The organism is Parapedobacter deserti (genome assembly GCF_042646065.1).
In the GTDB taxonomy this organism is placed as follows: domain Bacteria; phylum Bacteroidota; class Bacteroidia; order Sphingobacteriales; family Sphingobacteriaceae; genus Parapedobacter; species Parapedobacter deserti.
The window spans coordinates 1-115,343 of record NZ_JBHRTA010000030.1; the positions used below are offsets into that span (position 1 = coordinate 1).

The 115,343-nt window shown below is 49.1% G+C and carries 93 protein-coding genes, 1 tRNA gene, 1 other RNA gene and 1 riboswitch (1 of these 96 running past the window's edge); of the genes, 45 read left to right on the forward strand and 50 right to left on the reverse strand.

Features of this window, described 5'->3' with window-relative positions; translation table 11 throughout:
- Positions 1–78: 78 nt before the first annotated feature.
- Entirely contained in the window at positions 79–369 is a 291-nt protein-coding gene (locus ACFOET_RS08905; protein ID WP_379021714.1) for a hypothetical protein, read from the forward strand.
- Positions 370–399: 30 nt separating this feature from the next.
- On the opposite strand, the gene arr is transcribed toward ACFOET_RS08905, so the two are convergent.
- Together arr and ACFOET_RS08915 are read right to left on the reverse strand one after the other, a co-directional pair.
- Positions 400–831: an NAD(+)--rifampin ADP-ribosyltransferase gene (gene arr / locus ACFOET_RS08910; RefSeq protein ID WP_379021716.1), complete on the reverse strand. Its 432-nt coding sequence runs from the start codon at positions 829–831 to the stop codon at positions 400–402.
- Positions 832–1,290: a MarR family winged helix-turn-helix transcriptional regulator gene (locus tag ACFOET_RS08915; protein ID WP_379021718.1), complete on the reverse strand. Its 459-nt coding sequence runs from the start codon at positions 1,288–1,290 to the stop codon at positions 832–834.
- A gap of 481 nt (positions 1,291–1,771) precedes the next feature.
- Here ACFOET_RS08915 and ACFOET_RS08920 point away from each other — a divergent pair, with 481 nt between their 5' ends.
- Positions 1,772–2,488 (forward strand): MIP family channel protein, encoded by a 717-nt coding sequence (locus ACFOET_RS08920; protein ID WP_379021720.1) that lies wholly within the window; start codon positions 1,772–1,774, stop codon positions 2,486–2,488.
- A 77-nt stretch (positions 2,489–2,565) separates the two neighbouring features.
- Here the strand turns inward: ACFOET_RS08920 and ACFOET_RS08925 are convergent, their stop codons facing one another.
- Entirely contained in the window at positions 2,566–4,452 is a 1,887-nt protein-coding gene (locus ACFOET_RS08925) for a TonB-dependent receptor plug domain-containing protein (RefSeq protein WP_379021722.1), read from the reverse strand.
- A gap of 76 nt (positions 4,453–4,528) precedes the next feature.
- On the opposite strand from ACFOET_RS08925, the gene ACFOET_RS08930 reads away from it, so the two are divergent.
- Entirely contained in the window at positions 4,529–6,004 is a 1,476-nt protein-coding gene (locus ACFOET_RS08930; protein ID WP_379021724.1) for an aminotransferase-like domain-containing protein, read from the forward strand.
- On the opposite strand, the gene ACFOET_RS08935 is transcribed toward ACFOET_RS08930, so the two are convergent.
- Positions 5,991–6,953, reverse strand: coding sequence for a zinc dependent phospholipase C family protein (locus ACFOET_RS08935; RefSeq protein ID WP_379021726.1), 963 nt, complete (start codon positions 6,951–6,953; stop codon positions 5,991–5,993). The genes ACFOET_RS08930 and ACFOET_RS08935 overlap by 14 nt on opposite strands.
- Before the next feature lie 192 nt (positions 6,954–7,145).
- On the opposite strand from ACFOET_RS08935, the gene ACFOET_RS08940 reads away from it, so the two are divergent.
- From ACFOET_RS08940 to ACFOET_RS08970, 7 genes are all read left to right on the forward strand, one after another.
- On the forward strand, positions 7,146–8,147 hold the full coding sequence (locus ACFOET_RS08940) for a glycosyltransferase family protein (RefSeq protein WP_379021728.1): 1,002 nt from the start codon (positions 7,146–7,148) through the stop codon (positions 8,145–8,147).
- Positions 8,148–9,488, forward strand: a complete 1,341-nt coding sequence (locus tag ACFOET_RS08945; RefSeq protein ID WP_379021730.1) for a GH1 family beta-glucosidase — start codon at positions 8,148–8,150, stop codon at positions 9,486–9,488. It abuts the gene before it with no gap.
- Between the two features lie 176 nt (positions 9,489–9,664).
- Positions 9,665–10,345, forward strand: coding sequence for a DedA family protein (locus tag ACFOET_RS08950; RefSeq protein ID WP_379021732.1), 681 nt, complete (start codon positions 9,665–9,667; stop codon positions 10,343–10,345).
- Positions 10,346–10,503: 158 nt separating this feature from the next.
- The gene (locus ACFOET_RS08955) at positions 10,504–11,718 is read left to right on the forward strand and encodes an MFS transporter (RefSeq protein ID WP_379021734.1); all 1,215 of its coding nucleotides are present in this window, start codon (positions 10,504–10,506) and stop codon (positions 11,716–11,718) included.
- A 147-nt stretch (positions 11,719–11,865) separates the two neighbouring features.
- Positions 11,866–12,603 carry an FKBP-type peptidyl-prolyl cis-trans isomerase gene (locus ACFOET_RS08960; RefSeq protein WP_379021736.1) on the forward strand — a complete coding sequence of 246 codons (738 nt, stop codon included), beginning with the start codon at positions 11,866–11,868 and terminating at the stop codon, positions 12,601–12,603.
- A complete protein-coding gene (locus ACFOET_RS08965; protein WP_379021738.1) occupies positions 12,600–13,496 on the forward strand; it encodes an aldo/keto reductase in 897 nt (298 codons plus the stop codon). The genes ACFOET_RS08960 and ACFOET_RS08965 overlap by 4 nt, the downstream gene beginning before the upstream one ends.
- Positions 13,497–13,545: 49 nt before the next feature.
- Complete coding sequence (locus tag ACFOET_RS08970) at positions 13,546–14,397, forward strand: sugar phosphate isomerase/epimerase family protein (protein WP_379021740.1); 852 nt, start codon at positions 13,546–13,548, stop codon at positions 14,395–14,397.
- A 65-nt stretch (positions 14,398–14,462) separates the two neighbouring features.
- Here the strand turns inward: ACFOET_RS08970 and kdsB are convergent, their stop codons facing one another.
- The 3 genes from kdsB to trpS all read right to left on the reverse strand — a co-directional run bounded on the left by kdsB (position 14,463) and on the right by trpS (position 16,973).
- Positions 14,463–15,206 (reverse strand): 3-deoxy-manno-octulosonate cytidylyltransferase, encoded by a 744-nt coding sequence (gene kdsB, locus ACFOET_RS08975; RefSeq protein ID WP_379022433.1) that lies wholly within the window; start codon positions 15,204–15,206, stop codon positions 14,463–14,465.
- A gap of 79 nt (positions 15,207–15,285) precedes the next feature.
- Positions 15,286–15,900, reverse strand: coding sequence for a deoxynucleoside kinase (locus ACFOET_RS08980; RefSeq protein WP_379021742.1), 615 nt, complete (start codon positions 15,898–15,900; stop codon positions 15,286–15,288).
- 77 nt (positions 15,901–15,977) lie between these two features.
- Positions 15,978–16,973, reverse strand: a complete 996-nt coding sequence (gene trpS / locus ACFOET_RS08985; protein ID WP_379021744.1) for a tryptophan--tRNA ligase — start codon at positions 16,971–16,973, stop codon at positions 15,978–15,980.
- A 164-nt stretch (positions 16,974–17,137) separates the two neighbouring features.
- Here trpS and ACFOET_RS08990 point away from each other — a divergent pair, with 164 nt between their 5' ends.
- Positions 17,138–18,238: a fatty acid desaturase family protein gene (locus tag ACFOET_RS08990; protein ID WP_379021746.1), complete on the forward strand. Its 1,101-nt coding sequence runs from the start codon at positions 17,138–17,140 to the stop codon at positions 18,236–18,238.
- A gap of 9 nt (positions 18,239–18,247) precedes the next feature.
- On the opposite strand, the gene mazG is transcribed toward ACFOET_RS08990, so the two are convergent.
- The 4 genes from mazG to ACFOET_RS09010 all read right to left on the reverse strand — a co-directional run bounded on the left by mazG (position 18,248) and on the right by ACFOET_RS09010 (position 25,248).
- A complete protein-coding gene (gene mazG / locus ACFOET_RS08995) occupies positions 18,248–19,051 on the reverse strand; it encodes a nucleoside triphosphate pyrophosphohydrolase (RefSeq protein WP_379021748.1) in 804 nt (267 codons plus the stop codon).
- 31 nt (positions 19,052–19,082) lie between these two features.
- Positions 19,083–21,602 carry a hybrid sensor histidine kinase/response regulator gene (locus tag ACFOET_RS09000; protein WP_379021750.1) on the reverse strand — a complete coding sequence of 840 codons (2,520 nt, stop codon included), beginning with the start codon at positions 21,600–21,602 and terminating at the stop codon, positions 19,083–19,085.
- A 148-nt stretch (positions 21,603–21,750) separates the two neighbouring features.
- A complete protein-coding gene (clpB, locus tag ACFOET_RS09005; protein ID WP_379021752.1) occupies positions 21,751–24,342 on the reverse strand; it encodes an ATP-dependent chaperone ClpB in 2,592 nt (863 codons plus the stop codon).
- A 195-nt stretch (positions 24,343–24,537) separates the two neighbouring features.
- On the reverse strand, positions 24,538–25,248 hold the full coding sequence (locus ACFOET_RS09010) for an LOG family protein (RefSeq protein ID WP_379021754.1): 711 nt from the start codon (positions 25,246–25,248) through the stop codon (positions 24,538–24,540).
- Between the two features lie 229 nt (positions 25,249–25,477).
- On the opposite strand from ACFOET_RS09010, the gene recR reads away from it, so the two are divergent.
- Together recR and ACFOET_RS09020 are read left to right on the forward strand one after the other, a co-directional pair.
- Positions 25,478–26,095, forward strand: a complete 618-nt coding sequence (recR, locus tag ACFOET_RS09015) for a recombination mediator RecR (protein ID WP_379021756.1) — start codon at positions 25,478–25,480, stop codon at positions 26,093–26,095.
- The gene (locus ACFOET_RS09020) at positions 26,073–26,894 is read left to right on the forward strand and encodes an SDR family oxidoreductase (protein WP_379021758.1); all 822 of its coding nucleotides are present in this window, start codon (positions 26,073–26,075) and stop codon (positions 26,892–26,894) included. The genes recR and ACFOET_RS09020 overlap by 23 nt, the downstream gene beginning before the upstream one ends.
- A 13-nt stretch (positions 26,895–26,907) precedes the next feature.
- Here the strand turns inward: ACFOET_RS09020 and ACFOET_RS09025 are convergent, their stop codons facing one another.
- From ACFOET_RS09025 to ACFOET_RS09045, 5 genes are all read right to left on the reverse strand, one after another.
- Entirely contained in the window at positions 26,908–28,113 is a 1,206-nt protein-coding gene (locus tag ACFOET_RS09025; RefSeq protein WP_379021760.1) for an MFS transporter, read from the reverse strand.
- A gap of 79 nt (positions 28,114–28,192) precedes the next feature.
- Positions 28,193–29,155, reverse strand: coding sequence for a bifunctional metallophosphatase/5'-nucleotidase (locus ACFOET_RS09030; protein ID WP_379021762.1), 963 nt, complete (start codon positions 29,153–29,155; stop codon positions 28,193–28,195).
- Positions 29,130–29,897 carry a 5'-nucleotidase C-terminal domain-containing protein gene (locus tag ACFOET_RS09035; RefSeq protein WP_379021764.1) on the reverse strand — a complete coding sequence of 256 codons (768 nt, stop codon included), beginning with the start codon at positions 29,895–29,897 and terminating at the stop codon, positions 29,130–29,132. The genes ACFOET_RS09030 and ACFOET_RS09035 overlap by 26 nt, the downstream gene beginning before the upstream one ends.
- Positions 29,898–30,065: 168 nt before the next feature.
- Positions 30,066–31,142: an EamA family transporter gene (locus ACFOET_RS09040; protein WP_379021766.1), complete on the reverse strand. Its 1,077-nt coding sequence runs from the start codon at positions 31,140–31,142 to the stop codon at positions 30,066–30,068.
- A gap of 28 nt (positions 31,143–31,170) precedes the next feature.
- Complete coding sequence (locus tag ACFOET_RS09045; protein WP_379021768.1) at positions 31,171–31,662, reverse strand: Lrp/AsnC family transcriptional regulator; 492 nt, start codon at positions 31,660–31,662, stop codon at positions 31,171–31,173.
- A 175-nt stretch (positions 31,663–31,837) separates the two neighbouring features.
- Here ACFOET_RS09045 and ACFOET_RS09050 point away from each other — a divergent pair, with 175 nt between their 5' ends.
- Genes ACFOET_RS09050 through ACFOET_RS09065 form a run of 4 tightly spaced genes read left to right on the forward strand, consistent with a single transcriptional unit; the run spans position 31,838 to position 38,005 of the window.
- Positions 31,838–32,482, forward strand: coding sequence for a TetR/AcrR family transcriptional regulator (locus ACFOET_RS09050; RefSeq protein WP_379021770.1), 645 nt, complete (start codon positions 31,838–31,840; stop codon positions 32,480–32,482).
- A gap of 31 nt (positions 32,483–32,513) precedes the next feature.
- Entirely contained in the window at positions 32,514–33,890 is a 1,377-nt protein-coding gene (locus ACFOET_RS09055; RefSeq protein ID WP_379021772.1) for a TolC family protein, read from the forward strand.
- A gap of 17 nt (positions 33,891–33,907) precedes the next feature.
- Complete coding sequence (locus ACFOET_RS09060) at positions 33,908–34,957, forward strand: efflux RND transporter periplasmic adaptor subunit (protein ID WP_379021774.1); 1,050 nt, start codon at positions 33,908–33,910, stop codon at positions 34,955–34,957.
- 6 nt (positions 34,958–34,963) lie between these two features.
- Positions 34,964–38,005 carry an efflux RND transporter permease subunit gene (locus ACFOET_RS09065; protein ID WP_379021776.1) on the forward strand — a complete coding sequence of 1,014 codons (3,042 nt, stop codon included), beginning with the start codon at positions 34,964–34,966 and terminating at the stop codon, positions 38,003–38,005.
- 2 nt (positions 38,006–38,007) lie between these two features.
- Here the strand turns inward: ACFOET_RS09065 and ACFOET_RS09070 are convergent, their stop codons facing one another.
- The 6 genes from ACFOET_RS09070 to fsa all read right to left on the reverse strand — a co-directional run bounded on the left by ACFOET_RS09070 (position 38,008) and on the right by fsa (position 46,014).
- Positions 38,008–38,172, reverse strand: a complete 165-nt coding sequence (locus ACFOET_RS09070; protein WP_379021778.1) for a hypothetical protein — start codon at positions 38,170–38,172, stop codon at positions 38,008–38,010.
- A gap of 66 nt (positions 38,173–38,238) precedes the next feature.
- Entirely contained in the window at positions 38,239–39,414 is a 1,176-nt protein-coding gene (locus tag ACFOET_RS09075; protein WP_379021780.1) for an AI-2E family transporter, read from the reverse strand.
- Positions 39,415–39,505: 91 nt separating this feature from the next.
- The gene (rnr, locus tag ACFOET_RS09080; protein ID WP_379021782.1) at positions 39,506–41,635 is read right to left on the reverse strand and encodes a ribonuclease R; all 2,130 of its coding nucleotides are present in this window, start codon (positions 41,633–41,635) and stop codon (positions 39,506–39,508) included.
- 227 nt (positions 41,636–41,862) lie between these two features.
- Positions 41,863–44,265 (reverse strand): penicillin-binding protein 1C, encoded by a 2,403-nt coding sequence (gene pbpC, locus ACFOET_RS09085; protein ID WP_379021784.1) that lies wholly within the window; start codon positions 44,263–44,265, stop codon positions 41,863–41,865.
- 569 nt (positions 44,266–44,834) lie between these two features.
- Positions 44,835–45,299 (reverse strand): Fur family transcriptional regulator, encoded by a 465-nt coding sequence (locus ACFOET_RS09090; RefSeq protein WP_379021786.1) that lies wholly within the window; start codon positions 45,297–45,299, stop codon positions 44,835–44,837.
- Positions 45,300–45,354: 55 nt separating this feature from the next.
- Positions 45,355–46,014 (reverse strand): fructose-6-phosphate aldolase, encoded by a 660-nt coding sequence (gene fsa, locus ACFOET_RS09095; RefSeq protein WP_379021788.1) that lies wholly within the window; start codon positions 46,012–46,014, stop codon positions 45,355–45,357.
- Between the two features lie 144 nt (positions 46,015–46,158).
- On the opposite strand from fsa, the gene ACFOET_RS09100 reads away from it, so the two are divergent.
- Positions 46,159–47,379, forward strand: a complete 1,221-nt coding sequence (locus ACFOET_RS09100; RefSeq protein ID WP_379021790.1) for an MFS transporter — start codon at positions 46,159–46,161, stop codon at positions 47,377–47,379.
- Positions 47,380–47,458: 79 nt separating this feature from the next.
- Here the strand turns inward: ACFOET_RS09100 and ACFOET_RS09105 are convergent, their stop codons facing one another.
- From ACFOET_RS09105 to ACFOET_RS09125, 5 genes are all read right to left on the reverse strand, one after another.
- Positions 47,459–47,959, reverse strand: coding sequence for a DinB family protein (locus ACFOET_RS09105; RefSeq protein ID WP_379021792.1), 501 nt, complete (start codon positions 47,957–47,959; stop codon positions 47,459–47,461).
- 49 nt (positions 47,960–48,008) lie between these two features.
- Positions 48,009–49,457, reverse strand: coding sequence for an exonuclease domain-containing protein (locus tag ACFOET_RS09110; RefSeq protein ID WP_379021794.1), 1,449 nt, complete (start codon positions 49,455–49,457; stop codon positions 48,009–48,011).
- A 22-nt stretch (positions 49,458–49,479) separates the two neighbouring features.
- Positions 49,480–49,953, reverse strand: coding sequence for a hypothetical protein (locus tag ACFOET_RS09115; protein WP_379021796.1), 474 nt, complete (start codon positions 49,951–49,953; stop codon positions 49,480–49,482).
- A 20-nt stretch (positions 49,954–49,973) separates the two neighbouring features.
- A complete protein-coding gene (locus ACFOET_RS09120; protein ID WP_379021798.1) occupies positions 49,974–50,543 on the reverse strand; it encodes a hypothetical protein in 570 nt (189 codons plus the stop codon).
- A 74-nt stretch (positions 50,544–50,617) separates the two neighbouring features.
- A complete protein-coding gene (locus ACFOET_RS09125) occupies positions 50,618–52,009 on the reverse strand; it encodes an arginine decarboxylase (protein ID WP_379021800.1) in 1,392 nt (463 codons plus the stop codon).
- 194 nt (positions 52,010–52,203) lie between these two features.
- On the opposite strand from ACFOET_RS09125, the gene argS reads away from it, so the two are divergent.
- From argS to ACFOET_RS09155, 6 genes are all read left to right on the forward strand, one after another.
- Positions 52,204–53,988 carry an arginine--tRNA ligase gene (gene argS, locus ACFOET_RS09130; RefSeq protein ID WP_379021802.1) on the forward strand — a complete coding sequence of 595 codons (1,785 nt, stop codon included), beginning with the start codon at positions 52,204–52,206 and terminating at the stop codon, positions 53,986–53,988.
- A gap of 41 nt (positions 53,989–54,029) precedes the next feature.
- Entirely contained in the window at positions 54,030–55,109 is a 1,080-nt protein-coding gene (locus ACFOET_RS09135; protein ID WP_379021804.1) for an oxidoreductase, read from the forward strand.
- A gap of 23 nt (positions 55,110–55,132) precedes the next feature.
- Complete coding sequence (locus tag ACFOET_RS09140; RefSeq protein ID WP_379021806.1) at positions 55,133–56,332, forward strand: BaiN/RdsA family NAD(P)/FAD-dependent oxidoreductase; 1,200 nt, start codon at positions 55,133–55,135, stop codon at positions 56,330–56,332.
- A 94-nt stretch (positions 56,333–56,426) separates the two neighbouring features.
- Positions 56,427–57,698 carry a sugar MFS transporter gene (locus ACFOET_RS09145; RefSeq protein WP_379021808.1) on the forward strand — a complete coding sequence of 424 codons (1,272 nt, stop codon included), beginning with the start codon at positions 56,427–56,429 and terminating at the stop codon, positions 57,696–57,698.
- A 90-nt stretch (positions 57,699–57,788) separates the two neighbouring features.
- Positions 57,789–58,183: RNase P RNA component class A (gene rnpB, locus ACFOET_RS09150), an RNA gene on the forward strand.
- A gap of 8 nt (positions 58,184–58,191) precedes the next feature.
- Positions 58,192–59,622, forward strand: a complete 1,431-nt coding sequence (locus tag ACFOET_RS09155; protein WP_379021810.1) for a sigma-54-dependent transcriptional regulator — start codon at positions 58,192–58,194, stop codon at positions 59,620–59,622.
- A 325-nt stretch (positions 59,623–59,947) separates the two neighbouring features.
- Here the strand turns inward: ACFOET_RS09155 and ACFOET_RS09160 are convergent, their stop codons facing one another.
- From ACFOET_RS09160 to ACFOET_RS09170, 3 genes are read right to left on the reverse strand one after another with little or no spacing between them, the layout of a single operon-like run.
- Positions 59,948–61,129, reverse strand: coding sequence for a homoserine dehydrogenase (locus ACFOET_RS09160; RefSeq protein ID WP_379021812.1), 1,182 nt, complete (start codon positions 61,127–61,129; stop codon positions 59,948–59,950).
- 35 nt (positions 61,130–61,164) lie between these two features.
- The gene (locus tag ACFOET_RS09165; protein WP_379021814.1) at positions 61,165–62,235 is read right to left on the reverse strand and encodes a homoserine O-acetyltransferase family protein; all 1,071 of its coding nucleotides are present in this window, start codon (positions 62,233–62,235) and stop codon (positions 61,165–61,167) included.
- Positions 62,236–62,266: 31 nt separating this feature from the next.
- Positions 62,267–63,568 (reverse strand): O-acetylhomoserine aminocarboxypropyltransferase/cysteine synthase family protein, encoded by a 1,302-nt coding sequence (locus ACFOET_RS09170; protein ID WP_379021816.1) that lies wholly within the window; start codon positions 63,566–63,568, stop codon positions 62,267–62,269.
- 262 nt (positions 63,569–63,830) lie between these two features.
- Positions 63,831–63,945: riboswitch (SAM riboswitch) on the reverse strand.
- Positions 63,946–64,051: 106 nt separating this feature from the next.
- Between ACFOET_RS09170 and ACFOET_RS09175 the strand changes: the two genes are divergently transcribed.
- A complete protein-coding gene (locus ACFOET_RS09175) occupies positions 64,052–64,498 on the forward strand; it encodes a DUF2721 domain-containing protein (RefSeq protein WP_379021818.1) in 447 nt (148 codons plus the stop codon).
- A 59-nt stretch (positions 64,499–64,557) separates the two neighbouring features.
- On the opposite strand, the gene ACFOET_RS09180 is transcribed toward ACFOET_RS09175, so the two are convergent.
- Both ACFOET_RS09180 and ACFOET_RS09185 read right to left on the reverse strand, forming a co-directional pair.
- Positions 64,558–66,744, reverse strand: a complete 2,187-nt coding sequence (locus ACFOET_RS09180) for a glutamine synthetase III family protein (protein ID WP_379021820.1) — start codon at positions 66,742–66,744, stop codon at positions 64,558–64,560.
- Positions 66,745–67,003: 259 nt separating this feature from the next.
- The gene (locus ACFOET_RS09185) at positions 67,004–69,784 is read right to left on the reverse strand and encodes a S9 family peptidase (protein ID WP_379021822.1); all 2,781 of its coding nucleotides are present in this window, start codon (positions 69,782–69,784) and stop codon (positions 67,004–67,006) included.
- 281 nt (positions 69,785–70,065) lie between these two features.
- Here ACFOET_RS09185 and ACFOET_RS09190 point away from each other — a divergent pair, with 281 nt between their 5' ends.
- Together ACFOET_RS09190 and ACFOET_RS09195 are read left to right on the forward strand one after the other, a co-directional pair.
- Positions 70,066–70,761, forward strand: coding sequence for an ABC transporter ATP-binding protein (locus ACFOET_RS09190; RefSeq protein WP_379021824.1), 696 nt, complete (start codon positions 70,066–70,068; stop codon positions 70,759–70,761).
- A gap of 2 nt (positions 70,762–70,763) precedes the next feature.
- Positions 70,764–73,319: an ABC transporter permease gene (locus tag ACFOET_RS09195; RefSeq protein WP_379021826.1), complete on the forward strand. Its 2,556-nt coding sequence runs from the start codon at positions 70,764–70,766 to the stop codon at positions 73,317–73,319.
- On the opposite strand, the gene ACFOET_RS09200 is transcribed toward ACFOET_RS09195, so the two are convergent.
- The 5 genes from ACFOET_RS09200 to ACFOET_RS09220 are packed head-to-tail and all read right to left on the reverse strand — an operon-like array spanning position 73,316 to position 79,237.
- Entirely contained in the window at positions 73,316–75,031 is a 1,716-nt protein-coding gene (locus ACFOET_RS09200; protein WP_379021828.1) for a M14 family zinc carboxypeptidase, read from the reverse strand. The two genes, ACFOET_RS09195 and ACFOET_RS09200, sit on opposite strands and share 4 nt — an antisense overlap.
- A 35-nt stretch (positions 75,032–75,066) precedes the next feature.
- Positions 75,067–76,494, reverse strand: a complete 1,428-nt coding sequence (locus ACFOET_RS09205; protein ID WP_379021830.1) for a serine hydrolase domain-containing protein — start codon at positions 76,492–76,494, stop codon at positions 75,067–75,069.
- Positions 76,495–76,530: 36 nt separating this feature from the next.
- Positions 76,531–77,274: a LytR/AlgR family response regulator transcription factor gene (locus tag ACFOET_RS09210; RefSeq protein WP_379021832.1), complete on the reverse strand. Its 744-nt coding sequence runs from the start codon at positions 77,272–77,274 to the stop codon at positions 76,531–76,533.
- Positions 77,271–78,314: a sensor histidine kinase gene (locus ACFOET_RS09215; protein ID WP_379021834.1), complete on the reverse strand. Its 1,044-nt coding sequence runs from the start codon at positions 78,312–78,314 to the stop codon at positions 77,271–77,273. Before ACFOET_RS09215 ends, ACFOET_RS09210 begins: the two co-directional genes overlap by 4 nt.
- Before the next feature lie 44 nt (positions 78,315–78,358).
- Positions 78,359–79,237, reverse strand: coding sequence for a LiaF transmembrane domain-containing protein (locus tag ACFOET_RS09220; RefSeq protein WP_379021837.1), 879 nt, complete (start codon positions 79,235–79,237; stop codon positions 78,359–78,361).
- A 337-nt stretch (positions 79,238–79,574) separates the two neighbouring features.
- Here ACFOET_RS09220 and ACFOET_RS09225 point away from each other — a divergent pair, with 337 nt between their 5' ends.
- The gene (locus ACFOET_RS09225; protein ID WP_379021839.1) at positions 79,575–79,913 is read left to right on the forward strand and encodes a DUF3276 family protein; all 339 of its coding nucleotides are present in this window, start codon (positions 79,575–79,577) and stop codon (positions 79,911–79,913) included.
- A gap of 76 nt (positions 79,914–79,989) precedes the next feature.
- On the opposite strand, the gene ACFOET_RS09230 is transcribed toward ACFOET_RS09225, so the two are convergent.
- Both ACFOET_RS09230 and fabG read right to left on the reverse strand, forming a co-directional pair.
- Positions 79,990–80,970 carry an acyl transferase gene (locus ACFOET_RS09230; RefSeq protein ID WP_379021840.1) on the reverse strand — a complete coding sequence of 327 codons (981 nt, stop codon included), beginning with the start codon at positions 80,968–80,970 and terminating at the stop codon, positions 79,990–79,992.
- Between the two features lie 9 nt (positions 80,971–80,979).
- Positions 80,980–81,723, reverse strand: coding sequence for a 3-oxoacyl-[acyl-carrier-protein] reductase (gene fabG, locus ACFOET_RS09235; RefSeq protein WP_379021842.1), 744 nt, complete (start codon positions 81,721–81,723; stop codon positions 80,980–80,982).
- A gap of 189 nt (positions 81,724–81,912) precedes the next feature.
- Between fabG and ACFOET_RS09240 the strand changes: the two genes are divergently transcribed.
- On the forward strand, positions 81,913–82,725 hold the full coding sequence (locus tag ACFOET_RS09240) for a serine O-acetyltransferase (RefSeq protein WP_379021844.1): 813 nt from the start codon (positions 81,913–81,915) through the stop codon (positions 82,723–82,725).
- 3 nt (positions 82,726–82,728) lie between these two features.
- On the forward strand, positions 82,729–83,601 hold the full coding sequence (gene cysM / locus ACFOET_RS09245) for a cysteine synthase CysM (protein ID WP_379021846.1): 873 nt from the start codon (positions 82,729–82,731) through the stop codon (positions 83,599–83,601).
- 55 nt (positions 83,602–83,656) lie between these two features.
- Here cysM and ACFOET_RS09250 read toward each other — a convergent pair whose 3' ends face one another.
- From ACFOET_RS09250 to ACFOET_RS09265, 4 genes are all read right to left on the reverse strand, one after another.
- On the reverse strand, positions 83,657–85,927 hold the full coding sequence (locus tag ACFOET_RS09250) for a Tex family protein (RefSeq protein ID WP_379021848.1): 2,271 nt from the start codon (positions 85,925–85,927) through the stop codon (positions 83,657–83,659).
- Between the two features lie 26 nt (positions 85,928–85,953).
- Positions 85,954–86,418 (reverse strand): Sec-independent protein translocase subunit TatA/TatB, encoded by a 465-nt coding sequence (locus ACFOET_RS09255; protein WP_379021850.1) that lies wholly within the window; start codon positions 86,416–86,418, stop codon positions 85,954–85,956.
- A 286-nt stretch (positions 86,419–86,704) separates the two neighbouring features.
- Positions 86,705–89,440 (reverse strand): M14 family metallopeptidase, encoded by a 2,736-nt coding sequence (locus tag ACFOET_RS09260; RefSeq protein WP_379021852.1) that lies wholly within the window; start codon positions 89,438–89,440, stop codon positions 86,705–86,707.
- A 175-nt stretch (positions 89,441–89,615) separates the two neighbouring features.
- A complete protein-coding gene (locus tag ACFOET_RS09265; RefSeq protein ID WP_379021854.1) occupies positions 89,616–90,557 on the reverse strand; it encodes a helix-turn-helix transcriptional regulator in 942 nt (313 codons plus the stop codon).
- Positions 90,558–90,644: 87 nt separating this feature from the next.
- Between ACFOET_RS09265 and ACFOET_RS09270 the strand changes: the two genes are divergently transcribed.
- The 4 genes from ACFOET_RS09270 to ACFOET_RS09285 all read left to right on the forward strand — a co-directional run bounded on the left by ACFOET_RS09270 (position 90,645) and on the right by ACFOET_RS09285 (position 98,089).
- Positions 90,645–93,713 carry a SusC/RagA family TonB-linked outer membrane protein gene (locus ACFOET_RS09270; RefSeq protein ID WP_379021856.1) on the forward strand — a complete coding sequence of 1,023 codons (3,069 nt, stop codon included), beginning with the start codon at positions 90,645–90,647 and terminating at the stop codon, positions 93,711–93,713.
- A gap of 61 nt (positions 93,714–93,774) precedes the next feature.
- Positions 93,775–95,286, forward strand: a complete 1,512-nt coding sequence (locus ACFOET_RS09275) for a SusD/RagB family nutrient-binding outer membrane lipoprotein (RefSeq protein ID WP_379021858.1) — start codon at positions 93,775–93,777, stop codon at positions 95,284–95,286.
- A gap of 88 nt (positions 95,287–95,374) precedes the next feature.
- Positions 95,375–96,661, forward strand: coding sequence for a PepSY-associated TM helix domain-containing protein (locus tag ACFOET_RS09280; protein WP_379021860.1), 1,287 nt, complete (start codon positions 95,375–95,377; stop codon positions 96,659–96,661).
- Positions 96,662–96,712: 51 nt separating this feature from the next.
- Positions 96,713–98,089 carry an MATE family efflux transporter gene (locus ACFOET_RS09285; RefSeq protein ID WP_379021862.1) on the forward strand — a complete coding sequence of 459 codons (1,377 nt, stop codon included), beginning with the start codon at positions 96,713–96,715 and terminating at the stop codon, positions 98,087–98,089.
- 16 nt (positions 98,090–98,105) lie between these two features.
- On the opposite strand, the gene ACFOET_RS09290 is transcribed toward ACFOET_RS09285, so the two are convergent.
- From ACFOET_RS09290 to ACFOET_RS09300, 3 genes are all read right to left on the reverse strand, one after another.
- Positions 98,106–99,479 (reverse strand): dihydrolipoamide acetyltransferase family protein, encoded by a 1,374-nt coding sequence (locus ACFOET_RS09290; protein WP_379021864.1) that lies wholly within the window; start codon positions 99,477–99,479, stop codon positions 98,106–98,108.
- A gap of 146 nt (positions 99,480–99,625) precedes the next feature.
- Positions 99,626–100,888: a competence/damage-inducible protein A gene (locus ACFOET_RS09295; RefSeq protein WP_379021866.1), complete on the reverse strand. Its 1,263-nt coding sequence runs from the start codon at positions 100,886–100,888 to the stop codon at positions 99,626–99,628.
- 7 nt (positions 100,889–100,895) lie between these two features.
- Positions 100,896–103,505, reverse strand: coding sequence for a putative LPS assembly protein LptD (locus ACFOET_RS09300; RefSeq protein WP_379021868.1), 2,610 nt, complete (start codon positions 103,503–103,505; stop codon positions 100,896–100,898).
- A 146-nt stretch (positions 103,506–103,651) separates the two neighbouring features.
- On the opposite strand from ACFOET_RS09300, the gene ACFOET_RS09305 reads away from it, so the two are divergent.
- The 4 genes from ACFOET_RS09305 to tig all read left to right on the forward strand — a co-directional run bounded on the left by ACFOET_RS09305 (position 103,652) and on the right by tig (position 107,144).
- Positions 103,652–104,497, forward strand: a complete 846-nt coding sequence (locus ACFOET_RS09305) for an N-acetylmuramoyl-L-alanine amidase family protein (RefSeq protein ID WP_379021870.1) — start codon at positions 103,652–103,654, stop codon at positions 104,495–104,497.
- Positions 104,498–104,631: 134 nt separating this feature from the next.
- Positions 104,632–105,576 (forward strand): MlaD family protein, encoded by a 945-nt coding sequence (locus tag ACFOET_RS09310; protein WP_379021872.1) that lies wholly within the window; start codon positions 104,632–104,634, stop codon positions 105,574–105,576.
- A gap of 68 nt (positions 105,577–105,644) precedes the next feature.
- Positions 105,645–105,726 (forward strand) — tRNA-Leu (locus ACFOET_RS09315).
- 68 nt (positions 105,727–105,794) lie between these two features.
- A complete protein-coding gene (gene tig / locus ACFOET_RS09320) occupies positions 105,795–107,144 on the forward strand; it encodes a trigger factor (RefSeq protein ID WP_379021874.1) in 1,350 nt (449 codons plus the stop codon).
- A 61-nt stretch (positions 107,145–107,205) separates the two neighbouring features.
- Here the strand turns inward: tig and ACFOET_RS09325 are convergent, their stop codons facing one another.
- Positions 107,206–107,985, reverse strand: a complete 780-nt coding sequence (locus ACFOET_RS09325; RefSeq protein WP_379021876.1) for a copper resistance protein NlpE N-terminal domain-containing protein — start codon at positions 107,983–107,985, stop codon at positions 107,206–107,208.
- A 92-nt stretch (positions 107,986–108,077) separates the two neighbouring features.
- On the opposite strand from ACFOET_RS09325, the gene nfi reads away from it, so the two are divergent.
- Complete coding sequence (gene nfi, locus ACFOET_RS09330; protein ID WP_379021878.1) at positions 108,078–108,758, forward strand: deoxyribonuclease V; 681 nt, start codon at positions 108,078–108,080, stop codon at positions 108,756–108,758.
- A gap of 93 nt (positions 108,759–108,851) precedes the next feature.
- On the opposite strand, the gene ACFOET_RS09335 is transcribed toward nfi, so the two are convergent.
- Positions 108,852–111,092, reverse strand: a complete 2,241-nt coding sequence (locus ACFOET_RS09335; protein WP_379021880.1) for an inorganic phosphate transporter — start codon at positions 111,090–111,092, stop codon at positions 108,852–108,854.
- 177 nt (positions 111,093–111,269) lie between these two features.
- Between ACFOET_RS09335 and ACFOET_RS09340 the strand changes: the two genes are divergently transcribed.
- The gene (locus tag ACFOET_RS09340; protein ID WP_379021882.1) at positions 111,270–111,863 is read left to right on the forward strand and encodes a DedA family protein; all 594 of its coding nucleotides are present in this window, start codon (positions 111,270–111,272) and stop codon (positions 111,861–111,863) included.
- A gap of 109 nt (positions 111,864–111,972) precedes the next feature.
- On the opposite strand, the gene ACFOET_RS09345 is transcribed toward ACFOET_RS09340, so the two are convergent.
- Positions 111,973–112,476, reverse strand: a complete 504-nt coding sequence (locus tag ACFOET_RS09345) for a DinB family protein (protein WP_379021884.1) — start codon at positions 112,474–112,476, stop codon at positions 111,973–111,975.
- Positions 112,477–112,642: 166 nt separating this feature from the next.
- On the opposite strand from ACFOET_RS09345, the gene ACFOET_RS09350 reads away from it, so the two are divergent.
- The 3 genes from ACFOET_RS09350 to ACFOET_RS09360 all read left to right on the forward strand — a co-directional run bounded on the left by ACFOET_RS09350 (position 112,643) and on the right by ACFOET_RS09360 (position 113,735).
- A complete protein-coding gene (locus ACFOET_RS09350; protein WP_379021886.1) occupies positions 112,643–113,041 on the forward strand; it encodes a hypothetical protein in 399 nt (132 codons plus the stop codon).
- Positions 113,042–113,209: 168 nt separating this feature from the next.
- On the forward strand, positions 113,210–113,446 hold the full coding sequence (locus ACFOET_RS09355; protein WP_379021888.1) for a hypothetical protein: 237 nt from the start codon (positions 113,210–113,212) through the stop codon (positions 113,444–113,446).
- Positions 113,447–113,543: 97 nt separating this feature from the next.
- Complete coding sequence (locus ACFOET_RS09360) at positions 113,544–113,735, forward strand: cold-shock protein (protein WP_379021890.1); 192 nt, start codon at positions 113,544–113,546, stop codon at positions 113,733–113,735.
- Here ACFOET_RS09360 and ACFOET_RS09365 read toward each other — a convergent pair.
- Positions 113,732–113,881 carry a hypothetical protein gene (locus tag ACFOET_RS09365; protein WP_379021892.1) on the reverse strand — a complete coding sequence of 50 codons (150 nt, stop codon included), beginning with the start codon at positions 113,879–113,881 and terminating at the stop codon, positions 113,732–113,734. The genes ACFOET_RS09360 and ACFOET_RS09365 overlap by 4 nt on opposite strands.
- Before the next feature lie 184 nt (positions 113,882–114,065).
- Here ACFOET_RS09365 and ACFOET_RS09370 point away from each other — a divergent pair, with 184 nt between their 5' ends.
- On the forward strand, positions 114,066–114,539 hold the full coding sequence (locus ACFOET_RS09370; protein ID WP_379021894.1) for a DUF2269 family protein: 474 nt from the start codon (positions 114,066–114,068) through the stop codon (positions 114,537–114,539).
- A 26-nt stretch (positions 114,540–114,565) separates the two neighbouring features.
- On the forward strand, positions 114,566–115,343 hold the 5' portion of the coding sequence (locus ACFOET_RS09375) for an SDR family oxidoreductase (protein WP_379021896.1). It continues 257 nt past the right edge of the window; 778 of the gene's 1,035 nt are visible here — the first part of the coding sequence; the start codon lies at positions 114,566–114,568; its stop codon lies off the right edge, out of view.

Below are 115,343 nucleotides of genomic sequence, written 5' to 3' on the forward strand. Positions count from 1 at the left end.
CGGCAAGGAAACGCCCAACAGCAAATTCAATGATAACTCAAAAAAAGTGTCTTAAATAAATTTAACTTTGGACGAAAGTTGTCTAACAACTGGGGAGTATCGCACCTCGATCCGCTGCTGTTTATGCCCATCCTGCTGCAACTGGTGCTGTTGGAGCGGCGTACGGTTTTTAGGAAGGGCGATGCTTATGTGCTGCCCGTACTGCACATCGCTATCCTTTTCTTCGTGGTCAGCGTGTTTGCCGAATACCTGTTCCCCCGTTGGAGCGGTCGATTTACCGCCGATATCCGGGATGTAGGTTGCTACGCTCTCGGCGCCCTGGCTTTTGCATACCTGTGGAACAAGCCCTGTGGGAAGGATGGCAAATAAGCGGCCCAAGGACCGGGGTGACGCCTGTCGTTACTCTTCTATATGGTCAGTACCTTGCGCTTGCAGTTTTACCAATCCGTCTTTCATCGCTTTAATTTGCTCAGGTGAGTGTCCTTGCCAGGCAGTTACCTCCCCGACGACCTTAAATGGATGCGTTGACCGATAGGACAGGGTAGGGTTTCCCGGGAATTTTTTGTTTGTCACATTCGGGTCGTCCTCTATAGGGCCTAAGGCTTCTACTAAATAGATTCTTCCTCGCCCACTGCCCAAGGCAAGTTCTGCCCCCCAAATCGCGGCGCTTAACGTAGCGGCGACATAGACGTGTTTGAGTTTCCTATCGGTAAAGTTGGATGGGAACCCCGGTTTGATAAAGTCACCGATTTTCAGGTCGGCTTTCGTTCCGTGGAAAAAGGTCTGTGCAAAGGGGTTCGGAGCATGGCTCAAATGCAGCGGTGTTTTCATTTATTTTCCGTTTAAATGGTTAATGGTACTGTCCATTAATTTCAGGTATTTCAGAAAAAAGGTTTCCAGCACGCCCAGCTCTTCGGGAGAAAATGACGCCATCAGTCGCTCTGTGTCATCCTTAAACGTTTTATAAAGTGGTTCGAGTGTGCCCATGATCTTTTCGGTGTCCGGGACGATAATTGTCTTCCGCCTGTCGGTTCTGTCCGGGCGTCTTTTTACCAGGCCTTTCGTTTCGAGCCGGTCGATTAGGCTGGTTACCGCACCCGTTGTCAAGCCCGTCAATACAGCAAGCTGTCCCGCGGTCATTTGTCCTCTTTGTATAATAAATCCCAGGTACTTATGGTCTGTTCCGGACATCCCCGCGTTTCTGCCAATGGCTTCGTGCATCTGGATGGTGGTGTAAGCGCATTGCTGGCTGAGCTTTCTCAGTTTGATGATTTCTTCTGTGGACGGCATTATCTTGATTATTGATTATCTTGATCGTAAAGATAAGTGTGTTTGATGGATTATCAAAATTTCTTAAATAGCGCAGTTCGTGGGTGGGCCATGGGTCGGCAATAATTTAAGAATATTGAAACAATTTGCGAAATTTATGCTTGCGTTTATATTCGCAAGCCACCGCTTGCAAATCATGGGAGCCCAAAGAGCTGGAGTTTGTATTGGCTCAATCCAGTTAGGAATAAGTTTCCGGAGCGGTCCAAGTCTTAAAACGTTTGGCCGAAAATAATGCAATGCTGCTGTTTTTTGACAATATGTTAATCCAAGCTTAATTACGAGATAACAAGCAGGGCTTACTTTTGACACTATATATAACAGCATTCATTTTGTTAGGTTTGGTTAAATGGAAAGACCCCGCTGTGAAGCGGGGTTTTTTAGTAAAAACTACGTTGTTTTAAAAAAACAAATTACCTTTGGATAGACCAATATCATAAAAAACATGGAGATTAAAACATCAACTAAATTTGTGGCCGAGATGGTAGGTACCTTTGGCTTGGTACTCTTCGGCTGCGGAGCCGCCGCGGTAGCGGGAGCCGACACGATTGCAGGCCTTTCTGGGCTCGGCGTTCTGGGCATTTCGTTCGCCTTTGGCCTGGCGGTTGTAGTCTTCGCCTATGCCATCGGCGGTATCAGCGGGTGCCACATCAATCCGGCGATTACCATTGCAATGCTAATCAATGGCAAAATCTCAGTGACCAACGCCGTTGCTTACATCGTTGCCCAGCTTATCGGGGCGCTGTTGGGAGCTTTGGCGCTGCAGCAGATTCTCAGTGGCCAGGTAGCAGGCTTTACTGCCGGTGAATGGGCTTATGGTTCAAACGGATGGGGGCCGGGCTACCAAAGTGAGTACGGTGTGAAGTCGGCTTTCATAGCGGAAGCCATACTTACGTTTCTGTTTTTGTTCGTGATATTCGGCACAACCTCTAAGTGGGGCAACAGCACCATGGCTGGATTGGCCATTGGCTTTACCTTAGTGCTTATCCATTTGGTAGCTATTCCGATCACGGGCACCTCTGTAAATCCCGCACGCAGCTTCGGGCCGGCGGTTTTAGCTGGGGGGGCAGCACTTAGCCAGCTGTGGTTATTTATTGTTGCGCCCATCGTGGGGGCTGTAGCAGCAGCCGTGGTATGGCGGCTGTTGGAAAAACGTGATTAAAAAGATAGGAGTCCGAAAACAGCAGTCCGAAGCGGGAGACAGTATTACTACTGGCTCCGGTCTTCGGACTTTCACCGTTAAAATCCATATTTCAGGCCCAGGCTGAGCCACCTCCCTGGCATGGTCACTGCGGCTGCTTCGACATAGGTGACGTCCAAGATGTTTTGCACATCCATATACACATTTACGGCACGGAACCGATAAGCCACGCGCAAATCGCCCAGAAAGTAGCTCTTATAACTGGTGCGTTCGATAAACCGGGCAGCTGCGGTAGCCGAAAGGGAACCGGCGGTAACCTGCAGATGAGTGGCAAGCTGGTGCCGTAAGCTTTCAATGGCATATTTCGAAATCATAGTCGGCTGCGTGGTTGCGCCAATTGAAGGCGACAGCCAGGTATGGGATATGCCCGCCAGCCAGGTGATGGTTGCAGTGGGGTCGGAAAACCGGTAGGCCGCTGATGAAGAAATACCGTGGACGCGGTTCGCGGTAAAATTGAACGGTTGGTACGGTGTGTCCTGGTCCGGCCTTACCCAGTCGATAAAATCGTTGATATTACGGTAGAAGTAATTGGCATGGGCGAGCAGTCGTTGTCCGGCATACTTTACTCCGCCTTCGATGTGCCAGGCTTGTTCTGGCGTCACCGATGGATTACCCACGTTGCCCGGCCGTTGGTCAAGATACAGGTCGGTAAACGACGGAATCCGCTGCCCCGTGCCGGTATGGGCTACGAGCTTCCAGTTTTCATCCAGCTGGAAGCCGAGGTCGATGCCGGGGAACACCTGCCAACCGTAGTCGGAGTTATAGTTGAGATAGGCTCCGGCGTTAAGGAGCAGACGCTTAACGCTTTCGGTTTTAAATTCGGCATACATGCCGTAATTATCGCGTTTGTGATCGCCGATGTTGGAGCTGCGGATAGCCTCATTGCGCATTTCCAAACCCATGCCGACATCGCCGAATACGGTCCGCAGCGTGCCATTGATTTCTGCATTGACGGCGTGGCCATTGTGCTGGCTCCGTGCGCGACTGAGATCATGGCGGAAATACCGGTAATCATCATTCGTATAACGATAACTGATGCGTGGCGCAATCGAAAAGCGTTCGGAAAGGCTGATATGGTAGCCGATGGAAGCAAGCGCTGTTTTTACCACTTCTTCGGCTTCTTTGTCGCCCGGTGCTGCATAGAAGCCATTCGCTCCGAAGCCATTGTCGACATAACCGCCCATCAGGGAAACGCCCGAGCGTTCACCTGTCGGGATATCCCCTTGATAAAACAGCTTATGGTTACGGAATGCCGTGTTGTAGCGAAAGCCATTCCCTGACTCATGGCTGCCGTACAGCGAGTGGCGGCCGACCCTGCCTGCCAAGGTAGCACCCAGCTGTACGCCCCGTCCGTTGAACAGCTGTCCGGTGGCAGCTGTGTCTTTTTTGAATCCAGTACCGGCATATGCGTGGCTGAGGATTTCGGATTTTTCAGGTTTGCGGGTGACAATATTGACGGCTCCGGTGAGGCTGTTGATGCCGTAGATGCGTGCTGCGGGTCCGCGGATGATTTCAATGCGTTCAATGGCTTCCAGCGGGATGGGCAGGTTGAGGGCGTTGTGCGCTGTCTGCGCATCGAGCACCTTCACTCCGTTGACCAGCAGGAGCGTTTGCTCAAAGGTGCCGCCGTCAATTGCAAGGTCGGCCTGTGAGCCAAATGGCCCGCGTTGGCGGAGGTCTACGCCTGCCACATGCCCCAAAAGCTCGTTGAGCGACCGGGCGGGCAGCGCCTCGATCTGTGCCCGATCTATCAATTGGATGTTTCGGTTTTGTTTTGAAAATGGCGTTTGTAGTCGGTTTTCAGAGACAATCACTTCATTGAGTGGAATCGCAGCAGTATCCGGGTGATGCGTGAGCGTCTGTGCCTCAATCGCTCCGATAACAGTGAAGGCATTAGCCAAAGATAAAATCAGCGTCTTTTTCATGCGTCAAGCGTCTTTTACATATTGCAGGCAAAAGTCGTATCTTGCCGGCACATACTTATGTGCCAGTTTTTATTTTATGGATAGTCCGGTTTTCGTTCCGTATCGAAGTTTCATCCAAATCGACCGGCAGTCGGCCACTCCGGTATACCTTCAGGTGGCACATCAGCTGATCAATGCGATTCAGCGGGGATACCTGATGGACGGCCATAAACTTCCCGGCACGCGCCGGATGGGCGAGCTACTTGGCTTGCACCGTAATACAGTCGTGGCCAGCTACGCTGAACTGGAGACGCAGGGATGGATTGTAAATCATCCGAGCCGGGGCGCATTTGTCCGAAATGGAAACCTGGCTAAGCCGCGACGGTTCAACGCCGCAGCACTGGCCATCTATCCCCAACAGACCGGTTTCCATTTTAGGAAGTGGAATATACTGGATGACCCCTTCGACCATCTGCCCTCAAAGCTCCGCGTGGATGACGGACTTCCGGATCCGAGGCTATCTCATGTAGATTATCTGTCCCGATTGCTTCATACCAACATGAGGCGTAAGGGCAACCGGCCCAAACTTGGGTACGGCAATCTGATGGGCAGTTCATTTTATAAGGAAAATCTGGCGAACTTCCTGAACCTGACCCGGGGATTGCGCATTTCCGAAAAAAACATACTGGTGACACGCAGCTTGGAACTGAGCATATATATCGTAGTGGAGACGCTGATCTCTCCGGGCGACCGGGTGGTAGTGGGTGAACTCAGTTACTTTGCGACCAACATGATCTTGCAGAAAGCCGGTGCCAATGTTGTGACGGTGCCTGTTGACGCGGCGGGGCTCGACGTTTCCGCGATCCGTGAACTTTGCGAACGGCAACCTTTTCGAATGCTGTACATTACCCCGCATCACCACTATCCCACCACTGTAACATTCAGCGCGCAACGGCGGGTGGAACTGTTGGCACTGTCTGCTCAATATGGGTTCATTATTGTAGAAGACGACTATGACTTTGACTTTCACTACGGTGACAGCCCGCAATTACCGATGGCCAGTGGAGATACGGATGGAATGGTGGTTTATGTCGGTACTTTCGGCAGATCCCTGGCTCCGGGCTTCCGCTCGGGATTTATTGTCGCCCCCCACGGCCTGATTAACGAAATGAGTAAACTGCTAGGTATTATGGACCGGCACGGCGATGTGTTGACGGAGCTCGCACTTGGAGAGATGATTGCCGACGGGGAAATCCACCGTTATTTGAAGAAAGCAACATTGGCTTACAAACAACGCCGCGATAGTTTGGTGACCTTGTTGAATGAACACCTGGCAGCGTTTGTCGGTTTTAACGTGCCGGGCGGTGGCTTAGCGATCTGGACAGAATGGCCCCGCGATATGAACCTGGTGCGGATAAGGCACCTTTGCGCCCGGCATGACGTTCACCTGCCCCGTTACTTACTGTATCAGTCTAAGAGACACTGCGGAATCCGCATGGGGTTTGGCAGTCTCTCGACGGCGGAACTGGCCGACGCTGTAGCAGTTATAGCTGAGGCGGTCAATCGGGGCTGACATGGCCCGATTCTCGCCTGTCTGGTATTTCACGGCTTTCTTCCATCACCGGTGGTGTGCCGATCTCGGTTTCCGTGCTGTCGGCGCGCTTGATATCCGGTTGACCGGCGTCTACCCAAGCTGAATACCAAAAGCTGCCGACAGCATGGATGGCGCCGCGCATGCGCCGCTCTACCATTCCCTGCAACGCAGTATGGTAGGCGGCGGCATAGTCGTCTGAATAGGTGCGTACGAGCACGCTGTTGCGCTCCACATAACCGTATTTGCGGTCTGGTGGAAATTCACCGTTCAGTTGGGATTCTATATCCAGCACCGAATCAACCAACGCATGGCTTTCCTTGACAATCCGCCATGCTTCGTCTACGGGCGAGTCTACGTATCGCGCGCGGCCCACAATGAAATCATAACTATCGGAAAACAACTCGGGTAACCTGCTTTCCCAAAACGCATGGATGCCTATTTGGTTTGTTTTTTGACCGTTATAGTTGCTGGTAGTGTGCAACGGAACATGCGCATCGGCCAAATAATGACCAATATCTGAAGCATGTCTCAAGATACGCTGGACATCCTGTTTACTGAATGCTTCGACCAAGTTGCGGTAACATCGGTAGATCTGCCATGGGAGGATGCCTGATGCGAGCAGCCTGCGCTCGGAGAATTTCTCCGCAGCGGCGGTCCAGTGTATGGGAATGGAGTCGAACGGCTGTATACCGTAATCGTCGGCATCGATAAAATGCCGCGGTGACTCGGCGGTGTCTACGTAACATCGTTTATCGGCATCAACGGCATGCTCTGTCAGGTATCCAAGATGATCTTTATAAAAGCCAGCAACGTCCGTCGGCAGGGTGAACACCGCCATGCGGTTGATGAGCTTGTGCGCATGAAACCCCCACGACGAGAGCAGGACAACTGCTATTATGGCTAGGGGAAATAGGTAGATCCGGTTCATAAACTAAAGGTAAAATTAATCTCGAAATATCACAAATCCTTCAACTGTTTTTAACGCTGAGCTAACACGGGATGACGATATTCGTTAAAAGGTATAAGGAAAAAGCTACCATGAAAAAAATGATTAGTTGGTTTACAGGTTTGAAAAGCCGGATATTTTTGCGTTTTTTGGTGTCGGCATTCAGACATTAGCATGAAAATCCTCTATGCAGTGCAAGGTACGGGCAATGGGCACTTGAGCCGGGCAATGGATATCGTACCCTGCCTGAAACGACGCGCTGACGTTGACGTATTGGTGAGCGGCATCCAAGCTGACCTCGAGCTTCCGTTTCCGGTAAAATACCGGATGCATGGGCTTAGCTTTATTTTCGGAAAAAGAGGCGGTGTAGACCTGTGGAAAACGTTTATGAGTTCCACCGTCAGGCGGTTGATCCGCGAAGTAAACGCGTTGCCGGTCGAAGAATACGATCTGGTCATCAATGATTTTGAACCGATTTCTGCTTGGGCGTGCAACACCCGTGATAAAACCTGCATCGGCCTCAGTCATCAGGCAGCAGCGATGGACGCGCTGGCTCCCAAACCCAAGGAGCAGGATGTGCTGGGCAAACTGATCATGCGCTATTACGCACCTGCAACCGCGAATTACGGGTTTCATTTTAAGCGATACAGTGAACGGACCTTTACGCCGGTGATCCGGCAGCAGGTGCGACAACTGGAGGTCGCGGACCATGGGCATTATACGGTTTATCTACCGGCATACGATGATGCGAGGCTGCTCAAGCATTTGATGCGGTTTTCAGACATCCGGTGGGAAGTCTTTTCGAAACATAATAAAGCACCCTTCAAAATCCGCAATATCAGCGTTCAGCCAATTGCAAATGAGGGGTTCATCCGCAGCATGGCCACATCAGTAGGGGTGTTGTGCGGTGCCGGTTTTGAAACCCCTGCTGAGGCGCTGCACCTAAAGAAAAAATTGTTGGTCATCCCGATGAAAAATCAATATGAGCAGCACCTCAATGCAGCAGCATTGGAAGAAATGGGTATACAAGTGATCAAAAATCTGAAGCCTAAGCATGACGCCATTATTGAAGGATGGTTGAACGGTAAGCAAATCGTCCCGGTAGAATACCCGGATTGCACACAGGAAATTATAGATAACTTATTGCAGAAGCACTTATCAAAAGCGCTGGTCTAAATGGTTAGAAAAGACTTCGGTGACGATTTTAAGTGGGGGGTATCCAGCGCAGCTTTTCAGACAGAGGGGGCATGCGATGCCGATGGAAAGGGCCGGTCGATCTGGGATACTTTTACCGCGCGGAAAGGCAAAATAAAAAACGGGCATAATGCCCGGGAGGCATGCGGTTTTTACCGGCATTATCAGGAAGATATCGCGCTGATCCGTGAGATGTCTATCCCCAACTTCAGGTTTTCACTCTCCTGGTCACGGATTTTTCCCGAGGGGATTGGATATTGTAATACCAAAGGGCTAGACTTCTATGAGCGATTGATAGATCACTGCCTTGAGCAGGGGATTACACCATGGGTCACACTCTATCATTGGGACCTGCCCCAAGCGCTGCAGGATCGAGGAGGTTGGACCAATCGCGACATTCTTGATTGGCTGGAGGAATACTCGGGGTGTGTGGCGAGGCATTTGGGTGACCGGGTGAAGCATTGGATGGTGCTGAATGAGCCGACCGTTTTCACGGGCGCCGGGTACTTTTTCGGTCTTCATGCTCCCGGCCTCACGGGGATACGCAATTTTTTTCCGGCAGCACATCACGCCGCGCTGGCTATGGGAAGAGTCGGGCGATTGTTGCGATCGGAAGTGCCCGATGCCCAGATAGGCAGTACATTTTCCTGTTCCAGCATCCATCCCGCCAGTGAGCGACCCCGAGACATAGCCGCAGCAAAGCGTGCCGATGCGCTGATCAATAGAATGTTCATTGAGCCTGCGTTGGGCATGGGGTATCCGACCACCGACCTGAAGGCGCTGGGCGGCATAGAACGATGCATGATGGCAGGCGATGATGCACTTTTGCCTTTCGATTTCGATTTCGTGGGTATTCAGTGTTATACCAGAGAAGTTGTGGAATACTCGTTTTTTGTTCCCTATCTACAGGCGCGCTTGGTTCCTGCACGAAAGCGGAAGGTGCCGCTCGTTACCGCTATGGGATGGGAGGTGTATCCTGACGCTATCTACGAAATGATCCGTAAGTTCAGCGCTTATCCCAATATCCCCGACTTGTACATCACCGAAAACGGCGCTGCCTTTCCCGATGATCTGGTAGATGGCCGTGTGGACGACCAACTGCGCCTCCGCTACCTGCAAACGCACCTCGAACAGGTGCTCCGTGCGAAGCAGGAAGGGTTAGATGTACACGGTTATTTCGTTTGGACACTCACCGACAATTTCGAATGGGCCGAGGGTTACGATGCCCGGTTCGGTCTAGTGCATGTAGACTTCGAAACGCAACGGCGTGTGATCAAAGCTTCCGGTAGATGGTATGGAGATTTTTTAGCAAGCCATGGATGATGGCTGGGAGGCATATCACTACGTGGCTTCCACTGGCAGGCAAGTCCTTTGTCACCCCAATGACATTTCCGCCTTGTGTTTGTAATTACCCATGATCTTTCATTAATATGGCACGATTTTATACCACATCTTTCCAAGATTTGTTCGTTCCTTTGCATTTATTTTGGGAGTAATTTGTGGAAGCGTTTCTTGACTTATTGAATAATCTCACCAATCCGGACTGGATTGTTGCCCATGGAGGGCTTTATTTACTATTATTTATTGTATTTGCCGAGACGGGTATCCTAATAGGTTTTTTTCTGCCGGGTGATCCGATTCTGTTTATCGCAGGTATTATCATTGCGAACCTGACGCTTGGTCCGGTAGACTCGGTGATGACCCTCCTGTATTGGATTGCGCTGATCTCAGCAGCAGGCATTGCAGGAAATTTTCTGGGCTACTGGTGTGGCAAGTACTTCGGGCATCGCTTGCTTAAGATGAAAGACAATTGGCTTTTCAAGAAAGCGTATATCTACCGGGCACAGGAATTTTATCATAAGCGCGGAGGTGTGGCCATTATATTGGCCCGCTTCCTCCCCATCGTGCGTACCTTTGCGCCCATTGTGGCAGGTATAGTGGAGATGGATTTTAGAAAATTTGCCTTCTACAATGTCGTTGGCGGCATCATTTGGGTGGGCAGCTTGGTCACTTTAGGATACCTTCTTGGAGAAAATGAATGGGTTCAACGGAACTTAGAATACGTCATTATGGCCATTGTAATCGCTGCGACCGCACCGGTGGTGATTAAGATGGTCACCGGTCGGGGAAAGCGGACAGCCACTGTTTCTGAGCCGGAAATGCTGGAAGAGCAAGAGTAGCGTCATTTGAGAAAATCGGCCCGACTACCGGTCGGTTGGTTATGGTACTGACGTTAGCAGCGTTGATTTCAAGAAATTGAAGTGCTGGAGAATACCTTTATTTTGGTGTTTTCAATATTTGTTTTCTTAACTTTGCGTGAAGTTTCCATGTTGTATTCATGCGCAACGAAGCACCAGCTATCGGCAAACAAATATCGTCCACTATTTATCCTGTGCTGTTTGCAGTGAGTTTTTCACATTTGCTTAATGACACAATCCAGTCGTTGATCCCGGCTATTTACCCCATTGTAAAAGACTCATTTCACCTTAGTTTTTCGCAGATCGGGTTGATTACACTCGTTTTTCAGCTTTCCTCTTCCCTGCTGCAACCGTTGGTGGGTATGATCACGGACAGCCGGCCCTACCCTTACGCGTTACCGGTTGGAATGGGATTCAGTCTCACCGGGCTTGTAATGATGGCCTTGGCGCCGAATTACCACTGGATATTGGTATCCGTGGCGTTTGTGGGCGCGGGATCGTCCGTATTTCATCCAGAGGCTTCTCGTATGGCGTATGCAGCCTCAGGTGGAAGGCGTGGCTTTGCACAATCGCTGTTTCAAGTCGGAGGCAATGCAGGAAGTGCCATTGGGCCGTTGTTGGCCGCCATGCTTATCGCTCCATTCGGGCAGTTCAATGTGATCTGGTTTTCGTTTGCCGCCCTTGCGGCTATCGTCATTCTTTACCGTGTGGGACGGTGGTATAAGCCTAAGTCCATTCGTAACTATATCCTACGGAAAAATAAAATCAGGGTAACGGTACAACAATCCTTGCCGCGTACAACTGTAGTCATATCAATTGCGGTGCTGTTGGTGCTCATTTTTTCCAAGTATTTTTATTTCGCAAGTCTCACGAGCTACTACACCTTCTACCTGATGCATAAATTCGACGTGTCTGTGCAGCAATCGCAAATTTATTTGTTTATCTTTCTCTTTGCGGTTGCGGCGGGTACCATGATTGGCGGTCCGGTGGGCGACCGTATCGGACGTAAGTACGTCATCTGGTTGTCCATATTAGGAGCTTCGCCCTTTACCCTTGCACTTCCCTACGCCAACCTCAGCTGGACGATTGTTTTATCTTTCATTATCGGCGTGATAATAGCGTCCGCGTTTTCCGCTATTCTGGTTTATGCGCAGGAATTGTTGCCCGGCAACGTTGGTCTGGTGTCGGGCCTGTTTTTCGGCTTTGCATTTGGAATGGGTGGTGTCGGCTCGGCCGTACTGGGCAAGCTCGCGGATAACCAGGGTATCGATTATGTATACCATATATGTGCGTTTTTGCCACTCATCGGGATTGTCGCCGCTTTTCTGCCGAACTTAGCAAAGCGACCACATTGATCAGGCCCATTGATCCGTATTTTCCCGGAAAGATGCTCATTGGCGAATTAGCAAACGGAAATGTTATATCCTTTAGATTTATTGCATATAAAAGCGATTTTGTCTATGTTTGACACGCTGAGTAATTATTGTTATAAATTAGGTGGGATGAAATTCTCTTATGTTGTTGCCGGGGTCAGTTTGTTGCTGAATACGGGACTCGCCAGTGCCCAGCAAGTAGTTGGTGGCAGGGGCGCCACCCTGACCAGCCGCGCAGACTCCGTGGCCTATGCGTTCGGCGCCTCTATTGCCCGCGACCTTAAACAGGCGGGCGTTGCAGAAGTTAACGCAGTGGTGCTCGCTGCAGCCATAACCGACCTGTTTGCAGGAAAAGAATCCATTCTTGATGACGGGCAAGAACGGGAGCTGATCATGGGCACAATTACAGAAGCCCGTGAACGGATGAATGCTCAACTGAAAGACGCGGCGCATGCATTTATGGAGGAAAACAAGGCAAGGCAAGGAATTGTAACGACTGCTACTGGCCTTCAATATGAGGTTATCCGCGAAGGAGCGGGCGATAGGCCAACGACCGACGACACCGTAACCGTGCATTACAAGGGAAAGTTGAGTGATGGGAAAATGTTCGATAGCTCTTACGACCGAGGCGAACCGGCTACTTTTCCATTAGGACGCGTCATTCAGGGTTGGCAGGAAGGATTGCAATTAATGCGCTCGGGGGCGCATTACCGGATTTATGTGCCCTATGGATTGGGTTATGGCGAGCGGGGAATGGGACAAGATATCCCGCCTTACAGCCCGCTGATCTTTGATGTGGAACTCATTTCGATTCAGAAAGCAGTGAGAGAACCGGCTGAACCGGGACAACTGGAAGAGGCCAAATGAACCAATTAGGCAAATCTGATCTATACGTTAGTCCCGTCAGCTTCGGCTGCATGTCAATGGGTGAGGATGTTTCCGCCTATCGCGATCTGTTGCGGAAGGCTGTTGACAGGGGGATCAACTTTTTCGATACTGCTGATTTATACCAAAAGGGGTTGAACGAGGCGTATGTCGGTGATGCGCTCCAACCAGTCCGTAAAGAAGTAATCATAGCGACGAAAGTGGGCAATCAGTGGCGCGCAGATGGGAGCGGCTGGGACTGGAACCCGTGTAAAGCATACATCCTGAAAAGTGTGGAGCAGAGTCTGAAGCGACTAAAGACGGATTATATAGATCTGTACCAGTTGCATGGAGGAACGGTTGATGACCCTATCGATGAAACGATCGACGCCTTTGAGCTGTTAAAGCAACAGGGGAAGATACGCTGGTACGGCATTTCTTCAATCAGGCCCAAGGTGATTCGGGAATATGTGAAACGTTCAGGAATCGTCTCTGTGATGATGCAATACAGTTTGCTTGACCATCGGCCGGAAGAAGGGCTTCTGGATCTTTTACGACAGTACGGTATCAGTGCGATTTGCCGAGGAGCCATTGCGCAAGGGTTGTTGGTTGGGAAGCCGGCAGACAGTTACTTGCAGTTTACAGACGGTGAAGTCGCAAGCGCCGCGAAAGCGGTAATAAAGGCAGCCGAAAATCTGGCGCTTACCGCACTGGATGTAGCACTGGGGTATGTTTGGGGGCATCCCACGGTGGCTACCGCAGCGCTTGGGATACGGACACCGGCGCAGCTGGATGAAGCCATTCAAGCATTGCATCGTGCCGAGCCGCTGTCCACTGAACAGCGTAACCTGTTACGACGGGCGGTGCGGACGCTCCGCTATGAAGCGCATAGGTGACTATTATTTGAAATTAAAATTTATATCTACGACTAATTATAAACAACGGATGATGAAAAAAAAACTGAGACTTACAGCCTTAATGGGCGTCGCTGTGTTTGCAATGGGTATATCGATATTGAATGCCCAGCAACCGGAAAGAAAACTGGGCTGGCATCTGTCTGCTCAGACGTATACGTTTAACCGGTTCACTTTTTTTGAAGCTGTTGATAAAACGCTCAGTGCCGGCATGAATTCGGTGGAGGCATTCAACGGACAGGAGCTGGGAGGAGGCATCGAAGGGAAGATGGATTACAAAATGGACGCGGCGAAGCGGAAGGCCATCCTGAAAGCGCTGAAAAAGAAGAAAGTGAAATTGTGTGCTTTCGGTGTAGTAAAAGGCAAGACAGAAGAAGAATGGAGGCAGTTATTTGAATTTGCTGATGCGATGGGCATTAAGGTGATCAATTCGGAGCCTAATGAAGAGTTTCTGCCATTGATCGGGCAATTGGCTACGCAATACAAGATTAAAGTGGGCCTTCATAACCATCCTAAACCAACACATTATTGGAGTCCACAAGTGGTGTTGGATGCCATATCGAAAGCCAACAGCGCTTACGTTGGAGCCTGTGCTGATATTGGGCATTGGGTACGCTCAGGGTTGGACCCTGTCGAATGCCTGAAACAATACGAAGGGCATTTGACGAGCCTTCATTTCAAAGATCTGGCTGAGAAAGCCCGTAAAACCCATGACGTGCATTGGGGTACCGGTGTTTGCAACGTGGAAGGGGTGATCGCTGAGCTTAAGCGGCAGGGTTTCAAGGGCAATATTTCTGCCGAGTATGAGCACAATTGGGAAAACAATGTGGGGGATGTTGCGCAGAGCGTAAAAAATTTCAGGACTATAGTTGACAGTCTTTAACCGACGGGCGGTTATGTTTGCAGGCCCTTTGCCTCGGATGACATAGGGATAACGCTTGCATCGACTTACGACTGACGACTAACTTCTAAAATCCGTTTCAGATCTTCCGGCGTGTCCACTGCCATGGTTTCATGAGCAGTTTCTGCGGTTTGGATAGCATAGCCATTTTCTATCCAGCGCAGTTGTTCGAGTGCTTCGGCTTTTTCCAACGAGGATACAGGAAGTTTGGTCAGCCTGGCCAATATGTCGGTCCGATACCCGTAGATACCGATATGTTTGTAATAGGGGTGTAGATGCAGCCAATCCTGTGAAGGTGCATTTCGCTGAAAAGGGATGGTTTGGCGGCTGAAATAGATCGCCCGTCCTACGCGATCAACCACCACTTTTGGCATACTCGTATTGAATAACTCATCAGCCTTTGTAATCCGTTTAATTAATGTGGCGATCTGGACGTCTTTATTTTCGAAACAGGACACCAGCAAATCGATCTGTGTCGGTTCAATGTACGGTTCGTCCCCTTGAATATTTACGGCGACATTAAAATCGGTGTAAACCGTCAGGACTTCGGCGCAGCGGTCTGTGCCACTTTCGTGGGTGCCGGCTGTGATCATCACGTTCCCCCCGAAAGCACTAACATGATCAAAAATTCGTTTATCATCAGTGGCTACGACGACCTGATTGAGCGACCGGCTTTTCGACGCCTGTTCGTATACCCGCTGTATCATGCTTTTCCCAAAAATATCGGCCAACGGCTTTCCGGGAAAACGACTCGAAGCATAACGTGCTGGGATGATGCCGATGGTTTTTATGTTGGACATGTGTGTTTGTATTAGGTATCGCGTATTGAGATTTACGGCTTTCTCGAATTTTCGAACCGGTAACCAGGGCTTAAAACAAACCGAACAGTTCGGTCTCAATTTTTTGAAGTACAAAACCCATATCTTCTGGATTGTTTGCGAAATCGAGTTTATCCTTATCCAGGATAAGCAGTTTGCCGTCTTTATAGTTCTTGATCCACTTTTCGTACTTTGCGTTTAATTTGGAGAGGTAATCCAGCCGGATATTTGCTTCGTATTCGCGGCCACGCTTCTGTATGTTGTCAACCAACGTCGGAACCGAAGCCCTAAGATATATTAACAGGTCGGGCGGTTTGATATACGATACGATGCTTTCGAAGATACTGCTGTAATTTTCGAAATCGCGTGCGCTCATCAACCCCATATCATATAGGTTCTCCGCGAAGATGTAAGCGTCTTCATAAATTGTCCGGTCTTGGATGATGTTTATCTCTTTTTTTTGCAGCTGTACGATATGCCTAAACCTGCTGTTTAAAAAATAAATCTGTAGGTTAAATGCCCAGCGCTTCATATCGCTGTAAAAATCTTCCAAATAAGGGTTGTCATCGACAGCTTCGAACTGTGGCTCCCATTTGAGGTGATTGGCCAGCAGCTTGGTGAGCGTTGTTTTTCCTGCTCCGATGTTTCCGACGATGGCGATATGCATATAAAGAGGTTTAAGACATCAGGCAATTGCCAAGCATCTGTTGTCTGGTATTTTTATCTGGCGTCTAACGTTTGACATTAAAATTTCCTGAAACCGATAATTTCGCGTACATCCGCAATTGTTTTTCGGGCACTCTCACGTGCTTTTTCGTTGCCCCAGCGGATTACCTTGCTAATATACTCGTTATCCTTGGAAATTTCATCGATGCGTTTGCGAACGGTGTCGGTGGCGACGATCATGTCTTCGGCCAGTTGTTTTTTTAGATCGCCATAACGTATTTGGCAACTGTTGTAGCACTCATCGAAATGCTGTACCGTGTCTGGCGAAGAAACAGCCGCCAGTAAGGTGAAGAGATTCTGGATGGCTTCTGGCTTCTGCTGATTGGGCTCGGTTGGGCCGCTGTCGGTGACTGCACGCATCACCTTCTTACGGATCACTTCTGGTGTATCCGACAAATAGACCGCATTGGCTTCACCCTCTGATTTGCCCATTTTTCCTTTTCCGTCCAACCCCGGTATCTTGATCAGCTGCTTACTGAATGAGAATGCGTGCGGCTCAATGAAATAATCCGTCTGGTACATCCTGTTGAACCGGTTGGCAAATGTGCGTGCCATTTCAAGATGCTGCTCCTGATCTTTTCCCACCGGCACTTTCGTGGCGCGGTGCAATAGGATGTCGGCTGCCATCAAGACCGGATAGGTAAGCAATCCTGCATTTATATTGTCTGGATTCGCCCTTACTTTGTCTTTGAACGAAGTCGCCCGTTCAAGTTCACCTAAATACGCATTCATGTTGAGGTAGAGATAAAGCTCGGTTACCTCGGGTACGTCGGACTGGATGTATATCGTAGCTATCTCCGGGTCAATGCCCGCGGCGAGGTATTCGACCACCACTTGGCGCACGCTGGCATGTAGGTCGCCCGGAGTGGGATGAGTGGTAAGCGAATGTAAATCAGCGATAAAAAAGTAGCAATTATGTGCTTGTTGCATCTGCACAAAATTCTTAATCGCTCCATAATAGTTTCCTAAATGTAATTTTCCGGTACTGCGGATACCGCTCACAACTGTTTCCATATTCGCGGCGAAAATACGCAATTATCGGCGAACTTTGATGGGGATCCGGCAACGGTCGGTCATGATTTTGTCAAGGACGGAAATCATTTCGGTGTTTGCCGTGGCGGTTGTGGACGATTATACTTATTTTTGCCGTGCGCATATCATTCAATGAGCGGTTGATTATGGAAACACTTGTAAAACCAACATATAAAAAACCCGGGCCTGATGACTTTTTTAAGAAGCTCCAAAAGGAAGTACAGGAAAAAGTGTTGGGTGACAAGCGTATCCAACGACGGAATGTGATCAAGACATACTTTCTGTTGGCGCTTTATTTCGGGTTTTACGGCTGCATACTGTTATTCGGCAACCATACACCGTTGCTTTTTTTGTTTTATATCCTGTTGGGTTTTTCGATGATTATGTTGTTCATCAATGCGTTTCATGACGCAGCTCATGGGGCCGTTTTTAAAAAACGGAAAAACAATCAGCGGTTTATGTATGTGCTGGAGCTTTTCGGCAGCAATAGCTGGCTTTGGGGAAAAAGGCATAACGCGCTGCACCACCCATACCCTAATGTCCAGCACTGGGATACCGATATCAAACAAAGTGACTTGGTGCGGATATTTCCGGATAGCCCCCTGTTGAAACAACACCGTTATCAGCACATCTACATGTTCCTCTTGTATCCAATGTATACGATGAATTGGCTGTTCATCCGTGATTTCAAGGATTTTTTTGGTACAAAGGACAATTATGTGAAACGTGTTATGAAAATCCCGAAAATCGAATATTATAAGCTCTTTGCGGCTAAGTTATTCAATCTGTTCTATCTGGTCGGAATCCCGATCATCGTGCTGAGCCAGCCATGGTACGTTGTGCTTTTGGGATGGTTAACCATGCACATTTTTGGTAGTATGCTTGGGGTGATCGCGTTGATATCGACGCACGTCGACGAGACTGCGGTGTTCCCGCTGCCACCGGCCGATGGAAAGATGAATGTAACCTGGGCCGAGCACCAGATGATGGTAACGAAGGATTTTAGCGCTGACAATCCATTTGCGAATTTCCTGTTCGGGGGCTTTACGCACCATGTTGCCCACCACTTGTTTCCGCACGTTGCCCATACGTATTATCCTTACATTACGCCGATTATCAAAAGATACGCCAAGGAATACAATTTGCCGTATACATGTTATCCGGCGATAAAGGCCATACGTTCGCACTTCGTGCTGTTAAAGAAGCAGGGGGCAGGCGAAAGCTTGTTCCGTCACGGCGAACTATGATCGGCAGTGCTACTGTTTCTTTGCTTCTTCCCAAAAGACATCCATTTCCGCAAGCGTCATTTCTTTAAGATTTTTGCCGGCTTCCTTTGCGCGTGTTTCCAAATAGGAAAAGCGTTTAATAAATTTTTTATTTGTTCGCTCCAATGCATTTTCGGGATTGATTCCGACGAAACGGGCGTAATTGACTAATGAGAACAGCAGGTCGCCAAATTCAGCTTCAGCGCGCGCGCTATCGATAGGTTCGGCACTATTTACGTCGAACTCGTTTTTAAATTCAGCTAGTTCCTCTTCGACCTTTTGCCATACCTGGCGTTTTTCCTCCCAATCGAATCCGACTCCTCGCACTTTTTCTTGAATTCGGTACGCCTTTACAAGGGCAGGTAGCGATTGAGGGACACCCGAGAGTACTGATTTGTTGCCTTCTTTTAGCTTCAATTGCTCCCAATTGCGCTTCACGTCATCTTCATTACTGACATGGACATTGCCATAAATGTGCGGATGGCGGGCAATCAGCTTTTCGCAGACACTGTTGAGCACGTCTGTAATGTCGAAGGCATCTTGCTCTTGGGCGATCCGTGCATAGAACACGAGGTGCATCATAAGGTCGCCCAGTTCATTTTTTACTTCGCCCAGATTGTTGTCGAGGATAGCATCACCCAGTTCATACATCTCTTCGATGCTCAGGTGGCGTAGGGTTTCCATGGTTTGTTTCCTATCCCAGGGGCAATCGGTACGAAGCGTATGGAGAACATTCAGCAAGCGCTCGAAAGCTTTGGCTGGCGTGCTTTGCGCTGGTGGCGGGGTATGGGGCATATAACTTTTTTGTTCGCAAAGATAGCGAATTTTAAGCACCTACCGCTTTGGCACCGTGGAGTTGCAAGTGCTGCATGAAGGCTGCAAGTTGCGAGAGTGCGGTTGTAAACTCGGCTTCCGCAGGTAGTTCGCCGCTCCTTGCATCGATTTCCATCTTTCGGAGCTGGAAGGCAATTTTGTCGGCGCCAACCTGCGCAGTTCGCCCAGCCACCCGGTGGAGCAGCAATTCTATTTTTTCCAAATCTTTCTTTTCGTAGTATTTTCGCAGGTCTGCTACATCCGAACGGGTATCCCTGGTATATAACGCGATAATGTTTTTCGTCTGCATATCATCTCCTAGCGCAAAATGCCCCAAGCCGGATAAATCAACTCTTTCTCGATCCGGTTGGGCAGGCACAATCCCCAGCACCTGAAGCAGGTCTGCCTCCTTGAATGGTTTTAGGAGCAGTCCATCAAAACCTTGGGCGAGAATTTGTTCTTGTTCTTCAGGGAGCACCTGTGCGGTGCAGGCATAAATTCTCACCCCTTTGGTGTCAATTTTCTTTCGCAGCTCCCTGTTCAGCTGCATGCCATCCATTTCTGGCATCCTGATATCCATCAGGATGGTCTCAACCGCCGGATCCCATGCCGCGGATAATACCATGCTAGGCGATGTGAAGCAGCGATAGGTGATGCGATATTTATCGAGAATGTTTCGGCACAGACCCAGTATCAGCCGGTCATCATCAATAATCCATACGTTTTCTTCCAAAGCTGGCTGGGCTGCATCTGGAATGCGGTGTGCCGAGACTTCCGTGGCGATGGAGCTCGTCTTCAGCGGAAGATTGACCTTAAATACGGAACCAAACCCCTTCTTGCTCTCCACGCGGATTTGGCCTCCCATGCTCTCGCAAATGGCCTTTACAATGCTCAGTCCTAATCCGCTGCCGAAATAGATACCGGAATTGGCGTTTTCCGATTGTTCGAAGTCGTTGAATATGCGATCTAGGTCTTCCGTCGGTATGCCTTTTCCCGTATCTTTGACGACAATATTGAGTTCTGTTTTTTCTTCATAAACTACCGTGCTTACGAGGAGGGTAACCTTGCCACGTTCGGTGAATTTCACTGCGTTGCTCAACAGGTTGAAAAGGATCTGCTTGATGCGGAATGCGTCGCCCGATACATTTCCGGATCCTAGGATACGAGTATGGAGCTCCAATTCCAGCCCCTTGGCCTGGGCCTGTGTTTTCATCACTGAAACGACGTTAGCTACCAAGCCTGCTACGGCAAAAGGCTTTTCGTTCAACGTTATTTTGCCGGAGGTGATGCGGCTGTAGTCCAGGATTTCGTTAACAATCTGCAACAGGTGTTCGGAAGAGTGATAAATGGCATCGATTTTGGCGTTTTCACCGTCCTGTTCCTGTTTTAGCTGCTCGGAATAACCGATGATGGATTGCAGGGGCGTGCGCAGCTCATGGCTCATGTTAGCGAGAAACCGCTGTTTTGCTGCGGCATGGTATTCGGCTTCCTCTTTTGCGGCTTCCAGCGCAGCGCGGTATGCGTTGTTGCGGCGTATATCTGCGAGGATCAGGTAAACCATGATGGAGGTGATGACGAAAAAAACAAGGAAAATGATGCTTATACGCCACACGCTTTCGCTGACAACAGCCCGGGCTTGCTGGTTGTCCACTTCCATTTGTTGCATTGCTTCGTTTTCTACCGAATGAAGAATGCTCAGCATATTGCTTATCAGTGTATTACTCGCAATGGTCAGTTCCATTTCTCTGTTAACAAATTGCTCGCGCTGCTGCTGCTGGAGCATTTGGAAATGCTGTACCGCACTGTCAATGCGTGCAAGTGTACTGTCATGCTGAACCGCGCGAATGGTATCCACAATCGTTTCTAATTCCTCTTCTACCATTCGCCGTTCTTCGACTACCTGCCGTGATGGTTGCTCGGGCGGCTTTCGTCCAAAAAGGCGCTTAAGGAAACCTCGATCGTCATTATCAATGGGAACGGTAACGGCAGCGGTGGTATCGCCTGCGATCGTTGTGGTTCGTCGCTTCCTTTCGGTGGTGACAATCGTGCTGTCCGAGCTGGGTTCATAGATGACATCACTCAACGAACGTAGCTGGTCCAAAAATTCCTGACTGTCGACCACTTTCTCCCGGACCCTTACATAAGCGTTGAACAGTTTATCCCGTTGCCGGAGCAGGCGTTTTATTGAGTCGACGCGCGCCTGCTGTATGTCGCTCCCCTGATACAATTCCTTGAGCGAATCCAAGGATGCAAAGATGGTAGCTGACTCCTTAGTAAAGCTCTGGTAAGCAGTGTTGCCACTGAAAGCCTGCGAACGCTGGAGTTGATCGAGACGCATGATGTCACGGGATATCCCGCTGACCATTTCCAGTTTTGGGTCGGGGTTGGTGATGCTTTCTACGGTATCCATCATTTCCGTAAACGCCACCCGGCTGATACCCCATGCCAAGCCAAGCGCCACTGCACAGGAAAAAAAAACAAAGATCACTTTGCTCCGTACACTTTTCGTGGATTGTATTTTTTTGGAGGACATGGAAGACCTTGAACCTGTTGCTTTTGTAAAGTTACTAAAAATTGTGCTAAAATGGCAATCGGCTATCGGCGGTCAGCAATCAGCCCTTTTATATTGGGCGATACGCTTAGTCACAGAACCGATAGCCGACGCAATAGCCACAATTCGGCTACTGATTCAGAAACACAAACTTATTGTCAAACATATCCAGTTTGATATTGGCATTTCTATCTATTTTGCCGGCGAGAATTTCTTTTGACAGCTCGTTGAGAATGTGCTTTTGAATGACGCGCTTGAGCGGACGTGCTCCGAATTGGGGGTCATATCCCAATTGCGCTAACCAATCGAGCGCCTCCTCGCTAGCGGACAGGTTTATACCCATCTCGGCCAGCTGCTGTTGTACCCTGCTGAACTGTATCTGTACGATTTTACCCAGTTCTTCGCGGCTGAGCGGAGCGAACATGATCACCTCGTCTATTCTGTTAAGAAATTCAGGACGAATGGTTTTCTGTAGCAGCTCAAAAACCTCGTGCTGCGTTTTTGCTACGATTTCTTCCTTATTGGTTTCATCCAACTGGCTGAAATTTTCTTGGATAAGGTGCGATCCGATGTTGGATGTCATAATGATAATCGTGTTCTTGAAGTTCACCACACGCCCTTTATTGTCCGTCAGGTGGCCATCATCCAGCACCTGTAGCAGGATATTGAAGACATCGGGGTGAGCCTTTTCGATTTCATCGAGGAGCACCACGGCATACGGCCTGCGACGGATGGCTTCCGTAAGCTGTCCGCCTTCATCGTATCCAACGTAGCCTGGGGGCGCACCGATAAGCCGCGATACGGAGTGTCTTTCCTGATATTCGCTCATGTCGATGCGGACCATCGATTGCTCGTCGTTGAAAAGGAATTCTGCCAGCGCTTTGGCGAGCTCGGTTTTTCCCACGCCTGTTGTGCCCAAGAAGATAAATGAACCGATGGGCCGGCGCTCGTCGCTGAGCCCGGCACGCGACCGCCTGATGGCATCCGAAATGGCTTCAATGGCCTCTTCTTGTCCAGCCACGCGCTTGTGTAATTCTTCTTCAAGGTGTAGCAATTTATCGCGCTCGCTCTGCACCATCTTGGTCACAGGGATTCCCGTCCACCGGGATACCACGCCTGCGATATCCTCGGCCGTTACTTCTTCCTTAAGCATGCGGCTTTCACCCTGCTTTTCAGCCAGCTCCTTTTTGTGCGCTTCTACTTTGTCTTGCGACTCTTTGATGCGGCCGTAACGGATTTCGGCTACACGGCCGTAGTCGCCTGCGCGTTCAGCCTGGTCAGCTTCAATCTTATAATTTTCAATTTGCTCCAGCTCTTGGTTGATATTGTCCACAAGTGTTTTTTCGCTCTGCCATGCTGCCCGCAGGGAATCGCGTTCGGCGCTAAGGTTAGCAATTTCCTCGCTGAGCTCTGCTACCTTTTTGGTGTCATTTTCCCGTTTGATAGCCTCCCTTTCGATTTCCAGTTGCATAATGCGGCGTTCGATCTCGTCCACTGCTTCGGGAACGGAATCCATTTCCAGCCGCAACTTAGAGGCAGCCTCGTCCATTAGGTCGATTGCTTTATCAGGAAGAAAGCGGTCGGCAATGTACCGTTGCGACAGTTCCACGGCTGCAATGATCGCTTCGTCGAGAATGCGTACTTTGTGGTGTGTTTCGTAGCGCTCTTTAAGGCCTCGGAGGATGGAAATAGCGTCCTGTGTATCCGGTTCTTCAACCATCACCTTTTGGAAGCGGCGTTCCAGGGCTTTGTCTTTCTCGAAATACTTTTGGTATTCGTTGAGCGTAGTAGCCCCGATAGCCCGCAGCTCGCCCCGCGCAAGCGCCGGTTTAAGGATGTTGGCGGCATCCATTGCGCCTTCGCCTCCTCCGGCACCGACAAGCGTATGGATTTCATCGATAAATAGAATGATCTCTCCGTCGCTCTGCGTTACTTCCTTGACAACAGCTTTGAGCCGTTCTTCGAACTCGCCCTTGTACTTCGCCCCGGCAATCAAGGCGCCCATGTCCAGCGAATACACGGTCTTGGTTTTCAGGTTTTCCGGTACATCGCCCTTGATGATGCGGTGGGCGATACCCTCGGCGATCGCTGTTTTTCCCACGCCGGGTTCACCCACCAAAATCGGATTATTTTTCGTGCGCCGGGAAAGAATCTGGATTACCCTCCGGATTTCTTCGTCACGGCCGATTACAGGATCCAGCTTGCCGGACTCGGCGTCTCCATTTAGGTTCCGTGCATATTTGTTGAGCGCGTTGTATGTAGCTTCTGCGTTCGGATCGGTCACGCGTGCATTCCCACGGAGGTCAGTGATGGCTTTTTTCAGGTCCTTTTCCGTTACCCCTTGATCTTTAAGTAGCGCAGCCGTATTGCCGCCAGCACTTAGGATGCCGAGCAGCATGTGCTCAACGGAAACAAATTCGTCCTTAAATTCCTTCAGGTAAGATTGTGCCTTTTGCAGGGCACTATTGGCAGACGAAGAAAGATAGATATTGCTGCCGCTTACCTTCGGAAATGTCCCGATTTGTTTTTCAAGCCCGTCCTCCACGTGTTTAAGGTTTACGTTCAGCTTTTTCAACAGGTGTTCTACCACATTCTCATCTACCAATAACAGCGCCTTGAGCAGGTGTGCCGTTTCGATAGACTGCTGTTGGTTACCTACGGCTATTTCGGACGCTTTTTGGATCGCCTCCTGTGCTTTGATGGTATAGTTGTTAAAATTCATGATCTCGTCGTTTGAGCAGTGTTAATCAAAACAAATACCATCGAGTAAAAGATTGCCGAATCGGAAATTTTGTCGTTCAAACGTTAAGTTATACTGAATAAATGTCTGATCGATAATGGATTATGTGAAATAATTGCAGGTTAGCAGCATGTTGGCGGGTATCATGCTGTCGCATCCGCGTCGGGGGTGCTATCATCAAAAATTCGGTTTGAGCAGGTACTTATCATAGAACCGGAAAATATGCTCGGCAGCCTCTTCTGCTGTATCTACGAGACGATACAGGTTTAGATCTTCCGGACTAATGTTTCCTTCGCGCAGCATGGTGTTTTTTACCCAATCGAACAACCCACCATAGTATTCCGTGCCTACAAGTACAATCGGAAAGCGTGCGATTTTCCCGGTTTGAATGAGTGTAACCGCTTCAAAAAGCTCATCCATGGTGCCGAATCCGCCAGGGAGCACGATGAAACCCTGCGAATATTTCATGAACATCACCTTTCGGACAAAGAAGTAGTTGAATTGAAGTAGTTTGTCGCGGTCAATGTAAGGGTTGTGGAACTGTTCGAAAGGTAGTTCGATGTTGATGCCGACGGACTTACCACCCGCTTCATAAGCTCCCTTGTTGGCCGCTTCCATGATGCCAGGCCCCCCACCAGAAACTACACCATAGCCCCGCTCGGTAAGCAGCCGTGCGATGTCTTCGGCAAGTTGGTAATATTTGTGGTCCGGCGGGGTGCGTGCCGATCCGAAAATGGACACACATGGGCCTATCTTTGCGAGCTTTTCGAATCCATCTACAAATTCAGCCATGATTTTAAATATCTGCCAGGAGTCTTTTACTTTGATTTCCTGCCATGTCTTATTTTCAAAGGCTCGCATGATTTTGTCTTCCCGAGTTCTTGCCATAGTTGTTGTCTTGATCGTCGCTAAGATAGCCAATTTTTACGCTCAACTCCGTTTTAACGTGCAAAATATCAAGTTTATGTTTATTCCCGCAGCATTGCCACGTTACTTCAATTTGCAGGCTGTCAGCCTCTCGCATAGCCAGGACAACGCAAATAAAATCGCAGTCGCCACCGGAAACAGACTTCGTTGTAAATTTTTAGTTAGCCCCGCAAAAAGTTATCTTTGTTCCATGAATTTTTCTTCCAAACTGCTGGAACAAGCCGTTGCCGAATTCGGTCGCCTGCCAGGTGTAGGGCAGAAGACGGCGTTACGTCTCGTACTGCACCTGTTGAAGCAGCCCGAGGCTGATGTGTTGCGGTTTACCGATGTGTTCAGTCGCCTGAAGCGGGATATCCGGCATTGTTCAGTCTGTCACAATATTTCGGATAATGATGTTTGCGAGGTATGTGCCTCGCTAAAGCGTGATAAAGGATTGATATGTGTGGTGGAAGATACACGTGACGTCATGGCCATCGAAAATACTAATCAATACCATGGCGTATACCATGTGCTGGGTGGGCTGATTTCGCCGATGGATGGTGTCGGACCGTCAGACCTTCAGGTGGATAGCTTGGTCAAACGCCTCGAAGCAGTAGGAGCGCGCGAAGTTATCTTGGCGTTGAGCGCTACCATGGAAGGGGATACTACCATCTTTTATCTTTATAAGAAAATCAAGGATTTCGGGGTGCAGATCAGTACCATTGCCCGTGGTATTGCCTTCGGCGGTGAATTGGAATATGTGGATGAAGTAACTTTGGGGCGTTCTATTGTCACCCGTGTACCTTATGAGCGCAGTATTGCATCGTAAAACCGTCGTCATTACCGGAGCGTCTTCCGGTATTGGATTGGCCTGTGCGGAGGCATTTGCGCGACACGGTGCCAACCTGGTGTTGGGAGCGAGACGCTATGTCGAGCTGTGTAATATCGGAGAAACCCTGGAAAAGCAATTTGGCATCCGAGCCGTGGCGGTTTCGTGTGACGTTGCCAAGGAGGTGGACTGCCGTGCCCTTATCCAACAGGCAGAGACAGCCTTTGGGGGTATCGATATTCTAATCAACAATGCCGGCATCAGCATGCGGGCGCTGTTTTCCGATTTAGATCTTGGTGTGCTCCACCGGTTAATGAATGTCAATTTCTGGGGCGCCGTATACTGCACCAAATATGCCATGGCAGCGCTGCTTCGCAGCAAGGGTTCGGTGGTCGCCGTGTCTTCCATTGCGGGTTACCGGGGATTGCCCGGCCGTACGGGATATTCAGCATCAAAATTTGCCATCCATGGATTCATGGAATCGCTGCGCGTGGAAAATTTGAAGACGGGATTGCATGTCATGGTTGCCTGCCCCGGGTTTACCGCGTCCAATATCCGCCAAACGGCGCTCAACGCGTCGGGCGGAGAACATGGAGAAACCAGCATGGATGAAGGCAAGATGATGACGGCCGGAGAAGTTGCCGAGCGTATTGTGCAAGGGGTAATCCAGCGTAAACGCACATTGGTAATGACCCGGCAAGGTAAGCTGGCCGTATGGATGAATAAACTGCTGCCTGCCTGGGTGGATAGGCAGGTGTACCAACTGTTCGCCAAAGAGAAAAATCCGTTGGTAAAATAATAAGCGATAGTCTTTACATCCTTTTTACCACGACATAAAGCCCGGCGGCCGCTGCCATCAATGCAACCGCTGTGCCCAACCATAGGGTGTTAAACCCGTATCTGTCCGCTACGCTAGTGCCGAGGAACGGCGAAAATACATGAGCCGCCGAAAAGGCCAGGGCATTCAATCCCATGTACGCACCCTGCGTCTGCTTTGACGCTCGTTGCACGGCTACGGACGCCATGAACGGCATAGCCAGGATTTCGGAAATACTGAGCATAAAAATGGATGCATAGAGTACCCAGTGGCCCGTAGGGATGGGTAGCATGGCGAAAGATACGGCGCATAATACCGTGCCGATAAAAATACTGCCTGCGTAGGAAAGGCGGCGTTCAGCGATATGCACGAGCAGCATCTCGAACACGACTACCACGAAACCGCTAAACCCTAAGATGATACCCACCTGCCTTTCGTTGAGGCCATGCCCGTGCTGGTAGAAGAGGGGCAGGGTGCTCAGCAACTGGAAAAAGCAGATGGCGTATACGCAGCATAACAGGCTGAATACCAAGAATAGCCAGTCGCGGTAGGGGGAAACGGGATTTGGAGATACCTTGTCGTCTTTCTCCTGTGCCAACGTTGATCGGACAGTCCCCTTTCGTTTAGCGAAGAAAAAGATAAACACAAGAGCTGCGATGAAAGCAGCCATGGCGTTGCCGTAAAAAATCCAGTTGTACGAGATTGACGCCAGGAAGCCACCTAATGCCGGACCGACGGAAAACCCGAGGTTGATGGCCATCCGGTTGAGCGAAAAGGCACGCGTAATGTTTTCGGGCCGCGCATAGCGCGCTACCGAAACCGAGTTGGCTGGACGAAACGATTCGGTGGCCACGCTGAGAACGTAGATCATGACAGCGAGCCCTTCCGCGGATGTAAACAACGGGATCGCTATGAAAAATGGAACTGAGGCGAGCAAACTTAGGGTCTGTACCCAAAAATTGCCGAATCGGTCGGTCAGCCATCCGCCGAGCCATGATCCTGTAACTGCCCCGAGGCCGAAACAGGCCAGTACAACCCCTGCTTCGCGGATCGAGAAGTTTAGGGCCTGTGTCATGTAAATGCCCAGAAAAGGCAGCACCATGGCTCCGGTTCGGTTGACTAGCATGACGAGTGCTAGCATCCAGGCCGGCCGAGATAGCCCCCGATAGGAATCGATGTATATACGTATAAGCTCTTTCATGACTGAACCCGCATATCACAATTGAATGGAAAAGCGTAAATCTTTTTACTTTCGTAGTACCCCGGAATTCATCTTGATGTCACCCAACTGCGGCATGCACGTCATCCGAAACCTTATAGTTATGGGCCACCAATGACTTTTTCTCTCCCGAGCGGCGCTCGAACAAATAATCAAGCCGTCCAAGACTAATGCCGCCAAAACCTACTTGAGTGATGGTCGTTAGATCCCCGCAGCGGTTGCGAACATGCTCGGGCTTAGGCATAAACGTATGAGTATGTCCCCCAATGATCAGGTCAATATAGCCCGTATTTGCAGCCAGTACTTGATCTGACACCTGATTGTCTTCATAACGATAACCCAAATGCGATAAACATACGATGAGATTACACTTGTAATCATGCTTAAGCCGTTCAGCTATCCGATTACCTGTAGTGACCGGATCGAGGTAGCGAACATCCCGGTGATGGTTGGGATCTACCAATCCATCCAATTGGATGCCCAAGCCAAATACACCGATACGGAGCCCTTGTTTTTTGAAGATGACATAATCCCGGGTTTTTCCCTTTAGGCGGGTGTTGCCAAAATCATAATTGGCTGTCAAGAAGGGGAAATTGGCGTAAGGGAGCATCTTTTTCAGTCCTTCCAGCCCGTTGTCAAACTCATGGTTGCCTAATGTCGCTGCATCGTAACGCAACTTGCTCATCAGTTCAAGCTCAACCCTGCCGCCAAAGAGGTTGAAGTATGGAGTGCCCTGTACGATATCCCCGGCATCAAGCAGCAGCACGTTCCGTTGTTCCTTCCGTATTCGTTCCACCAATGTCGCGCGGCGTGCCACGCCGCCCAGCCCCTGGTTGCGCGATCCGTCCATCGGAAATGGCTCGATGCGGCTGTGTACGTCGTTGGTGTGCAGGATGGTGAGTGCGACATGTTCGTCTGTGGTAGCCAGCGCAGTATATGGCAAGCCGCCCATGGCTGAACATGAGGCAATGATGCCCGCTTGTTTCAGGAAGTGGCGTCTATCTAGCTTGTATGATGCGTCCATCGAGTTTCGGATTGATGTGTTTACCTTCTTGAGCAAGCCTGCTTACATAATCGATTAACGCATCACGGACTTTCTTGCCCAAATTGATTCGGTTTACCGGGTCGTTTAAGCCGCGTGAATTGTCTCCACCGTTGGCGAGGTAATCGTAAGTAACGAGCGTGTACGTGCGGGCAGTATCCAGCGGAGTGTTCCCGATAAGTATATCGGTTGCGCCGCTGTCGGCAATACGCATGCGCATCCCTGCCACGGGTTGTCCGCCAGTGCTGGCAATAAACTGGGCTAGCTCTGATATGCTTTTGCCCCGAAGCTCCAAGATGACCAATTCATTCTCGAATGGCATTAATTCAAAAAGGTGGCCCACGGTGATGTCACCGGGTTGAAGCTCGATTCGGAGGCCACCCTTTGTGCCAAAAGAAAATGCAGCATCAGGATACAGCTTGCGCCCCTCGGCCAGCAAAGCATCGGCGAAGAAGTTGCCAAGCAGTGTTTCCGGAGCATTAGCCGGCTTGGTCAACGCTACATTTGTTCGGCCTACAACCCGGTTCATTTCGGCTTCCAAACGGTCCTTATATGGAGCATACAGGCGGACATATGCCGGGTCGTCAGCGATGGTACTATCGATCTGAATTTTTGTAGATACACGCTGTTCACGTAGCGTTATAACGCTGTTGCATGATGCATTCACCAAGCCTACCGCCAAGGTAAGTAATGCGAGGCAGTTACGGAAGGTAAAATATTTCATGGGTGTAACTATTTTTCGGCACTGCTTTATCAGATGCAGTAAAGGTAGCCAACCGATGTTAATTTAAGAAAAAGTTTTTGTGTCGATATGCGGTAGTTTTGCTGCCGGCAATACTGATGTTGCCGTTATAGGTCACGGGCGGAATGTGGGTGCACACCGGGTTATCCACTATATTTGTCCAGGTGCTTTATCTGCCAGGCGCCCTCCGGCACGGACGGGTATCGATGCGCGTATTTTCGCGCGGATACGGGCTTTCTCACGTAAGCGTGCATACCTGTTTTTCCGCTTGGTGAACAGCGCGGATAAGTTATAGGAGTCCCAGTTGACCAGCAAGACGCTTAATAAAATCACCACCAACGCCGTAATCTGTGATGCCGTTACCGCCTCATTCGCAAACCAGGCTCCCAGCGCTACCGCAACGACGGGGTTGACATAGGTGTGGGTGCTCACCTGGGTGGCTGGTCGAACATGAAGAAGCCAGATATAGGAACTGTAAGCAACGATGGAGCCCATAACGATGAGATACGCCATCGCCCACCACGCGCCGAAAGGCACCGCTTCGATCCGGAAGCTGGCCGTTTCTCCGCGGAAAACCGCCGTTGCTGAAAAGACGATACCAGCGAGCAACATCTGCCAGCCGGTTCCCACCATGCTGTTGCCCCGCGTTGCCTCCTCGGATTTTCCGTAATACTTGGAGTACAATGAACCGATGGTCCATGCCATGGCTCCCAGCAGCAGTAGCACCATGCCCGTGATGTTTTCTTGTCGCTGATCGGCATCCATTGCTTGGGCTACGCGATCGCCGAAAAGCATAACCACACCGAAAAAGCCCATGAATACACCAAGGACTACCGGAAGGTTGCTGAAGTTGGCTTTCCAATTGGGCTTATCGAGTAAAATGAACCAAATGGCAACGGACGCTGTCATAATGGCAACCAGGCCGCTGGGCATAAACTGTTCCACCCATATGATAACCCCATTATCAATATAAAGTAGCAGCAATCCCATAAGACCCGCACGTAGGATCGTGGGTTTATGGAATATGCGATATCCCTTGAAATAGAAATAGGTGAGCAGGAGCAGCCCTGCGGTGGTGAATCGAACGGCTCCCAATAGGAAGGGGCCAAAGCCTGCCAGGGCTTTGTGAATGAAAAAGAATGTTGAGCCCCAAACCAAATAAATCATGGCAAAGGCGAAGACGACCTTCCATTGAAGTTGTTTATTCGTTGTACCGATTACTGCCATATTGATGTAGCTCCTTTGATTTTGTCCTTCATTTATCCTGTTGTTCCGTGGGAATCACCAGTTTCTGCTCTTCCTTTACCGTTTCCAAAACGATGGTGGTGCGCGTGGAAATGATGTTGGGTATTTTCGCGAATGAATTACGCATAAGCTCCACTAAAGCCGCCGAGTCTGCCGTCCTGACCTTGACCAGGTATCCATCATCGCCGGCAATGTCATGCACTTCCTGCACTTCAGGGATGGCCGCCAGCGCCTGTCCGGTAGTGGCGCATCCAATCCCATCAGCTGCCCGGATGAAAATGAACGAAAGTAACTTCTGTCCCAAAGCGACCGGGTTGATTTTGGCGTTGTATTGCACAATCACTTCCTTCTGTTCCAATTTTTTTACCCGTTCCAATATTGCCGATGGAGCCATCCCGAGTTCGCGGGCGATATCTGCGTTATTAATTCGTGCGTTTTCCTGCATCAGCCGCAATATGGTGTAGTCGATATGGTCCAAACTGTAAATTGAACTGCTCATCATTCTGATATCTCTTATTTTAAAGAATATTATTCAAATTATCGGCCAAATATACGAATAATATTCTTGAAACGGTGAAATAACGTTTGATGAAGTATTTGGATGGAGAGTGAATGTTGAAAAAAATATTTTGCGAATATTAACACCGTTAAGTATGTTTGCTGCGTTAAGAATTATTATGGGTATAAAGGAGCGAAAAGAACGGCACAAGGAGGACCTGAAAACCAGGATTCTCGAAGCGGCGAAGAAACTATTTGTGAAAGAAGGTTACGAGGCGACGTCTATCCGGAAAATCGCGGCAGAAATTGAGTTTAGTCCAACTACGATTTATTTGTATTATAAAGATAAAACCGATATAGCTTACGCTCTTCATCAAGAAGGATTTCGATTGTTACGGGAACGACTTGGAACGTTGGTCCATGTGGACGCCCCTTTTGAGCGTCTAAAGGCGATGGGTCGAGTTTACATGCAGTTTGCTGTAGACCATCCCGATTTTTATGAATTAATGTTTATCATGAAGGATCCGATGCAGTACCTGAAAGAACATCATCCCGAGGAGGAATGGCCGGACGGAGAGCGGGTGTTTGACGGGCTTATGCAGACTGTATCCGCTTGTCAAGCCAGTGGATATTTTTCCAATATGAATCCGGTAGAAGTGGCTATGCTCTCATGGAGCGTGGTGCATGGCCTTTCATCGCTGTATATTACCAGCCATTTCAAGCACATTGCCGATAAGTGCAGTTCATACGCGTTGCCGGATCAGGAGGCACTGCTGGAAAAAGCTTTCGGCGCCTACGTGCAGATGATGCAGCGCATGAAATAAAATATTTGTACTGTCATAAACACTGTTAATTATGAGAACGGTATTAATTTATCGAGTGATTTTAATTACGGTTACAGGTCTAATAGTGGCGCTTGGCACACGGGCACAGGACGTGTTGGAGGGCTACATTCATGAAGGTTTGGCTAGCAACCTGGTGCTGCAGCAACGTAACATATCACTCCGGCGCGCTGACTATGCACTGAAATCAGCGAAAAGCATGTATCTGCCATCGGTGGTGCTGCAAGCCGGATACCAGACTGCCGACGGCGGCCGCAACATTCCGCTGCCCATCGGTGATTTGCTCAATCCAGTATACAATACGTTAAACCAGATGACCCAATCCGCCCGATTTCCGCAGATAGCAAATGAAACCATTAATTTCTTGCCACGAAACTACTATGATGCGCATATCCGAACGACGATGCCGCTTCTCAATACGGCCATCGGACATAACAAGCGTATTCAGGAGGAGCAGGTAAGGCTGAGCCAACTGGAGGTAGAAGCCTATAAACGAGAACTGATAAAAGAAGTCAAAACGGCCTATTTTAACTACCTTAGTGCATTACAGACCGTGGGTGTATACCGTTCGGCGTTAGCATTGGCCAAAGAAGGGAGGCGCACCAACCAACGGCTGGTAGACAATGGTAAAGGGCTGCCGGCGTACGTACTGCGGGCAGACGGCGAAGTGGCCGTTGCGCAAGCCAAACTTACCGACGCAGCACTGCAGGTCCTCAACGCGCAGCGTTATTTCAACAGCCTGCTCAACAGGGGCGCTGATGCTGAGATTGACACCACGTTCAATCGGGAGCATGCTTTGCTGCAGGCCGCAGGCACCATTCAACACGGCGCTCGGCCGCATGGTGAACGGGAAGAGCTCAAATCGTTGTCCGCCGTCATAGGCATTCGAGAAACCGCCCTGAAAATGGACCAACAATTTGCGGTACCCAAGCTAAACGCGTTTCTGGATCTGGGCTCCCAATCGGAAGGTTTTCACTTCAATGACCAGACGCGCTACTATCTGTTAGGATTGCAATTGGAAGTTCCGCTGTTCAGCGGCGGGCGGAACAGGAATAAAATAGCGCAGTCAAGACTCGATGCACAGGAAGCGCGTTTGCAGCTGCAACAGGCCCAACAGCAGCTGGCATTAGCTAATTCAGCAGCGCTGCACCAGCTCCAGTCGGCCTGGCAAAATTACCAGTCTGCTAAAAGTCAGTTGGAGGCTGCCGATGCTTACCAGCGGCTCATTACGAGAGGATATCAGGCAGGGTCAAACAGTTATATCGAAACCGTTGACGCCCGCAATCAATATACATCGGCCAAACTAGCCCTCGTCATCAGCACTTATCAAGTACTTTCGGCAGCTGCGGCACTAGAACGCGAACAAGGCAGTTATCCGCTTACCCAATAACATCAAAACGAAATAGCATGAACATATTTGGTTACCTACCGGTTGGCTTGGCATTTTTACTGGCAATCGGTGCTTGCAGCCACAGGAAACAGTATGCGGACACACCAGCCGGTAAGGACCCGATACCGGTAACGTTGCTACCATTGGCCGCGACGGACACGACGCTTGCCATCATGGCTACAGGTGCATTTACCACCGACGATGAAACGGTGCTTGCCTTTAAAAATGGTGGCATTATCCAGCAAATCCATGTTAAGGAGGGCGACGCCTTCAAGAAAGGACAGCTCCTCGCTTCACTGGAACCAACGGAGATCCATACGGCGGTCAGGCAATCGGAGCTTGCCCTGGAAAAGGCCGAGCGCGATTACAAGCGAGCGCGACAGCTGTATATCGACAGTGTCGCTACACTTGAACAATTGGAAAATGCACAAACTGCCTTGGCGGCGGCTAAAGAGGACGCCAAGCGGGCGTCTTATAACCTTGGACATACGGCAATACGGGCAGCATTTGACGGGTATGTGCTCCAACGCCCAGCTAGCACCGGGCAGGTGGTAGGTCCGGGAACGCCGGTGCTGGTGGTCAGCGGCACAGGACGGCAGGGGTGGCTGCTCCGGGTCGGGGTGAGCGATCGGCAATGGGCGGCACTGCAGGTGGGCGACAGTGCGGCTGTGACCAGTGATGTAGCCTCCGAAGTGCCGATGAAAGCGGTAGTGCACCGGAAGTCTGAAGGTGTAGACCCGCAGTCGGGCACATTCGCCGTGTACTTAAAATTGTTGGACAGTAAGCTTCCCGGGCTGGCGTCAGGCATGTTCGGGAAAGCCCGTATCAAGCTGTCCCACACAATAGCGGGTTGGTCCATCCCGTATGAGGCAGTGCTGGATGGCGACGGGGGTAAGGCGTATGTATTCGTAACCGATGACGGTAAGATCGCCAGGCGGGTACAGGTGCAGGTCGGAGAAATTCAGAAGGGTCATGTCGTGGTAACGAGTGGACTTGAACAAGAAACATCGGTAATCGTAGCAGGGAGTCCATATCTGCGCGATGGTTCAGAAATTACGGTAAGATAAGTAGCTATGGACCTCATCAGATATCCCATCAAGAATTATCAGTTTACCCTGATTGTGGTGCTTATGGTGGTAGCCGTAGGCGTAAGCAGCATTTTAACCATGCCACGGGCGGAGGATCCTGAAATGCAGCCGCCCAATTTCCCGGTAGTGGTTGTTTACCCAGGAACCACCCCGAAAGACATGGAACAGTTGGTGGTGAAGCCCATGGAAACCCGGTTGTACGATCTGGATAATATGAAACGGATACGCACTACCATTGTCAATGGCCTGGCGGTGCTGTTTGTAGAGTATGAGCATGGCACAGACTACGATACTAAGTATCAGGAACTTATCCGTGAAGTAAGCGCCATGAGGTCCGCGCTTCCGGAAGACATTTACAGTATTGATGTGCAGCAGATTGATCCGACCGGGGTAAACGTGCTGCAGGTGGCGCTGGTCTCGGAAAATGCGTCGCGCAAAGTGATGAAGGACGTAGCCGAAAAGTTAAAGGAAGAACTGGAAAAGGTGAGGGCGCTGAAAAACGTAAAAATTACTGGTCTTGCCGATCAGCTTGTGAGGGTCGATGTAGAACCTGCGCGGCTTGCACAATTGGGCATCCCGCTCAATCAAGTGATGCAGGCGATCCAGAGTGAGGGCGCCAATATTCCGGGCGGCAGTGTACATGCAGGCGGCAAGGTATTCAGCATTAAAACAAGCGGCAACTACCAACATATAGAAGACATTAAAAACACGATCGTTTCGAGCGTGGGCGGAAAGAATATTCGCCTGGGTGACATCGCCAATGTGTATACCGGTTTCGCACCGGAGACGCATATCACCAGGCTAAATGGCTATCGGGCGGTCTTTGTAAATGCCGCCCAAAAGGCCGGGGAGAACATCAGCCATACCCAAGATACTTACCTAAAGGTGCTCGACCGGTTTGAACAACAGCTTCCCGAGAACGTCGCTTTGGTGCTGCACTTTGATCAGGGAGAGAACGTCAACAAACGCCTTAGTGGCCTGGGTATCGATTTCCTGATTGCCGTAACGTTGGTGCTGGTCACGCTGTTACCGCTTGGAATACGCGCCTCGCTGGTGGTAATGATAGCCGTACCGTTATCGTTGGCCATGGGCATTGTCACCCTCAATGCGTTCGGCTATTCGTTGAACCAGTTGAGCATCGTCGGTTTTGTGGTAGCATTGGGGCTGGTTGTGGATGACAGCATCGTAGTGGTCGAGAATATCGAGCGTTGGATGCGTGATGGGTTCTCGCGTGTAGAGGCTGCGATTCGCGGTACACGTCAGATCGCTTTGGCGGTGATTGGGTGTACCGTCACCTTAGCCATAGCCTTTATGCCGCTGATGTTTATGCCCGAGGTGGCAGGCGACTTCATCCGAAGCTTGCCCATGGCCGTTATCGGCTCGGTCATTGCTTCCATGTTGGTCGCCTTGCTTGTGGTACCTCTTTTGTCCAGCAGGCTTCTTAAGCCGCACGAAAACCCCGGGGGCAATGCCGTGCTGCGCTGGTTGCAACGGGGTATCCATAGCACTTATGCCGTATTGTTGGAAAAGGCATTACGTCGCCCATGGCAAACCGTGGTGATCGCTCTTGCCATCTTTCTTGGGGCACTGGCACTCGTTCCCGTTATCGGCTTCAGCTTATTCCCCGCTTCGGAAAAGCCACAGTTTCTTATCCGAATCAATGCCCCTTTGCAGGCCAATATTTACACTACGGACAGCATCGCCCGGCAGATAGAGCAGGAACTCGGCGCCATGCCTGAGGTACGGTATGTGGCTTCCAATGTAGGGAAGGGGAATCCGCGGGTGTATTACAACGTGGAGCAGGCCAATGAACGGGCCGACTTTGCTGAGCTGTTCGTGCAGTTACAGCCCGATACGTCGCCTGGGGAAAAGGAGGCGTTAATCGAACGGCTCCGCCGGCGGTGGACCCCGTATTTAGGTGCGAAGGTCGAGGTGAAGAACTTTGAGCAAGGCGTTCCGATTATCTCTCCGGTGGAAGTGCGCCTATTCGGTGAACATTTGGATACGCTGAAACAGCTGGCGGCCCATGTGGAGACCATGATGGAGCGCACACCCGGCGCGTTATATATAAACAATCCCGTGCGTAACGATAAAACGGATATTCAGGTAGCAATCGACCGGGAGAAAGCCTTGGCCCTGGGCGTGCCGACTGCCAATATCGACCGCACGGTACGGCTGGTACTGGCCGGCGTTGACGTAACCACTTATACTGACCCAGCATCGGACGACGATGACTACTTCGTGCGGGTAAGCGTTCCCCGTCCGGCTTACCCTGACCTATCGGTGTTTGATGAGGTTTACATAGACAACGCCGCCGGGCAGGGCATCCCGCTCAGCCAATTGGCCACACTGAAGCTGGTACCTTCTCCGCCCGCAATTTATCATATCAATAAGGAGCGAACCGTTTCGGTCAATTGTTTTGTGGATGCCGGTTATACGAATAGTGCTGTGATAAACGACGTTATCCGGCAAATGGATGGTATGCGCTTACCGGCAGGTTACCGGTATGAGATGGGAGGGGAGGTGGAAAGCCGGGAGCAATCGTTCGGCGGTTTCGGTACGGTCATTCTGATAACCGTGTTTCTATTCATTGCCGTGTTGGTGCTGGAGTTTAAAACCTTAAAAAGCACATTGATTGTGCTTTCCGTTATTCCGCTGGGTATCGTGGGAGCAGTGCTAGCCCTATTGGCAACGGGCAACACGCTTTCGTTTGTGGCGACAGTGGGGCTTGTTGCGCTGGCCGGCATTGAGGTGAAAAATACCATTTTGCTGGTTGACTTCACCAACCAGTTACGAAAGGAAGGGATGGCGCTCAACGACGCTATCGAAAAGGCGGGGGAGATGCGATTCCTGCCTATTATTCTTACCTCACTAACAGCCATCGGCGGTTTATTGCCTATCGCATGGTCGAGTAATCCGTTGATTTCACCCTTAGCTATTGTGATGATCGGAGGGCTGATCAGTTCGACATTACTGTCACGCGTGGTTACGCCTGTTATATATAAGCTGATGCCACCGAAAGTGTGATTCTATTTATCTTTTTTTATTTGCCGGTTTCGTACGCCTCCGGCGTTAGGCAAACCCTGGGCCCTTTTTTGCTTTTTCGTATCGGTAAATGCCTTGTCAGCAGTTGGGTTTCCCATTTCCTTATTCCTGCTTTTATCCTGTGCGGTTGTGATGTCTTTTCCTTTCATGATACTTTCTTTAGTTGTCTTTAGTGTAACAAACAGCGAGGCGTATTGTTCGGAAAAGGACGGTAGTTAGTCTTTGGCGGACGTGTCGCCGGTTTTGTTTTGCTTCTTTTTTTCCCGTGCTTCCAGTATTTCACGCAGGTTCCACCGTTTTAAGAGGATTTTGGTGGAGTATCGTTTGAGATGGTATTTCTCCGGTTCGCCAATCAAGAATCCGAATGCATTCATCGAAGGGACCGAATCGAAGATGACCTTAAGCGTGGCCGTGAGCGGTAGGGCAATGATCAATCCGGCTAAGCCGAAAAGCATACCGCCCAGTAAAATGGAGATAATGGCCATCAACGGGTTGATGCTGACTTTTCCACCCACAATGTTTGGTGTAATGACGTTGCCTTCCAGAAATTGCACTACTTGGAACCAGGCAATGACACCGATTGCGTACCACGAACTGTCTTTAGTTGCTAATGCAAAAAGGGCCGGCAAGATGGATCCAATGGCAATGCCAATGTATGGAAGAAGCATCAGCAGCGACGCCAGCGTGCCGAAGAACCACGCGTATTGGATGCCCATGATCCAAAGCCCTACCGTATTAAGTACCGCAACGATACCCATGACCGTGACTAGCCCGAGTAGGTAACTCTGGACCACGCTGTAAATCTTATTGAGTGTGTTGTGAACACGCTCCTGAGGTGTGGATTTAAATGCCCGGAAGAAAAATTCGCGGAAGAACACGCGGTAATACAACAGAAAGAAGGAAAATAACGGAACAAGTACTGTTCCCGCGAGTAAATTGCCGATAGATCCGAATGCTGAAGTGATATAAGAAGCTGCATTAGAAAGCAATTGGTTTGCTTGGCCCCGTAACCGTTCCGCCACTTCAGTGGGTTCGATCCCGAAACGGTCTTGCAACCAGTGTTGGATGGTGTCAAATATGGAGAGAAATTTCGACTGCATTTCAGCGCCATCCCTCCCGATGACGATGACCTGGTGTATAATGAACCAAACCAGTCCGGACAGTATGGCGATGGCCAGTAGGACCGAAAGCAGGGCTGATAACGCTTTGCCCAAGCGCAGACGTTCTAAGAAGATGGCAACGGGATACAGCGAGATTGCTATGAGGATGGAAAACATCAGCGGCAGCAACACACTTTGGAGTGTGTACATCAGCGCGATGATAAGGGCCAAGGAGATCAAGGTAGCAGCCAATTCCAAGGCATAGGGCCGTTTGATGGGAGTTTCTTGCATAGAATTCAGCTTATCTGTTTTGAATTGTTCCTTAATGATAAAGTTACGAAAAATAATCATGTCAGCCGCAAGCCGATATTTATCTTTCGAGTTAGGACACCAGCGTGAAATCGATCTGCCGCTTGGCTAAGTCCACTTTCTTCACCCGTATTTGGACCTCGTCACCAAGCTGATAGCGCTTTTTCTTACGCTGGCCAATAATGGCGTAGTTCTTTTCGTCTAGCGCGTAGAAATCGTCTGTTATGTCGCGCAGACGCACCATCCCTTCGCATTTGTTTTCTTCAATTTCTACGTACATGCCCCATTCGGTCACTCCAGAAATGATACCGATGTAATTTTCGCCTACCTGATCCTGCAGGTATTCGGCTTGCTTGTATTTTATCGACGCTCGTTCGGCATCGGCAGCTTTCTTTTCCATCTGGGATGCGTGTTCGCAGTGCTTTTCATACGCTTCTGCATTGACAGACCCGCCACCTTCAAGGTAGAACTCCAGCAACCGGTGTACCATCACATCGGGGTAACGGCGGATGGGAGAGGTGAAGTGCGTATAATAATCAAATGCCAGGCCATAGTGACTAGTTTTTTTGGTGGTATAGATTGCTTTGGCCATGGAGCGGATAGCAAGTGTGGTCAATACGTTTTGCTCCTTGGTACCTTCGACGCGTTCCATCAGTGCATTGAGCGAACGTGCGGTTTCGCGGTCAGATTTTGTGTTGAGCTTATACCCGAATCGTGCGGCAAACTGTGCAAAGCCGGCGATGGTCTCAGGATTCGGTGCGTCATGCACGCGGTAAACAAAGGTCTTTTTATCGCCGCCCTTGCCTTGCTTGCCGATGAATTCGGCTACACGTTTATTCGCAAGCAGCATATAATCTTCAATGAGTTTATGGGCGTCTTTCCGTTCTTTGACGTATACGCCCAGCGGCTTGCCGTTTTCGTCCAGTTGGAATTTTACTTCTGTAGTTTCGAAGCTGATGGCCCCGTGCTTAAATTTGCGTTCGCGCAGGATGTATGCCAGTTCATTAAGTGTGGTCAGCTCAGTGCTAAATTCGCCCTCCTTGTTTTCAAGTATTTCCTGTGCCTCTTCATAACTGAACCGCCGGTCCGAATGGATGATGCCCTTTCCGAACCATTCGTTGATCACGTTGGCGTTTTTGTCCATCTCGAATACGGCCGAAAACACCAGCCGGTCCTCGTGGGGTCTTAGCGAGCACAGATCGTTGGACAGCCGTTCGGGTAGCATAGGGATTACGCGGTCTACGAGGTATACGGAGGTCCCTCGCTCGAATGCTTCTTTATCCAGTGCCGAGTCAGGCTTGACGAAATGCGTGACATCGGCGATATGTACACCGATTTCATAATTCCCATTGGGTAATTGCTGGAAAGAGATGGCATCGTCGAAGTCTTTTGCGTCTGCTGGGTCAATCGTAAAGGTCGTAACGGAGCGGAAATCGCGTCGCCTTGAAAATTCCGATTCGGGTATGCCTATGGGGAAGGATTCTGCTTCCTTTTCCACTGCACTGGGAAACTCCAGCGGGAAGCCGAAATCGGCTAGAATAGCGTTCATCTCCGTATTATTTTCCCCTTTTTTACCCAGCACATGTTTTACCTTCCCAACCGGATTTTTGGAGTCCTGTGGCCATTCGGAGATCGCTACGACCACCTTTTCACCGTCTTGAGCGCCGTTGAGGTCAGCCAGGGGCACGAAGATGTCGTGCAGCATTTTACGGTCGTCGGCAATGAAGAACGCGAATCTTGGAGATATCGATATCGTACCTGTAAACTCCGTCCGTGCGCGCTCGATGATTTCAACCACCTCGCCTTCTTTACGTTTGCCTCGCCGTTTTTCGTAAGTATGCACTTTTACCCGGTCGCCATGCAACGCCTGACGCAGTTTGCGTGGGGCAATAAAGATATCGTCTTCAAACTCGTCCTCAGGCACGATGAAGGCCGACCCGTCGGCGGTCATATCCACGCGGCCGGTCACAAATGCTTTGAGCTCTTTGAGAACGTACTTTCCTTTCTCTACTTCTTTGAAAAGTCCGGCACGAGCCTCCTCCTGCAAGATGTCAAGAATGGCATTGCGCGATTCGGGATCCGTCAGGTTCAGTTTCGCAGCGACCTGTTTGTAATTGATTGGCTTATTGCCGGATTTCTCAATGACATCGGAAATCAACTGGGTAAGTATGTGCTTAAACGCCTCGGTTTTTTTGTTTGCCATAATGGTATTAGATATGAGATATCGACCTATCTGGTCTATTCTTGTTGCTTGGTTCCGCTGTTCGTTATTTGTTTGCCTTCAATCTCCGACAATCCTACCGATCGCCGGCGCCCTTATCGACCGTTGAATGCGCCGAAACAGTGACCGGCTATTCAAATCTCTACAAGATTTGTGCCGTGGTAATGACGACTTTCTCACCGTAGACCGAGCGATTGTTTCTCACACGGCTATTTCTGTAAAATTTCAAATCGCTGGCTCATGCGCGTACCGTAGTTATCCACCAAAGTAATGCGGTGTGGCCCTGCAGGCATATCCAGCGCCAATTGATGAAATGTTTCTGTTTCTCCAACGAACGCATCATCGAGGTGCCAGTAAATTTTGGCGCCTTGCTTACGGTGTGCTGCATTGAAGATCACCTGTCCGCGCTGGCCATCGATTTCCAAAGGTATATAAATCCGAGCATTATCCTTGGGATAAATCATTTCCATGACCTGGCCTTCTTCATTCATGCAGCCTTCAGCAAATGGTGGTAGTTCCCGGTAGCTGCTGTGTCTCGGCTTGTAATAATATTCCATTGCTGGCGGCAGTACAAACCACTTGGCCGCGACGATGTTTCCGGGCACGGTGCACTCGGCTGTCACCCGTAGCGTACCCGCTGCATTCAGGTGAATCGTCTGATGATAGGGACACACAGTTGAACGGTGGCCTTGTGCCGGAATGTAAACGGTGTCGGGATGAGTGCAATCAGGACCGGCCAGATGTCCGCTTTCCCGGCATACAGCAGTTTGTACCATATGATCAACGGGTGCCTCGAACCAACCGGAGACAGGCAACAGATCGAAAATATGGAACAGAATAGGAGCTGCCGTTTCGATGCCGGTGAGCCCCGGCCGGCCTTCACCATCGGCATTTCCCACCCAAACACATACCACGTGCGCGGGCGTCAGACCGATCGCCCAGCCATCGCGGAACCCAAAGCTGGTACCGGTTTTCCACGCGATCTTTTTGGACGAGGCAAATTGTTGCCAGAGCGCTTCCTCCCCTGGGCGCATTACCTCGTTCATGGCTTGAAATGTAAAGTAGAGCGATGAATAGTCGATAACGGAAGTTCTTTCGGTCGCCCTTATTTGAGGCGTAACGCTTTTTTTGAGGTATGATGGGGGATGGTAGTCCAAAGGGCTGTAGTTGGCATTAAAGCGGCGATAATGGTTTAGGGTACGCGCCATGCTGGCATAAGTGCCAGCCAATTCCCACGGAGTCACTTCACAGCCGCCGAGAATCATCGAAAGCCCATAGAAATCAGCCGGTCTGTTTAGAGAGTGGACGCCCACCCGTTTGAGGAACGGGTGGAAGCGCTGATAGCGGTATTGTTGCAGCATTTTAACGGCGGGTATGTTGAGGGAACGGCTCAGGGCGCGTGATGCCGGTATAGCCCCGTCGTATCCTAAATCATAATTCTGCGGGGTGTACCCACCGATCTGAGTCGGGATATCCTGGATCAGTGTGTGGGGAAGTATAAGCCCATCAGCCAGCATGGCGGCGTAAAGAAGGGGTTTCAGTGTGCTTCCGGGGCTACGCATCGCGTTTAGCATGTCGACATAACTTTCGGCTTCAGGTGTTTGGGGATTGTGCACATTACCGACATACGCCAGGGTATTGCCTGTTTCGACATCTAGGACCAAAGCGGCCGCGTTATGAATGCCATTTGCACTTAGGTTGCGGTGGTGACGGTCGATGATTTGGGCGACCTGCTGTTGGAGGTCAGTCTCTAACGACGTTTTGATGCGTGTAGCGCCAACATTCAAAAGTTGGCATTCTTTTTTAAAGCGTTCGAGTAGGTGGGGGGCATGCCTGGGTAGGGGATGAGGTTTGTCGGGTAGCGGTTCCAGCTTCGCCAGCGCGGCAGTGCTTTGGTCAATGGTGCCATTCTCCACAAGTTTGTCCAACAATCTATTCCGCTTGGTTAGCAGCATTTCGCGGTTCCGCCCCGGGTGTATCAGCGTAGGTGCGTTGGGCAATACGGCGAGCGTGGCGTTTTCCGCCCAGGAAAGCTGTTCCGGCGCCCGACCGTAATAACGCCATGCGGCGGCGTCAAGCCCTACTACGTTGCTTCCGAATGGGGCATTGGCAGCGTACAGGCGAAGGATGTGGGCTTTGCTGTAACCCGCCTCCAAGCGAAGGGCCAGAAAACTTTCCATAAATTTTTGCCAGAGCGTGCGCGGTTGATTGCGGCTCATCCGGATGACTTGCATGCTGATGGTGCTCCCCCCGCTGACGATACGTCCTTGTAATAAGTTTTGCCAGATGGCCCGACCTAAAGCTATGGGGTCGAGACCGGGGTGGGAAAAAAAGCGCTTGTCTTCGAAAGCGATGATACATCGGGTGAACTTTTCGGGGACTTCCCCAGCGCTTGGAAAACGCCATTGCCCGTCTGCGGCGATAGCAGCTGCCATGAGGTTGCCCTCGGCATCCTCAATCACGAATGAAGTTGGCGTGGAAAAAAGCGGTTCTGGAAGTGCAAAGTAGAAGCGAACAAATAGCAGTGCTATTGCTGTGAGCACGACTGCACCTCTTCTGGCAGTGAAAAGGGCACTCGCATCCAAAAACCTTTTTTTTGTGCCATATGCCATCCCGCTAAGATAAGAAATTTCACGTGCTGGACACCGGCTTGATCAATTAAGCAACCACAACACTCGAACTGCGTGAAGGAAATAATTAGTTTATATTGATTTGGCTTATTAACTGAAGTATAAGCTTTTGTGTGATATTTGCTAAAATTTTAGCCGGAAAGCCAGAGTATTACACGCTAAAAGGTCGGTCGGCGTGCTCCTAACGAATTTTTGTTTTTATTGCTAAAAAACTAGATTTAAATAAAAAATAAATGTATTAAGCATCAAATCACTGATTAAAAGTGCGGTATATCTATGTTTGCTAATTTTTTAGCCAGTTATTGAATATTGATTGAGCTCATGCAAAGTCCCTCGCAAAGAGCATGAAGGTGCGCCCCACCTATTTGCCGTCCCCATGCGGTGTCGTGATGAAATAGCCATGCTTCCGGTCAAAAAAATAGAGAAGGCTGGCGCCACGATAACCGGCGCAGCATATCAGGCCAGCGGGTCGGTCGTCTTCATCTGCGGATACGACGAATGCTAGAACCGGCCAAAGGCTACGGCAGCCGAAAACGGTTACATGAGGAAAGTTAGTGTGAAACAGTTTTGCACTGGGCACAAAGGCCCACCGCGTTGATGCCGATGGATTGAAGTCGATAATCCTTGGGTAGATTGATTTTCGGTAGCTTGATTTCGTCTAAACAATAGATGCTGTTGCAGGCCGAACAAATAAAATGTACATGCTCATCATGGTGGTGATGCTCGTCACATGCTGTCGAACATAGCGCGTATGTAGCTGTGCCATGAAGGTCGAATATTTTATGGAGGATTCCTTTTTCCTCATAAGTCGCCAACACCCGGTACAAGGTGACACGATCCACTGTGTCACCCAGCAGTTTTTCGAGTTCGGGCTGGGATATGGCTGTCTCCTTAGCGGATATGATCTGCAGTACGCTAAGCCTTGGCTGTGTAACCTTAAGTTTATTCCGCCGAAGCAGGTGGACAAACTTTTCGGCAGTTTCCTGCTGCGCTTTTCCCGTCTCTGTCACCTTCATGTATTCCTCAAATGCGCCCACGGCCATCTCATCAGGCCGCAGGCTGGATAATCAGTTATTTGCCGGCGGCTTTGGCGTGGTCAGCCAGAAATTGGGCAAGTCCATTATCGGTGAGCGGATGCTTAAGCAATCCCAATATCGCCGACAATGGTCCGGTCATTACATCAGCACCGATTTTCGCACATTCGATAATGTGTGTCACGTGGCGGATGGATGCTGCCAGGATCTGCGTTTCATAGTTATAGTTGTCGTAAATCAGCCGGATGTCTTCGATAAGGCCAAGGCCATCGGTTGAGACATCGTCCAGCCGTCCGATGAAGGGGGACACGTATGTGGCGCCCGCTTTGGCGGCTAGCAAAGCCTGTCCTGATGAAAATACCAGCGTGCAATTGGTCTTGATGCCTTGGCTGCTGAAGTGTTTTATAGCCTTCACCCCCTCTTTAATCATGGGCACTTTCACCACGATTTTGTCATTGAGCTTCGCCAATGCCTCACCTTCCCGGACGATGTTGTCGAAATCAGTAGAGATGACTTCCGCACTTACATCGCCGTCCACGATGTCACAGATAGCTTTATAGTGGTTAATAATGTTCGGTTCGCCGGTGATGCCTTCTTTGGCCATCAGGCTTGGATTTGTGGTCACACCGTCCAGAACGCCCAAATCTTGAGCTTCCTTGATTTGCTGGAGGTTGGCAGTATCAATGAAAAATTTCATATCTTGAATTTGATATTGGATTAAAAAGAAATATTGAATATCAGCATGTAAAATTAATGAAAATGTGGTAAATACCGAAATTTTTAAAGCGGTTTGAATGATTAGGGGGGTGGGGCATGGTATGACTTTTGATTGTCATGACAGGTGAGTCTCTTCCGCGCACTTAAGCATCGAAATTATCGGTTACATTTTACTGGACAGGCCATCTCCCTGATGGGGACATGGATGCAGCGTATTGCCGTGAGTTGGTTGGTTTATCGGCTAACGGAATCCGCACTTATCTTGGGGCTTGTGTCTTTCGTTGCGCTCATCCCGTCGCTGATTCTTTCTCCACTCATAGGAAGCTTTGTAGATAGGCATCAGAAATACCGAATAGTGCTGACTACCCAATTTGGACTGATGCTGCAGGCGGGGGCGCTTACCCTGATGGTCTTTTTGGGGCATCACAGTATATGGTGGATAGGCGTGTTGAGTTTCATCCAAGGGGTGATCAGCACCGTTGATGTGACTGCTCGTCAGTCGCTCATGGTTGAATTATTGGATGACAAGGCCGATCTGCCCAATGCCATTGCACTCAATTCGTCGGCTTTCAACGCGGCGAGAATGTTGGGGCCGGCGGTGGGAGGAGTACTGTTGAGCAACTATGGGGAGGCCGTTTGTTTCGGTGTCAATTTCGTTAGTTTCTTCGCGGTAATCGGCTCCCTGTTATCCATGCGGTTGACGAATAAACCTCTGTCGGCTAAACAGGAAAGCACATGGAAGGGCCTGAAAGAGGGATTCAACTATTTGCGGCATTCACCCCATCTTTTGTCCCTTATTCTGTTGCTTGCGGCATCAAGCCTCGTCATTATCCCCTACACGACACTGCTTCCAGTAATAGCGAGGGAAATGTTCAACGGCGATGCGACCACCTTTAGCTGGTTTGAGAGTGCCGCAGGCTTAGGTGCGATGGCGGGGGCTATTTATATGGCGAGAACACAGGTGGGCACCAATCTACGCTTCCGGGTAATGAAAGCTTCCGGACTGTTTGCATCTGGTATCCTGATACTTTCTTTCGCTTCGTGGCTGCCGCTTGCTTTGTTGAGCGTGTTGCTTGCCGCGATGGGAATGATGGTACAGAATTCCAGCATCAATACCTATATCCAAACACACGCCATGCCAGCGTATCGGGCCAGGGCAATCAGCTATTACATTATGGCATTCCAAGGGGTTTTTCCCCTTGGAAGCCTGTTTATTGGTGCTCTTGCAGAAACATGGGATATCCACTACACGCTGCTATTTCAGGGGATTGCTGGTGTACTCATCACGCTTAGCTTCGTCATCTACATATGGCAGCATATCAGCCGGAGGTACGCGCCGGTGTAATAGCGAGCAGTGTACTGACGGATGCCGGTTTCTTCACCCGGTTTTAGGAGGAGCAACACCGGCGGTCGCCATCTAGCCACTATCTATCCCAGAATGGAGGAGGTTCGATTCCCAATGAACGTAGGTATACATAACCTTGTGCTCGGTGATGCACTTCGTTGTCTATGAAATAAAACAGGTGCCACCAAACCGGTCCTTCCCATTGTCCGTAGGCGTTATCTGTTTCCTGTAACCGCGTGGAGACAACTTGTTGCCAGACGTTGTTGATGTAATCCGAGCTCCAGTCCCACAACTGCAGGATACCCTGTTGTGTTGTCGGGGAGCTTTCGATCTCTTCCGCGCCGGGCAAGTCTTTCAATTCTTTCCACTCACCAGTGGCGATGCCGTGGGCGCCTGGCGCGCCCATCCGGTTGAGTTCCATTGCCAATTCCGCGAACGCGCGCATGCCACCGACGGAGTGTGAGAAGAGCTTGTCTTCTGGAAATGCCTCGATGACCCGGCGGGTGAGCCCACGATGCCCTTGCCAGTGTGACAATAGTTGAGATAGGTTGATCGTGACGTTGTTCTGTAGTGTTTCCATAATGTTTTGTTTAAATACACCGTAAAGTTAGGTGTGAACACTGACAACGTTATGGCAGGGGCGGTTGTGCGGTGGGATTGAAAAATGCGGTGATGGCTTGCTGATCAGGCACCCATACCTTTGAGGGGTGCTTTTCAGCATACTCGTAAATCAATTGCATCATGTAGTAGTTGCTGTTGTGGCGTTTCAGCGCGTCTTTTACATCGTCAAGCACATGATAGTGTATATCATGGCTAAGGTAACCCATACCGTAAAGGCAACCGTTGTCTACCAGGATGCAACTTAGTTCACCCTCGCACCTGCCTTTTTCTACAATGGCAAACGTAGGAAGGTTGTGTGTAAGGTGGTCAAGGGCTCGATGCACGCGCGCGTTGTAGGCCGCCGGTGTCATTTCCGGCAGCGCATCGGTGGTGGGTCGGGCCGCTGGTTTTTGCAATCGTCCGACGTCCCGAGAGCGGACGCCAAAAACACAAAGCTCAGGGTAAAGGTTGAATTCCCTGATCAACCGATGGAGGAGATTGATGGCGTCCACTTGTCTGTGGAAGACATGGATGTGCTGCTGATTTCCATACTTTCCGACGGCCAGGCGCAGGTAGCTGTTGCGGTCTTCATAAGCGTATAGTGCATACTTTGGCTCGAAACGTTTCAAGGCGCGGTTATAGACCGGCCAATGATGCTTGATCTCCGCCGCCTCCAGCAAAAACGCCATTAGTTCAGTGCCACACCGTTCATATGAAATGGAGTGGATTTCCCGCAGGAAATGCTGGCGTTGACGATCGGGACTGTGGCCGCTGAAATGTTGCGTTACGCGGTTTCGGATGTCGCGTGCCTTGCCAATGTAGACGACCCTTCCACTTTTATTATGGAAGTAGTATACGCCAGGGCTATGAGGTAAATTCATGAATTGCTCCTTCGGCAGATTTGGAGGGAGCTGCTGATCCTTGGAAGTTTTCTTTACCATGTCCTGGATAGCACCGTCGACATCCCACTCTATCAATTTGGTGAATAAGATGGCGGTTGCCTCCGCATCACCGCTGGCACGGTGTCGGTTGACGATCGGAATACCCAACGCATCGCAGAGCCTGCCGAGGCTGTATGAGGAGAGACCGGGCCTGATTTTTCGGCTCAACCTAACGGTACAGAGTTTAGGTGAGGATAGGTGATATCCCGCCGTTGAGAGATGAAATTTCAAAAATGAATAGTCAAAATTTACATTGTGTGCGACAAAAATGCGGCCGTCCAATAATTGGTATATTTCGGAAGCCAATGCTTCAAACGGCGGACTGTCAGCTACCATCTCGTCAGTAATGCCCGTCATTGCCTGGATGGACAGTGGGATGGGCCGTAGCGGATTGATAAGCGACTCATACCGGTCGATCACCGACTTTCCATTGTGGATCAATATGGAAACCTCAGTTATGCCACTTCCTGAAGCGTATCCGCCTGTGGTCTCGATGTCTACAATGGCATACTGCAAAGTTTTGCCGGCGCGTTTCATACCGGCAAATATACTAAAATAGTTAGTCTGTCGGTGGTTGGTCTTTTTTTTGTTTGGCCTCTTGCATGTAGGTGTCGTCGGTTGTTGTACTAGCCCGTGTAGAACGTGTGCATGCCACCAAGAAATAAAAGCATGTCAAAAGCCAGGCAACCCAAGTTAGGTAACCCCCAACATGGAAGTTAGCCTTCATCAACCGATGAGAAGTTGTGGTGAAATCGATGTAGGTAAAATATGCACCGGTAAGTGCAACGAGTAAAAAGAACAAGATGATGGCAACAGAAAGCCGGCGGCCTGAAATCCGTCGGACCAGCCATAGGATGAAAATCAACGCGAGCTGGAGAGCAAACAGCAATAACGCCGTTTTCCACCATAATCTGAATAACCCGTACTCGCGGTAAATAAGACTAATACCCACTTTTCCCACAAACGACATTTGCGACATCAATACCCCTGATATGGTAGAGAGCAGCGCTTGCACAGCGATTAAAGTGCTCAAACCTTTCACACGTCTGATTATTACTTGGTGACAGACCAGCCGCTTTCGCTGTTAAAACGCAGGCTGTATGTTTTCTTGGCAAACGAAGCATTGTTGTCGGCTCCTTTTGGCGCGAAGTCTGCAAAATCCGTTTCAGCTTTCTTAAGAGTCACTGTCGCTTTAGCCCGGTTTTTGCCGGACTGTTCGACTCGTACCCCGCCGTCTTCGTCTAAGGTATACTCGGCTGTTTTGACTGTCGCTTTCCGGTCTGTTTTGTCAATGACAAAAGGAATGGACTTGTCGGTCAGCTTAACTAAGTATACGAATGTGCTGTCTTTAGATAAAAAGCGTTTCCGTGCCTCCAGGCGCTCCAAGGTTACGTAGCCGCCTTTTTCTAATTGACGGTAAGTAACCAGCAAATCTGCATCCGATTGTGTGTTGAACTTTACTTCCCCGTATCCCATGTTGGCTGTTTCATAAACCGGATTGGATTGCAGATAATGGGCCACCTCATTTAGCGCCACGCGCTCGCTAATTGTTCTGTCGCTTCCGCAGCTAACGGACGTGACGGCAAGGGCAAAAATCAATAGGCGGTGTACGTTTACGCTCATATATGCAATGTGTTTCAAATACATCAATTGCAAAAGTTATTCCAACATTTGTGGCGTCCTGCCAGCGCTGACTGTTATTGATAACCTAATAAGCGGAGCACTTGCTTGCTGTTTTGCTCTTCTCCGAACACTTCGAAATTGAATGTCTCGTCACGGTTTCTCCGGATCAACACATGCTTCGGGGAAGGGAGTAAACAGTGATGTATTCCTCCATATCCACTCAGCACCTCCTGGTATGCACCGGTGTGAAAGAACCCCAAGTACTGCAGCTTACGGGTTTTCGGCATGAACACGCTGTTAATATGGGCTTCCTGACTATAGTAATCCTGCCCGTCGCACGTGATGCCACCGAGATTTACGCGTTCGTATTCGGCATCCCAATTGTTTATAGGCAGCAAAATGTACTTTTGATTGAGTGCCCACACATCGGGTAAATTCGTGATAAAAGAGCCATCAAGCATCAGCCACTTCTCCCGGTCGTTTTGTTGTTTGCGCCCGATCACCTTATAAAGTATGCCGGAAGCCTCAGCAACGGTATATTTTCCGAACTCGGTGATGATATCCGGTTCCATTACCTCATTCTCGGCACAGATCTGTTTGATGCGGTTCACGATTTCATTGACCATATATTCATAGTCAAAGTCATGTACCAGGGAGTCTTTGAACGGCATACCACCACCGATATCCAAGGTATCCAGATCAGGATTGATTTTCTTGAATTTGCAGTAAAGCGTCACGTATTTCTCCAATTCGTTCCAATAATATGGCGTGTCAGAGATGCCCGAGTTGATAAAGAAGTGGAGTAGCTTGACCTTGAAATTGGGGTTGGGTGCAATTTTGTTATTGTAAAAATCGAGGATATCTTCCAACCGTATGCCCAGGCGTGAGGTATAGAATGGGGAATCGGGTTGCTCTTCAGCTGCAATTCTGATACCAAGGTTGCAGGGCTCTGCCAATTCGACCTCATCATCGTAGATATTGAACTCTTCCTTATTATCCAATACCGGAATGATGTTTCGGTAGCCGTCGTGCAGCATATCAAGGATATACTGTTTATACTGGTAAGTTTTGAATCCGTTGCAGATGACCGTGATGTCCTTTGTGACTACGCCTTTTTTCTCCAGCGTATCGATCATAGGCATATCGAAAGCAGATGAAGTCTCTAAGTGAATGTCGTTTTTAAGCGCTTCCTCTACCACATGTTTGAAGTGCGAACTTTTGGTGCAGTAGCAATATTTGTAGGTGCCGCGGTAATTGTGTTTTAATATCGCAGTCTGAAACAAGATTTTGGCTTGCTGAATCTTTTTGCTGATGATAGGTAGGTAGGTAAACCTAAGAGGAGTCCCGTACGTTTCTATCATTTCCATAAGGTTGAGGTCATGGAAATACAGCTCGTCGTCTATGATTTCAAACCCATCTTGGGGAAACCCTACACTTAGGTCAAGAAATTCTTGATAGCTCTGCATTTTTTACAATTTTCTTCTGATTAATCATCTGCTTTTCAATGGCAGACGACAACTATCCAAACATCCATTTGCATATGATGGCCTGTTTGTCTAAGTTTGGCAAAGATATGTTTTCGCGACGAAACGATATATATATCTAATGTAAATTTGCAATATCGGTCGCCGAAGCTAAATGACTAACGCTTAATACTTACATGACTAATACGATCCAACACCAACTCATTCATTATACGAAACAAGCGGTCGGTGAATTATACCAGGCAGACATACCAGAAAACCAAATTACCATTCAGGATACAAGGAAAGAATTTGAAGGTCAGTTGACCATTGTCGTATTCCCCATAACCCGGTACTCAAAGAAGCCTCCTGAAGAGACGGGAAATGAGCTTGGGGCCTATCTGCAAGAACGCATGGCTGAGCTGGCCTCCTTCAATACCATTAAAGGCTTTCTTAACCTGAGTCTGTCCGACTCTTATTGGGTTAACTTATTTACAACACAAGTAGCGCAGGAAAACTTTGGTGCATTTCCAGCAAACGGCCGAACGCTGATGGTCGAATATTCATCGCCGAATACCAACAAACCCTTGCACCTGGGGCATATCCGTAATAACCTTTTGGGGTATTCCGTTGCTGAGATTCTGAAAGCGTACGGTTATTCTGTGATTAAGGCAAACTTAGTAAACGACCGCGGTATACACATTTGTAAATCGATGCTGGCGTGGCAACGGTGGGGCAATGGGGAGACGCCCGAGAGCAGCGGCTTGAAAGGTGACCACCTGGTCGGCAAGTACTATGTGCTGTTTGACAAAGCGTACAAGCAGGAGGTCGATGAGTTGAAAGCGCGCGGCGTAGGTGAGGAGGAAGCTAAGAAGCAGGCGCCCATTATCCGCGAAGCCCAGCAGATGCTCCAACAATGGGAAGCCGGTGATGAACTGGTGATCGCGCTTTGGAAAACGATGAATAGTTGGGTATATGCCGGTTTTGAACAGACTTACGGTCGACTTGGCGTAGACTTTGATAAGTATTATTATGAATCGAATACGTACCTGTTAGGAAAAGATATCATTCAAGAGGGCTTGGACAAAGGAGTGTTCTTCCGGAAGCCTGACAACTCCGTGTGGATAGATCTTACGGAAGATGGCCTTGACGAGAAACTGGTGCTACGGGGTGATGGTACATCCGTCTACATCACACAGGATTTAGGTACCGCCCAGCTCAAATATGACGATTTCCAAATGGAAGAGTCTATATATGTTGTTGGTAATGAGCAAGACTATCATTTCAAGGTGCTTTTTCTAATCCTAAAAAAACTGGGCAAAACTTGGGCTGATGGATTGTTCCATTTGTCCTACGGCATGGTTGATCTGCCATCGGGCAAGATGAAGTCGCGCGAGGGTACGGTAGTAGATGCCGACGACCTGATGGACGAGATGTTGGCCACGGCCAGAAAACGTACCGAGGAATTGGGCAAAACCGAAGGGTTGTCTAACAGTGAAAAAGCGCACCTTTACCACATTATCGGGATGGGCGCGCTCAAATATTTCCTGCTAAAGGTGGAACCCAAGAAGCGGCTACTTTTTGACCCCAGCGAGTCCATCGATTTCCAAGGGCATACCGGACCGTTTATCCAGTATACCCACGCACGTATTAAATCGGTGCTCGCCAAGGGCAGCTATTCAAAAGAGGCCCATACCGCGGCGCCTGTGTCATTGACGGAAAGCGAACGGGATTTGATCAGACTCCTGAGCGACTATCCGGCGGCAATCGAAGCATCGGCTAAGGAATTCAGTCCAGCTCAACTGGCCAATTACTGCTATGACGTCGCTAAACAATACAATAAGTTTTACCACGAAGAGCCGATTTTAAAAGCAGCAGATACGATGGCACGAAACTTCCGGCTAAACTTATCAGCCGCTGCAGCCGATGTCATTGCCAACGCGATGAAGCTGCTGGGCATCGAAGTGCCGGAAAGAATGTAAACTTTTGCACGTAAGTCTGTTTTAACGTCTATGCTTAAAACATGTCTAAAAGAAGAATAAACGTTGGTCTAATTGGATTCGGCATGGCGGGGCAAGTTTTTCATGCACCGGTGATCACATCGGTCGAAGGACTGAAATTGCACAGGGTGAGCGCCCGGAGACAGGAGCAACGGGATGTCTTGCGCAGCCGGTACGCGGATGTGATTGCCGTGGACGATGTGAAAGCCATTGTCCATGCCGCAGACATCGATCTGGTCGTAATCGCGACATCCAATGTTGCGCATTATGCGTTGACGAGCGAAGCGTTGCTGGCTGGTAAGCACGTGGTGGTGGAAAAGCCCTTTACAATTACTGCGAAAGAGGCCAACGAGCTTATCGCGTTGGCCGAAGCTCAGAATTGTATACTCACCGTACATCATAATGCGCGCTGGAATAGCGACTACTTGACCGTGAAACGGATCATCGACAGCGGCAGGTTGGGCCGATTGGTGTCTTTTGAGGCCCGTTATGACCGTTTCCGGAATACCTTGCGGGAAAACGCATGGCGGGAAGCGGATTTGCCAGGATCGGGTATCTTGTATGATCTAGGCGCGCATCTGATCGATCAATCCATCCAGCTGTTCGGTTTCCCTAACGCGGTAAATGCTGACTTACGCATGCAGCGCCCGGGCGCCCGGGCCGTAGATGACTTCGAGTTGATCCTGAATTATCCGCAGCTTAAGGTGTCACTCAAAGGTGCTATGCTTGTAAAAGAGCCGTCGCCACGGTATGCTTTATATGGTTTAAACGGGACGTTTGTAAAATATGGCATCGACCCGCAGGAAGCGGCCCTCAAAGCGGGAGAGTCTCCGCGGGAGAACCCCGATTGGGGAAGGGAACCCAGGGAGATTTGGGGGAAACTGAACGTACTGTTGGACGGACAGGACCATATCGAACACGTAGAAAGTGAACGGGGTGATTACCCTGCCTTCTACCGGAACGTTTATGAAACCATTTGCGGAAGACAATCGTTGGCTGTAAAGCCGGAGGAAGCGCGAGATGTCATTTGCGTCATTGAAAGTGCCCAGCGAAGCTGGGATGAAAAGCGAACGGTTGCGTTGGACTTGCTTGCCTGCCGATAGGTAAGCGATTATACCGGAAAGTTTTGGACAATCAATACGATGCTATCATTATAGGGGGTGGAGCTTGTGGCCTGATGTGTGCTGTGCAAGCGGGAATGCGAGGTAGGCGCACGCTGACGCTTGAACGCAACGACCGTCCGGGAGCGAAAATCCTAATTTCGGGAGGAGGGAGGTGTAATTATACTAACCTTTATACCAGCACAGCAAACTTTGTTTCGGCCGATCCAACGTTCGCCAATCCCGCCTTCGAGCGGTGGGGCGTGTCCGATACCATTACGTTTTTTGAGCAGCATGGGATAGTGGGAAAGGAAAAAACACAGGGACAGCTTTTTCCCGTGAGTGACAACGCCAAAGACATTGTACGGATGTTCATTACATTGATGCGACGATATGGGCAACCGCTGAGCTTGAATAGCAAGGTGGTGTCGGTTGCCAAGTCATCGGATGGCGTGTTCGACGTAACCTATGAACATGAAGGCGTTTTAACAACAGCACGGGCAGGATCAGTAGTGATGGCAAGTGGAGGGCTGCCAGTCGCCAAGCTCGGGGCCAGTGACTTTGCATTGCGGATTGCTCGTCAGTTCGGTTTAGACGTGGTGCCGACCGCTCCAGCGCTTGTGCCGTTGACCATTACAGGCAAAGATGCGGATTGGTTTGCTGCGCTTTCTGGCAACAGTGTCTTTTGCCGGGTGTCCAATGCACGTATCTGCTTCGAAGAACATATTTTGTTTACTCACTGGGGGTTAAGCGGACCTGCTATTCTGCAGATTTCCTCGTACTGGCGGCCGGGAGAAACCATTACGATTGATCTGCTGCCAAATCAATCTATCGAGCAACTCATCAAAGCAGAAAGGGACGAGGGAGGAAAGAGGCTGGTTGGGCAGCTATTAGCTGATTTTTTTTCACGGAGATTAGTGGATTCGTTGGGTAAGCTTTTGCCAGTCAATGTTAAAATCGCTTCACTTGGAAAGGCCGACGCTAAGCGAATTGCCGAAACAATACATCGATTTAAAGTGAAGCCTGCCGGCGATAAGGGGTATAACAAGGCAGAGGTGATGCGGGGCGGCGTAGCTACAAACGGACTTGATCCGAAGACGCTGGAGGCGAGTTGTGTACGAGGGTTATATTTCGGCGGGGAGTGTGTGGATATGACCGGGTGGCTAGGCGGCTATAATTTTCAGTGGGCATGGGCCAGTGGTTACCTCATTGCACAAGCGATATAATTTCTCTTATTTTTTTGGTAAGCTAAAACGGTTTAATATATTTGGCCGCTCGTTATGCTGAAACGCTTGCGATTGACTGATTAAACCTTAACGAATGGAAAATTCAATATCACGGGCTGCGGCAGCAACGCCGTCGTCAAGTCAAAAATCGGCACCGCTCACCGAACGCAGGTACTGGCTCGTATTCGGTTTTGTCACCCTGTTGTTTTTGCTTTGGGGCGTCGCCATTACGATGGGAGACGTACTGAACAAGCACTTTCAGAATGTCCTTGGTGTCACTAGGGCCGAATCGGGGCTTGTGCAGTTCTCGATTTTCGGTGCGTATGCGGTTATGGGCATTCCAGCCGGCCTTTTCATGAAGCGTTTCGGATATAAAAAAGGCGTGCTTTTGGGACTGTCGCTTTATGCGATCGGTTCGTTTATGTTTGTTCCAGCAGCTGACGCGGAATCATTCACTTTTTTCCGGGTGGCTTTGTTTGTATTAGCTTGTGGTTTAGCTACGTTGGAAACCGTCGCGCATCCGTTTGTTGCGGCATTGGGTACACAGGCATCGAGCGACCGGCGTATCAATTTCGCGCAATCATTCAACGGACTGGGCACAATTATCGGCCCACTGTTGGGAAGCTACTTCATTTTGAGTGGTAATATCGGTGAGGTGGGCAGCCTCACGTCTATAAAAATGCTTTATGTTGGCATCGGCCTTACCATTTTCCTGGTGGCGGTAGCCTTCAGCTTGCTACGGGTACCTGTCTTACCTTTTGAAGGAAGTGATAGCCCAACCGGTGCACAATCTGGAGGGGCAGTATTGCCGAGGAAAAGTTTGTTCCAGCACCGACATTTTGTATGGGCCTTTGTCGCGCAATTCTTCAACGCTGCCGCGCAGGGCGGTACGTGGGCATTCTTTATCAACTACGGACACGAAAAGATGGGGTTGTCGGACGAGGTGGCAGGATATTATTTTGCGGTAAGTATGGTATTGATGACCGTTGGACGATTTGCTGGGACATTTTTGATGAAGTATGTGGCACCAAACAAACTGTTGGCTATCTTTGCTCTGTGCAACATTGTGATGTGTATCATTATCGGCCAGAGTTGGGGCTGGCCATCTTTCGTCGCGTTGCTGATGCTTAATTTCTTTTTCAGTATCATGTTTCCGACCATCTTCAGTCTCGGGCTGAAAGATCTCGGGCCGCATACACAGCAAGCATCTTCCTTTATTGTAATGGGGGTGGTTGGTGCAGCCATTTTCCCATTCATCATGGGAAGGGTGGCTGATTTCGATGTTGGAGTAGCCTATTATTTGCCTATAATCTGCTACTTCGTGATTTTTCTTTTTGGAGCAAGATTTTATAAAACAAGCGAGTAGCGACCGGCGGTCTCTCTAAAAAAACAGCTTACGGGTTTGGGGGTGATCCTACACTTTCAGTTTCCTGACTTATTGTTTATCTTTGTGCGGAAGCAAACCTGTTCTATCGCTCCGCTGCTAGGCAGGGGGAGGAAAGTCCGGACAACGCAGAGCGCCCCGCTTCCTAACGGGAAGGGTTCCGGTGAGTATCGGGATACGGAAAGTGCCACAGAAAATAAACCGCCCCGATAGGTGTCGGGGTAAGGGTGAAAACGTGGGGTAAGAGCCCACGGCTTTGTATGGCGACATACATCGCGGTAAACCCCGGGGGTTGCAAGGCCAAATAGGTTGTGGGCATCCGGAAGTTGCTCGCTTCCATTCTGCCGGTTGGCAGAAACCGCAACGGGTAGGCCGCTGGAGTCTGCCAGTGATGGCAGGCCAAGATAAATGATAGAAGCCCCGGCACGCTGGGGAAACAGAATCCGGCTTACAGGGTTTGCTTTTTTAAGTAAATATGACCAAGATATTAATCATAGATGACGAACGTGCCATACGGAGCACGTTGAGGGAAATCCTGGAGTACGAAGACTACAAAGTGATCGATACGGACAACGGTATCGACGGCTTGGCCATCATCAGGAAAGAGGATGTCGATCTTGTGCTGTGTGATATTAAAATGAGCAAGATGGATGGCATGGAAGTGCTCACAGAGGCCTTGGCTGTCAAGCCGGACCTGCCATTCATCATGATATCCGGTCACGGAACCATAGAAACAGCTGTTGAGGCAAGCAAGCGGGGCGCTTATGACTTTATCTCCAAACCACCCGACCTCAACCGATTGCTGATAACCGTACGCAATGCACTTGAGCGCGGTACGTTGGTGAGCGAAACGAAGGTGTTGAAACGCAAGGTGAGCAAGACACGCGATATCCTTGGCAATTCCGAAGCAATCCAACGCATCAAAGAAACGATTGAACGCGTGGCGCCCACAGACGCTAGGGTGCTTGTAACTGGAGCTAATGGCAGTGGCAAGGAGTTAGTGGCGAGATGGTTGCATGAGAAATCGCCACGTGCAAATGCTCCGCTTGTCGAAGTAAACTGTGCTGCAATTCCTTCGGAATTAATTGAAAGCGAGCTTTTTGGGCATGAAAAAGGCTCCTTTACTTCTGCCGTCAAGCAACGTATCGGAAAATTCGAACAGGCACATAATGGGACGTTGTTTTTGGACGAGATCGGCGACATGAGCCTTTCCGCACAAGCCAAGGTCCTTAGGGCTTTGCAGGAAAACAAGATCACTAGAGTCGGAGGCGAAAAGGAAATCACCGTAAACGTTCGGGTGATTGCCGCTACCAACAAAGATTTGCTGAAAGAAATTGATGCAGGCAACTTCCGTATGGACTTGTACCACCGCTTGAGTGTTATTATCATTCATGTGCCTAGACTGGTCGATCGTAAGGATGATATCCCGGTGTTGGCTGAGCATTTCTGTGAGGAAGTTTGTGCCGAGTACAACATGCCGGTCAAGCGAATCACGGATGAGGCGATGGATGTGTTGAAAGAACTGCCCTGGACGGGTAATATCCGTGAGCTCCGCAATATGGTAGAGCGCTTGATCATTTTGAGCGATAAAGCAATCACAGGAAGGGATGTGAGGGCGTTCGCCAATCCCGGATCGTTTGTAGCTGCGAAAGAAGAAGAACCCAAAACGGTGACCGTAACCGTGGAAGCGCCACCACCCGTCGGTGTGCAATCAATTGGACATAACACCAATTATGACGATTTTTCTTCTTTCCAGGATTTCAAGGATCATACTGAAAAAGAGTATATAAAATATAAGTTGGAAAAAAATGGCTGGAATGTATCAAAAACGGCGGATGAAATTGATATTCAACGAAGCCATCTATACAGTAAAATAGAAAAATACGGATTGAGGCGTGAAGCGTGACTGTCCGTTGCCCATGGCAAGCCTGCTGTGGGCAACGGCATCACTCATTGAATTTCCGGTACTGCCGTCGAATGAGTACCACAACTACAACGATCAGCACAGCTAAACCTAACGCGATATAACCGTACGTCTGCCAGGGATTTTCGGAAGTAGCGGTGTTGCTTTGCTGGGCGGCAACAAGGGTGCTAAAAACTGTAAATAATATCAGGGCAGGGACGCGAAGCATGGTACTGGATTTTGACTTTTTTGCTCAATATATAGTTTAATTATGCATAAGCAACGTTTATGTTTTTATTGTTTCACTTTTCGGTAATCGGGGAGTCGTTTACGCGATTTCGGCAATAAACACGCCTTTCCGATTAATAACATCTCTGTTAGCCAAAATGTTTCCGATGTTGATACGGCCGATTACATATTTGTAGTCGTGGGCATAGTACCGCTCGCTTATTGCGGCAAATCCGAGTTTTTCGATCAAAGTTTCCTCATCATACCGTAGATAGACCGTTATCTCCCAATCCGTGCTGTAGGTGAGCGCACCGGCCTCGATGTGCTTTTTGTATTCATATTTGTAGCCGTAGCGCAAGGCGGCGATATCCGACAACACAGCTGACCCGGTAGGATGGCCTCCGGCACCCTTTCCGTAAAAGAATTGCTCATCGGCAAATGCAGCTTTAACCAGCACGCCGTTGTTCTCGTTCTCAACAGCATAGAGGATGTTATCAGGCGCAACGAGTTTCGGCAGGACATACAAGATTACCGCTTCGTCACTGATCTCGCGAGCGGTGGGTACCAATTTGATTTTAAAGTTCTTTTCCCTGGCAAACTGGATGTCGGGCGTTTCAAGCGCGTCAATGCCGATGTTAAGAATCGCATCGGGGGACACATATAGGCCGTACGCATGGGACGCGACGATGGCCAGCTTGAATTTGGCGTCAAATCCGCCTACATCGAGCGAGGGATCAGTTTCTGCAAAACCCAGGTCCTGTGCCTGTTTTAACGCCGTGGCATATGCCAAGTTTTCATTGAATATTTTTGACAGGATATAATTGGAAGATCCATTAAAAATACCGGTGACGGAATGTAACAACTCATTGTCGTAATATTCTTCAAGATTTCTGATTATTGGGATGCTCCCGCATACGGCACCCTCGTAAAGTAGGCTGGTGCCGTGACGATGCTGAATGTCGACGAGTTCCTCTAAATGATTAGCGATCATCTTTTTATTGGCAGAAACCACATTTTTTCCCGATCGGAGTGCTTTGGACACGATTGCGAAAGCAGCGTCGGCGTCGTCAATCAATTCTACAACGGTGTTTATTTCGGAATCCTCTAGGACTGCGTTTGCGTCCGTGGTAAACAGTTCGGCAGGTAAGCTTCGCTTTTTTTCCGGATGTTTGATGACGAATCGCTTGATGGCGAGGTTCAGATTCTTGGTTTTAATGATATCGTGCAGTCCCTGTCCTACTACGCCGAACCCAAAAATTCCAAGTGTAAGTTTGTTGTTCATGTTTGCTGTATGGTGTAATATAAATAAGCTGATTATTATCCTGCCTGTTGATAGGTAGGCTTACGTTCTGATTTACCGTGATTATTAAAAAAACTGCTAAAAAAACTGCTGATTTCCGCTGCAATGCGTTTGGTTTCAATAAGGAAACCGTCGTGCCCGTAAAGTGAGCTGATTTCTTTGTAGCACGCATTAGGAATGTGATGAGCCAGGTACTTTTGCTCTGCCGAGGGAAATAACAAATCGGTGTTGACGCCGATTGCCAACGTTTTGGCTTTTACCAGACTGAGGGCTTCCGGTATGCCGGGACGGCCACGCCCTACGTTATGGCTGTCCATGGCTTTGCTGAGATACCAATAACTGTAAGCGTTGAATCGCTTCATCAGCTTTTCACCTTGGTAATTCTGGTATGACGATGCCTTGAAATCATCCAGTTTTTCGTTCGAGGTCTCCAATTGAGTAACGCCATAGGTATCATAACCGCGATAAGAAAGTAATGCGATACTGCGTGCGACCTTAAGTCCTTTGTCGCCTCCATTCGGCTTGTTGGCGTAAAACGTCCGGTCGGTAGCGATCGCCATTCGCTGACTTTCGTTGAACGCGATGCCCCAGGGTGAATGGGAAGCGTTCGTCGCAATCAATACCAGGCGATCGAAGCGCTCCGGGTCGGTAACAGCCCATTCCAGCATCTGTTGTCCGCCGAGCGATCCACCAATAGCGACCGACACCTTATCAACACCTAAGTGGTCTGCCAACAGCCGATGGGCAGCCACCACGTCCCGTACGGTAAACTGCGGGAAAGACAGATAATATGGTTGTCCGGTCACCGGATTGATACTGGTTGGATTTGTGCTTCCATAGGGAGATCCGATCATGTTTGCGCACACGATGAAATGTTCCCGTGGGTTAAAGAGATCATGCTCCCCAAACAATCCCGGCCACCATTCAAAAACATCGGAACTAGCGGTAAGTGCGTGGGAAACCCATATTACATTATCTTTCTTTGTATTCAGCTTGCCATAGGTATGATAGCAAATTTCGAGATGTTTGATGCGTCTTCCACTTTCAAGCTTGAATGTTTTTTGATAGTGAAATGTATGTATACCCATGTCGTTTGTTGTTTGGTGGCCGGGATCGGTGTTACTTGACCTTATCAAAAGCCTGTTGCAGATCGGCTTTAATATCGTCGATGTGCTCGATGCCGGCCGAAATCCGCAATAATCCCGGGAACACACCGGCATTTTGCTTGTCCGCCTCACTTAACTGTTGATGGGTAGTGGCGGCCGGATGTATGATGAGCGTTTTTGCGTCGCCGACGTTAGCCAAATGGCTTACCAATTGCAGCGCGTCAATGAATGCGTTTGCTTTTTCAGCACCTCCTTTAATTACGAATGACAGCACGCTGCCGAAGCCGTTTTTGAGGTATTTTTGCGCGTTTCCATGATACGGATGGGTTTTTAGGCCCGGATAGCTGACTTTTTCGACCTGTGGATGGCTTTCGAGCCAACGCGCTAGCTCCAAGGCATTATCCACATGGCGTTGCACGCGCAGGGAGAGGGTTTCCAAGCCTTGTAGCAAAAGGAAAGCGTTGAATGGAGACAGAGCGGGGCCAAAGTCCCGTAGCCCTTCTACACGCGCCCGGATTGCAAATTGGATGTTGCCAAATGGGCCGTTTGCCCCGAACACCTCGCTGAATATCAAACCGTGGTAGCCCTCCGATGGTTCACTGAACTGTCTGAATTTGCCGTTACCCCAGTTGTAATTGCCTCCATCCACGATTACACCGCCAATGCTGGTGCCATGACCGCCAATCCACTTGGTGGCCGACTCGACAACCACGTGGGCACCATGTTCCAGTGGCTTGAAGAGGTATCCGGCTGCGCCAAACGTATTGTCCACAATTAGCGGAAGGTCGTATTTTTGTGCGATACCTGCAATCCGCTCGAAATCCGGTATGCTGTAGCTGGGGTTTCCGATTGTTTCGACGTATATGGCTTTGGTTTTGTCATCGATGAGGACCTCAATATTCTCTGGGGAGTCGTCTTTTGCCAATCGCGCTTCAATGCCCAGTCGCTTGAATGATACCTTAAACTGGTTAAAAGTGCCGCCATAAAGGTTGGCGCCACTGACAAAATTGTCCCCGCTTTCAAGTATGTTGGTAAGCGCGATAAACTGCGCCGCCTGTCCCGAAGCCACCGCCAACGCTGCAACGCCGCCTTCCAGTGCTGCGATGCGCTTTTCGAAGACATCCGTGGTGGGGTTCATGATCCGCGTGTATATATTGCCGAATTCTTTCAACGCGAACAGATTAGCACCGTGTTCGGCATTGTTGAATACATACGAAGTCGTTTGATAAATGGGTACGGCCCGTGAGCCAGTTGTTGGATCAACTTCCTGCCCAGCATGTACTTGCAGGGTTTCAAATTTTAGATGATTAGCCATGATTAATTGATTTTTTATTAATGTTCTTGTTAAATGTTCTATGTTAGCGTGATGCCGCAATAAGGCGGCCGAAGCCAATGGCATCTAGTCATACATCAATCGTATGATGTGAGATTTAGTTGCAACAGTGCATGCACATCATCCTGTCACGCATTCGCATACGCTGGGTGGTAGTTATGCATAGCATGTAAGAATGCTTCGACCTTCCGAAGTAGGAACGATGATTGCTGCTTGATGAATAAGTAGTGTTCATTGTCTTATCAATTTATATGCTCCCGACCGGCGTTGGTCGGGACAGGAATTGGCACCTTTTCCACCGATTGCGGATGGTTGCCAGTGGGTCATTGAGCCAGTCTCTCGCCACTTCTTTATAAACCAAGACCTTTTTGACGAGGTATTGATTTGTGTGTGTTATGCACACAACGGGTGCAAATATAGTTGCTGCAATTTGCTTGTGCAAAGTTTTTTTGATTTTTTTGTTCCATGAAGATTACGTTCAATACCGCGGCATTACTTTTTCCTGCCATCAGTTTGATAATGTTGGCTTATACCAACCGTTTTTTGGCGCTGGCTGCGCTCGTCAGGAGCTTGCACGCCAAATACCTTGAACATAATAAGAGCGGTGTTTTACATGGGCAAATCAGAAATCTCCGTTACCGACTCAAATTGATCCGTCATATGCAGGCCATGGGGGTGCTGAGTTTTGTAACCTGTATTTTATGCATGTATTGCATCTATGTGGAGCATGATTTTCTTACGGAGCTGACGTTCGCACTCAGTTTACTTTTTTTTGCGGTTTCGCTGATAATTTCCTTGCTCGAGATACAAGTGAGTAACAAGGCACTGGAGTTGGAGCTAAGCGATATGGAGCAGAGCGATGAATCTTCGTTGGTAGGCTATATCAAGAAGAAGCTCGATAAGCGTAAATAAATATAAAAAGTGGCCCCGGTATCCGGGGCCACGAAATTTAAGTTTAGCGGAAGGTAAGTTTATCTTACGAACAGGAGCTCACGCAATTTGGGTAGCGGCCATTTGCGATCGTCGACGATCTGTTCTAATTTGTTGAGGTGATACCGGATTTTGTCAAAATATGGTTTAACTTTTTCATCGTATGCGATAGCTTTATCGCGGACATCTTCAAGTACATTGGCTTTTTTGCGCTCTTGCCGCATCGCCTCTGCGTCGAGGAGAATGGTGTTTATATGCTTGGAAATGCGTTCGATAAGGTTGGATTGCGATCCGTAAGCATCTGTTTCGAAGCCCAGTTCCTTAAGTCCCCTAACATTGGCAATCAAATCGTTTTGGTAACTAAAGGCGGCAGGTCCTATTAAACTGCTAACAATTTCCCCGATAACACGAGCTTCAATCTGGATTTTCTTATAGTAATTTTCCAACAAGATCTCATGGCGGGCTTCGCTTTCACGTTTGCTCAGAATACTGAGCTTTTCAAATAACGTTATGGTTTTTTCGTCTATATAAACATCCAAAGCTTTAGGTGTGGTTTTGATGTTGGAAAGGCCGCGCTTGTGTGCTTCCTCTTCCCACTCCTTGCTATATCCGTTGCCTTCGAATCGGATGGCTTTAGATTCTTTGATGTATTTTCGTACCACATTGAGCAAAGCCAGGTCTTTTTTCGTGCCCTTTTTGATCTGCTTGTCGACTTCCAACTTGAATTCCGTTAATTGGTTGGCCACAATCGCGCTGAGCACCGTCATCGGGCTGGCGCTGTTCGCGGAGGAACCGACGGCCCTGAATTCGAATTTATTTCCGGTAAATGCGAATGGCGATGTCCTGTTCCGATCGGTGTTGTCCAGGTGTAGCTCCGGAATTTTAGGAATGCCATGCCACAGAAGAGCCTCATTCTTCACTTTCTTGGCTATTCTTGCCGTTTCCACTTCGTCCAGCACCGCGTTCAGTTGGCTTCCAAGAAAGATGGAGATGATCGCAGGCGGCGCTTCGTTGGCTCCCAGTCGGTGGTCATTTGCCGCACTGGCAATTGAGGCGCGCAACAGATCAGCATGGTCGTGTACCGCTTTTATAACATTTACGAAGAATGACAGAAACATTAGGTTATTCTTCGGAGTTTTTCCAGGAGAAAGTAAGTTTACCCCGGTGTTTGTGATCATTGACCAGTTGTTATGTTTGCCCGAACCGTTGATCTCTGCATAAGGCTTTTCGTGAATCAACACTTTGAATTTATGCCGAAGCGCCACTTGCTCCATCACATTGAGCAACAGCTGATTATGGTCAATAGCCAAGTTGATTTCCTCAAACATAGGTGCGCACTCAAATTGTGAGGGGGCTACCTCGTTATGGCGAGTTTTCAATGGGATGCCCAGCTTCAGGGCTTCCTGTTCTAAGTCAACCATAAACGCTAATACCCGCTCCGGGATCGCACCAAAATAATGATCTTCTAGTTGCTGGCCTTTAGCCGACATGTGTCCGAATAGGGTGCGGCCGGTAAGCTGCAAGTCGGGTCGTGCGTTGAACAGTGCCAAGTCGACCAAAAAATATTCCTGTTCGATACCAAGTGAAGCGAATACTTTCGTGACGGATTTGTCGAAGAAATTTGCCACTTCAACTGCAGCCTTATCTAAGGCATTAACAGCCTTTAGTAAAGGCGCTTTGTAATCTAGCGCCTCACCTGTGTACGAGACAAAAATAGTAGGGATGCAAAGCGTTTTACTGCCCCCGGTTTCATAAATAAACGCGGGGGAGGACGGGTCCCATCCAGTATAACCACGTGCTTCGAAGGTATTCCGGATACCGCCACTGGGGAAGCTCGAAGCGTCAGGCTCCTGCTGCACCAGTGCGCTTGCCGTAAACTTATCGATAGCTGAACCGTCAGGAAGGGGTTCGAAAAACGCATCATGTTTTTCTGCCGTGGCGCCTGTGAGCGGTTGAAACCAATGGGTGTAATGGGTTACTCCGTTGCTGATCGCCCAACTTTTCATGGCCTGTGAAATGTGTTCTGCAAGATCGAGGCTGATCGCTTTGCCCTCATCTATGGTCTCAATCAATTCAGCATAAGCGTTTTTAGGAAGATATTCCTTCATCTTAGCTGTTGTAAACACATTTTTGCAATAGTAGGATGAAGGTTTGATCGTCTCGTGGGTTTTGTTGTTGTTTAATCGCGATATGGCAGTTTCAACTGCCTTAAATCTTAAACCTGACATTTATTTTCTAATTATTTGTTGATGCGTTGTTGATGTTGTTTTATTTGCGGTTCAATATTCGAAAAAAAAAATGACATTTCCTCGGTTTTTTATTGAAAATGTAAATTTTTACAGCGCAGATAGTAATAAATATTTGTTTTTTTGTTTAGTTGCTGCGGTTTTTGTGTCAATATACGGCGTCTTAACTGAGGAATAGCCGCTGTCGAGCCCAAAATATCGGTCAATAGCGGTGTCAGTAAGAGGTAGATCGCCGCTTTAGCTAGTTGTTTTGGTCGCCGAAACCCCAGTCAATGCCTTTTAATATAGCGGGAACTCCGTTCTCTATCCACGGGGCAGCAGATTTCCCTTTGAGGAAGTGATCAAAAAACTCCAATTGCCTGCGTTGGATATCTTTACGGTTTTGACGCTGCACGAGGTTATGAGCTTCCCCGTTGTAGTTAAGTAACCAAACGGGTTTTTGCAAGCGCCTCAACGCAGTAAACATTTCTATTCCCTGGTACCAAGGCACTGCCCCATCTTCGTCGTTATGCATGATGACTACCGGGGTAGAAACATTGGGTAAATGGAAGAGCGGCGAGTTTTCAATATACAGCTCGGGTTTCTCCCACAACGTCGCGCCAATTCGGCTTTGGGTGTGTTCATATTGGAACTGCCTGTTCATGCCGCTTTCCCAACGGATACCACCGTATGCCGACGTCATGTTCACAACAGGCGCACCCGCCCAGGCAGCAGCATACATATCCGTACGGGTAATTAAGTGAGCCACCTGGTAGCCACCCCAGCTTTGGCCCTGTATTGCCAGTTTGCCGCTGTCTACCCACGGTTGTTTTTTCAACTCCTCCATACCTGAATTGACATATTCTTCGGCGGAGCGGCCCGGATACCCGATTTCGTAGCGAATGTCCGGCGCGAGGACAATGTAGCCGTTACTGACAAAAAAGCTGATATTCAAGCGAGACGGGGTGGGCGTCGGCGGAACATAGTTATAGAGCCCGTCGGACAAAGTTTCATAGAAATAGGCGATTACCGGATACTTTTTATTGGGATCGAAATCCTCAGGCTTATAGAGGATGCCTTCCGCCGCATAGCCTTTAGGCGTAGTCCACCTAATCAATTCAGCGGTACCCCAGTTATACTGCTGTTGCTGAGGATTAATGCTGCTGAGTTTGGTTTCTTCCAAAAGATCTTTGGATAGGTATAAGTCAGGAGAAGACGCATAATTCTCCTTCGTATAGATATACTGGTCGACGTCCTCGGCGCGTTTGACTTGTCCATAGCGGTAGGGGCCCATGGTGATTTCCTTTGGGTCGCGGTTGTTCCGACCAAGTGTTGTATACCATCCGCTTTCCTTTGAGATGTGGTTGAATGCCGAGAGAATCGTTGGTTTTTTGGTGTCGATGACTGTCGGGCCACCGGCACGCCGGAACATCCTTCCGTTATCTTCGGTCAGGTCCCGGTACCGGAACGTGATCTTGTTACTTCGTCCGGCACCGTTGGTGATCAGTCGCCGTCCGGTTCCATCGACCCGGAATGCCCAGATATCGTATTTGTCGTTGATCAACACCTCCTCGTCACCTTCGCTCCATCCGGCTATTCCGTATCCGTTAGGTGCATCGGGCACATCATTGTCCTCGTCTGCGAAGCTTACGGGCAAATCCGTGTTTAACAGTACCGTTTTGTCTTGCCGAATGTCATGACTGTACCAATTGCTATCGGAACGGTTGAACCAGATAGCGTAGTTGCCGGTAGGCGAGAGGCTGATGCTACCCCTGATATTCTCTGCTATTTTCTTGCGAGTGCCGCTCAACGTGGAAACGAGGTAAATATCTTGGAATGCTCCGGTTTGCCACTGCGTTTCTATGCGTCTGCCCACATCGGTCGTGGCAAGTACGAACTCATTGTCTGCGTCTTCGGAGATCCGGGTATACGGCACTTGTTCGTCTGCCAAGGATATCACTTTCCGTCCTTTTGCAGGATAGGTAACGGCAAGGTAACTTCTGCTTTGCTCTCTCTTCAGATTGACCAACTGCTGGGTTTGCAGGTAATCGTCTTTCCAATGCCAGATGTCGACGTTGGCGTGCTCGAATTCAACCAGGGTAGTGTCTTTCACTCGTGGGGTAGGGGCGATGTTGAAATAGAGCTTTTCGCCGCTTTTACTGAATCGCACTTCGCCGGCTCTGCTGACTTCCCAGCCTGTCGGAATGCCCGCTGTGGCGCTGTGGGCGATAATAATTGCACTATCCTGCCCGGGTGTATAGTAATAGAGGTTGTAGTTCTTCTGAAGCGATTTCTCGTGGCTCTTGTCTGCTGTGAACGCCAACTGCGAGGCCGTTTTATCAAACGCTATATTTTTATATTCGCCTTTTCCGCGGCTGATTTGCTTCGACTCCAAAGTTGGTAAATTGAGGTGATACAAACCCGCATCCGCAAATATGCTGTCTTTTTCTTCTGGCGTGCGTATATATACAAGTGTTTTTCCATTGTCGCTGAAAAAATAGGAGTCTACCCGTTCGAACGTGATTTCCTCACTGCTTGTCAGATGACGGACATGCAATGTTGGCTGTGGTTTTTTACGAACGGACCTTTTTGCTTCGTTAGAATCCGCTGCAGTGCTGTCTTTCAGGGAGGGTGGTTCGGTGATGAACGCGATGTATTCACCCGCTTCGGCTGGAGATTTATAGGATTTCACGCGCGGGATTTTATAAAGCTCGGAGGTTTCCAATGCGAATATGGCAAGCGAATCTTTCGGCATTTCGTCCGGCTTTTTCTTTTTTATTTTTGCCTCCCTTATTTCGCTGTAAAAAGGCTTGATAAACGAGATGAGAAATTTACCGTCCGGAGAGAAGCTGGCGTTTGTGGCGCGTGCGATATGTACTAATTGCTCGTTTTGGGCGGTGGTAACCACTAATTCCGAGTCGCCCTCCTGAGGGGTGATGATATAATAAATAAAGCGCCCGTCCTTTGAAATAGCTGAGGCACTGATGCTTTGCCAGCCGTCGTAAGCACTGTTGTCGAGTGATTTTTTTTGTGCTGATGCCACGCAGGTAGCGCAAAAAAACAGTAGAAAAAACAAGACGCTCTTTGTTGTCATCGTGAAATGGAATTTATTGTGCAATATTGGTATAAAAAGCTGTGATTGCCATTCGCTGTAATATCTTTTTTACATGAATACTAATGTTGTAGTTACCGCGGGTCAGTCTGTAACAATATGCAAGGCAAATGGTCAAACCCTCTGTTTCAGGAAGATTAATCCGAATATCACTTTTTCTTCCGGAGTCAATTCGTTTATTTTACCGAAATGTTGGACTAATTGGATAGCAAGTGGCAGTTATTTTAAGCGTGACAGGCGTAGGCAAGACATATCAGAGTGCCGGAAAATCGCTGGCGGTTTTACAGCGTATCAGTTTCGAGGTCGAAACGGCTTCAACGGTTTCAATCGTTGGGCCGTCTGGCAGCGGAAAGACAACACTGCTGGGGCTTTGCGCTGGGTTGGACCGTGCAAGTGCTGGAGTCATTGTGTTAAACGGGGTAACCCTGAATGACCTCAATGAAGACGAACGGGCCAGGGTGCGCAACCGGTATGTGGGCTTTGTATTCCAGAACTTCCAGTTACTACCCACATTGACGGCGCTGGAAAATGTTATGGTCCCTTTGGAGCTACGCGGTGAACGGAACGTCAGGTCTATTGCGATGGAATTGCTCGACAAAGTCGGACTTGCTGATCGTGGCCATCATTATCCCTTGCAATTGTCTGGCGGTGAGCAGCAACGGGTATCCATTGCACGCGCATTTTCTAATTCGCCTAAAATCCTGTTTGCCGACGAGCCTACCGGCAATCTCGATGCCGAAACGAGTGAACACACCGAGAGCTTACTATTTGCGCTCAACAAAGACGCGGGAACGACGTTAGTGTTGGTAACCCATGATTTAGAGTTGGCTGCTAAGACGCAGCGCACCATCCGGATGAAGGGAGGGATCGTGATCTCCGATACGGCGGAACAAACTAAGGAGTCATAAGAATGCAGGTAAGTCGTGGCAAGATCGCTATAGGTTGGGTTTTCCGCATGGCGTGGCGGGATAGCAGGAGGAACCGTTCACGACTTTTCCTTTTCATTTCATCAATTATTGTCGGTATTGCTGCGTTGGTCGCTATCTATTCGTTCGGCTACAACTTAGCGAAAGATATCGATAACCAAGCAGCCACTTTAGTGGGGGCTGATCTCGTGGTGCATAGCAACCGGCAGCTGAGTGAGGAAGGGCAGGATATTATCGATTCCGTCCGGACATTGAGCAATGGATATGCCGAAGAACAGAGCTTTGCATCAATGGTACTTTTCACGAATAACGGAGGCACGCGGTTGGTACAGGTGCGAGCATTGGGTGGCGCGTTTCCTTATTACGGACGCTTGGAAACAGCGCCTGAAGCAGCTGGTACCACCTTTCAGGAGGGCCGCAGGGCACTGGTGGATAAGACACTGATGTTGCAGTTCGACGCCAAGGTGGGTGACTCGGTGAAGGTCGGTGAAGTGACGTTTGAAATCGCAGGCCTTCTTGAACAGGCGCCCGGACAAAGCGGTATTTCGGCAGCGGTTGCTCCCGCGGTATTCATCCCGCTGCACTATCTTGGCGCCACGGGCCTCAATCAAAAGGGCAGCCGGATCAACTATAACTATTACTTCCATTTAAACCCGAAAATGGACGCCGATGCACTTGCCGAAAGCTTGGATTCTTTATTGGAAGTGCAGCGTATGAGCTATGAAACCATTGCTTCACGGAAGCGGGAAACGGGGCGGTCGTTCGCCGATCTGAGTAAATTTTTATCATTGGTAGGATTCGTAGCGCTGTTGCTAGGTTGCGTTGGCGTGTCTAGCGCCATCCACATTTATATCAAGGAAAAATTAAATAGTATTGCGATTTTGCGCTGTTTGGGCGCGAGTTCAGGGCAGGCATTTCTGATCTACCTGATACAGGTGCTGGGTGTCGGGTTTATGGGCTCGGTGGCGGGAGCGTTGCTGGGTACGTTGATACAGCAACTTTTGCCTATTGTATTCAAGGATTTTGTGCCTGTGACCATCAGCAGTGAAGTCTCGTGGGATGCTATTTTCCAAGGTATTGGGTTGGGTATATGGATATCTTTGCTGTTTGCATTACTGCCACTCATTGGCATCCGGAATATTGCTCCCTTGAATACATTGCGCCTATCATTAGATAGACCAAGCCCCGTCAAAGACAAGTGGAGCTGGGTGGTATACGGTCTTATTGCGTTATTTATATTTGTGTATGCTTATCGGCAACTGGATGGTATGACGCAAACTCTAGCCTTTATCTTAGGGGTCGGCCTTGCGTCTGCGGTACTGTATGGCATAGCTCATCTGCTTATCTGGTTGGTAAGGCGGTTTTTTCCAGTTTCATGGAACTATTTATGGCGGCAGGGGCTATCCAACCTTTTCCGGCCCAACAACCAGACAGTGATCCTAATAGTCGCGGTCGGGTTGGGTACCGCGTTCATCGCCACATTATTGTTGGTGCAGGGGATGCTGATGGCGCGGGTGTCGTTGTCGGCCAGCGAGAACCAGCCCAACATGGTCCTGTTTGATATCCAATCGTCGCAGAAACGAGCTGTGTCAGAATTGGTCAGGGCGCAAGGACTGCCAGTTATCGATGAGGTCCCTATTGTGACAGTGCAATTGGAGGCTATCAATGGTATCAGCTCCGATGATGCACGGAAAGACAGTACACTTCAGGTGTCACGGCGGGCACTGGGCGGTGAACTGCGGACAACCTACCGTATGGAGCTCAGCGATTCGGAGAAAATTACTGCGGGAGAGTGGGTCGGTGAAACTGCGAACGGAGACACAGCGTACGTCTCGCTTGAGGAAGACTATGCGCGCCGTATACGTGTAGAAATAGGGGACGAATTGGTATTCAATGTACAGGGAGTACGGATACCGACTAAAGTCGGCAGTTTCCGGGAGGTCGACTGGAACCGGGTGCAGACCAATTTCAGGTTAATTTTCCCGTCGGGCGTGATTGACAATGCACCGCAATTCCATGTGTTGATGACCCGTGTGCCGGATGAAGCGATATCGGCCCGAATGCAGCAGGCAGTGGTGCGCCAGTTCCCCAACGTCTCTATTGTTGATCTGGGGTTGATCTTGTCGGTCTTAGACGAAATCCTTGAGAAGATTGGTTTTGTTATCCGTTTCATGGGAGGCTTCAGTATACTGACCGGTTTTGTGGTGCTGGTTGCTTCCGTCATGATCAGTAAGTACCAACGTATTAGAGAGAGTGTACTGCTCCGCACGATGGGTGCCTCAAGGCGTCAGATTCTTGTTATCACAGCACTTGAGTATCTCTTTTTGGGAGTAATAGCGGCTTTCACCGGTGTGATCCTTGCCCTGGGAGGAAGCTGGGCGCTGGCGGTGCTTACCTTTGAAGTACCGTTTTCACCCGACGTCTCCCTACTGCTGTGGCTCATATTATGCATCGCATCGCTTACGGTATCGATCGGGCTCGTCAACAGCCGGGGAATTACCCTGCGCCCGCCATTGGAGATCCTGCGGAAGGAAGCTTAGCGTACTTGAAGCAGTCTCCCGATCGGATAGCGTAAGTGTGTTTTTTCATAGTAAACCGATCGTTTATAGACCCAATCCAACTGTGCCCTTCCGCTATTGCGCAACTGCTCATTTTTTTCTTTGGCTTGCTTGAACGCTATTTGCAATTCACGGTTTTCATTCAGTATTTTAACGGCTTCATCTTCGAAAATATAAGCGGAGTAGTACTCCTTTCGGCTGAGTATGCTGTCGAAGAAGTTCCAGTTGAAGTATGAATCGGTTGCTTGTGGTTCCAGCACCTCTACGATGTACCGGTTGGCGGGTTGGTCGGTAATTACAATATAATCTCCCCTATAGCATTGAATTTGCTGAATTTCCGGACGGAGCGTTACATGGGTGTGCACGTAATGGCCTTCGTAAGGTGTGGATGCAGTCTGGTAATCCTCAATGTAATACAGTTGAAGGGTAAGCAGGGTATCCCGGTCCAAAATGTTTACGTCGACGCCGTTGAGCCGCAATAAATCTACCACGTTATGCCATGCTTGCGGAATGATATAGGCATATGGTTTTTCAATCACCACACCGGGTGTGTACCGATTGTAGTACGGGATCTGTTTCGAGAACGGTTTACTGCGGTCATAATACTGCCGAGGGAAGCCGCTAACGGTGCTCGGTTTTTCGCCGGATTCGTACCCTTTGAAGGTAATGTATTCGTATTGCGTGGTATCCAGCTTCCAGGTCAATACAAAACGCAGCTGTGTTTTCGACTGTGCCAATGCTGCCTGGCGCCGCCAGTATAAGTCGATGGCCCGCTCATCAGCTACCGCAATGAAGTGTCGTAGCAATGCGTAGGTAGACCGAACACGCTGTGGATAAGGTTTCCACATGTGGGTTTCCGGCATGTAGCCAAGTGTATGATGTAGCGCCGCATATCCGGTGGAATAACGGGGAGTCTCAAAGAACGATATCAATCCCGATTCGGGAGAATGCCCTTTAAAGTTGACGTATGGCACCATTTCATAACCGCTTTTAGCCATGCGCGCGTAAAGCTCAGCAGTAAACGAAGTGGCAGCGTCTTGCAGTTCGGGATGCAGCTTATCGACTTGCGTATCGATAAGTGTCATCACGTATTGGTAGTCCGCGCCGTTGCTTGTATGTGTATCCATGAAAACGTCAGGCTGCCAAGTCTGGAAGATTTCCTGAAACGCACGTGCATTGCGGGAATCCGTTTTGATAAAGTCCCTGTTGAGGTCCAGGTTGCGCGCATTGCCCCTAAACCCGTAGGCTTCCGGACCGTTCTGATTGGCACGCGAGGTACCCCTGTTCAGCATTCCGCCGATATTGTACACGGGAATAACGCATAGAACGGCGTTTTCAGGGATATTGTTTTTGCTGAGCAAATCGCGCATTAGCATCATTGAGGCGTCGATGCCTTCGGGTTCCCCGGGATGAATGCCGTTGTTTATGAGAATAACCGGCTTTTTTTTGTGGTGCAGCGCCTCAGGATCGAACTGTCTATCGGCTGAGATGACAAACAGGTGGAGCGGATTGCCCGAATCGGTGTAGCCACAAGTGAGTAAGGAGCAGGTAGCATACTGCCTGTCGAGCTCCTGATAGAAAGCAATGGTTTCACTGTAACTGGCCGTGGTATTGCTGTCTTGCTCAAAGGTTGTCCGCTGGGCCATCACGTACGAGCCATAGGCGAGCAAAGCGAATAAGGTAAGCTGTTTCATAAGCAACAGAATCGACACACTGGGTAGAAGCGGAATTACTGACTGTCGAGTATTTTTCTCATAATAGACGCGCCGATGGCATCCACCGATTCGGCCGTGTTGGAAAGCACAACTACCGCAATTTTTTTATCTGGAGTGAACGCCATGTAACTGCGGCTTCCAAATGTGCCGCCATTGTGCCAATAAACCAACTCGTCTCCCATAAGATTCATGTGCCATGCCAACCCGATGTCCGTATCAGGCGGGTTAAAGTAGGTGAATTGACGAGTAAGTGCAAGCGCATGTTCCAAATCGGTTTCGGGCATTTTGAAATGAGCTTTTGCGTAGGCTATGAGGTCAGGTACCGTGGATTTAAGTGATCCATGGGCGGAAAACGCATCGAACGTCCATATCGGGGTCTCCACACCCTTCTCATCATACACTTTCGCCACTTGTTGGCTGCTTTGATCGGGCCGTTCTGTTGTGTTTTTGAGGCCCAGCGGTTTGCAAATGAATTCCTGGACCATCTCGTCGTATGATTTCCCAGAGACGGTTGTAAGGATGTCGCCAAGCAGGCCGAAGCCGATGTTGCTGTATATGTATAATGAATCCGGTGGTACCGCTGCTTTATATGAGGTTAGGTATTCGTACAGATCTTTTCGGGTGTAACCTGCATACGGGTCTTGCGGATGTGACGCCGACGTCTTGCCGATATTGGCCGGCATGCGAGGCATCCCGGAGGTATGATTAGCCAATTGAAGTAACGTGATGTGCTGGAGATCTGCATTTTTCGCAACCGAATCGGGCAGGTATTGCGTAATGATGTCGCTGAGACGCAGTTGTTGCGTTTGGTCTAGGTACGCAAGCAACGTTGCGGTAAACGTTTTGGTGATGGAGCCGATTTCAAACAGCGTGTTCTCGTCGGGGAGGGATCTGTTTCCTTTTTCTGTTTCTCCATAGTAGTAGCTACTGGTCTTTCCCGCGTTGATAATGCCGACGGCAAGCGCATGTGTATGTTTCTTCCTGCTATACGACAGCGCCACCGAGTCGACGTAACGGTCAAACGTCTGCGCTTTTACCGGAGGATCGGATGGCTTGTCCGAAGTCGGATCACCAGCGTACGGTTGGAACAGTAAGGTTTCAACCTTGTTCAGGCGGTCAAGTTCCAAAACAACCTGTAGTGGGGTGCTTAAGAAATTTAATTTATAGATACCGATGCCTTTTTCATAACTTTTCAATTCAGCCGACTGGATCTGTCCCAAGGGATAAAGCTGTTGAGACATAACAGTCTGAAAAGCCTGTAATGACAGCGACTGCCTGAAAGTTGCGCCCGTGAGTGCATAAATGGAGTCTGTTTCTTGAAGATTAAAATGATATTCTATTTTATTGAATACTGCTTGGTTGATCCGTTTGGCATCCTCGTTTTGCTGGGCAGTGGCTGAAAATATTGGGACTATAATTAAGGTGCAGACAATTCTGATCATGATTCCAAACATCTGGCAAAATTACGTGAAACCCCTTTACATTCCTAATAATTGTTTTAGACGCGAATAGCCACTTTTGCTTACACTGATCCGCCTGCCGTCAGACAGCACGGCGATGTGGCTATCTTTCTCATGGGGATCGAGTCGGACGATATGGTCTATTTTGGCGATAAATGATCGGTGAACTCGGACGAACAGCTGAGGGTCAAGCTGTTCTTCAAACGAGGCCATGGTTTTGTTTTTCAGGAACGTGCCTTCGTCGGTATGTATTTTCACATAATCGTCGTCTGCTTCCAGGCAAACGATGCTTGTTGTTGGTATGATGTTGATTTTGCTTCCTGTTTTGACTACCACGCGCTCCAATCTACCGGGTGCGTGTGACGCTTGCTCAAGCAATTTACGGGTATTTTCCTTAGCGGTTTCCGCTTGATGGGCATCGAGGAGTTTGGCCATCGCTTGATCAAAGCGGGCTTTGGTAATGGGTTTCAGCAAGTAGTCGACCGCATGTTGCTCAAATGCCTTGATCGCATACTCATCGAATGCGGTCGTAAAAATCACAGCAGGTTGTTTGTCAACGATCTCAAGCATCTCGAAACCGTTAATTTTTGGCATTTGGATATCCAGGAATACAACATCCGGTTGGTGATGCATAATAGCTTTGGCGCCTTCGAACCCATCGTTACATTCGGCTACCACCGCTACGTGGGGATAGCTTTCTAAGTATTCCGCTACCATACTCCGCGCCAACGGTTCGTCATCAACCAATACAGCCTTAATCATAGTTGTGGGATCTTGATTATGCTGGTAAAGATATGCGTTGTAGCTTTAGTTTCCAACAGATCGGTACGACCGAACAACAGAAATAGCCGGCGCTGTACCCCTCGGAGCCCAAAGCCGGTGCCTCTCCTTGGCTTATTACTCTGGCTGTCATAGGGGTTTTCGATCTGTATTTCGAGTAGGTGGTCACTGCATGTGCAGACAACACTGATCGTAACGTTTTCGGTGGTGTCGTATAAGCCATATTTTATGGCGTTTTCAACCAACGGTTGCATGATCATAGCAGGCAATGTCATGTTTAGGCACGCATCATCATAGGTTACCTGAGTTTCAAGCCGATGGCCGAAACGAACTTTTTCGATTTCCAGATAAAGCTGGAGGTGCTCCAACTCATCTTTCAATGCGATGAGTTGCTGGTCATCCTTGCGCAGTGTTCCCCGGAGGAAATCCGAAAGTTGGAAAGTCATATTCCTTGCTTCATCTGGCTTCCGGCCAATGAGCGCAATGATGGAATTGAGGCTATTGAAGAGGAAATGGGGCTGCAACTGTTGGCGGAGGTTGTATAATTCGGCCTCCCGGGCTAGCCGCTCTGCATCGGCTTTCCGTTGTTCATTCTCCTTATATTCCTGCTGGATGTTCCAAAGAATATTAACGATAGCCACCCAAGCGATCAGCAGTGAATTGATAAAAAACCGCAGCGGCAGCGAAATGTCGATATGATCAAGGTAAGTTTGCTCCTGGATGATATATTGAAGGATCCATCGGTCTGCTGACACGCTGATGGCAGCCAACACCAATCCCCAGATCACAATGTAGACGTAACCCTTCCGGCGTGGCAGATAGTGGTTGAGTGCATTGGCAATAACATAGCAACATAGGGTAATAACCGTAGCGCTCACCAAACTGTCATTTAGCGCTAAGTTGAAATCCACATCAAACCACCATAGCAGTGCGGTCTGGATAAACGCATAAGAAATCCAGATGATAAAGCAACTGATGTTTATCAGCCGTTGTTTGGATGAGGTATACGATGTTGCGCTCACAAAAGATAATGTTTATTAGTCGTGATTGCAGTTGTTTTTATCGGTCAAATATTTTTGATCGTGATCCCCCCGAAAATCGAGGTTCCCCTGATATACACGACCTGCTGTTCATCTTGGGATACTCCTTGAATAAAACGTTTGTCGTCCACTTCTCCAAATACAGATACGACTTCCGACTGGATTTTCCAGTGTGCCGGGACGATAATTTTCATGCCGGCGAATAGCTGGAACACATCAATGACGATGGGATGATGGATATCTGCTTGGATGAGGTTTATATCGGTACCTCCGAAAATATTGACAATCTCTCCCCCCTGAAAGCGCTTGGAAATTACCGTTTTCTTGACGTCGCTGAAAACAGAAGTTGACTTGATGTAATCGTCGCGGGTGAATGCATTAGCATAGCTGCCTCCGTTGCCGGTGGTGGTTTCATCAAATGCGGTAGCCCCGCCAGATCCGGGGCTAGTTTCTTCGGTGCCACTGTTGTCCGCTACTCGTTTATCCCATTCATAATCTCCAGCTTCCCTGTGGGACATGCTGTCGCCGCCCCTTGGCCTTGGGGCACCTGGCCCCGTTCGCCCCTTTCCAAGTAAAAGCCACAGACCGATGCAGATGATAATGGCAGGCCAAAGCAGCGGACCGATGTTGAAATGAGTAATGTTCTTTGCAAGGAAAAATGTGCCCAAGCCAAGCAAGATATAGGATGCAGGGCTTCTGAAATTGGAGTTGCCGCCAACAATTAAGCCCACGACGATAAGTATCATCGGCCACATGTTGCGCCAGCTGAATAGCCAGTTTGGAAGAAGCCATCCGAGCCCTAGTTTTCCCGCAAGCAGTATCGCACCTATGCATACAATGATAATACCCGCCCACATCCTGCCCGAGTTGGTGTCGCATGGTGTCCGATGATGATGTCTATTCATATTGCCACTCTGATTAACATTCTTAATTTAAACGTGTCGTCCTAAAGATACAATCCAAAGGTATGCCGAATATACGCGTTATGCAACAGCGATTAGGTAATGTTCGGCTTTTTTTCGGTGAATTGCCGGTTTATTCCGGTGAAGCTCGTAAAGGGTTGCCCTTTCCGTGTTCTCACCGCTGGAGAGGTGGCGTTAACTATTTTTACTCATCATCATCCAAAATAAAATTATCGGTATTGAAATTATTTTTTTTACAATTTATTGCAAACATTTGCATTAATCAACCAAATTCTTTTATATTTATCCCGATTCTGAGAATAAAATAAAAAGCTTAACAATGGGAGATTTTGACAACAAGGAGCGTGAAGAGGTTTTTTCAAAAAAGGTAAGGGCAGGTAAGCGCACTTATTTTTTCGACGTAAAGGCGACCCGTTCCAATGATTACTACATTACCATCACCGAAAGCAAAAAGCGATTTGAAGATGGCGTATTCATCAAACATAAGATATTCTTGTACAAAGAGGATTTTGAAAAGTTTGCCGAAGGGCTACAAGACGTGGTAGGCTATATCAAGGCTCATCAGGAAGTTGTGGAAAAACGTTATGAACCCGGATTCGAAGGCAACGGTGTTGGAGTTGCTGAAGACGTGGAGTCTAAAGACAACTATTCCTTTTAATCCGCGACAAGCCAAAAGACATCATGACGAGCCTTACATCCCAGTGAGGCTTTTTTTGTGGGCAGGCTGATGCAATTTATCCCACCAACAGGTTGCACCCCCTTATATCGCTATGGTCGAAGCGCCCCAACACCTCGAAGCGGCCATCGGGTCGTATCCTTCCCAAATCATGGGTAGCAATGAATGAACAAGAAAAAACATTGGCTAAGTCAATGAGGCTGATGGCGCCGGTACGCTCCATGGGCAGCAAACTAAACGGATCATTGGTATCCCGTATAACCACTTTCATCCATGGTGGGCATTGGAATAGCCCGCCGCCCGCTGAATAAGCTTGAGATAACAATTCAGTCATGCCATATTCCGAGTGAATACACTGGACATTAAACCCCTCACATAGCCGTTCGTGCACCTCTTCTCTGACCATTTCGCGCCTCCGGCCTTTCATGCCGCCTGTTTCCATGACGAGCAGGTCTGGAAAGTCAAGCTGATAGTTTTCCGCGAAATCCAGAAGTGCATAGGTGACGCCGATGAGCAACGTTTTAACATCGGTGGCTTTCAGGTGCTGTAATGTGTCATACAGCTGGCTATGATTGTACAGAAAATACCCACTCATTGGATGCTTGCTTTGCCGGATGAGATCGTCGACCATGTAGATAAGCGAAGAACCCTCCCGCTCGGAATAGGAGGGGAGGAGCGCTAATACAGCCAGTTTGCTGGGCGGGCCATAAGCCTTTTCGAATGCCGCACGAAAACTTCGCTCATAAAGAGCTACATCAGCAACATAGTGCTTGCTTGGTATGGTGCCCGTAGTGCCAGAGCTGCTGAACACAAGCTGGGGTGGTTTGCCGGATGAGATGACCTGTTGCGTTTTAAAAAATTCGATCGGCAAGAAAGGGATATCAGCGACGCAGGCAACATCATGCACCTTAACGTTGAGCAACGCCAAATAGTTGGCATACACTGTGCAATTACGCGCTTGCAATGCAAAGACGTCCAAGCAATGCGCCTCGAATTCCTGAGGCGAGCTGATGGAAGTTATGCGGTCAGCCCATGTCATCTGCCGATCTTAAAGCATTCCACCGCACACCGACAGCACTTGTCCATTGATGTAGGATGAAAGGTCGGATGCCAGGAAAAGGCAGGCATTGGCCACATCGTCGGTCTGGCCTGCGCGTTTTAGCGGTATACCTTGTTCCCAACTTTCCACTACCTTGGGATCAAGCACTTCTGTCATTTCCGTGCGGATGAAACCCGGGGCGATAACGTTGGTACGGATGTTTCTTGAGCCTAATTCTTTGGCTACGGATTTGGAGAAACCGATGATTCCCGCTTTTGACGCAGCGTAATTGGCTTGCCCAGCATTGCCTTGTATACCTACCACTGAACTCATATTTATAAATACCCCACTGCGTTTTTTCATCATAATTTTGGAAGCAGCCTTGGTGACATTGAATACCGACTTTAGGTTAATATCAAGCACGTCATCCCATTGCTCTTCGGTCATACGCAGCAAGAGTCCGTCTTTAGTGATTCCAGCATTGTTAACAATAATGTCTACCGTGCCGAACTCGGAAACGATATCATCGATGAGTTTTTCAGCTTCGTCATACTTGGAGGCATCCGAGCGATATCCTTTTATCTTTGTTCCATACGCTTGCAGCTCTGTTTCAAGGGCTTCGCCTTTTTCGACAGAAGACAGGTAAGTAAATGCCACACTTGCTCCTTGTTCCGCAAATTTTTCGGCGATTTTTCGGCCAATCCCTTTGGATGCACCAGTGATCAGGGCCGTTTTTCCTTCAAGTAACTTCATGTTCGCTAGTTCTATACAATTAAGGTTTTGCTGCAAACTTAATTAAAATGCGTGGTATTCTGTAATCGCTTTTGTGCTGTTTGGCCTTTCTTGGTTACAAATAAGTTCAATTATTGTAATAATCGAACGATATAGTTGCCAACATGCGAATAATTTGTTTCCTTAGTTGAATATATAATACAGCAAACGATGAACGATGCATTCCTTAACCATCTCCATGACAAACAGCGGGGGATAATGAATGTGCCGCCCAACAATGTTATCGCGGCATGGGCATTGGGCTTGTTGGACTTACTATTCCCGGAGCGGCAGACGCATCCGGACCGGACCGTAGCTGAGCTGAAGGCGCAGTTTGTCCATTCAGAACGGGAGTTGGTGGGCATCCTCAACCGAACGAAAGCCTGCGAAGATTGTAACAATGGACTGGTGGCCAAACAATTTTTCGGCTCGCTTCCCGAATTGCGGCGAATAATGTACACGGATGCGGCAGCGATCTTTTCAGGCGATCCCGCTGCGGTAAGTGAGTTTGAGGTCATTCGCACTTATCCCGGATTTCTGGCTATCGCCTTGTATCGCTTGGCACATGCGCTGATCATACTGGAGGTGCCTTTATTGCCAAGGATTCTTACCGAATTCGGGCACTCACAAACCGGTATTGATATTCATCCCGGTGCAGTTATCGGGGAGCATTTTTGTATCGATCACGGCACTGGAGTGGTCATCGGCGAAACGGCGGTGATTGGCAATCACGTGAAGGTATATCAAGGTGTAACCTTAGGAGCGATGAGTGTCGAAAAATTTTTAGCAAACCGGAAGCGGCATCCTACCATTGAGGACGGGGTGGTAATCTACGCCGGGGCGACTATTTTAGGTGGCGATACGGTCATTGGCCATGACAGTGTGATTGGGGGAAATGTATGGTTGACTTCCAGTATTCCGCCATATTCGACGGTATATCACCAACCTACCATGAAGATTGTAGACTCAAAGACAGCGCATTAAGTCATGAAATCTTTAATCGATTGCGTGGGGGACACCCCTTTGATGGAAATTGCTAGGCTCAATCCGAACCCAAGGGTTAAGCTGTACGCTAAATTGGAAGGTAACAACCCCGGGGGAAGTGTTAAGGACCGGGCAGCACTGAATATGATCCGCAGTGCCATGGAGCGTGGGGATATCCAGCCCGGTATGAAACTCATTGAAGCGACCAGTGGCAATACGGGAATCGCCTTGGCGATGATTGCTCGGATCTTCGACTTGGACATCGAATTGGTTATGCCCGCTAGTTCCACGCGGGAGCGTACACTCACCATGGAAGCACTTGGCGCTACGGTAACGTTGCTGGATTCCATCGAGACTTGCCGGGACTATGCGGAGGAAAAAGGGAAACGGGATGACTACTTTATCCTCAACCAATTTGCCAATCCGGACAATTACCTAGCCCACTATAAGACGACCGGACCTGAAATTTGGCGCGATACACAGGGGCAAATCACCCACTTCGTCAGCGCTATGGGAACGACCGGCAGTATTATGGGCAACTCGATGTTCTTAAAAGAGCGAAATCCTGCGGTGCAGATTGTAGGATGCCAGCCTACAGACGAATCATCAATTCCGGGCATCCGCCGTTGGCCGCCGGAATACCTTCCAAAAATCTATGATCCCAGCCGAGTGGACCGTATCATGGACGTTTCGCATGAAGACGCAACGGAAATGACGAGGCAGTTGGCGCGGAAGGAGGGCCTTTTCGTGGGCATGAGCACGGGCGGTGCCTTGGCATGTGCCGTGCGGTTAGCAATGGAGATGGATAAAGGTCTTATCGTTTTTATTGCATGTGATCGGGGAGACCGTTACCTGTCCAGCGATTTGTTTGGGTAACCGCCTGTAGAACCGCGCGGCGAACACAGATCTAACTGATGGCACCATCTCTATATCAGGAGCCGAACTTGTTTTTCAGGGCGGCCAGCTTCGAGGCCATATCGCTTTCTCCTCGCACGGGGTGTTTCTGCTTGCGGTCGTTCGACTTTTCTGCTTTCGGGGCGCTAGTTGCTGGGCTCCTCTCAACACGCTTGTCACCTGACGCTTCGTTCTTCATTGAAAGGCTGATTCTGTTGCGTTTTTCATCGATGTCTGTAACGGTCACCATCACCTTTTGTTGCACCTTTACCACCTCGTTCGGGTTTTTTACAAAGCGGTTAGCCAACTGGCTCAGGTGTACCAGCCCATCTTGATGCACCCCAATATCGACAAATGCACCAAAATTTGTAATATTAGTAACGATGCCGGGTAAGCGCATGCCGATTCGTAGGTCAGAAAGGGTGTTTACGCCTTCAGTAAACGAAAACTGCTCGAATTGTTCTCGCGGGTCGCGTCCCGGTTTTGCCAGCTCGGCAAGGATATCCCGAAGGGTTGGTATACCCACATCTCCACTGATGTACCTTTTCAGGTCAATTTGCTTGCGTAGCTTTTCGTCGCGCAACAAATCGACTACCCCGCAACCGAGGTCAGCGGCCATTTGTTCGACCAGGGGATAGCGTTCAGGATGGACAGCGCTAGCGTCGAGCGGATTATCCGCATTCCTTATCCGCAAAAAGCCAGCGGCCTGCTCAAATGCTTTTTCACCTAACCGCGGCACCCGTTTGAGCGATTCACGGTTTCGGAAAGCGCCGTGTGTATTCCGGTAGTTGACGATTTGCTGCGCCAGCGACGGGCCCAGTCCGGATACGTAGGATAGGATTTGCTTGGAGGCCGTATTCAGTTCAACGCCTACGGCGTTTACACAGCTGACCACCGTGTCGTCTAATGCCGTTTGTAACTTGGTTTGGTCGACGTCATGTTGGTATTGCCCCACGCCAATGGATTTGGGATCTATCTTGACCAGTTCTGCCAACGGGTCCATCAGTCTGCGACCAATAGATACCGCTCCGCGCACCGTCACATCCTGATTGGGAAATTCTTCCCGGGCTACATTGGAGGCAGAATAAATTGATGCGCCGCTTTCGTTCACCATGACGATGATCACGCCGGTCAACGTCAACTTACGGACGAAGTCCTCGGTTTCACGGCCGGCGGTACCGTTGCCGATTGCAATGGCCTGTATGCGGTGCTTATCAACGAGAAGACGGACTGTTTTGGCTGCCTCGTCTGCCTTGGCAGCGCCAGTATGCGGATAGATGGTGGTGTTTTCGAGCAGCGATCCTTGCTCGTCTAAGCACACTGTTTTGCAGCCCGTTCGGAATCCTGGGTCGATAGCCATGACCCGTCTTTGGCCCATCGGCGCTGCAAGCAATAACTGCCGGGCATTTTCGGCAAAAACTCGTATAGCTTCCTCGTCAGCCCGTTGGCGCGTAAACATGCGCACTTCGGTTTCCATCGATGGTTTCAACAGCCGCTTATACCCATCCAGCATCGCCAAGCGAACTTGAGTACTAGCCTCGCCTGAACCTTTTACATACGCGTTGTCCAATATCGGAAGTACTTCGCTTTCTGGCACGTCAATATCGAGGTAAAGCATTTCCTCTTTTTCACCCCTGCGCATGGCCAGTACCCGGTGGGAAGGGGCTGTTTTCAGCGGCTCAGACCATTCGTAATAATCTTTATACTTGATTGCAGCTTCTTCCTTTCCCGGTACAACGCGGGATACAAAATGCCCTTTTTCGATAAAGACTTGCCGGGCCTGGGCCCTAATGAACGCATCTTCAGCGATAGTTTCGGCGATTATGTCCCGTGCGCCGGCGATAGCCTCTTCACCGTCGGCTACTCCTTTGTCCTTGTCCACGAACCGTTGTGAGGCTTCCTTTATATCGGTGCCGTCTTGTGCGAGTATTAGCTGCGCTAGTGGCTCCAACCCCTTTTCGCGTGCTACGCTTGCCCGGGTCTTGCGTTTTGGCTTGTATGGAAGATAGACGTCTTCGAGGCTGGCCATGGTTTCAGCTTCGTTCACTTGTTGTTCCAGGTCCGGTGTCAGCTTTCCCTGCTCTTCCAATGATTTGAGGATGGCCTCCCGGCGTTTATCAAGTTCGCGCAATTGCTGAAGCCGATCGCGAATTTCGGTGAGTTGTACCTCATCGAGGCTGCCCGTTATCTCTTTGCGATACCGAGAAATAAACGGAATCGTGGCGCCTTCCTCAAGAAGGGATATTACCGTGCTTACCTGCCGTGCAGACAAAGCAAGCTCATTTGAAATGCGTATTTCGTAGTTCATGCGGGTGAAGGTGAACCTGGAGCTAACTAAGCGTTTTTTTCATCGCTTACACTTGCAGTGCGCGATGAAGAATCTGGGGATTGTTCGTTGCCACCATCGTCGCTTTCTTGGTCAACGCTTGTTGCAGGTGTACCAGCATTTTGGTAGCTGTCATTGTAGTAGGGGCCCTGGCTGCCGTAATAATCTGGTTCCCTGCCAGGGTTGTGTTCATAAGTGCCAGCGGGTGCCGAAGGCGTCGTTGTAGTCAGCTTCTTAGGTTCTTCCTCCACGATGACGTCTTTCACGTCCAAATCCTTTTCAAAATTATTTATCTGGTCGCTGATATCCCGTTTGATACTTTCTGAGGCATCTTTAAACTCCCGGATGCCCCGGCCAAGCCCCCTAGCTAACTCAGGTAGTTTTTTGCCGCCGAATAGCAACAACGCCGCAAATACGATGAGCATCATCTCACTCGTCCCGATGTTCAAGAATGCCAAAACTGTACTCAACATAACGATACTCCATTTTTGTAACCGCTAAGGTAGGGGTTAATTTTGTGAAATCCATGAGAAGGGTAAAAAAAGTGCCCTGCGATCACACCATCTGCAAGATCGTTTTGCGCCCAAGACCAGCCGCTTCTCAGCGGTTCCTCGCAGTCAGTCCCTGGGTATTGTTGCCTCTTTTCAGGATCCCCATAGCGCACATACCAGTCAGCTGCCAGCTACTTCAAGTCTCGTTAGCGCGAACAAGCAATCGGTGTCTGTATCCTTTTTATTGCGCCCATCCAGTGCGCCTCATTTAACGGTGTCGGTTATCTTGTACATATAATTGATTGAACAGCCATTTAAACGTGCCATGGGGCTGCGCGCGGAATGTAATTTCGGGGCCGAATGCGTAAAACGTACCCTTGCCGACAGGAGCTGTAAAGGCTACTATTCCGTTTTTGAGGTACTCAGGTCCCCATATCCACCCGCTGCGCAATGGATTCTCTTCACCGTACCACGCCAGCTTCACTAGTCCTGATGCAGCAGCGCTGCCGGTGAATTTGAACACCGGGCTATTGCTGGACAAGACATTCACCGTCGCGGGCATACCCCAACCTGCGGGGGATGCCGTATCGGCATAAACCTGATGGACACTGCCGGGTGCATAAAAGTTTTCACCACGCAGGGAACGTTCGCGTCCATTTGAATCGGGTTCTACAAGGGCGTTTTGCACGGGTAATTCCAAGTGGTAAGCCAAGGCTGTGCTGCTCCCGATGGTGAGAATGTTTCCACCTGCGTCCAGAAATGCTTTCAACTGGGGGATGGACGCCTCTCGGGTGATGTTGCCCAGCATATGGTGGTATTGTGTCGGTATCTCCTCCGGAGATGGACTGTTGCTTCGTTGCCGGCCGGATCCTTCGACCGGTGGGATGCCGCTTCCGATAAAAAGGATGATGTCATACTTGTTTTTAAGCCTGCCTGCATCGATATCTTTCGGGTAAACCACGGTGAAATTTGTAAAGTGGTACTGTTCCATCAACCACCTGGCCCATCCGGATGGCATGGATCCTCCATAGTGGTCAAATAGCGCAATCCGGCTCGGTATGATCTTTTGCATCGCTTTCGGCGGTTCAGCTAACGCCAATGGAACAATTCCTAACGTATCAGCTGCGTTTCGAAGGATGCAATGCCCTTTTGCGGGCACATAGAATGAGCCTGCGGGCAACCCGGCTGTAGGTACGGTCACCCGTGACAAATATATGCCAGCGGCAAGCAGATCATTGGCTGCGATAAACGCATTATTGACCCTTGTGTCCAGCAGGTATCCGGCAGACGACTCCGTGACCGTTTGGCTTGGTGGCGTTTGCCTTTCACCGTAAGGGAGCGCCTTAAATGGACCGTCGAATTCATCAAGTATGCGGTCAAACGAAATCCCGAACTGGAACGCGAGTGTCCAGCCTGCGGCGTCATAGGGCCGTACTGGGGGACCGCCAGGATATTGAAAATCATTCGGGTGATCTTGCGGTTCAAACATATCGATCACATGCGGGCGGAATGCCTGTGCCGTTTTGACGATGTAAGACCCTGCAGGGTACCTTTTGCCATTTAGTGAGAAATCGGCGGTAGCCTGATGAATCTGTATGCCCGACTTAATCAAAGCATTAATAAAGTGCACCGCTCTGGGGAAATCCGGTTGGTTCGCCGGGATGACGAATCCCCGCGGGTCGCGCAAAGCAGGATTACTGAATACCTCGTTATAATATTTGACAGGCAACCTGGCCTGGCTGCTTCCGGACTCGTTTCGGGTTCCTTCGGCCGCGTATAAGGCCTTGATACGATCAATATAACTCGGTTTCAACGTCCAATAGTCCCGGCTTCCTCGCTCAATGGAGTTGCGCCCCATGCGATACGCATTGTACAGAAGTTTGTCACCGAAGCGTCTGGCATAATCTAGGATAGCATAATTTAATGAAACGGAGTAGTCTATAGCCTCCCTGAACCGCCATAATCTAGGTGTGATGGGATTCGGAGTAGCGTTGTTGGGCACCAACCGATCAGGTATCAGCGGTATGGACATAGGAGTAGGGTCACCCACGACTTCGGTAAGTATGCCGATGCTGTTGTGGTAGTAGGGAGTCGTGCGAAGGCCACCGTTCCACCATGTGGAAAACACGGACCCGCTAAGCCGTGTGTAGCCGGGCTTTCCTTCGGTATGCAGGCGATTTATCATGGCTGCGGCTACACCGTCGATTCCGGAGATAAGCAAGGGATCAAACACATAGTTGAAGGGATCCCGATACGGCGGGCCGGCAACGATGCTCCCCGGAGGCCCCGATTGGTGGTGGTTATAGATGATCTGAGGCATCCACTCAATATATTGGAGGTGTGATATGGTGGCACTCTCCACCAGGTTGTTCATATAAAAATCCCGGTTGTTGTCGTGCCCTGCATACTTGTGGTACATAACCGGAATGTTCTTTGCCCGTTTAGCCGTGTCGTCGTGTTGCATATACCAGTTGGAGACCAGTTCGTGACCATCCGGGTTGCAATGAAACAGGAGGATGATCACATCATCAAGAATGTGCCTTGTTTCGCCATCATCACGGCTTACCAATTGGTAAAACGTTTCGATAAGCTGTTGCGTCGCCACTGTTTCCGTGGAATGTAATCCGCCGTCTATCCATACCACAGGTTTTCCGATAGCAGCTAATTTGCGGGCCTCGGTTTCCGCAATTTCCGCACGGGCAAGTTTTTGGGAAATGGTCTTAAAGCTGTCGATGTTTACTAGATTATCCGGTGAGGAGACCATAATCAAATACTGGTTTCGCCCTTCGGAAGTCTTTCCGGCGAATTCCATTTTAACCCTATCTGATGCGGCCGCCACCTTTTTGAAATACAATTCAGTTTCTGTGTAGTTAGCGAGTGTATAGTCGTCGCCGATGTTGAAACCGAAGTGTTCTTTGGGCGAGGGAATTCCCTGTGCCGTGGCCTGTGCAGTAAACAGAACCAAAGCCAGCACCATAATCATAGAAGTTTGATGAGAGCGCATAATTCGTTTATTAATAACCGTTAGCGCCAACCGAGTTGTACCGCCCGACATGGCATTCGCAAACTTAAAAAAAAACGGCGTTCCAGCCCCTCTGTATCTAAATCGATACTTAGCCTGCGCTATGTTGCCGTGTGAGCATTACTGGCAGCCCGGACGACAATGCTATCAATAACACTCATGCCCTGACTTGGGTAGGTAGGTAACCGAAGTGCTTTTTAAATGCAGCAGTAAAATGAGTAGCATGTTTATACCCTACACGCTGGGCCACCGTGGCTATCTTTTCATTTTGTTCCAGCAATATTTCTTTTGCTAGTCGCATGCGGACGTCGGTGAGGTAATGAAAGACCGTAGTGCCGAATACCTGTTTGAACTGTTTTTTCAATGTAGCGTCATTCGTTCCTACCCGATGGGCGAGACTCAGTAAGGTATGGTCATTGGCGGGTTCCGCATGTAAGATATCCCTCACCTCATAAATACGTTGCAATTCATCATCGCGCAGTGTGGGCATACGCTGGTAAGTGGATTTCCATTGCTGCTCCGCTTGAAGCAACATCAGTTCGATGATTTTCGCTTTGATGTATGAGGGTTTGGAAAATTGAGGACGTTTACAATGCGCTATAGCTTGGATCAGGGAAATCATTTCCGGACCTAAAGGAAGGCTTGCACTGCTCAAGGCAGATAATTCGCTCTGATTTATCCGTTCGTTTAATGGTGTGAATGCGTGATGGTCTAATGGGAAATATTGCCGGAACGCGTTTAACTTCAGATCGACAATCAGTAGTTCCTGAGGCAGCGTAAAATCATACTCCGTAACAATTTGGATGTCTGCAGGTATGAAACAAAGGTTGTGGCTGTTGGCAGGCAGATGAATAGTAGTTGCAGCGTTTTGCTGACCTGTGCCGATGCTAAGTTTACCCTGCCTACAGCAAATAATTCTAATAAGTGGTTCAGAACCGCATAGGGCTATATGGCCCGTTGGCGTGTCACGACTTGCCGGAGCCTTGCCATAGAAGCAGCAAAAGTCAACAGCCCGAAATTCAATCCAGGTAAAGTGGGCGAAGGGGCCGCTGATTTTTCCGTTTTGCGTTACCGCTGTTCCGTTTACCGTCATGCTCATTTCGGTTTGGAATGTATCTTTGCGCCAAAATTAATAATTATTTAGACTTTGTTTAAATAAGTTTAAGAAAATCGTCACTTAATCGATATGATAATAAAGCAACATATTCTATTATACTTCTTCACGCTCACGGTAGGGGTTTGGGCAGGCGTTGCTCCATTATTTGCGCAAGAGCACGTCACCTTGCGCGGTCGCATAATCGATCAGGAAACTTCGCAGCCTATAGCCGGAGCAACGATTTCCATCAAGGAAAATGAGCGTTCAGGCAGTGCGCTTAGTGGTTCCGAAGGTGGCTTTACCATCCGTGCGCATGTAAACCAGACCATTGTCGTCACAAACATCGGATATTTGCCGAAAGCGGTGAAGGTAACCGGTGGACAGGAGACCCTATTAATTTCATTGGTACAGGATAGCCGGGAGTTGTCTGAGGTGGTAGTTACCGGTGCGTTGGGGATCAAGCGTTCGGCACGGGAGTTAGGGACTTCAGCCCAAACGGTTGACAACGCACACCTCAATCAAGGTCATGTTTTCAATCCTTTATTGGCATTAGCCAGTAAGGTGTCCAGTCTGCGTATCAACGCCAGTGACGCCACATCCGGGAAAACCGACCCTACCGTGCAGGTGAGGCTACGGGGCACACGGTCATTCAACCGTTCGCAAAATGACCCTATTTACGTAGTGGATGGTGTGCCTATTCCCGAAATCGGACGGCTGAATCCTAATGACATTGAAAGCGTCACCGTATTGAAAGGCGCCAATGCAGCCGCCCTGTATGGTTCGGAAGGTGTAAACGGAGCTATCATGATCACCACAAAATCAGGAACCCGAGGACGAGGTGCCGTGCAGTTCAACAATGCTACGACATTTTCCGATGTGTTCTTGTTGCCTCCGGCGCAGACGGAATTTGGGCAGGGTCAAAACGGGCAATATTCTCCGACAACTGCTGAGTCATGGGGGCCCAGGTTTGACGGGACAATGCGGCCTTTCGGTACGCCAATCAACGGTGTCCAACCGGAGATCCGATATTCAGCCCCAGGCAGAGACAACCGCTTGGATTTCTTTGATACCGGTGTGACAACGCAAAACGATGTTTCCTTTTCTGGAGGCGACGAAAAGTCGACCTACTTTCTATCTGTGCAGGACATACGGATCAAGGGCGTAATTCCGGGCGATAAGTCGGCTCGCACGGGCGCACGTTTCAACGGCTCCCGTAATTTCGGAAAGCTGAATACCGCGTATTCGGTTAATTACATTCACTTCGATCGGAACACAACCCCCGACGGACCCTGGGCTTCGGTATACACGCAGCCGGCTAACCTGGATTGGAACCAATTTCGCAACTGGGAAGATCCGGACAGTCCGGCGCATCCGCTTAACTGGTACAATACCGTTTCCGGTACCAAGAATCCGTTTTTTATGGCAGGCAACACGCGTAATACGGCGCAGCAGCAAACGCTGACCGGACGGATTGAGCTGGACTATCAGTTTACAGACTGGTTCAAGGCCATTTACAGGTTGGGTTATTACAGTACCAACGAGGACACCCGTGCTACGACCGGGAAAATGTATTCACCTGTGGGTGCCCGCAACGTGAATGGTTCGGTAAATGATGGCAGCGAAAGTTTTCGGCGCTTAAATAATGACTTGATCCTGCGTTTCAATAAAGATTTTGGTCCGTTGAGCACGCGCTTGCTTGTCGGTCAGAATGTACGGATGGACGATACGAAGGCTATTGGTGTTTCCGCTTCAAATTTATTGCTGGATGGACTATTCAACCCGGGAAGTAGGATCGGTGAGCTTGATGGAAGCGCCAGCATTACCCAGTACCGGTCGCTGGGTACATACGGCGAATTTACCGCCGGCTATCAGAACTACCTGTTTTTGACACTGACCGGCAGGTATGATCAGGTATCGGTGCTGAGCAAAGCCAACAGAGGATATTTCTATCCCGGAGTCAGCACGTCGTTTGTCTTTACCGACGCAATTCGCAGCCTAAGCGGTAGCCGGGTAATCAACTATGGCAAAGTATATGCCTCCTTTAACCGGACAGGCAACGTTACGCTATCGCCTTACAGCCTCAACAACGCGTATAGCCAGTCCGGGGGATTCCCGTACGGGGCGCTCGTCGGCTTTCTCCCATCGCTGACCAATCCCAACGAAAACATCGAGCCGGAGTTCGTAACCTCGTATGAAGCGGGCTTCCAATTGGGGTTGTTCGACAGCCGGTTGAACATCGACGCAGCGTATGTATATTCCGATTCGGATGGACAGATCTTTACGGCGTTATCGTCGAGTGCTACCGGATATAACAATTCTATCGTGAATGCAGGCCGGTTAACCAACAGCATCATCGAATTGTCGGTAAACGGCGAAGTGGTTCGCAATAACCAAGTTAGGTGGAATATCGGCTTTAATTTCTCTTACACAGACAACCAGGTAAAGGAGCTGTACTCCGGCAGCGAATTCCGGATTTTCCGGCAGTCCTATGCGATTATTGGTCAGCCGTATCCGACATTGAAGGTGAGTGATTACGCGAGGGATCCGCAAGGCCGCATAATTGTAGATGAGAACGGAAACACCAGCACGGTTGATGACAATACTATTCTCGGAACAATGGTGCCGCCATACCTGATAGGGCTCAATTCTTCGATAGATTATAAAGGTTTTCAACTGGGCTTGCAATTTGATGCACGCCTTGGCGGATGGATTTATTCCGAGACTGTTCCCCGCATGTACACCGCCGGTACCCATCCGGCCACGGTAGCCTATGGCAGGGAGCCGTTTGTGATGCCCAATACGGTGGTGGACAACGGAGACGGTACTTATAGCCCCAATACGTCCATCGAGTCGAGGGGCGACAAAGCGTTTTGGCAATCACAGGGTAATGTGCAGATCAATACGGCTGCCAAGGGTGACTATGTGAAGCTCAGGGAATTAAACCTTTCCTATACTTTTCCCCGGTCATGGCTGGCCAATCAGCGGGTCATCAGCGGAGCGAGAATAGGGGTCATTGCCAATAATTTGTTCATCATCAGGCATAGTTCAAATACATTGGGAGACGCCGAGTCATTGTATAACCAAACGGATGGATACCTGAGCTTCCGGCAGATTCCTCCTTCGCGTACGTATGGGTTTAATGTAAATGTAACATTCTGACGAGCGCTTTTAAGGAATCGCTTAGGCAAAGCTTCACTGCAATAAAGAAACAAATTATCAAATGAAAAATATTTTTAAAATAGTGGTTTTATCAAGCTTGTCCGTTCTTGCGGCGTCCTGCGAAAGTTTTTTGGACGTGAACGTGAACCCGAATGCCCCGGTAAACGAAAACCTCACATTGAGCGCGAAACTTCCGGCAGCGTTAAACAGCACGGCTGCTCAAGAAGCGGTACAGCTTAATCAATTGGGAGCGTTCTGGGGAGGGTACTGGGGAACTACCAGTGAGGCGCTTGCATTATTCAATGATATAAAATATTACGATGGTGTAGGTATTCGCGGCTCAAGGGACGGCATCCAAATCTGGGAAAATACCTATAACATCTTGTTATATTATAAATTAATAAAGGATCAAGCAGAAGCCGAACAATCGCCTTTCTATGCAGGTATTTCCAAGATCATGATGGGGTGGCACTTTATCCGGCTGGTTGATATTTATAACAATGTGCCATTTGACGGAGCATTACAAGGCACAAATGTGCCTCAACCGGTTTATCAACCGGGCGCGGAAGTTTACCGAAAATCAATTGACTTGATCACCGAAGGGATTCAGGACATCCGGTCGGCGTCGGTGGCGCCGGCCAATGACGATATCTTTTTTGGTGGAAACAAAACGCTTTGGGCAAAATTCGGTAATACCGTCAAGCTGCGGGCGTTGCTGCAGCAATCTGAAGTGTCTTCGCAAAGCGGTTATATCGCCGCTGAAATCCAGAATATTGTGCAGGAGGGCTCCGGTTTCCTGGGAGTTGGCGAAAATGCATACTCAAATCCCGGCTATCTAAATACTTCCGGTAAATTGAACCCCTTCTACGAAACGTTCTACCGCAACGCGGGTGGTGCAACTGTAGCCAACCACACCAACATCAGACCAACGGAATACCTGATCCATAAATATGGAACGCTGAACGACCCTAGGTTGGAAAAGATATATCAGACAGCAAACGGTGTGTTCAAAGGTGTAAAGTTTGGTAACCTGGTGGCAAGCGAGGAATATAACACAGAGAACACATCGGCATTGAAGGGGCCGGCGGAAAATAGCAATCAGCCTGCTGGATTGCTTAAGTCATTCGACCAGCCAGCCGTTATTCTGTCTTCGTTCGAAAGCCTTTTTCTGCAAGCGGAGGCTGCTGAGCGGGGGTGGATCGGCGGTGATGCGGCAACCTATTACAACCAAGCAATAGCCGCGTCATTCGTCTATATCGGTCTTGATGGTGAGCAAGCAACGATATATATCGCACAGCCCGCAGTTTCATTAGGCGAGGCGGGCAATAGGATTGCCCGTATTATCGAGCAGAAATGGCTGGCTATTAACAGCGTAAATAGCTTTCAGGCGTGGAATGATTTTCGGAGGCTGGGGTTGCCTGATTTTCCCAACTCCGAAAGTGCGCCATCTGCCACTGCGCGTCCATTGCGGTTGATGTATCCGGAAACCGAGCTCCAAACAAACAGAGAAGAGGTCAATAAGCAAGGGGGTGATGATATTACTAAAAATCGCGTATGGTGGGATCCGGAATAGAAACTTATAACATCATAACGTCACCGAGAATCACCTGTATTAGGTCAGGTGGTTTCCACGTTAAAATAGCTTACTAATTAAACAAACAATGAAAAGGCAACTGACAACATGGGCAAGAGTTCGTAAATTCTTCAACGACTTACACTTGTGGCTCGGGTTAGCAAGCGGCATTGTAGTCATCGTTGTGTGTCTCAGTGGCACCATCTATACCTATAATACCGAGCTTCGGGAGATGGCGGCTAAGCACCTCCATAAGGTAGAGGTGCCCGTTGCGGGGCAGCGACTCCCGGCCGATTCGCTGACGGCTGTCGTCGCCCAATCATCGGGTGGGCGTGTCACTGCTGTGGCCATTCCGGCAGACTTGGGGCGTAGTTTTGAATATACTGTACGCACGGAAGGCGACAAGAGCCGGTTTGGGACCACCTATTACGTAAATCCTTACACCGGTGAACTCCTGGGTACTTCAAAGGAGGAGACGCGTGTTGGCAAGTTCATGGGGTATATGTTCAGTTTGCACCGCTGGCTGTTGCTTGATAAAGTAGAGCAGCCCATCTTCGGTGAGCTGCCCAATCGGCAATTGGGTAGCTATATAACGGGTGCTGCAACCATCTTGTTTACGTTGGGCGTCATTACCGGATTGATTATCTGGTTCCCCCGTAAGCTGCGCACGTGGCGCCAAGGGCTGAAAATAAAATGGACCGGCGGTTGGAAACGCCTGAATCATGACTTGCATAACACATTAGCATTCTACTCGCTAATTTTCCTGTTTTTGATGGGCGTCACCGGTCCGCAATGGTCTTTCCCTTGGTACCGCGAGGGGCTGCAAAAGACGTTGGGCACTTACCGGGAGGCACCGGCGGGCAGCCGCGGCGGATCAGCGGGCAGCGCGCAGCAGAGTAGCGGCCGGGATGGCGCTGAAAGCAGCGGCAGGCAGGCCGGAAACCGTGCGGAAAAAGCGGCGGTGACTTTGTTGCCTATCGCGCAGTACCTAGCAGCTGCTGATGAAGCATTACCATACCGCGGTGACTACCGCATCATGTTTCCGGCCGAGGGAGATTCGATACTTAGTATCACCAAAAACCGGGTGGGTTTCTTTGCACCGGCCGCGGGTGATCAACTGAAGATAGACGCTGCCACAGCTTCGGTTAAGGACATAACAATCTTCAGGGACAAACCGTTCAATGAGCGTATTGCCGGCTCAATTAAGGCGCTGCACATCGGCAATCTATATGGCCAGTTCACCAAGCTGCTGTATTTTTTAGCCTGCCTTATCGCAACGTCCTTGCCCATTACTGGCACGTTGATCTGGCTGAACAAGATGAAAAAGAAGCCGTCATCACGGAAACGTAAAATACCTGAGCTTGTTGCTGACTAGTATTTGTATTTAAGTACCTTTGGCGCGCCTGTATCAAACTGAGAGGAAGACGTGCGCCAAACGTTCAAGACATATAAGCCCTATTACGTTAGCACGCTGGCATTGGCCGTGCCAGTGATCATTTCCCAGTTGGGGCATATGCTGGTACAGACGGCAGACAGTATTGTGGTCGGTCACTTTGCAGGTACCATCCCCCTTGCAGCCGTTTCGTTGGTGCATAGCGTGTTTATGATCGTAATGGTGATGGGTATCGGTATTGCTTACGGGTTAACGCCGCTGATTGCTCAGGAGAACGGGCGGAAGAACTTTGATGAATGCGGTGCGCTCCTGTCCAATAGCTTATGGATAAACGCCGTTACCGGTATATCCCTCCTTTGCTTGATTTATTTCGGGTCGATGGCTATAATTGATCATCTTGATCAGGATCCCGCAGTAGTGCGGGAGGCTAAGCCTTACTTGCTCATCCTCAGTTTATCCATCGTACCGTTGATGATGTTTAATGCATTCAAGCAATTTGCCGAGGGACTAGGATTTACACGGCAGGCGATGAACATCACGATCTGGGGAAACGTGCTGAATATTGTTTTATCGATTGTTTTGGTAAAAGGAATGTTCGGCATGGAGCCGATGGGTGTAAGGGGAGTGGGGTATGCTACGTTGATAGACCGCTGTCTGATGGCCATTGTCATGGGCGTTTATATTTTCTGCTCTGTTGACTTTAAGCCGTATCTGAAACGGTTTAATGTGTTACACGTAGGCGTCGCACGATGCCTGTCTATCTTGCGAATCGGGGCACCCGTAGCGATGCAGTTTGTTTTTGAGGTCGGTGCTTTTGCCGCAGCGGCTGTCATCGCGGGTACAATCGGTGCCAATGAGCAGGCTGCACATCAAGTAGCCATCACGCTCGCTGCCACGACGTACATGATGGCCAGTGGTGTTGCCGCCGCCGCGACCATTAAGACAGGCAACAGTTATGGAAAGCGGAATCTTCCACGCCTGATGCGTTTTGCGTCTTCCAGTTACTTGATCGTGCTGTGCTTCATGGGAGCCATGGCGCTAATCTTCGTTGTATTCAACGATTATTTGCCATGGATTTTTACCAGGGATCGCACGGTTATTGTTATTGCTGCACAACTGCTGATTATTGCGGGAATATTCCAGTTGTTTGATGGAACCCAAGTGGTTGGCCTTGGAATTTTACGGGGCATGGGGGATGTAAACGTCCCCACGGCCATCGCCTTTGTGGCTTATTGGGTTGTGGGGTTGCCCGTAGCCTATTTGTTTGGCATCGTGCTTGATTTCGGCGTGGAAGGGATATGGTATGGCCTGACCCTTGGCCTGCTTACGTCGTCTTTGCTGTTGTATCTGCGGTACCGAAGGGTAGTGTGTAAATTGAGCAAAGATAGACAGCCCGAAGCGCAAGGATGAAAGGGATCTACGACGCCTAGATCTCCCTATTCACGTCCCAATTCTCCAGGTAGTCGGCTACGCGTTTGACAAACCTCCCGCCCAGGGCACCGTCTACAACACGGTGGTCGTAAGATAGTGAAAGATACATCATGTGGCGTATTCCAATCATATCACCGTATTCCGTTTCGATGACGGCGGGCTTTTTGGTAATGGTACCCACAGCAAGTATGGCCACTTGTGGTTGATTGATGATCGGCGTGCCCATGATATTGCCAAATGCTCCGATGTTGGTGAGTGTAAATGTGCCACCCTGCGTATCATCCGGCTGTAGTTTGTTGCCCCGCGCGCGATTGGCAAGGTCGTTTACCGCCTTGCTCAATCCCACAAGGCTGAGCTGATCGGCGTTTCTGATGACGGGTACGATGAGGTTTCCCGAGGGCAGTGCGGCAGCCATGCCGATGTTGATGTTGCGCTTTTTGATGATCTGGGTACCGTTTACGGACACATTTACCATCGGGAAATCTTTCAATGCCTTGCTCACTGCCTCGATGAAAATCGGGGTGAAAGTTATTTTTTCGCCTTCGCGTTTCTCGTAGGCGTCCTTTACTTTGTTACGCCAATTGACCAGGGTGGTTACATCGGCTTCAACGAAAGAACACACGTGAGGTGAGGTCTGTACACTTCGCACCATGTGGTCGGCGATCAATCGTCGCATGCGGTCCATTTCGATAATTTCGTCCTGCGGAGATATTGCGGCGGCTGGCGGAGCTGCCACAAATTTTTCTGCTTTCGGGATCATAGGCTGGGCTACTTCGCGTCCGGCCTCGCTGACAGGTGGTTTCGCGCCTTTTGTCGTTTGGTGGGCGCTGTCATCTGGCTTGCTCGCCCTAGCTTCCAAATACTGGAAAATATCCTGTTTGGTGACCCTGCCTTCCACACCTGTGCCCGGAATGCGCTCCAGTTCTTCCGGTGTAATTCCTTCCTCTGTTGCGATGTTTTTGACCAATGGTGAATAAAAGCGGGATTCTGTTCCTTTTTTAGTTGACTGCTCGGTTTCCCGGTCAGTTAGTTGTCCTATGCCGGGAATATCGTTTATTGCCGTCTCCTGGTTGCCTATTGGTTCAGACGCATGTGAGGGCGGCTCGACAGCTGACGTGTTGTTTTCGCCGGCCACCTCAATAAAGGCGATTACATCGCCTACCTGAGCTATAGAGTTTTCCGCAAACAGCTGTTCCTTAAGAACGCCAGATACCGGAGACGGAACGTCAGAATCGACCTTGTCAGTCGCGATTTCCAATACAGGTTCGTCTTCTTCGATGCGTTCGCCCGGTTGCTTCAGCCATTTAACCACGGTTGCTTCAGATACGCTTTCGCCCATACGGGGCAGTTGTAAGTTGTATGTCGCCATAATGATTAATGATCTGTTCAGTACTACTGATGAAACCGGTCTAAGTTACATAAATAATTGATCAAAAAATAAACAACAGAATTAAATTTTGTTATGGCTTTTATATGCGAGTTTTAATTCGGTAAAAACGATGCTGAAGAGTAAACCTATGGGCGGGCACGCTCGTCTAATTCCGCGGTCAATAGCCGCCAAAGCATCAACAGTGCTGCGATTGACGATCGTTCAATATTGATTGCGCGGTCTTGCCCGAACACGTGCTTGCGGGCTATCACACTTTTTTTCCCTGCGACGGCTATCCAAACTAAGCCGACCGGTTTTTCGGGCGTACCCCCATCCGGCCCAGCAATACCGCTCACTGCAATCGCATAATCGACGTTAAAGTAGGCCTGCGCCCTGGCTGCCATTTCACGAACGGTCTCTTCACTCACTGCCCCATGTGTGTCGAGGGTATCCCGTTTGACGCTGAGCAGTTTCATCTTCATCGCGTTGGAATAGGTGACAGCTCCCCCTTCAAACATCGAGCTGCTTCCTGGAAGGGAAGTAATCAGACGAGCGATGTTTCCTCCGGTACAACTTTCCGCAGTGGCCAACACCAGCTTTTGCTGTTTCATGAGGTCGCGGATCAACACTTCAAGGGTTGTATCTTCATCGGCGAGGAAGTGGTCGCCAATACGTTCTTTTATTTTTTGGGAGATTGTTGCTGTTTCCGTTTTCAGTGTTTCCAACGCGTCTCCGGTAGCGGTGAGTCTCAGCCTCACGATCCCCGGTTTTGGGAGGTATGCCAAGCGGATGTGGGGAGGCAGGGCGGCTTCGATATCAGCGATTTTTTCGGCAAGAAAGGATTCTCCAAGGCCTCCTGTCAGTACGGTGTGGTGCCACAACGGCGTTCGTCCGCTGAGTTGCCGGAGCCGGGGCAACACCCGTTCCTGCATGACATGTTTCATTTCAAACGGTACGCCCGGCATAATGATGTACCGTTTGTGCTGATGCTCGACCCACATGCCCGGAGCGGTGCCCACCTGGTTGAACAGCACTTCGCTTTTATCAAGCACATCGGCCTGCCTGCGGTTTTTTTCGAGCATCGGCCGGTTGCTGCGCTGGAAAATAGATTCGACATGGGCCAGCACTTCAGGATCAAGGTGAAGGCCGCAATCAAAGTATGCCGAGAGCGTCTGTTTGGTGACATCGTCCTTAGTTGGTCCCAATCCGCCGGTGATGACGACAATGTCTGCACGTCCCGAAGCTAGCATAAGTGCCACGGTGATGTCTGCCGGGTTGTCGGCTATCGAACTTACCTGTTTCACATGAATTCCTATTGCGTTCAGCTGCTGCGCTATCCAGGCGGAGTTGGTGTCAATGATCTGACCGATCAGTATCTCGTCGCCGATTGTGATGATTTCTGCTTGCATACCGCGCTTAAATTCCTCCGAAATTATCGTTTCGTTTGGTCAGTTTCAAGTCCTGCAATATGGACGCTTTAGCCCGGATGGTAACGTTGTAGCTTTGGAAGCGTCCGAAAGGCATCCAGCCGAATGACATATCCCAGCAATGTAGGTCTCGATAGATGCTGAATCGCGTTAGGGATACTTCTTTTTGCCGGAAGTCATACCCCGAGTTGAATTGGACTTTCCATTTAGGTGTAAAACTGAAATCGCCATGGATATTCAGCGTTGCGGTGACAGTCGAGCGGTTGCCCGGGTTTGAATACTGGAAACTGAAAGACCCCGCCAGGTTCCAAGGAACGTTGAAGTCGACAAACGCATTGGGGTCCGAACTGATCCGAGCGAGTGCCTGCCGTTGTTCGGGAGTCATATTTGTCTTCTGGTTGTCCAGCGAGTCGAGTCCCTGCTGCCTGCTTTCGTTGGCTTTTGGATTGAAGCTGTAGTCAAAGGAGAGTCCAAAATTTGTGAGCCGGGCCAGGTTACCCTCTTGTAGGGCAAAGCGATTGACGCGCCTTCCCTGGTCACTGTCGAAAACATAAGGATCGAACGTTCCGTTGAAATTGAGGTTAATTTTTTGGTTAAACAGTGCCGTACGTCCCGAAAAATTGATATTTGACAACTTGAAAGAGTCGGCAACGAAATTATAATTTCCGCTGAACGTAAGCCCTTGAAGTATGGGGATTTTCTTTATCCCGCCATCGGTCGTGTCTTTCGCACTTCTGATCTTTGCTTCTATGTTGTTGTCAACGGAAAACCCGATACCCATGGAGCGTCCGCTGCCGGGGGATCCATAGCGGCTGCCTTGGAAAATGGAATAGAGCGTTTCGTTTCCCTGTGCATCAATAAACCGGCGATAAAAGCCATACATGTCATCCGAAAAATCCGGCCGGTAGTTCAGGTTTACCGAGGGGGTAATGACGTGCCGCATCGCCTGTATTTTTCCTATCCTCGGGTACATGCCGTAGATTTTGGTAGATAACCCCGAAGATACGGAGTAGTCGTATGACCTCCGGAACCCTCGTATCGTATCGCGCACGGTTTCAAACCCCGCAGGGGTGTTTTCCAGCCGCTGCCGGAAGGTTTGGAAGTGCCATCCTTCGTTGTAGTTGACGCTGGTATTGAATTGGAAGTACCTCAGCGCATTGAGGGACAGGCTCACCGGGATGCTATGTCGGAAACCGTGCTGAAACTGATTCAGCGTCTCCCGCGTGAAGAGACCGGTTTCTCTTGCGTTAAGTGTATTGTCTCCGGTGAGTGAATAGCTTACGTTGATGCGCTGATACCATTTTTGCTCGCCGATGCGGTCTTTCGAATCGAACGGATTGAATGAACTCACGCTCAGTGAAAATACAGGCAGGTCTAACGTCAGTGTCTCGTTGGCCATGTCCTGAGAATGTCTCATGCTAGCCGTGAAATTCACGCGGCCATCGGCAAACATCCGACCATAGCTGATACTCGAGTTCATGGAGTTCCGTGTGATCTCGTCATAGTTATAAGATGCATTGGCAGCTGTGTTGTGAGCATACGAGCTCGTTCCGAACATCACATTTGCGCTGAAGGTAGTTCCTGGATTCGCTTGTTGCAATTGCGTGTGGTTCCAGTTTACCCGAAAGTCGTGCCTAGCACGGTAATCGGCGGTGCCTTCCACACCGCTCTTTGTGTTGGCGAAGTTGATGTTAAATCCACCGTTATATTTGTAGTTGACACGGTATCGCGTCAGTACGGCCGTTTCCCACGATCCTTTCGAATATAGGGTGCCGCGGAGTTCGCTGTCCCAGTAGTCGTTAAAAGCAAGGTACCACCCAATGTCACGCATGAAGAACCCCCTGTTGAGCTCCTCGCCAAATGTGGGAAACAAAAAGCCTGAGGTACGTTTATTCGGTTTAGGAAAAAAGCCGAAAGGAATGGTTATGAAACGCAGGGGGATACCTTCCATGACGAGGTATGCCGGCCCGGAAATGATCTGATTTTCAGTAACAATGCCTTTACTGATCTGAATGCCGAAGTGCGTATGTGGTTCGGGCAGGTTACATGTGCTGTACATGCCGTGGTAAAGCGACATTTCATTGTACTGATTTTTACGTACCCTGCTCGCTTGGATGAAGCCGCCCTCCACCTCGGTGAATATTCCCCAGGTGTCGCCACGCTCCGTTTCGAAATTGTAGACCAACGAATCAACCGATTTCGGGGTTTCATTGGGAAAAATGACCACGGGCCGTCCTACATACCTATTGTTGTGGTCAAACCGCCCACTGGCAAAAACTTCGTTCGTTGTTTGATTTACCCGGATATAATCGGCAGAAAGTTCGAAACCTTCGTATTTTACCTTCGCATCTCCGTACAGGTGAAGAATATTTTCTCGCAGGTCAGTATATTGAGAATCTTGTGCTACCCAGCTGACCATCGCTTGCAGCCCATCGGGCTGCGCTTGGCCGCTGGTGTCTTGCCTGTTCTTATTCAGGGAGTCGAGCATCAGGGTGTCCGCGGGCACCTTGGTTGTGTCTGATAGGAAATTGGCCTGTTTGAGCGAGTCTATCCGGGTACTATCCGGTAGCGGATTTTCCTGGCCGTATGTTGTCGCCACCGGAAATACCGTCAAAGACAATAAAATAAAAGAAAAAAAACCAGCAACAGACCTCAAATTTGACAACGAATATTATTTTTGCAATAAATCAGAATTGCGCACAAAATTAATTAAAAATAGTTAGGATTCTGGTGTATTACATCGATATGATTAAACATCCCACAACATATATTTTTTATTTCTTATCCGCTCTTCTATTTATTCCAACGGCTTCTTCCGCAAATAAGTATCGCGACTCGGTGTATACCGTGAAGACCGTCGTGCTTGATGCCGGACACGGGGGACCGATATCGGGGGCACCGGGGGCGACCTCAATGGAAAAAGACATCGCCTTGCAAGTGGTCCTCAAGCTGGGAAAAGCTATTGAACGCGAAATGCCCGGCGTCAAGGTGTTATATACCCGTACCACCGATGTAAATGTAGAACTATATAAACGAATTGAGCTAGCCAATAAGAACAAGGCTGATCTGTTCATTTCTGTTCATTGCAACGCAACACCTGCAACCCGGGTAAGGAGGCGAAATAGCAAAGGAAAGTACTATTATACAACGGTCCAGAACAAGTCAACCCGGGGCACAGAGACATTTGTCTCGGGGTTTCATCGACTGGGCGAGCAGGATGCCGCGATCCGGGAAAATGCCGATATTTTACTTGAGGATAATTATCAGGAGAACTATCAAGGGTTCGATCCCAATGATCCGGCAAGTTATATCGTGTTTTCCCTGATGAAAAACCAATTCCGCGGGCAAAGCATCAAGCTGGCTTCATTAATTCAAGAGCAATATGCCAAGTCGGGCAGGGAAGACCGTGGGGTGAAGGAGCTGGGCCTTGCCGTGCTGGCTGCTGCGGGGATGCCTGCTGTATTAACTGAAATCGGTTTTATCAGCAATCCAGACGAAGAGACCTATATGAAGTCGGAGCGGGGACAAGCTGAAATCGTGAAAAACCTTTTGGATGCCATCAAGGCATACAAAAGGCAGGTGGAACACTAACAGCGGCGCGCCTAAACAAATTCGGCACTAAACTTGTTCTGTGGGGGGAACGAGTGATCTTGTGAAAAGGTGGATGGCTAGTCAGCCAGACAGGAATAAGCAATTATTAGTTTAACTCAGCAAAACAGCGAAGTGTGAAAATAGCAAACGAAACCAAAGTTGGTATATTGGCCATTGTCGCCATCGCAATATTAATTGTAGGCTATAGCTTTCTCAAAGGAAACGATGTGTTTAGCAGCGATTATACATTTTACGCAATATATGACCGGGTCGATGGGCTCACGGAGTCAAAACCTGTTCTCGTAAACGGTTATCAGATAGGTCGCGTATCGCACATGCAGTTGCAAGCCGATGGTCAGATCAGGACGGAATTTAAAGTGAAACGCAGCTACGCTATTCCGGCTAACACGGTGGCGCGTCTCGCCAGTACGGATCTGCTGGGCGGAAAAGCCATCGTATTTGAATTGGGGGACAGCCCGCAATATGCCGTGGATGGCCAAGAATTGGATGCAGGTATACAAAGAAACATCATGGAGCAGGTAGAGCCTATCCAGCGAAAGGCCGAAAATATCGCTGCAGTGCTTGATTCGGTATTAAATTCGATAAATAATACGATTGACAAGGATTTCCAGCGCGATTTCAGCCGGAGTATCAACAGCATCGCCAACTCCTTGCAGAACCTTGAAGGAATCACAAGCCAGTTGGACGGAATGGTCGTATCCGAACGGACTAGAATTAGCAGCATCATTGGAAACGTGGAATCGATCACGGCTAATTTTAAAAGCAATAATGAACGGATCGGCCACGTGCTTGCAAATTTGGACAGCATCACTGACCAGGTGGCTAAAGCCAACTTCGCACAGACGATCAACAGCGCAAATAAGGCCATGGCTGACTTCCAGTCGATCACGGATCGCATAAACCAAGGGCAAGGGTCCATTGGTATGCTGTTGAGTGACGAGCAATTGTATAATAACTTAAACCAGGCATCGCAAAACCTGGAAGAGTTGATTGCAGACATGAAAGCGCGGCCGGGCAGGTATGTGCACTTCTCGGTCTTCGGCCGGCGGAACGATTAAAAAAACAAATTCGTTTGCCATTTTGGAGAATAAGCGTTATTTTTGCAGTCCAAAATAGAAAGTCCTATGCGGAAGTGGCGTAATTGGTAGCCGCACCAGACTTAGGATCTGGCGCCGAAAGGCGTGGGGGTTCGAGTCCCTTCTTCCGCACTTGGATCCCCCCGAGGAATCGGGGGGATTTTTTATATGAATGAATGCGATAACGCTTAAAATTTAGTATGAACATTTCACACGAAAACATCGACGAAATCAATGCCGTCATTACCGTAAACCTTGCTCCCGAGGATTACAACCCCCAAGTGGATAAAGCGATCAAAGAACAAGCCAAGAAGGCTAAACTGCCGGGCTTCCGCCCTGGAATGGTGCCAGTTTCGCATATCAGGCGTACCTATGGAAAGGCGATCTTGCTTGATGAAGTGAACCGATTGGTGAGCGATCAAATTAACCAATATATCAGTGATAATAAATTGGACATCCTGGGGCAACCACTGCCTAAGGAAGACGATCAAAACGATTATAACTGGGATTTCAACGACACGTTTTCATTCAGCTATGAAATCGGGCTGGCACCGAAATTCGAAGTGCCTTTCACCGAAAAAACAAAATTCACTGAATATGTTATCAAGGCAGATGAAGCAACCTTGGAATCGCGTATCAAAAATCTGCGCCGCAGTTATGGCAAAATGACCAATCCCGAAGTTTCCGAGGGCGGAGATGTGTTATATGCCGAGCTTAAGCAGGTAAATGCCGAGGGAAACGAGGTCGAAGGCGGTATTGCCAATACAGCATCGGTACGTACTGATTTGGTTGACGACAAAAAAATCAAAAATTCCCTCATCGGCTTGAAGAAAGATGACGAGGTGACGATCGACGTCAAACGCGCATTTAAAGATAATGCAGATATCGCACGAATTCTCGGGATAAAAGAGGAGGAGGTGGCCGGTTTGGAGCCTAGCGTCTTTAAACTAATTGTGAAAAACGTAAACCGATTGGCCGAAGCGGACTTAGATCAATCATTCTACGACAAGCTTTTTGGCGAAGGCGTAGTAACCACCGAAGAAGAATTTCGGGAAAAAGTAAGGGGAGAGGTGGAAAGTATGCTGGTGCAAAATGCAAATCAAAAGCTTCAGAATGATATCTACCTAAAGGGTTTGGAAGCCATAAATGTGGATTTTCCCGAGGCGTTCCTGAAAAAGTGGTTGAAAGCCACCAATCCGGAAATCAAGGATGATGAGCTGGAAGAAGGGTTTGCCGATTTCCTGAAAAACTTGAAATGGACGCTTATTGAAAACCGGATTATCACCCAAAACGGACTAGAGGTGAAGTATGAAGAGGTGCTGTCACTGGCAAAGGAGCGCATCGCAGCACAGATTAAGATGTACACGCCGGGGCAAGAACCAACCGATCAGGAATTGGCGCAATACGCTGTTCGGTTGCTCGGTGACAAAGAACAAGCCAATCGCTTGTTTGACGAAGTAAAAGCTTTGAAAGTGTTTGATTATCTCAAAGGATTGGTGAAATTGGAGACTAAGGAGATTGAGTATGATAAGTTTTTGGAATTGAAATAATGCTGCGACTCGTCACAAAAAAGAGGCTTCATCACACTGTGAGCCTCTTTTTTGTTGGGTGCTATTTTTGCACTGCTGTGAATTTAGCCAACGGCGCCATTCGCGCGCGAAACAATTGAAGCGTGTCCCCTTGCAGGTGATAGCTGTCGGCAGACTCCAACGCGCGCTTCAATCCATTTTCTGTTTCCATATTTTCGCAGGCCATCATGGTGCCGATGAGCTGGGAAAATTTTACGCGGTTCGGATTGGACAACTCGTATGTGCCGCCTAAACCGTTACAGCCACCATTAGCCTCTATCCTGTTATTCTCGCTGTTTAATCGGATGTAGGGTTCCTTCTGTGTCGAACCGTCAGCTACGTGTTCTCCATTAATTTCGATCAGTTTCCAATATGTGTCGGTGAGCGCAGCGTCGGTTGCCTTACTTAGGATGTAATGTTCAGCTAAGTTGCCGGTAATGCGGTTGCCGTGCATATCCAAATGGAATAGCCGGTTTTCTCCCACCTGGAATTTTTCGTTCCGTTCGGTTAGCGTGATCCGGCTTCCATCCTGGTCCCAATTAAATTTGCCTGTTTCGGTAAATACCGAGTCTCCTTTATCCAGGTACAGCGTGTTCAGGTGGTATGTGCCGTCGTCCTGCAAGGTCAGCGTATACCGGATGCCCGGGCAGTCGGCGCAGGGTAATGTACCGGTATATGTTCCCCTCCAATCCAGCGAATTCCGGCTGTTGTGTGCGGTATCTGCTTGGCTTGAGCTGCTTTTTTTGGTTTGGCAGCCTCCAGCGGCCAGCACGAGTGCCATAAAGCCGCCGAAAATCCGCATAGATGTGCTGGTTCTCATCATATGTTTTTTTATTTGAAGCATAAAGTGTACCAAACACGGCGGTTTCAAATATGTTTGGTAATAAGGAAAGATATTTGCATGTTGTTTTAGCTATGAAGCATTACGAGACCTTGAGCATTCCCGAGGCGACCTGCTTGCAGCGTCAGTTGCGTGAACGGTTGGATATTGAGGAACGCGAGCTGTCCGTTCGCTTGATCGGGGGAGCCGATATTTCATTAAATCTGTATAGCAGTACCATTTACGCTGGGATCATTTTACTTTCCTTTCCGCAGCTTCAGCCGGTCGGGTGGTCATTGGTCCAGGCGGAGACCCGTTTTCCATACGTGCCGGGTTATTTGGCTTTCCGGGAGGTGCCCGCTTTGGTGGATGCATGGCGCCAACTGGCAGTGAAGCCGGATGTATTGGTGATCGATGGACATGGCATCGCGCATCCACGCCGGCTGGGCATTGCCGCTCATTTCGGGGTGGAGACCGGCCAGCCCAGTATAGGCTGTGCCAAAAAACTGCTTACAGGCCAGTACCACGAGCCTGGCTTGCTCGTTGGTGACCATACCCCGATCATGGCAGGGACGGAGCAGATTGGCCACGCTTTCCGGAGCAAAAGCAAAGTGGCTCCGGTATTCGTGTCACCGGGCAACTTGGTCGGCCTGAACAATAGTTTGGAAATTATTCAGCAATGTAAGGGAAGATACCGAATACCTGAACCTACACGGCTGGCACATGAACTGGTCAATCGGTTCCGAAGAGGTGAGGTTGCTGCCGGGACGCAATAACCTCACCTCTTCGGAACGGCTCAACTGACATTACGGCACTGCGATTTCAGGAGGTGGTTAATGTACAGGTCTGTTGCCGAGTGAGGCCTATCGTTAATTCTCAAATTTACCGTAGATTTTGCATATCCTGAACAACACAGCTTGGATGTCACGGCTCTGAAGAAAAATACTGGTTTGGAGCAGTGCCTGTTTACTGCCAATGTTTTTGCGACGAATGATATCCAGCTCGTTTCCGAAATTGGTGTTTATGAACGCCCGGATTTCATTACGGTTTTGACGGAGCAAGGGTACATTGGGCCCTTCTTCTTCTTTCAGTTCACTTATGGCCAGACTAAAGAACCTGTCCATTTTGACCCCCAGATTTTCCAACGTGGCGATAAATCCATCTGCGAGGGGTTCATGCAAGTTTTCAATGTACTGAAGGCTTTCTGCGCTCAAGAACTTTGCTGATTGAAGCATATCCTGTATGAGGTCGGCACCGTATACGATTACTTCGGCCGAGCGTCGGTCGGCAGCACCAAGCTGCCGGATAGCCCTGAGACTGTTCCGTTTCAGCTTATAGGAATAGTTTATTAATTCCAAAAGTTCTTTGTCTGCTTTCTTAATTGCTGGCGCATCGTTACTGCGTATACCATTCAAAATTGTGCTATAGTGGCCCGACGTTTCAATTATCATGGCTATCAGCATATTCTTGCTGCGGATGTAGACATCCAGATCCGGCTCTCCTAACAAGCTCAATCTGCTTTTTTCCTTCTTTGATTGACGCTCTTTGTGAGCAAACTTTATATTAGATATGATGATATAGGTGACGACAATTCCTAACAGCACACCCGTTGCCACCATCCCTTGGTAAATCACGAATGCAAAGAAAGCGGCGACTGAAAATGCAAACAGGGCGGTAATAAACCATCCGCCTACCACACTGAGTACCCCTGTCACCCTATACACGGCCGATTCACGGCCCCAAGCTCTATCGGCAAGCGATGTGCCCATGGCCACCATAAAGGTTACGTACGTGGTAGACAGCGGCAGTTTCAATGACGTCGCCCACGCGATCAGTATACTTGCAAGCACAAGATTAGTTCCTGCCCTGATCAGATCAAACGCGGGTGCATCCTGGTCCACTGCCGTTGCTTTGCTTAACTTATCCCGTTCGAAACTAAGGTTATACCGTCTTTTTACATTTCGGGGAATGACCGTATCGAATACATTGCCCAGTAGCATGGCTGTTTTAACAACCCGTCTGGATATATTATTGGGCTTGAAACGATCGTCACTTCCGTCTTCGTCCTGCTTACCCAGGCTGATTTCTGTTTCCGTTACTTTTCTAGCTTTAGCACTCAACCAAATGGTTAATGCCATAATGAACCCGGCAATTCCCAGCATGTAAGTGGGTACGATGACGTCGCTTGTTGCCAGGTAATCCTGATACAGGGCATCAGCGGCCACTCCGCTTTCTGCCCAGTTTTGGTATGCCATTAATCCTGCGATGGGAACACCGATAAAATTGACCAAGTCATTGCCTGCAAATGCCATTGCTAGGGAAAAGGTTCCAGCGATCACCACAATCTTGATGGGGTTCAGGCGAAATTGGCGCTGCAACCAGAAGCAAATCGCCGTAGTAGCGACAAGGACAAGCAGCATAAAAACGATAAGGTTGTCATTCAATATCTTTACCCATTCCTCCTGAGCCAGCGTTGTACCCTTAAGGCCTTTAATCAAAAGGAAATAGATGATCACGGTAATGCCCATTCCCGAAAAAGGCGCTCCCAACACGTTTAGCCTTTTTTCGTACTGGAAGGTAAAGGCCGATCGGATGAAATACTGCACCGCCACCCCTGCGGTAAATGCTATTAAAATGGAAAGAAAAATGCCCGAAATGATGGAAAATGTGCTCTCTACATTAATGTATTTCATCGCTTCGCCGATCGATTCTCCTTTTTCGGCGGCAAACAAAAAACCCACGATTGCTGCGGCTCCCAGCAATTCGAAGACAATGGATACCGTTGTGGACGTGGGCAGACCGAGCGCGTTAAAAATGTCAAACAGCACAATGTCGGCGAGCATGACCGCCAGAAATATCCACATTACCTTGTCAAACGTAAAATGTTGGGGCTGGAAAATTCCTTTGCGTGCAATCTCCATCATCCCGCTGGAGAAAAAACATCCGGCTAGTATGCCCACGGCGGCGATGAGGATGATATTCCGGTAGGTGGTGACTTTACTGCCTATTGCCGAGTTCAGAAAATTGACGGCATCGTTGCTGACACCGACAATCAGGTCCGCGATAGCCAGGACAAGAAGGAGAGCAACGATAAACAACATGTAATCCATAACGCTTCAGCTGTGAAGAGCCCAAAGATGTAAACTTTGTGTTGGTTAACTGTTATTTGTATGTTAAGTTTATGTTAACAACCGAATTTACTTCTCTAGCGCTTGAAAGGCGGCTAAGTTGGCCAATGATTTTCTATCTTTGAGGCGAAACAAAACTTATTTATACAGCCAGTTAACATGTTTGATGCCGGGGGGTTAATTCAGGTCGGAGGGCTGCTGCTCGTTATCTTAGCGGTTTATGGGCAGACAGGGCTGTTCTTCTGCTTTTTTCTTCCAAGCGGGTCGCTCCTTTTCATGGCGGGCGTATTGATAGCCAACGGTCTGTTCGGTCACACCCTTTTTACGACATGCAGCTTAGGCGTAGCGGCTTCCGTATTGGGCAATGTTACCGGATATGTCATCGGTTATAAGACGGGACCGCTTTTACACCGTAGATCGGACACGAAATTTTTCAAGAAACAGCATTTGACGGCTGCAGAAAATTTCTATAGTAAATATGGTGCCCTCGCGCTGTCCCTTGGTGTGTTTTTTCCCTTGATTCGCACATTTGGCCCTATCGCCGCCGGTATCATCCAACTAAGATTCAGCCGTTTCTTAGCGTTTGTTTTCATAGGGTCGGTTGGCTGGATAGTATCGCTTGTATTTGCCGGTTACTTCATTGGAAACATGCCTTTTTTACAGCCGTACCTAAATTATGCAGTTGCCCTCATAATCACGGCAGTTACCGTGCCGGTAGTCATCAAAATCGTTCGAGCTGTCAGAGAGAAATAGCCAGAGCGCTTGTTAACGGCAGTAATAATGGTCGGTTGCCGTCCAGGTAACGTTGCTGCCCGTTAGAAAGCAGGATAGTTCTACGGTTTCTTTTTTAGGTAGCTGATTTTTACTGTCCTGAAATTTCTTCATACGTCGGTCCATAAAGACCTGGCACTCGATTTCCGGTAGCTCGCAGGTAAACGATCATTTCACCACGATGGTGGTAAAGATGATTATAAAGAAAGCTGCGGGCAACTATTCCTCTTGGTGATGGACCAAGTACCGTACGATCGCCGACTTTCATGGTCCACATGTCTTCTAAACTGTCTTCGGTTGTAGCGTTCAGCGCTTCCCTGGCCTTTTCCACGTTCCGTTCGAAAAAGTCGAGTGTAGCTTCGATGTCTCCCGGTTTTCCACGCTCAAGACGATCGGCCGCTAAATCGTATACGTCTTTGGAGAGTGTTCCCACATACCAGTGATATATCGTGGCAATATGCTGTGCAAGCTCACCCATCGTCCATGAAATAGGGGACGGTTTATAATCAATGTCTTTCTCAGGCACCGCTTGCAATAACATTCTCGTGCCTTTTACTTCTTGTTCAAATTCCCGTAGTAAAGCTTCTATCATCATAGCGAGGCGTTCTTTGTAGCAAATATAATTACGTGGCGCTAATTTACAATTGCTTTCATTTGCCATACGCAACCTCCCCTGTACAAAACGCCATGCTATCGAGCGATACGCTTATTTACTGTGTACCGGAGTACCTTTTTGATATTTTATGTAAGTTTGAACCGGAATGGAAGTGTCGAAAAGGATTGAAGTGGTATTGATGCTGCTGGTTATGGTGCTCATGATCGGGCACGATACGGTTCCGCACATACACCCGCATGAACATGCGTGGCACCATCACCATGATTACTTGGGCCATCATGGCTGTGAAAGAGGAATTCTGGACAGGTTATTAGAAAAACACTCCCATAGTGATCATTCCCATACTTATTCGGATACCCTAAGTGTATTGAGGTACCTCAAGGAGCAATCGTCCGAAGCCGAGCTAACGGCAGACGATTTAAGCCACCGCTATCCGTGCACCACCATTTTTTATCCACAGCATCTCCGTCATCCCAAACCTTTTAATACCAACGTCCATCTACATGCAAACGGGCTTCGCGCTCCTCCATTCACTTTTTGCTAAACACGCAACAACCTTTTTTAACACCGATATGGTATTTCACTACGCGTGCGAAAACGCTTGGGACTGGTAATGCCTATTGCAAAGTGGTCAACGCCGGATTCAACTTTTGTACGTCTTGGTGCCGGATTCCGTGTCCTTCCGGCGGACGAACTAGCTTACTTAACTAAAATGAAGAATTTTTGGAACATCAAAGAGTTGATATTTGTCGTATATAAGCGAGATGACGGAGGCTTCACTGCGTTAGAAGCGAACGTGGGCCTCGCCGTGATGGCGGACGATGAAGCGTCGCTTACAACCGCCGCACGTCTTCGAGTGGCCGAGTTTTTTGAAGGGAAATTTTCCAGCACTGTGAGGTTGCGTTCGTTCAGGGACACTGTGTTTACAATCCAACCGAACAACACTTGAGGCATGCAACTATAAAACATTAATCGGCCTTCCTTGTTATTTTCACGTGTCCGCAGGATGGGCGCGTGAATTTTTCATTTTTTATTCAGTAACAGCCATGAACAAAGGCACCATTAAATTTTTCAACGAATCTAAAGGATTCGGCTTCATTACCGCCAACGATGGTAGCGGTGAGATTTTTGTACACGTATCCGGCCTTCGGGATGATGTCCGGGAGAAGGACACCGTGACCTATGATGTGGTGCAGGGTAAAAAGGGCATCAACGCAGTGAACGTTAAATTGGCCTAAGGGTTATCCAACCGTAACGAATGAAGCACCGGAGCAGCAGCCCGGTGCTTCGTTCGTTTAGCCGCTGCCCCATCTGCGAAAAGACCCGGTATTGCCAGCCCGTCCACCTCATCTTCAGTCCGGTTACGTTCGTGCCGATAAGTCATCAATTTTTTATCATTTGGTAATTGCTCACATAGCCGGTGACGATACTTTTGGCATGAGAAAAAAATAATAAGAAACTATGTCGAAAAGAATCAGCATTTACTCAATGGGCAACGAGTCGATCGAAGGACTGAGCTCCCTTAGGCGACATGAAAGGAACACCAATCAAACAAATAATTGCTAAAAATGGATCATACTTATTTTAAACTGGCGCATATGCTGGCATCGGTAGTGTTTCTGGGAAACATTATCACTGAATTGGCATGGATGAGAAATGCCATAAAAAGGCAAGACATCGGCATCCTATCATTTACCGTTGCGGGAATCATAAAAGGGGATAAGTATTTTACAATTCCAAGCGTGGTGCTAATCACCAGCAGTGGGGTTGCCAGCTCCGTTTCCGGGCATTTTTCGACCCTAGGCAACGGATGGATACTTTATTCCATCGTATTATTTGTCGCGTCGGGGATAATTTTTTCACTCCGCCTTGTGCCACTTCAGAACAAGATTTGCGCCCTTGCCGGGAACAAAAGCGTGTTCGTGAAGTCCGATTGGGTGGAAATTAACAAACTGTACAGGAATTGGAACTTTTGGGGAATCGTAGCCCTGATCACCCCCTTGCTTGCATTCATTATGATGACGCTGAAAATCCCGAGGTAGTACCATCTAATTTAACGACCGTAAAGATGAATAACAAAAACGTATTATTGACAGGCGCAAGCGGATTCTTAGGGACACATACCGTGATCCAGCTCTTGGAAAAGGGGTACCACGTGCTAGGGACGCTGCGAGAGATGGAGCGAGCATCGTCTATCCGAACTGTAATAGCGAAACATACCGACAAAATCGCCAATTTAAGCTTTGCAGAGGCAGATCTTGAAGACAGCCGCATATGGCCTGAGCTCACAGCAGGTGCTGACTATGTGATACACACAGCCTCTCCGTTTCCGCGGGAACTTCCCAGCCATGAAGACGAGCTAATTGTTCCTGCCGTGAACGGGGTGCTAAATGTACTTAAGGCCTCGGCTAATGCCGGGATAAAAAGGGTAGTCATCACATCATCCGCCGCGTCGATTATTTACGGCAAAATAAAGGAAAACCGTAATGGCACGTTCAGCGAAGATGACTGGACGGACGAAGCGCATGAAAAAGACCTGACACCTTACATCAAGAGTAAGACCCTCGCTGAGAAGGCCGCGTGGAATTTTGTTGAGAAAGACAACAGCGGTATGGAGCTTGTAACAATTTGTCCCGGAGCCATTTTAGGACCGGTCCTGGAAGATGATTTCGGCACTTCGGCCAATATCATTATCAAAACCCTTGACGGGAGCTCGCCGGCCCTGCCCGACATCGGCTTCGAAATCGTTGATGTCCGCTCAGTTGCCGCACTGCATATAAAGGCAATGGAACTTCCGGCCGCTGCCAACCAACGGTATATCGCAGCAAACGGTTACCTGAAATTCA

Excerpts from the sequence above, each read along its gene's own strand:
- ACFOET_RS09355 (WP_379021888.1), top strand. The coding sequence starts at position 113,210 with ATGAAGAATTTTTGGAACATCAAAGAGTTGATATTTGTCGTATATAAG.
- pbpC (WP_379021784.1), bottom strand. The coding sequence starts at position 44,265 with ATGGCATATGGCACAAAAAAAAGGTTTTTGGATGCGAGTGCCCTTTTC.
- ACFOET_RS09055 (WP_379021772.1), top strand. The coding sequence starts at position 32,514 with ATGAGAACGGTATTAATTTATCGAGTGATTTTAATTACGGTTACAGGT.
- rnr (WP_379021782.1), bottom strand. The coding sequence starts at position 41,635 with ATGGCAAACAAAAAAACCGAGGCGTTTAAGCACATACTTACCCAGTTG.
- ACFOET_RS08980 (WP_379021742.1), bottom strand. The coding sequence starts at position 15,900 with ATGCATATCGCCATCGTCGGAAACATCGGAGCAGGAAAAACAACGCTC.
- fabG (WP_379021842.1), bottom strand. The coding sequence starts at position 81,723 with ATGAAGTTACTTGAAGGAAAAACGGCCCTGATCACTGGTGCATCCAAA.
- ACFOET_RS09280 (WP_379021860.1), top strand. The coding sequence starts at position 95,375 with ATGAAAAGGCAACTGACAACATGGGCAAGAGTTCGTAAATTCTTCAAC.
- ACFOET_RS09155 (WP_379021810.1), top strand. The coding sequence starts at position 58,192 with ATGACCAAGATATTAATCATAGATGACGAACGTGCCATACGGAGCACG.
- ACFOET_RS09260 (WP_379021852.1), bottom strand. The coding sequence starts at position 89,440 with ATGCGCTCTCATCAAACTTCTATGATTATGGTGCTGGCTTTGGTTCTG.
- ACFOET_RS08960 (WP_379021736.1), top strand. The coding sequence starts at position 11,866 with ATGAAATTCTCTTATGTTGTTGCCGGGGTCAGTTTGTTGCTGAATACG.
- ACFOET_RS09165 (WP_379021814.1), bottom strand. The coding sequence starts at position 62,235 with ATGGGTATACATACATTTCACTATCAAAAAACATTCAAGCTTGAAAGT.
- ACFOET_RS09335 (WP_379021880.1), bottom strand. The coding sequence starts at position 111,092 with ATGGATTACATGTTGTTTATCGTTGCTCTCCTTCTTGTCCTGGCTATC.
- recR (WP_379021756.1), top strand. The coding sequence starts at position 25,478 with ATGAATTTTTCTTCCAAACTGCTGGAACAAGCCGTTGCCGAATTCGGT.
- ACFOET_RS09270 (WP_379021856.1), top strand. The coding sequence starts at position 90,645 with ATGATAATAAAGCAACATATTCTATTATACTTCTTCACGCTCACGGTA.
- fsa (WP_379021788.1), bottom strand. The coding sequence starts at position 46,014 with ATGAAATTTTTCATTGATACTGCCAACCTCCAGCAAATCAAGGAAGCT.
- ACFOET_RS09240 (WP_379021844.1), top strand. The coding sequence starts at position 81,913 with ATGAACGATGCATTCCTTAACCATCTCCATGACAAACAGCGGGGGATA.
- trpS (WP_379021744.1), bottom strand. The coding sequence starts at position 16,973 with ATGGAAACAGTTGTGAGCGGTATCCGCAGTACCGGAAAATTACATTTA.
- argS (WP_379021802.1), top strand. The coding sequence starts at position 52,204 with ATGACTAATACGATCCAACACCAACTCATTCATTATACGAAACAAGCG.
- ACFOET_RS09350 (WP_379021886.1), top strand. The coding sequence starts at position 112,643 with ATGGAAGTGTCGAAAAGGATTGAAGTGGTATTGATGCTGCTGGTTATG.
- ACFOET_RS09365 (WP_379021892.1), bottom strand. The coding sequence starts at position 113,881 with ATGACTTATCGGCACGAACGTAACCGGACTGAAGATGAGGTGGACGGG.
- ACFOET_RS08935 (WP_379021726.1), bottom strand. The coding sequence starts at position 6,953 with ATGAACCGGATCTACCTATTTCCCCTAGCCATAATAGCAGTTGTCCTG.
- ACFOET_RS09265 (WP_379021854.1), bottom strand. The coding sequence starts at position 90,557 with ATGAGCATGACGGTAAACGGAACAGCGGTAACGCAAAACGGAAAAATC.
- ACFOET_RS09060 (WP_379021774.1), top strand. The coding sequence starts at position 33,908 with ATGAACATATTTGGTTACCTACCGGTTGGCTTGGCATTTTTACTGGCA.
- ACFOET_RS09275 (WP_379021858.1), top strand. The coding sequence starts at position 93,775 with ATGAAAAATATTTTTAAAATAGTGGTTTTATCAAGCTTGTCCGTTCTT.
- ACFOET_RS09295 (WP_379021866.1), bottom strand. The coding sequence starts at position 100,888 with ATGCAAGCAGAAATCATCACAATCGGCGACGAGATACTGATCGGTCAG.
- ACFOET_RS09075 (WP_379021780.1), bottom strand. The coding sequence starts at position 39,414 with ATGCAAGAAACTCCCATCAAACGGCCCTATGCCTTGGAATTGGCTGCT.
- ACFOET_RS09360 (WP_379021890.1), top strand. The coding sequence starts at position 113,544 with ATGAACAAAGGCACCATTAAATTTTTCAACGAATCTAAAGGATTCGGC.
- ACFOET_RS09210 (WP_379021832.1), bottom strand. The coding sequence starts at position 77,274 with ATGATTAAGGCTGTATTGGTTGATGACGAACCGTTGGCGCGGAGTATG.
- ACFOET_RS09175 (WP_379021818.1), top strand. The coding sequence starts at position 64,052 with ATGAAGATTACGTTCAATACCGCGGCATTACTTTTTCCTGCCATCAGT.
- ACFOET_RS09225 (WP_379021839.1), top strand. The coding sequence starts at position 79,575 with ATGGGAGATTTTGACAACAAGGAGCGTGAAGAGGTTTTTTCAAAAAAG.
- ACFOET_RS09325 (WP_379021876.1), bottom strand. The coding sequence starts at position 107,985 with ATGATGAGAACCAGCACATCTATGCGGATTTTCGGCGGCTTTATGGCA.
- ACFOET_RS08990 (WP_379021746.1), top strand. The coding sequence starts at position 17,138 with ATGGAAACACTTGTAAAACCAACATATAAAAAACCCGGGCCTGATGAC.
- ACFOET_RS09340 (WP_379021882.1), top strand. The coding sequence starts at position 111,270 with ATGTTTGATGCCGGGGGGTTAATTCAGGTCGGAGGGCTGCTGCTCGTT.
- ACFOET_RS09090 (WP_379021786.1), bottom strand. The coding sequence starts at position 45,299 with ATGAAGGTGACAGAGACGGGAAAAGCGCAGCAGGAAACTGCCGAAAAG.
- ACFOET_RS09230 (WP_379021840.1), bottom strand. The coding sequence starts at position 80,970 with ATGACATGGGCTGACCGCATAACTTCCATCAGCTCGCCTCAGGAATTC.
- ACFOET_RS08930 (WP_379021724.1), top strand. The coding sequence starts at position 4,529 with ATGGATAGTCCGGTTTTCGTTCCGTATCGAAGTTTCATCCAAATCGAC.
- ACFOET_RS09030 (WP_379021762.1), bottom strand. The coding sequence starts at position 29,155 with ATGGACGCATCATACAAGCTAGATAGACGCCACTTCCTGAAACAAGCG.
- ACFOET_RS09050 (WP_379021770.1), top strand. The coding sequence starts at position 31,838 with ATGGGTATAAAGGAGCGAAAAGAACGGCACAAGGAGGACCTGAAAACC.
- ACFOET_RS09200 (WP_379021828.1), bottom strand. The coding sequence starts at position 75,031 with ATGAAACAGCTTACCTTATTCGCTTTGCTCGCCTATGGCTCGTACGTG.
- tig (WP_379021874.1), top strand. The coding sequence starts at position 105,795 with ATGAACATTTCACACGAAAACATCGACGAAATCAATGCCGTCATTACC.
- ACFOET_RS09045 (WP_379021768.1), bottom strand. The coding sequence starts at position 31,662 with ATGATGAGCAGTTCAATTTACAGTTTGGACCATATCGACTACACCATA.
- ACFOET_RS09220 (WP_379021837.1), bottom strand. The coding sequence starts at position 79,237 with ATGAATAGACATCATCATCGGACACCATGCGACACCAACTCGGGCAGG.
- ACFOET_RS08945 (WP_379021730.1), top strand. The coding sequence starts at position 8,148 with ATGGTTAGAAAAGACTTCGGTGACGATTTTAAGTGGGGGGTATCCAGC.
- ACFOET_RS09065 (WP_379021776.1), top strand. The coding sequence starts at position 34,964 with ATGGACCTCATCAGATATCCCATCAAGAATTATCAGTTTACCCTGATT.
- ACFOET_RS09255 (WP_379021850.1), bottom strand. The coding sequence starts at position 86,418 with ATGTTGAGTACAGTTTTGGCATTCTTGAACATCGGGACGAGTGAGATG.
- ACFOET_RS08920 (WP_379021720.1), top strand. The coding sequence starts at position 1,772 with ATGGAGATTAAAACATCAACTAAATTTGTGGCCGAGATGGTAGGTACC.
- ACFOET_RS09345 (WP_379021884.1), bottom strand. The coding sequence starts at position 112,476 with ATGATGATAGAAGCTTTACTACGGGAATTTGAACAAGAAGTAAAAGGC.
- ACFOET_RS09250 (WP_379021848.1), bottom strand. The coding sequence starts at position 85,927 with ATGAACTACGAAATACGCATTTCAAATGAGCTTGCTTTGTCTGCACGG.
- ACFOET_RS09035 (WP_379021764.1), bottom strand. The coding sequence starts at position 29,897 with ATGAAATATTTTACCTTCCGTAACTGCCTCGCATTACTTACCTTGGCG.
- cysM (WP_379021846.1), top strand. The coding sequence starts at position 82,729 with ATGAAATCTTTAATCGATTGCGTGGGGGACACCCCTTTGATGGAAATT.
- ACFOET_RS09120 (WP_379021798.1), bottom strand. The coding sequence starts at position 50,543 with ATGAGCGTAAACGTACACCGCCTATTGATTTTTGCCCTTGCCGTCACG.
- ACFOET_RS09160 (WP_379021812.1), bottom strand. The coding sequence starts at position 61,129 with ATGAACAACAAACTTACACTTGGAATTTTTGGGTTCGGCGTAGTAGGA.
- ACFOET_RS08970 (WP_379021740.1), top strand. The coding sequence starts at position 13,546 with ATGATGAAAAAAAAACTGAGACTTACAGCCTTAATGGGCGTCGCTGTG.
- ACFOET_RS09135 (WP_379021804.1), top strand. The coding sequence starts at position 54,030 with ATGTCTAAAAGAAGAATAAACGTTGGTCTAATTGGATTCGGCATGGCG.
- ACFOET_RS09000 (WP_379021750.1), bottom strand. The coding sequence starts at position 21,602 with ATGTCCTCCAAAAAAATACAATCCACGAAAAGTGTACGGAGCAAAGTG.
- ACFOET_RS09010 (WP_379021754.1), bottom strand. The coding sequence starts at position 25,248 with ATGGCAAGAACTCGGGAAGACAAAATCATGCGAGCCTTTGAAAATAAG.
- mazG (WP_379021748.1), bottom strand. The coding sequence starts at position 19,051 with ATGCCCCATACCCCGCCACCAGCGCAAAGCACGCCAGCCAAAGCTTTC.
- ACFOET_RS09290 (WP_379021864.1), bottom strand. The coding sequence starts at position 99,479 with ATGGCGACATACAACTTACAACTGCCCCGTATGGGCGAAAGCGTATCT.
- ACFOET_RS08940 (WP_379021728.1), top strand. The coding sequence starts at position 7,146 with ATGAAAATCCTCTATGCAGTGCAAGGTACGGGCAATGGGCACTTGAGC.
- ACFOET_RS09110 (WP_379021794.1), bottom strand. The coding sequence starts at position 49,457 with ATGAAACGCGCCGGCAAAACTTTGCAGTATGCCATTGTAGACATCGAG.
- ACFOET_RS09170 (WP_379021816.1), bottom strand. The coding sequence starts at position 63,568 with ATGGCTAATCATCTAAAATTTGAAACCCTGCAAGTACATGCTGGGCAG.
- clpB (WP_379021752.1), bottom strand. The coding sequence starts at position 24,342 with ATGAATTTTAACAACTATACCATCAAAGCACAGGAGGCGATCCAAAAA.
- ACFOET_RS08965 (WP_379021738.1), top strand. The coding sequence starts at position 12,600 with ATGAACCAATTAGGCAAATCTGATCTATACGTTAGTCCCGTCAGCTTC.
- ACFOET_RS09145 (WP_379021808.1), top strand. The coding sequence starts at position 56,427 with ATGGAAAATTCAATATCACGGGCTGCGGCAGCAACGCCGTCGTCAAGT.
- ACFOET_RS09125 (WP_379021800.1), bottom strand. The coding sequence starts at position 52,009 with ATGCAGAGCTATCAAGAATTTCTTGACCTAAGTGTAGGGTTTCCCCAA.
- ACFOET_RS08925 (WP_379021722.1), bottom strand. The coding sequence starts at position 4,452 with ATGAAAAAGACGCTGATTTTATCTTTGGCTAATGCCTTCACTGTTATC.
- ACFOET_RS09105 (WP_379021792.1), bottom strand. The coding sequence starts at position 47,959 with ATGGAAACACTACAGAACAACGTCACGATCAACCTATCTCAACTATTG.
- ACFOET_RS09205 (WP_379021830.1), bottom strand. The coding sequence starts at position 76,494 with ATGATCAGAATTGTCTGCACCTTAATTATAGTCCCAATATTTTCAGCC.
- ACFOET_RS09040 (WP_379021766.1), bottom strand. The coding sequence starts at position 31,142 with ATGGCAGTAATCGGTACAACGAATAAACAACTTCAATGGAAGGTCGTC.
- nfi (WP_379021878.1), top strand. The coding sequence starts at position 108,078 with ATGAAGCATTACGAGACCTTGAGCATTCCCGAGGCGACCTGCTTGCAG.
- ACFOET_RS09020 (WP_379021758.1), top strand. The coding sequence starts at position 26,073 with ATGAGCGCAGTATTGCATCGTAAAACCGTCGTCATTACCGGAGCGTCT.
- ACFOET_RS09305 (WP_379021870.1), top strand. The coding sequence starts at position 103,652 with ATGATTAAACATCCCACAACATATATTTTTTATTTCTTATCCGCTCTT.
- ACFOET_RS09370 (WP_379021894.1), top strand. The coding sequence starts at position 114,066 with ATGGATCATACTTATTTTAAACTGGCGCATATGCTGGCATCGGTAGTG.
- ACFOET_RS08915 (WP_379021718.1), bottom strand. The coding sequence starts at position 1,290 with ATGCCGTCCACAGAAGAAATCATCAAACTGAGAAAGCTCAGCCAGCAA.
- ACFOET_RS09195 (WP_379021826.1), top strand. The coding sequence starts at position 70,764 with ATGCAGGTAAGTCGTGGCAAGATCGCTATAGGTTGGGTTTTCCGCATG.
- ACFOET_RS09025 (WP_379021760.1), bottom strand. The coding sequence starts at position 28,113 with ATGAAAGAGCTTATACGTATATACATCGATTCCTATCGGGGGCTATCT.
- ACFOET_RS09180 (WP_379021820.1), bottom strand. The coding sequence starts at position 66,744 with ATGTCAGGTTTAAGATTTAAGGCAGTTGAAACTGCCATATCGCGATTA.
- ACFOET_RS09070 (WP_379021778.1), bottom strand. The coding sequence starts at position 38,172 with ATGAAAGGAAAAGACATCACAACCGCACAGGATAAAAGCAGGAATAAG.
- arr (WP_379021716.1), bottom strand. The coding sequence starts at position 831 with ATGAAAACACCGCTGCATTTGAGCCATGCTCCGAACCCCTTTGCACAG.
- ACFOET_RS08955 (WP_379021734.1), top strand. The coding sequence starts at position 10,504 with ATGCGCAACGAAGCACCAGCTATCGGCAAACAAATATCGTCCACTATT.